Annotated in this window: 94 protein-coding genes and 4 pseudogenes (2 of these 98 cut by a window edge); 70 read left to right on the plus strand and 28 right to left on the minus strand. The window is 45.0% G+C overall.

Going from position 1 to position 115343, the window contains the following annotated elements:
- The 10 genes from iolB to MUG84_RS20615 form a co-directional block, all read left to right on the plus strand.
- Nucleotides 1-415, plus strand: partial view of a 5-deoxy-glucuronate isomerase gene (gene iolB, locus MUG84_RS20575; protein ID WP_244728370.1) — the 3' portion only. Its footprint begins 407 nt before the window's first position; 415 of the gene's 822 nt are visible here — the last part of the coding sequence; the start codon falls outside the window, past its left edge; the stop codon is at nt 413-415.
- 88 nt (nt 416-503) lie between these two features.
- Nucleotides 504-1511, plus strand: a complete 1008-nt coding sequence (locus MUG84_RS20580; RefSeq protein WP_244728372.1) for a LacI family DNA-binding transcriptional regulator — start codon at nt 504-506, stop codon at nt 1509-1511.
- Between the two features lie 95 nt (nt 1512-1606).
- Nucleotides 1607-3343 (plus strand): cache domain-containing sensor histidine kinase, encoded by a 1737-nt coding sequence (locus MUG84_RS20585; protein ID WP_280521436.1) that lies wholly within the window; start codon nt 1607-1609, stop codon nt 3341-3343.
- Nucleotides 3344-3356: 13 nt separating this feature from the next.
- Nucleotides 3357-4106 (plus strand): response regulator transcription factor, encoded by a 750-nt coding sequence (locus MUG84_RS20590; RefSeq protein ID WP_244728377.1) that lies wholly within the window; start codon nt 3357-3359, stop codon nt 4104-4106.
- A gap of 69 nt (nt 4107-4175) precedes the next feature.
- Complete coding sequence (locus MUG84_RS27680) at nt 4176-4316, plus strand: glycosyl hydrolase-related protein (protein WP_425313252.1); 141 nt, start codon at nt 4176-4178, stop codon at nt 4314-4316.
- 132 nt (nt 4317-4448) lie between these two features.
- Nucleotides 4449-5738, plus strand: a complete 1290-nt coding sequence (locus MUG84_RS20595; protein ID WP_244728379.1) for an ABC transporter substrate-binding protein — start codon at nt 4449-4451, stop codon at nt 5736-5738.
- 64 nt (nt 5739-5802) lie between these two features.
- Complete coding sequence (locus tag MUG84_RS20600; protein WP_244728381.1) at nt 5803-6681, plus strand: carbohydrate ABC transporter permease; 879 nt, start codon at nt 5803-5805, stop codon at nt 6679-6681.
- Entirely contained in the window at nt 6681-7532 is an 852-nt protein-coding gene (locus tag MUG84_RS20605) for a carbohydrate ABC transporter permease (RefSeq protein WP_244728384.1), read from the plus strand. Before MUG84_RS20600 ends, MUG84_RS20605 begins: the two co-directional genes overlap by 1 nt.
- A 113-nt stretch (nt 7533-7645) precedes the next feature.
- Nucleotides 7646-7801, plus strand: a complete 156-nt coding sequence (locus MUG84_RS20610; protein ID WP_244728386.1) for a hypothetical protein — start codon at nt 7646-7648, stop codon at nt 7799-7801.
- A 718-nt stretch (nt 7802-8519) separates the two neighbouring features.
- Nucleotides 8520-9752 carry a chloride channel protein gene (locus MUG84_RS20615; protein ID WP_244728388.1) on the plus strand — a complete coding sequence of 411 codons (1233 nt, stop codon included), beginning with the start codon at nt 8520-8522 and terminating at the stop codon, nt 9750-9752.
- A 57-nt stretch (nt 9753-9809) separates the two neighbouring features.
- Here the strand turns inward: MUG84_RS20615 and MUG84_RS20620 are convergent, their stop codons facing one another.
- Nucleotides 9810-10610 carry an SDR family NAD(P)-dependent oxidoreductase gene (locus MUG84_RS20620; RefSeq protein WP_244728390.1) on the minus strand — a complete coding sequence of 267 codons (801 nt, stop codon included), beginning with the start codon at nt 10608-10610 and terminating at the stop codon, nt 9810-9812.
- 104 nt (nt 10611-10714) lie between these two features.
- The gene (locus MUG84_RS20625; protein WP_244728392.1) at nt 10715-11326 is read right to left on the minus strand and encodes a TetR/AcrR family transcriptional regulator; all 612 of its coding nucleotides are present in this window, start codon (nt 11324-11326) and stop codon (nt 10715-10717) included.
- A gap of 424 nt (nt 11327-11750) precedes the next feature.
- On the opposite strand from MUG84_RS20625, the gene MUG84_RS20630 reads away from it, so the two are divergent.
- The 10 genes from MUG84_RS20630 to MUG84_RS20675 all read left to right on the plus strand — a co-directional run bounded on the left by MUG84_RS20630 (nt 11751) and on the right by MUG84_RS20675 (nt 25856).
- Nucleotides 11751-12932, plus strand: a complete 1182-nt coding sequence (locus MUG84_RS20630) for an ROK family transcriptional regulator (RefSeq protein ID WP_244728394.1) — start codon at nt 11751-11753, stop codon at nt 12930-12932.
- Between the two features lie 37 nt (nt 12933-12969).
- Nucleotides 12970-14052, plus strand: coding sequence for an extracellular solute-binding protein (locus MUG84_RS20635; protein WP_244728396.1), 1083 nt, complete (start codon nt 12970-12972; stop codon nt 14050-14052).
- 87 nt (nt 14053-14139) lie between these two features.
- Nucleotides 14140-15222, plus strand: a complete 1083-nt coding sequence (locus MUG84_RS20640; protein ID WP_244728398.1) for an ABC transporter ATP-binding protein — start codon at nt 14140-14142, stop codon at nt 15220-15222.
- Nucleotides 15223-15238: 16 nt separating this feature from the next.
- A complete protein-coding gene (locus MUG84_RS20645) occupies nt 15239-16975 on the plus strand; it encodes an ABC transporter permease (protein ID WP_244728401.1) in 1737 nt (578 codons plus the stop codon).
- A gap of 396 nt (nt 16976-17371) precedes the next feature.
- The gene (locus MUG84_RS20650; protein ID WP_244728600.1) at nt 17372-19900 is read left to right on the plus strand and encodes an NEW3 domain-containing protein; all 2529 of its coding nucleotides are present in this window, start codon (nt 17372-17374) and stop codon (nt 19898-19900) included.
- Nucleotides 19901-20064: 164 nt separating this feature from the next.
- Entirely contained in the window at nt 20065-21576 is a 1512-nt protein-coding gene (argH, locus tag MUG84_RS20655) for an argininosuccinate lyase (protein ID WP_244728402.1), read from the plus strand.
- On the plus strand, nt 21573-22679 hold the full coding sequence (locus tag MUG84_RS20660; protein ID WP_244728405.1) for an N-acetylglucosamine kinase: 1107 nt from the start codon (nt 21573-21575) through the stop codon (nt 22677-22679). Before argH ends, MUG84_RS20660 begins: the two co-directional genes overlap by 4 nt.
- A gap of 169 nt (nt 22680-22848) precedes the next feature.
- Nucleotides 22849-23790: an AraC family transcriptional regulator gene (locus tag MUG84_RS20665; protein ID WP_244728407.1), complete on the plus strand. Its 942-nt coding sequence runs from the start codon at nt 22849-22851 to the stop codon at nt 23788-23790.
- Nucleotides 23791-23937: 147 nt separating this feature from the next.
- Nucleotides 23938-25017: a Gfo/Idh/MocA family protein gene (locus tag MUG84_RS20670; RefSeq protein ID WP_244728409.1), complete on the plus strand. Its 1080-nt coding sequence runs from the start codon at nt 23938-23940 to the stop codon at nt 25015-25017.
- Nucleotides 25014-25856 carry a Gfo/Idh/MocA family oxidoreductase gene (locus tag MUG84_RS20675; protein ID WP_244728411.1) on the plus strand — a complete coding sequence of 281 codons (843 nt, stop codon included), beginning with the start codon at nt 25014-25016 and terminating at the stop codon, nt 25854-25856. Before MUG84_RS20670 ends, MUG84_RS20675 begins: the two co-directional genes overlap by 4 nt.
- 421 nt (nt 25857-26277) lie before the next feature.
- Here MUG84_RS20675 and MUG84_RS20680 read toward each other — a convergent pair whose 3' ends face one another.
- Nucleotides 26278-27120, minus strand: a complete 843-nt coding sequence (locus MUG84_RS20680) for a helix-turn-helix transcriptional regulator (RefSeq protein WP_244728413.1) — start codon at nt 27118-27120, stop codon at nt 26278-26280.
- Nucleotides 27121-27228: 108 nt separating this feature from the next.
- On the opposite strand from MUG84_RS20680, the gene MUG84_RS20685 reads away from it, so the two are divergent.
- From MUG84_RS20685 to MUG84_RS20695, 3 genes are all read left to right on the plus strand, one after another.
- Entirely contained in the window at nt 27229-28065 is an 837-nt protein-coding gene (locus MUG84_RS20685; RefSeq protein WP_244728415.1) for an SDR family NAD(P)-dependent oxidoreductase, read from the plus strand.
- 181 nt (nt 28066-28246) lie between these two features.
- Nucleotides 28247-28624 carry a DUF4855 domain-containing protein gene (locus MUG84_RS20690; RefSeq protein WP_280521437.1) on the plus strand — a complete coding sequence of 126 codons (378 nt, stop codon included), beginning with the start codon at nt 28247-28249 and terminating at the stop codon, nt 28622-28624.
- 22 nt (nt 28625-28646) lie between these two features.
- Complete coding sequence (locus MUG84_RS20695; protein WP_244728420.1) at nt 28647-30320, plus strand: DUF4855 domain-containing protein; 1674 nt, start codon at nt 28647-28649, stop codon at nt 30318-30320.
- 130 nt (nt 30321-30450) lie between these two features.
- Here MUG84_RS20695 and MUG84_RS20700 read toward each other — a convergent pair whose 3' ends face one another.
- The 4 genes from MUG84_RS20700 to tnpA all read right to left on the minus strand — a co-directional run bounded on the left by MUG84_RS20700 (nt 30451) and on the right by tnpA (nt 34941).
- The gene (locus MUG84_RS20700; RefSeq protein WP_244728422.1) at nt 30451-31602 is read right to left on the minus strand and encodes a winged helix DNA-binding domain-containing protein; all 1152 of its coding nucleotides are present in this window, start codon (nt 31600-31602) and stop codon (nt 30451-30453) included.
- 245 nt (nt 31603-31847) lie between these two features.
- On the minus strand, nt 31848-33212 hold the full coding sequence (gene guaD, locus MUG84_RS20705; RefSeq protein ID WP_244728424.1) for a guanine deaminase: 1365 nt from the start codon (nt 33210-33212) through the stop codon (nt 31848-31850).
- 270 nt (nt 33213-33482) lie between these two features.
- Nucleotides 33483-34538 carry an RNA-guided endonuclease InsQ/TnpB family protein gene (locus MUG84_RS20710; RefSeq protein ID WP_244728426.1) on the minus strand — a complete coding sequence of 352 codons (1056 nt, stop codon included), beginning with the start codon at nt 34536-34538 and terminating at the stop codon, nt 33483-33485.
- Between the two features lie 4 nt (nt 34539-34542).
- Nucleotides 34543-34941: an IS200/IS605 family transposase gene (tnpA, locus tag MUG84_RS20715; protein WP_244728429.1), complete on the minus strand. Its 399-nt coding sequence runs from the start codon at nt 34939-34941 to the stop codon at nt 34543-34545.
- A gap of 316 nt (nt 34942-35257) precedes the next feature.
- Here tnpA and nirB point away from each other — a divergent pair, with 316 nt between their 5' ends.
- From nirB to MUG84_RS20730, 3 genes are read left to right on the plus strand one after another with little or no spacing between them, the layout of a single operon-like run.
- The gene (gene nirB, locus MUG84_RS20720) at nt 35258-37663 is read left to right on the plus strand and encodes a nitrite reductase large subunit NirB (protein ID WP_244728431.1); all 2406 of its coding nucleotides are present in this window, start codon (nt 35258-35260) and stop codon (nt 37661-37663) included.
- Between the two features lie 15 nt (nt 37664-37678).
- The gene (gene nirD, locus MUG84_RS20725) at nt 37679-38002 is read left to right on the plus strand and encodes a nitrite reductase small subunit NirD (protein WP_244728433.1); all 324 of its coding nucleotides are present in this window, start codon (nt 37679-37681) and stop codon (nt 38000-38002) included.
- A gap of 1 nt (nt 38003) precedes the next feature.
- Nucleotides 38004-38759 carry a formate/nitrite transporter family protein gene (locus tag MUG84_RS20730; RefSeq protein ID WP_244728435.1) on the plus strand — a complete coding sequence of 252 codons (756 nt, stop codon included), beginning with the start codon at nt 38004-38006 and terminating at the stop codon, nt 38757-38759.
- A 286-nt stretch (nt 38760-39045) separates the two neighbouring features.
- On the opposite strand, the gene MUG84_RS20735 is transcribed toward MUG84_RS20730, so the two are convergent.
- A complete protein-coding gene (locus MUG84_RS20735; protein ID WP_244728437.1) occupies nt 39046-40242 on the minus strand; it encodes an acyltransferase family protein in 1197 nt (398 codons plus the stop codon).
- Nucleotides 40243-40406: 164 nt separating this feature from the next.
- Between MUG84_RS20735 and MUG84_RS20740 the strand changes: the two genes are divergently transcribed.
- From MUG84_RS20740 to MUG84_RS20755, 4 genes are all read left to right on the plus strand, one after another.
- Entirely contained in the window at nt 40407-41330 is a 924-nt protein-coding gene (locus MUG84_RS20740; RefSeq protein WP_244728439.1) for an AraC family transcriptional regulator, read from the plus strand.
- Nucleotides 41331-41472: 142 nt separating this feature from the next.
- Complete coding sequence (locus MUG84_RS20745) at nt 41473-42783, plus strand: ABC transporter substrate-binding protein (protein WP_244728441.1); 1311 nt, start codon at nt 41473-41475, stop codon at nt 42781-42783.
- A 72-nt stretch (nt 42784-42855) separates the two neighbouring features.
- The gene (locus tag MUG84_RS20750; RefSeq protein WP_244728443.1) at nt 42856-43803 is read left to right on the plus strand and encodes a carbohydrate ABC transporter permease; all 948 of its coding nucleotides are present in this window, start codon (nt 42856-42858) and stop codon (nt 43801-43803) included.
- A 3-nt stretch (nt 43804-43806) separates the two neighbouring features.
- Nucleotides 43807-44640 (plus strand): carbohydrate ABC transporter permease, encoded by an 834-nt coding sequence (locus MUG84_RS20755; protein WP_244728445.1) that lies wholly within the window; start codon nt 43807-43809, stop codon nt 44638-44640.
- 79 nt (nt 44641-44719) lie between these two features.
- Here the strand turns inward: MUG84_RS20755 and MUG84_RS20760 are convergent, their stop codons facing one another.
- Nucleotides 44720-45595, minus strand: coding sequence for a TetR/AcrR family transcriptional regulator (locus MUG84_RS20760; protein ID WP_244728447.1), 876 nt, complete (start codon nt 45593-45595; stop codon nt 44720-44722).
- Nucleotides 45596-45819: 224 nt separating this feature from the next.
- Here MUG84_RS20760 and MUG84_RS20765 point away from each other — a divergent pair, with 224 nt between their 5' ends.
- The 4 genes from MUG84_RS20765 (at nt 45820) to MUG84_RS20780 (ending at nt 49274) form a co-directional block, all read left to right on the plus strand.
- Complete coding sequence (locus tag MUG84_RS20765; protein ID WP_244728449.1) at nt 45820-47250, plus strand: MDR family MFS transporter; 1431 nt, start codon at nt 45820-45822, stop codon at nt 47248-47250.
- Nucleotides 47251-47254: 4 nt separating this feature from the next.
- Nucleotides 47255-47902 (plus strand): peroxiredoxin-like family protein, encoded by a 648-nt coding sequence (locus tag MUG84_RS20770; RefSeq protein WP_244728451.1) that lies wholly within the window; start codon nt 47255-47257, stop codon nt 47900-47902.
- 27 nt (nt 47903-47929) lie between these two features.
- Entirely contained in the window at nt 47930-48304 is a 375-nt protein-coding gene (locus MUG84_RS20775; protein WP_244728453.1) for a VOC family protein, read from the plus strand.
- 424 nt (nt 48305-48728) lie between these two features.
- A complete protein-coding gene (locus tag MUG84_RS20780; protein ID WP_244728455.1) occupies nt 48729-49274 on the plus strand; it encodes a cupin domain-containing protein in 546 nt (181 codons plus the stop codon).
- Between the two features lie 32 nt (nt 49275-49306).
- On the opposite strand, the gene MUG84_RS20785 is transcribed toward MUG84_RS20780, so the two are convergent.
- Nucleotides 49307-49768 carry a winged helix-turn-helix transcriptional regulator gene (locus MUG84_RS20785; RefSeq protein ID WP_244728457.1) on the minus strand — a complete coding sequence of 154 codons (462 nt, stop codon included), beginning with the start codon at nt 49766-49768 and terminating at the stop codon, nt 49307-49309.
- A gap of 124 nt (nt 49769-49892) precedes the next feature.
- On the opposite strand from MUG84_RS20785, the gene MUG84_RS20790 reads away from it, so the two are divergent.
- Entirely contained in the window at nt 49893-50558 is a 666-nt protein-coding gene (locus tag MUG84_RS20790; protein WP_244728459.1) for a DUF899 domain-containing protein, read from the plus strand.
- A 179-nt stretch (nt 50559-50737) separates the two neighbouring features.
- Here MUG84_RS20790 and MUG84_RS20795 read toward each other — a convergent pair whose 3' ends face one another.
- Nucleotides 50738-51496 carry a class I SAM-dependent methyltransferase gene (locus tag MUG84_RS20795; RefSeq protein ID WP_244728462.1) on the minus strand — a complete coding sequence of 253 codons (759 nt, stop codon included), beginning with the start codon at nt 51494-51496 and terminating at the stop codon, nt 50738-50740.
- 179 nt (nt 51497-51675) lie between these two features.
- On the opposite strand from MUG84_RS20795, the gene spoVB reads away from it, so the two are divergent.
- The 13 genes and pseudogenes from spoVB (at nt 51676) to MUG84_RS20860 (ending at nt 65781) form a co-directional block, all read left to right on the plus strand.
- Complete coding sequence (spoVB, locus tag MUG84_RS20800; RefSeq protein ID WP_244728464.1) at nt 51676-53232, plus strand: stage V sporulation protein B; 1557 nt, start codon at nt 51676-51678, stop codon at nt 53230-53232.
- Nucleotides 53233-53600: 368 nt separating this feature from the next.
- Entirely contained in the window at nt 53601-54530 is a 930-nt protein-coding gene (locus MUG84_RS20805; RefSeq protein ID WP_244728466.1) for an ArsR/SmtB family transcription factor, read from the plus strand.
- Between the two features lie 197 nt (nt 54531-54727).
- On the plus strand, nt 54728-56056 hold the full coding sequence (locus MUG84_RS20810; protein ID WP_244728468.1) for an ABC transporter substrate-binding protein: 1329 nt from the start codon (nt 54728-54730) through the stop codon (nt 56054-56056).
- A 79-nt stretch (nt 56057-56135) separates the two neighbouring features.
- The gene (locus MUG84_RS20815; protein ID WP_244728471.1) at nt 56136-57020 is read left to right on the plus strand and encodes a carbohydrate ABC transporter permease; all 885 of its coding nucleotides are present in this window, start codon (nt 56136-56138) and stop codon (nt 57018-57020) included.
- A gap of 6 nt (nt 57021-57026) precedes the next feature.
- Nucleotides 57027-57833, plus strand: coding sequence for a carbohydrate ABC transporter permease (locus tag MUG84_RS20820; protein ID WP_244728473.1), 807 nt, complete (start codon nt 57027-57029; stop codon nt 57831-57833).
- Nucleotides 57830-58936 carry an acyltransferase family protein gene (locus tag MUG84_RS20825; protein WP_244728477.1) on the plus strand — a complete coding sequence of 369 codons (1107 nt, stop codon included), beginning with the start codon at nt 57830-57832 and terminating at the stop codon, nt 58934-58936. Before MUG84_RS20820 ends, MUG84_RS20825 begins: the two co-directional genes overlap by 4 nt.
- Before the next feature lie 142 nt (nt 58937-59078).
- Nucleotides 59079-60842, plus strand: a complete 1764-nt coding sequence (locus MUG84_RS20830) for a glycoside hydrolase family 2 protein (protein WP_244728480.1) — start codon at nt 59079-59081, stop codon at nt 60840-60842.
- 470 nt (nt 60843-61312) lie between these two features.
- Nucleotides 61313-61436, plus strand: a pseudogene (locus MUG84_RS20835) (tRNA (uracil-5-)-methyltransferase); the annotation flags it as partial.
- A gap of 242 nt (nt 61437-61678) precedes the next feature.
- The gene (locus MUG84_RS20840; protein ID WP_244728482.1) at nt 61679-62104 is read left to right on the plus strand and encodes a hypothetical protein; all 426 of its coding nucleotides are present in this window, start codon (nt 61679-61681) and stop codon (nt 62102-62104) included.
- Complete coding sequence (locus tag MUG84_RS20845) at nt 62101-62424, plus strand: winged helix-turn-helix domain-containing protein (RefSeq protein ID WP_244728484.1); 324 nt, start codon at nt 62101-62103, stop codon at nt 62422-62424. Before MUG84_RS20840 ends, MUG84_RS20845 begins: the two co-directional genes overlap by 4 nt.
- Nucleotides 62425-62790: 366 nt before the next feature.
- Nucleotides 62791-63795 (plus strand): tRNA dihydrouridine synthase, encoded by a 1005-nt coding sequence (locus tag MUG84_RS20850; protein ID WP_244728486.1) that lies wholly within the window; start codon nt 62791-62793, stop codon nt 63793-63795.
- Nucleotides 63796-63879: 84 nt separating this feature from the next.
- On the plus strand, nt 63880-64449 hold the full coding sequence (locus MUG84_RS20855) for an SF0329 family protein (protein WP_244728489.1): 570 nt from the start codon (nt 63880-63882) through the stop codon (nt 64447-64449).
- A gap of 141 nt (nt 64450-64590) precedes the next feature.
- Nucleotides 64591-65781 (plus strand): DUF4317 domain-containing protein, encoded by a 1191-nt coding sequence (locus MUG84_RS20860; protein ID WP_244728491.1) that lies wholly within the window; start codon nt 64591-64593, stop codon nt 65779-65781.
- Between the two features lie 141 nt (nt 65782-65922).
- Here MUG84_RS20860 and MUG84_RS20865 read toward each other — a convergent pair whose 3' ends face one another.
- Entirely contained in the window at nt 65923-67470 is a 1548-nt protein-coding gene (locus MUG84_RS20865; protein WP_244728493.1) for a solute symporter family protein, read from the minus strand.
- Nucleotides 67467-67814 (minus strand): DUF485 domain-containing protein, encoded by a 348-nt coding sequence (locus MUG84_RS20870; protein ID WP_244728495.1) that lies wholly within the window; start codon nt 67812-67814, stop codon nt 67467-67469. The genes MUG84_RS20865 and MUG84_RS20870 overlap by 4 nt, the downstream gene beginning before the upstream one ends.
- A gap of 208 nt (nt 67815-68022) precedes the next feature.
- On the opposite strand from MUG84_RS20870, the pseudogene MUG84_RS20875 reads away from it, so the two are divergent.
- The 6 genes and pseudogenes from MUG84_RS20875 to dptH all read left to right on the plus strand — a co-directional run.
- Nucleotides 68023-69060: pseudogene (locus tag MUG84_RS20875) on the plus strand (DUF4317 family protein); the annotation flags it as partial.
- A 280-nt stretch (nt 69061-69340) separates the two neighbouring features.
- Nucleotides 69341-69694 (plus strand): HIRAN domain-containing protein, encoded by a 354-nt coding sequence (locus MUG84_RS20880; protein WP_244728497.1) that lies wholly within the window; start codon nt 69341-69343, stop codon nt 69692-69694.
- A 293-nt stretch (nt 69695-69987) separates the two neighbouring features.
- Complete coding sequence (locus MUG84_RS20885) at nt 69988-70944, plus strand: helix-turn-helix transcriptional regulator (RefSeq protein ID WP_244728499.1); 957 nt, start codon at nt 69988-69990, stop codon at nt 70942-70944.
- Nucleotides 70945-71411: 467 nt separating this feature from the next.
- On the plus strand, nt 71412-73685 hold the full coding sequence (dptF, locus tag MUG84_RS20890) for a DNA phosphorothioation-dependent restriction protein DptF (protein ID WP_244728501.1): 2274 nt from the start codon (nt 71412-71414) through the stop codon (nt 73683-73685).
- Nucleotides 73685-75061, plus strand: a complete 1377-nt coding sequence (dptG, locus tag MUG84_RS20895; protein ID WP_244728503.1) for a DNA phosphorothioation-dependent restriction protein DptG — start codon at nt 73685-73687, stop codon at nt 75059-75061. Before dptF ends, dptG begins: the two co-directional genes overlap by 1 nt.
- The gene (dptH, locus tag MUG84_RS20900) at nt 75042-80324 is read left to right on the plus strand and encodes a DNA phosphorothioation-dependent restriction protein DptH (protein WP_244728505.1); all 5283 of its coding nucleotides are present in this window, start codon (nt 75042-75044) and stop codon (nt 80322-80324) included. The genes dptG and dptH overlap by 20 nt, the downstream gene beginning before the upstream one ends.
- A 41-nt stretch (nt 80325-80365) precedes the next feature.
- Here the strand turns inward: dptH and MUG84_RS20905 are convergent, their stop codons facing one another.
- The 8 genes from MUG84_RS20905 to dndB all read right to left on the minus strand — a co-directional run bounded on the left by MUG84_RS20905 (nt 80366) and on the right by dndB (nt 89391).
- Nucleotides 80366-80776: a hypothetical protein gene (locus MUG84_RS20905; RefSeq protein ID WP_244728508.1), complete on the minus strand. Its 411-nt coding sequence runs from the start codon at nt 80774-80776 to the stop codon at nt 80366-80368.
- Between the two features lie 2 nt (nt 80777-80778).
- The gene (gene dndD / locus MUG84_RS20910) at nt 80779-82803 is read right to left on the minus strand and encodes a DNA sulfur modification protein DndD (RefSeq protein ID WP_244728510.1); all 2025 of its coding nucleotides are present in this window, start codon (nt 82801-82803) and stop codon (nt 80779-80781) included.
- Nucleotides 82804-82998 carry a DNA modification system-associated small protein gene (locus MUG84_RS27685; protein ID WP_425313250.1) on the minus strand — a complete coding sequence of 65 codons (195 nt, stop codon included), beginning with the start codon at nt 82996-82998 and terminating at the stop codon, nt 82804-82806.
- Between the two features lie 267 nt (nt 82999-83265).
- Nucleotides 83266-84396: a cysteine desulfurase family protein gene (locus MUG84_RS20915; RefSeq protein ID WP_244728512.1), complete on the minus strand. Its 1131-nt coding sequence runs from the start codon at nt 84394-84396 to the stop codon at nt 83266-83268.
- 18 nt (nt 84397-84414) lie between these two features.
- Nucleotides 84415-84780, minus strand: coding sequence for a DNA sulfur modification protein DndE (dndE, locus tag MUG84_RS20920; RefSeq protein WP_244728515.1), 366 nt, complete (start codon nt 84778-84780; stop codon nt 84415-84417).
- Nucleotides 84777-86783: a DNA sulfur modification protein DndD gene (dndD, locus tag MUG84_RS20925; RefSeq protein WP_244728517.1), complete on the minus strand. Its 2007-nt coding sequence runs from the start codon at nt 86781-86783 to the stop codon at nt 84777-84779. Before dndD (MUG84_RS20925) ends, dndE begins: the two co-directional genes overlap by 4 nt.
- Nucleotides 86784-86801: 18 nt before the next feature.
- Nucleotides 86802-88307 carry a DNA phosphorothioation system sulfurtransferase DndC gene (gene dndC, locus MUG84_RS20930; protein WP_280521438.1) on the minus strand — a complete coding sequence of 502 codons (1506 nt, stop codon included), beginning with the start codon at nt 88305-88307 and terminating at the stop codon, nt 86802-86804.
- Complete coding sequence (gene dndB / locus MUG84_RS20935; protein WP_425313251.1) at nt 88297-89391, minus strand: DNA sulfur modification protein DndB; 1095 nt, start codon at nt 89389-89391, stop codon at nt 88297-88299. Before dndB ends, dndC begins: the two co-directional genes overlap by 11 nt.
- Nucleotides 89392-89588: 197 nt before the next feature.
- Between dndB and MUG84_RS20940 the strand changes: the two genes are divergently transcribed.
- The 3 genes from MUG84_RS20940 (at nt 89589) to MUG84_RS20950 (ending at nt 91157) form a co-directional block, all read left to right on the plus strand.
- Nucleotides 89589-89690: a putative motility protein gene (locus MUG84_RS20940; protein WP_244728522.1), complete on the plus strand. Its 102-nt coding sequence runs from the start codon at nt 89589-89591 to the stop codon at nt 89688-89690.
- An 870-nt stretch (nt 89691-90560) separates the two neighbouring features.
- Nucleotides 90561-90935 (plus strand): hypothetical protein, encoded by a 375-nt coding sequence (locus MUG84_RS20945; protein ID WP_244728524.1) that lies wholly within the window; start codon nt 90561-90563, stop codon nt 90933-90935.
- A gap of 3 nt (nt 90936-90938) precedes the next feature.
- Nucleotides 90939-91157: a hypothetical protein gene (locus tag MUG84_RS20950; protein ID WP_244728526.1), complete on the plus strand. Its 219-nt coding sequence runs from the start codon at nt 90939-90941 to the stop codon at nt 91155-91157.
- Between the two features lie 79 nt (nt 91158-91236).
- On the opposite strand, the pseudogene MUG84_RS20955 reads toward MUG84_RS20950, so the two are convergent.
- The 3 genes and pseudogenes from MUG84_RS20955 to MUG84_RS20965 form a co-directional block, all read right to left on the minus strand.
- Nucleotides 91237-92419 (minus strand): annotated as a pseudogene (locus tag MUG84_RS20955) (IS256 family transposase).
- Between the two features lie 492 nt (nt 92420-92911).
- Complete coding sequence (locus tag MUG84_RS20960) at nt 92912-95800, minus strand: DEAD/DEAH box helicase (protein ID WP_244728528.1); 2889 nt, start codon at nt 95798-95800, stop codon at nt 92912-92914.
- 1 nt (nt 95801) lies between these two features.
- Nucleotides 95802-96200, minus strand: a complete 399-nt coding sequence (locus tag MUG84_RS20965) for a (deoxy)nucleoside triphosphate pyrophosphohydrolase (protein WP_244728531.1) — start codon at nt 96198-96200, stop codon at nt 95802-95804.
- 603 nt (nt 96201-96803) lie between these two features.
- Here MUG84_RS20965 and MUG84_RS20970 point away from each other — a divergent pair.
- The 3 genes and pseudogenes from MUG84_RS20970 to MUG84_RS20980 form a co-directional block, all read left to right on the plus strand.
- Nucleotides 96804-97067: pseudogene (locus MUG84_RS20970) on the plus strand (restriction endonuclease); the annotation flags it as partial.
- 30 nt (nt 97068-97097) lie between these two features.
- Nucleotides 97098-97811, plus strand: coding sequence for a nuclease-related domain-containing protein (locus MUG84_RS20975; protein ID WP_244728533.1), 714 nt, complete (start codon nt 97098-97100; stop codon nt 97809-97811).
- A gap of 318 nt (nt 97812-98129) precedes the next feature.
- Nucleotides 98130-100520: a polyprenyl synthetase family protein gene (locus MUG84_RS20980; RefSeq protein ID WP_244728535.1), complete on the plus strand. Its 2391-nt coding sequence runs from the start codon at nt 98130-98132 to the stop codon at nt 100518-100520.
- An 84-nt stretch (nt 100521-100604) separates the two neighbouring features.
- On the opposite strand, the gene MUG84_RS20985 is transcribed toward MUG84_RS20980, so the two are convergent.
- Together MUG84_RS20985 and MUG84_RS20990 are read right to left on the minus strand one after the other, a co-directional pair.
- Nucleotides 100605-101396 (minus strand): Cof-type HAD-IIB family hydrolase, encoded by a 792-nt coding sequence (locus tag MUG84_RS20985; RefSeq protein WP_244728537.1) that lies wholly within the window; start codon nt 101394-101396, stop codon nt 100605-100607.
- 35 nt (nt 101397-101431) lie between these two features.
- Nucleotides 101432-102172: an SIS domain-containing protein gene (locus MUG84_RS20990; protein ID WP_244728539.1), complete on the minus strand. Its 741-nt coding sequence runs from the start codon at nt 102170-102172 to the stop codon at nt 101432-101434.
- 213 nt (nt 102173-102385) lie between these two features.
- Here MUG84_RS20990 and MUG84_RS20995 point away from each other — a divergent pair, with 213 nt between their 5' ends.
- The 8 genes from MUG84_RS20995 (at nt 102386) to MUG84_RS21030 (ending at nt 111914) form a co-directional block, all read left to right on the plus strand.
- Nucleotides 102386-103150 (plus strand): DeoR/GlpR family DNA-binding transcription regulator, encoded by a 765-nt coding sequence (locus MUG84_RS20995; protein ID WP_244728541.1) that lies wholly within the window; start codon nt 102386-102388, stop codon nt 103148-103150.
- A 275-nt stretch (nt 103151-103425) separates the two neighbouring features.
- Nucleotides 103426-105063, plus strand: a complete 1638-nt coding sequence (locus MUG84_RS21000; protein WP_244728543.1) for an extracellular solute-binding protein — start codon at nt 103426-103428, stop codon at nt 105061-105063.
- Between the two features lie 62 nt (nt 105064-105125).
- Nucleotides 105126-106868, plus strand: coding sequence for a DUF4838 domain-containing protein (locus MUG84_RS21005; RefSeq protein WP_244728545.1), 1743 nt, complete (start codon nt 105126-105128; stop codon nt 106866-106868).
- Between the two features lie 60 nt (nt 106869-106928).
- Nucleotides 106929-107882 carry an ABC transporter permease gene (locus MUG84_RS21010; protein ID WP_342346136.1) on the plus strand — a complete coding sequence of 318 codons (954 nt, stop codon included), beginning with the start codon at nt 106929-106931 and terminating at the stop codon, nt 107880-107882.
- Nucleotides 107883-107900: 18 nt separating this feature from the next.
- On the plus strand, nt 107901-108809 hold the full coding sequence (locus MUG84_RS21015; RefSeq protein WP_244728549.1) for a carbohydrate ABC transporter permease: 909 nt from the start codon (nt 107901-107903) through the stop codon (nt 108807-108809).
- 21 nt (nt 108810-108830) lie between these two features.
- Nucleotides 108831-109799 carry a BadF/BadG/BcrA/BcrD ATPase family protein gene (locus tag MUG84_RS21020; RefSeq protein ID WP_244728551.1) on the plus strand — a complete coding sequence of 323 codons (969 nt, stop codon included), beginning with the start codon at nt 108831-108833 and terminating at the stop codon, nt 109797-109799.
- 58 nt (nt 109800-109857) lie between these two features.
- A complete protein-coding gene (locus tag MUG84_RS21025; protein WP_244728553.1) occupies nt 109858-110586 on the plus strand; it encodes a sugar isomerase domain-containing protein in 729 nt (242 codons plus the stop codon).
- Nucleotides 110587-110645: 59 nt separating this feature from the next.
- Nucleotides 110646-111914, plus strand: a complete 1269-nt coding sequence (locus tag MUG84_RS21030; RefSeq protein ID WP_244728556.1) for an MFS transporter — start codon at nt 110646-110648, stop codon at nt 111912-111914.
- A gap of 158 nt (nt 111915-112072) precedes the next feature.
- Here MUG84_RS21030 and MUG84_RS21035 read toward each other — a convergent pair whose 3' ends face one another.
- Entirely contained in the window at nt 112073-112516 is a 444-nt protein-coding gene (locus MUG84_RS21035; RefSeq protein ID WP_244728558.1) for a GyrI-like domain-containing protein, read from the minus strand.
- 185 nt (nt 112517-112701) lie between these two features.
- Here MUG84_RS21035 and MUG84_RS21040 point away from each other — a divergent pair, with 185 nt between their 5' ends.
- Both MUG84_RS21040 and MUG84_RS21045 read left to right on the plus strand, forming a co-directional pair.
- The gene (locus MUG84_RS21040; RefSeq protein ID WP_342346137.1) at nt 112702-113754 is read left to right on the plus strand and encodes a LacI family DNA-binding transcriptional regulator; all 1053 of its coding nucleotides are present in this window, start codon (nt 112702-112704) and stop codon (nt 113752-113754) included.
- Between the two features lie 243 nt (nt 113755-113997).
- Nucleotides 113998-115272 carry a Gfo/Idh/MocA family protein gene (locus tag MUG84_RS21045; RefSeq protein ID WP_244728562.1) on the plus strand — a complete coding sequence of 425 codons (1275 nt, stop codon included), beginning with the start codon at nt 113998-114000 and terminating at the stop codon, nt 115270-115272.
- Nucleotides 115273-115333: 61 nt separating this feature from the next.
- Here MUG84_RS21045 and MUG84_RS21050 read toward each other — a convergent pair whose 3' ends face one another.
- Nucleotides 115334-115343 carry the end of a stalk domain-containing protein gene (locus MUG84_RS21050; protein WP_244728564.1) on the minus strand. 815 nt of this gene lie beyond the right edge of the window, so the window shows 10 of its 825 coding nt (coding positions 816-825); its start codon lies beyond the right edge, outside the window; it ends in the stop codon at nt 115334-115336.

The following is a 115343-nucleotide window of genomic DNA, read 5'->3' on the forward strand; positions in this document are numbered from 1 at the left end:
AAACATAGAAAGACTGGTTCATAATATTTTACCCGAAAATGAAGCGGCAGACAGCCTATTGGTTGTAGAAGTATTTACACCAGACGGACACTGGTCAAGTTATCCGCCTCATAAGCATGATCGGGATGCGCTGCCGGAAGAATCGCTTTTGGAAGAGACGTATTATTACCATATGAAACCGGAGCAAGGTTTTGCCGTTCAACGTGTTTATACCGATGATGGCGATTTGGATGAAACGATGATTGTGCGGGACGGGCAAGCGGTGCTGGTGCCGCAGGGATATCATCCGGTTGCGGCGCCACCGGGATATGAGGTTTATTATTTAAACGTTATGGCAGGTCCGATGAGGTATTGGAGATTTCACAACGATCCCGCACACGCTTGGATAATGTCGAAACCAATCGACAAAGAATAGGTGAAGATATATTCTATATGTATCTTAAATGCAAATAAGGGGATGTGAACCATCCCAATTAGCATTGCCAATGAATGAGGGATTAGTTATGAAAGCTACTATATACGATGTGGCTCGAGAAGCCGGCGTTTCGATTGCCACCGTTTCCAACGTAGTTAATGGCAAAGGCAAGCTTAGCAAACAGAAACGCGACCATATCTTGAAAATCATGGAGGAGTTGGAGTATCGACCTAGCATGATTGCCGCTGCGTTGACAGGAAAGAAGACATATACGATAGGGTTGCTTGTACCGGATATATCCAACCCGTTTTTTGCGGAAATTGCTCGTGCCGTTGAGGAACAGGGCCACCACCGTGGTTATAGCGTTATTATTTGCAGTACCGACAACCAAGATGGCCGTGCTGAAAGGTATCTCGATCTGCTTGAGCAGAAAAGAGTGGATGGGATTATTATTGGGACGGGAATTGAAAATACGGAAATATTGAAGCGGCTTCTCGCCAAATCGATTCCAGTCGCGATGATTGCAAGGGAATTCTCTTCAGAACCTGTTCATACCGTTGTTGTCGATGACTTTATCGGTGGAATGCACGCGGCCCAACATTTGCTTGAGCTGGGCCACACCAGCTTTGGGATCTTGTCGGAAAGCAAGAAGGTCAGCAGCAGCCGCGAAAGAGTAAGGGGTCTTAAGCAGGCTCTTAAAGATGAAGGGCTATCCGTTTCCGATGAAAACTTGATGATTTGCGATTACAAAATGGAGGACGGGAAAAGGAAGGCTTTAGAGCTGTTTCAACAGGTCGATCGGCCCTCCGCTTTGTTTTGCTGTAACGATATGTTGGCGGTCGGCGCTTTGCAAGCGGCAAAAGAGCTGGGAATACAAATTCCCCAGGATCTTTCCATTGTTAGTTTCGACAATACGATCTTAGCTTCCGTCACGGATCCACCGTTGACATCCATTGCTCAACCGATGGAGTATATGGGGAAACTGGTGGTCGATCTTTTGATTCAAGAACTTGAAGAGGAGCAGACGGTTAAACAACGGATTGTGCTTCCGCCTGAGCTGGTTGTCCGCCAATCGACCTCTGAAGTGAGAAAATGAATGGGATCAAGTGGATTATGAAACGACATCGAGGGGTTTCTAATCGGAAGTATTCCATAAAAACGGTTTTAATGTTTCATGTTTTTATAATCATAATGATTTTATTAGTTGCAGTTTCTTTTCTTTCATACACTTTTTTTTCTAAATATTTAATTGAGCAATCGCATACCGCTTACCTGACTATTGCCAAAGAGGTTATGGCCAACATCGATTTTTATTTTAATGAAGTAGAGCAAACACTTAGAGATGCCTCCACCAACCCGGCGATTCAATCGGGAGTTAAAGGTAAAGCCCCTTCTACAATGCAGGATTATCTGGATAATATTCGGGAGGTCCAGTATTTCCTCAATGACTTGACGATATTTAGGCCGGATATCGATGACATTATTATTGTAGGTGCCGATGGAAAAGCGTACGATTCCGCGAACAAATCGGTGCGGCCGACATACGATTTTTCTCAAGCTGCATGGTTTCCGGACCTAAGCCATGTAACGGATCAAATCGTTTTCGTAGGACCGCATATGCAGGATTATTACTATGATCATCAGGCTATGAGCACGCAAACTGTTTCGGCAGTTTCTCCTATATGGGATTTACGGAAAAGTAAATATCAGATCGGCGCTGTCATCGTTAATATTAATATGAGCAAAATTTCGTCAATTTTAGAGAGGTTAGAGATAACACCTGCCCCTCGCATATTTATACTGGATAATCAATACGATTTGGTCTACGCGAACACGAACGATTCGGAGTTCCCTTCTAGCAATCAGTTTCTTCAGCAGCTTAACACATCTTATGCAAGCGGTTACTTAATGGAGGGGACAGGAGCTAATCAGCAGCTGCTAGTCTACTCACATTCCAAAATTAATAACTGGAGTATCGTACTCGGTATTCCTATTTCTGAAGTGACAAAGAAAATAAGTCAGTTTAGATGGATTCTGGTGCTCATTTTTATCATTTTCGTACCGATTGTTTGGTTTATCGTTTATTTCATATCCAGCCGAATCACTTTCCCTATAAAAAAATTGATGAGCCAAATGGTAGGAATCGAGAAGTTGATTGAGCACAGCAAGTTGGTTGGGAGGAATATGCCCCGCAGCTACTATGAAATTGATGTGCTCAGTCAACATTTCAATAAAATGGTTTATAAAATCAACTCATTGATCGACGAGACGTACAGATTGGAGCTTGAACAAAAAGACTCTGAACTTAGGGCTCTACAGGCAAGGATCAATCCGCATTTCTTGTATAACTCGTTGCAGGCTATTAAGTCACTTGCCATGTTAGGCAGAAATACCGAAGTAAGCCGTGTTGTTACATCTCTTGGCCATCTTTTCCGGTATACGATAGGCAAAGAGGACTATATGGTTTCAGTCCAAGAAGAGTTGACTCATCTCAGGCATTATATGGACATCCAAATCCAGTTGTTGAGCCAAAACTGCGAATTTGATATAGAAATGGATGAGCGCTTGCATAACTGCAAGGTACCGCGACTGTCCATTCAGCCCATTGTGGAAAACAGTTTTTTTCATGCATTTCATCAAATGGATCGAAAATATCGGGTTCGAATAACCGGGCATGTTCAAGGGGATCAAGCCGTTATTGATATTTGGGATAACGGTTCCGGAATTGAAGCGGACAGACTTGCACACCTACTAGCTAGTTTGGAAGCGGCGACTGGCGATCAAGGCAACCATATCGCGCTTGTTAATGTTCATAGACGGCTGAAGCACAAGTTCGGCAAGGCATATGGACTGTCTCTGGACAGCCGCGCGGGAGAGTGGACGAATGTTCGGCTGACGCTGCCGTTTCGAGACAATCATGACCAATAAGGAGAGACCGCTTATGTTTTCTGTTGTATTGGTTGATGATAATCCGCTTACCGTTGAAGCATTAGAACATGGCATTGATTGGGGAAAGCATGGCTTTAAGGTGGAGGGAAGCTTTGGAGATGGACAAAAAGCCCTCGATTATTTGTTGAATCATGGAGCGGATATCGTGTTGACAGATATTCGTATGCCGCAGATGGACGGTATTCAAATGATCCAGCAGATGAAGGAGTCTGGTTTGCTCACTAAAGTTGTCGTTCTTAGCGCTTATCCAGACTTCACTTACGCTCAGCAAGTGATTCGTTATGGCGGTTACGGCTATTTGCTCAAGCCTTTGGACGAAGTTTTATTGGAAGAAATGCTGGACGATTTGGCAGCGATCTTGAAAAGGGAAGAGCATGGACGAAAGCAAGATTTGTGCCTCGAATCGACTCGTGCGGAAAAATCCATTGTGGAGAAGGCCAAATTGTTTGCAAAACAAAATATGCATAAAGCTATTTCTCTAGAAGAGGTAGCAGATTATGTGAACATCAGCAAAAATTATTTTTGCAATATGTTCAAGAATGAGACAGGACTTACCTTCTGGGATTTTTTGACGATTCTACGGGTGGAGAAAGCTAAGGAACTGCTTCGAACAGAAATGAAAAATTATGAAATTGCCTTAATGGTAGGTTATGAGGATGCCGGTTATTTAAGTAAAGTGTTCCGGAAAATCATTGGGATGACGCCATCTGAATATCGAAATTCTTTGTATCGCAAACCGTAGTAACATTGCTTGCATGGCAAGCTGCATTCGTCAAAGGGTTGAGAAACTAGTTGTTGAAGGGCAATTAAGCTGGCATGGTCTTCCTTTTATACCTGCAGCTTGATCGAAGAGGAAGAAGAGAAACTCGGTTTGAAGGATAAGAATCGGGTTGTTCTGCCGTTTGGACCTCGTGAAATCAGAACATTAAAGCTGAAATTTCATGCGAATTAATCTTTCGCAGGAAGCTCGAGAGCCTAAATGCGTAATATCGGACAATAAAACCATAATTTCGTCCCTTCATTCGTTGTATGATAACATTTACAATGAAAGCGTTACCAAATATGACTTAGAGGGGAATAAAATATGAAAAAAGTTTTTTTGTCCGCCATCACGGTCGTCATCGGTTCTGCGATGCTCCTCTCAGGCTGTGGAGATGCAAAGAATGATGATGCGAAAGTAAGCAACGATTCCAAGGCTTCTAATGGAAAGCAACAAGAATTAAAGCTGATGATTTGGGACAAAGAGGAACAGATCAAAGGCGCGCTTGACTTGTTTAAAGAAAAACATCCAGAAATCAAACTGGATATCAGCTTTACTGATAATAAGCAATATGACAATATCCTGAATACCAAGCTGGCATCGGGATCAGGGCCCGACGTTTTCGAAGTAGGCGCTCAGATTCGCAATCTGGCGGCGGCTAACTTCACGTTGGATTTGAGCGACGAACCTTTCATTTCCAAATATCAAGAATCCGGCCTTTCCAGTTTTTCTTACAAGGGTAAGTACTACGGGGTTCCATGGATGTCTTGGGTCGAAGGTATATTCTATAATAAAACCGCTTTCGAAAAAGCAGGTATTACTCAAGTGCCAACGACTTGGGATGAGTTCCTGCAAGATCACGCTAAGCTGAAACAAAGCGGCATTAAACCACAAACGATGGGTGCCAAATCGTGGGAACCAATGATGAAACAATCCCTTGATCTGGTCAACGCAGGTTTCTTCTCTGCCCCGGCTAATAAAGACTGGAATGCAAAATTTAGTGACAAAGAAGCGAACATGAGTGGCACCTTTGATAAGTATTTGGAAAAATGGTCGGAAATCGTGAAACAAGGCTACTTAACTCCAGATATGCTTGGTATGGATCCAGATCAAGCTTTAGATGAATTCGCTACGGGTAAAGCGGCAATGTGGGAATCAGGTAATTGGTCCGTTAATACGATCAAGCAAAAAAATCCGGATCTCGATTTCGGCTTCTTCCCGATCCCGGCTATTGAAGGTAAGCCTTGGTTGATGGGTGGACCTGGAGCGGCATGGGCGATCAACAAAAACTCTAAGGCGATTGACGCGGCAAAGACATTCCTTGAGTTCTGGTCTACTCCAGAAGCACAGCTTGCAGCTCAAAAAACATACGGTGGGGGGATTTTCCTCAAAGATGTAACCGCGCCGCTTGATCCTGCGATGGATGGAGCTAAAGAGGCTTTGGCTGAGGGAAGAATTTTCGCTCCATGGAACGAGTGGTTCGGCGCTCAGGCCATCATCTTAGAATATGGAAAAGGGATGCAGAACTATCTAGCGGGCGGGGGCTCATTGTCTGACGTGCTAAAAAATGCGGATAAAAAACGTAATGAAATGTTCGAAACAGCTCCTAAGTAAGGAATATAAAAAAGAAAAGGCGATGGATACTATCCATTGCCTTTGTAATTAGGTGGTGAGTATTTTGAAGAAACTAACATTACGGCAAGTGAAACAGGAGCTGAAATATGAGGCGTTTCTTATCCCAGCATTAGTTGGACTTGCGCTGTTTTTTATATGGCCTATAGCTTCTAGTATTTATTACAGCTTAACGGATTGGAATGGTCTGAATCCAGAGTCTCATTTTGTCGGTCTAAAAAACTATATCAAGTTGTTCCAAGATTCAGATTTGATGGATTCTGTCAAACATACACTTCTTTATGCGATATTGATGACATTAATTCAAAATATTTTTGCTGTTCCTTTGGCAGTTGCCCTAGACGCTAATTTACGCACAAAGAATGTATTGAGATTGATTTTTTTCGCTCCAGCTGTACTGAGTCCTTTAGTTGTCGGGTTTCTGTGGTCTTATCTTATGTCTCCGAACACGGGGCTGTTTTGGTCCTTAGGATTACACATCAACTTCTTGGGCAATCCGCAGATCGTCATGTATTCTCTTATTTTCGTTTCCGTATGGCAGTATACCGGCTGGGCGGCTGTCATTTATTTGGCTAATTTGCAAGGGATATCGCAGGATTATTATGAAGCTGCGAAAATTGACGGGGCAGGCAGATGGAAGCAGTTTCTCCATGTTACCCTCCCGTTACTGGCACCCTCCATTACGATTAATGTTATAAACTCTATGGTAGGAAGCCTGAAAATATTCGATATCGTTATGGCAATGACGCAGGGTGGGCCTGGTTCATCCTCCGAGACTATAACAACAATTTTAATCAAGCGATCCTTTACAGAATATCGATATGGCTACGGCTCGGCAATTGCGGTTATGTTCTTGGCGATAACTGCTGTAATCTCTCTGGTTCTGCTCAAGTATCTTCATCACAGAGAGGAGAAGGTGGTATAGTGACTTCAGTGATTAAGAAAAAAGATAAATCCTTTTCTTTGTTCAATTTCGTACTTGAACTATTGATGATTGTGTTAGCTGTCTTCGTAGCTTTACCGATTTACTACTTGTTTGTGACCACATTTAAAACTCCGCAGGAAGCTTTGGAACACCCGCTTCGCTTGCCTACGCATTTTGGTTTCCAACAATTTGTGGATGCTTGGAACGCGATGGACTATTTGAATGTGCTAAAAAATAATCTAATTATCACAATTAGCTCTGTGTTTTTGGTTGTAATGGTCAGTGCAATGGCGTCCTTTCCTTTAGCACGTAGGCGTCATAAATTGAACAAGACCTTATTCTTTCTTATTCTATCGGGAATTATGATTCCATATCAGATTGCCATCATTCCATTATTTCGATTAATGAAGACTTTACATTTGATTGATAGCCAATTCGGGGTCATCATCATCTATACGTTCGTATTTATGCCGCTGGCGACTTTCATTTTCCACGGTTTCATTCGAACGATTCCAACTGAGATTGAAGAAGCCGCTCGTATAGATGGATGCGGGGTTGGGCAAACCTTTTGGAAAATCACTTTTCCACTACTTCGGCCGGCTACAGCAACGGTTGTAATATTAATATCGCTTAACACGTGGAATGACTTTGTATTTCCTCTACTTTTTTTGCAGTCTCGGGATAAGGGTACTATTTTATTGGAAGTCTACCGTAATGTCGGCCAATTCTCAACAGACTGGACGCATATGTTCCCGATGCTCGTACTGGGAATATTGCCTATATTTATTTTTTATTTAGTAATGCAGAAACAAATTATCAAAGGCATTGCCAGCGGTTCCATCAAAGGATAATGAATCCAATGCCCGATTCATTCGTGAACGGGCTTTTTTATGCAACCAGTAATGCCCCAAAATCCACAGCATATCCAAGTGAGATATCTCTGCAATTCAAAGGAGGAAAACCCATGACTATCATCGACAAACTAGCAACCTCACTGGGCCGCAAAGACGAAGGTCCTAATCAGGAACTGGCTAAAGATATTGCCAACCGAGATGATCGGGGAGCTGTGCAGGAACTTGTTGACAACTTGTATCAGCTGAGAATGCCATATCCATCGTGAACGATAACAACAAAGCACTTTTCATAGAGACACTTTTCTCACGGCTAGGTGATATTGAGAAAGACACTAAACGTAAGCGAGTGGAGAAACTAATAAAGAAATTGAGTAAATAGAGTTGTCTCTTAAAGCGGGTTTACCGCTTCTGAGACAGCCCCGAAATGCCCCCTTAGAACGGATGAATTCTAAGGGGGCATTTTTTTTGTGGAATTATTTTTATGAAGCTTAATGCCAGAACCTCTCTGTCATGCTCTAATGATATGAGAGGGAAGGGAGATAACGATGCGACATGGATATACATAAGCTTGTGAAGAAAGCACAGAAGGGCAACGACAAGGCATTTCTTGAAAAATCGACAATTATGGCAACCTTATCCGCATGGAACGCAAATTAAAATAATAGAGATAACAGATCACAGTAGATATGAATAGGTAAGATACAATAGTCCCTTTCTCGTCAGAGAATAGGGACTATTTGTCGGTTACAGGATTGCATACGACGCTTCCCTTCCGCAGGCCTCTGTTAGCTGAAGGCTTGCCAGCCCTTCAGGTATACTAGCTATTTGAATGTCTATACTAGAGCTATTGGTACCCGGGTCATTATCATGTTAAAATAAAAAGATAACTATTTTTAAACCGTGCGTAAAGAGAGTAATTGCTATTTTTTTGGACAATGGTGGGCTAGAGCTTGGCTCTAGAGGAAGGAGAGGAAATACAAAAGGATGAAATTATTTGGTATGGGTTATGTAGTTCTATATAGCATCATTCTAGGGGGAGCTGCAGGCCTTTTAACTTGGGCGTTTTTAGCGGCTACTTCTTTGACGACTCACTTTATATGGGGTTTTCTACCGAGTGTAGTTCATGTTCAATATTGGACCATCATCGTGTGTTTGGTCGGGGGCATTTTGGTAGGATTGTGCCAGAAGTACTTTGGTAATTACCCGCGCAACATGGAAGCTGTCATGGCAGAATTCAAGGCGACCAAAAGAATTGATTATAGTTTAACATTTCAAAGCGCGCTCGCTGCACTTATAGTTCTTTCTTTTGGAGCCAGTCTCGGTCCCGAGGCGGCCTTGGTTGGCATTGTAGGCGGTCTTTCCACATGGGTAGGAGACGCTCTTAAATCCAGAATTAAGAAAAAAGAAGTCGTCAATGAATATGGAAATATCATCATAGAGTACAGTGTGGAGACGACCATTGGCATGATTTTTAGAGCACCGCTATTTGGAGTGTCGACATTCTTTGAAGACCGGAAAGATCCAAAAGTGATTAAGACGGTCAAGTCCATTGTGTATGCCATAACGACGGTTGCAGGCTTTGGCGTTTTTTGGATTTTTTCCAAAATCGATAACAGACAATTTATTCTAGCTGATTTTGGTCCGGCAACTTTCGGTAAAAATGAAATTCTGGCCATCATCCCACTAATACTCATTGGAGTATTGCTTGCAAAATTGTATGAACTATCTGGCCATATTTTCCACAAGTTATTCAAACCACTTGAAAATTATAAAGTCACAAAAGCCGTTATTGGCGGATTAGGACTCGGAATAGTAGGGACAGTGCTTCCTCTTACGATGTTTTCAGGAGAGCATGAACTAAGCGATTTAGCAGCGGATTGGACAGAGATGTCCGTTTATTTATTAGTCATATTAGCTGTTGTAAAGTTATTCCTTACAGAATTTTGTTTATCCTCAGGCTGGCGTGGAGGGCATATTTTTCCTATTATTTTCGCAGGGGTAAGCTTAGGATATGGAATTGCGGCAGTATTTCCAGTAGATCCCGTAACGTCCATTACGATTGTCACGACTGCACTTACGAGTGCGATCCTTAAACAGCCAATAGTCGTTATACTGCTTCTAATGCTGTTATTCCCAATCAAGCTGATCATCCCCATGATCATAGCGGCATATCTGCCAATATATATGCTGAAGCTGAAAAAGCTGAAATGGAGATAAATTGAGTCTTTAAAGTAGGACCAGAGCCGATGCTCTGGTCTTTTTTTTCATTCATCATTACTGTTTCGAAGCCCCCCAAGATTGAAGCCTTTTGATACTGCCAGCGAATAAACCCAGCCTGATCCGGCGCGGAATCCACCTGCTTATTCCTCTGAACAGTACACGATTATGCCAGCCTGGAATGATGATTGATCTCTTCCCAAGCGCACGCAGGGCTGACTGGACCACGGGGACCGGGCTCATCGTACCGATATCGCTGATGCCGGCGACCTCCTGGAATCCGCTTTTGGTAGCTCCCGGACATACGGTCAGCACATCGATTCCCGAATTCTTCAGCTCATAAGCCAGACCTTCTCCAATAAAGAAATTGTATGCTTTAGTAGCGGCGTAATGAGTCCAGTATGGAGCCGGGCTAAAAGCGACGACAGAAGCAGTGAATATGATGCCGCCCTGACCTCGCCGTGCCATCTCCTTGCCGAACGTATGGGAGAGAAGAAGCGGTGCCCTGCAGTTCACGTGGAGCATATCCAGCTCTGTCTGAATGTCGTTGCTTAGCAACGTTCCGGTAACGCTGAAACCAGCGCAGTTTACCAGAAGGCCGATGTTCAAACCATCGGTGACCCGGCGGATGTCCTGAATAAAATCCGGTTGGCTTAGATCCGCAGGGGCGATCTTTACCTGGACGCCATGCAGTTCTGCCAGGGTATCCGCCAACTCCTGTAATTTATCCTTCCGCCGAGCGGAGAGCACCAGATTCATTCCGCACTGAGCAAGCTGGCTCGCAAATTCAGCGCCGATCCCGGAGGAAGCTCCCGTAACCAATGCCCAACTACCGTATAATTCCAATAGGCGATGCATAACGTTCACTCCGATCATTTTAAACTGAGTACTCACTCAAAAATAACCGACAAAAAAAGCTGCCGTAGTCCGTATGTAACGTATAAACTACGATCAGCCGGGTGCTAACCTTGCTGCGATTGTCCGTATAGGCCGTGAAGAAGAAGCTGCACAAGCTCGCGGACATAGGTTTCCTCATCGTACGAAAAGGCGCTTTTGCCAAAACGGTAGTGAAGCATAAAGTAGAGAAGGATGGAGGAGGTCATCATCGACATAGCGACTTCGAGTGTGGCTTCAGCCGGCTGTTCCGGTCCCATACCCTGCTTCAGCATGCGGGTGCCCGCAGATCCAATGCTGCCGACGAGATGGGAAACTTCTTGAGATACCGCTTCATCTTGAATCATTTCAGGTGACCAGATTAGCATCAGGTAATCGATATGGTCTTTAAGGAACTGCAGGTATTCTAAACCATATTGAACCAGCGCATCCTCGAGTGTCTTCCCGGATAAGTATCCTTCACCCCTTTGGGCATGTAGAGCAAAAGAAAAATTTTTGACGATATGAAGCAGCAGCTTTCTTTTGTCACCATAGTGGTAAAAAATAAGTCCTTCCGCCACACCGCATTCGTTTGCGATTTCCTTCGTTGAAGTCGCATGAAATCCTTTCTGCGAGAATAGCTTCAGTGCTGCGGCGAGAATACGTTCTTTCTTGGAGTCTGTGCTCTTTGACTTGGCCAATGGTAATGCGTCCCTTTCTGTGTCCATGAACAGATTGAATATTATTTTTGAGTGATTACTCAAATTATAATAATGGGGAAATTTTCTGTCAATCAGATAACATCTTCGTAACGATCCCGTTCGTAAACCTGAAGAGGTTATAGGCATAAAGTTCGATATCAGCAATTCGATCCCATTGATGTAACAATATTGCTTATGGCGAAGCAGCCAATGAATAATGATGATGCAATCAGTGGAAAAACCGTACAGCTGTGGGAAGTTGAACCAGGAGGAAGACACCGGAAACCGATAAGCAAGATTCAAAGGGTTATTTAGGAAAAATTTCCTATTTTGCGATTTGCTAATTGACAACATGAAAACGCATTCATATACTTATCCTAAAATTTGTTAGTTATTTTAACTAAGTAAGGTGGTGAAGCAGATCGTGATCAGCAAGGGGAGAACAGGGAACACCAAATTCGTAAAGCAGATGAATCGGGAAGGAATATTACACCAGCTGCGGCAGGAGCCCCGCTTGTCACGAGCCGAATTGGCAGCAAAAACCAGGCTCAGCCGTCCCTGCGTCTCTGCGCTGGTCGAAGAGATGATTGAGGAAGGGCTCATTCAAGAGGTTGGCACAGGAGAATCAAAAGGGGGCCGTAAGCCGATCCTGCTCGAATACAATGTGCAGGCGTATGCGGTTGTCGGAGCCGTCTTCGAGGGAAGCGAGCTCGAAATGGCGGTGGCCGATATGAAAGGTGAACTGATTGCACAAGTACATACCCGTCTAAAACAGCCGGTAGACGGAGAATCAGCGCTTGAGGCACTCGAGGCGACGCTTGGTCGGCTTCTCGAGACTAGCGGTATCGACCGTGACCGAGTCATTGGTATCGGCGTCGGTCTACCGGGGATTACCCGGCGCCTGCGCGGTACCGTCAGCTATGCTCCAAGCACCGGCTGGATGGATCTTCCCGTGGGCAAAGAGATCGAAGAGCGTCTCAACTTGCCGGTAGTCTTGGACAACGACGTCAATATGATGACGCAGGGCGAATACTTTGGCGGGGCGGGATCCGGCGTATCCAGCTTGGTATATATGTACGTCGGAACCGGGATCGGAGCCGGGATTATTATCGACAAACAGCTGTACCGGGGAAGCAACGAGGCATCCGGCGAGATCGGCTATATGCGGATCGGCGATTCACCCGGGCGGCGCAAGGAAGAATTCGGCGTATTCGAGAAAAATTTCTCGGTTGCCGGCATCTACCGGAAGGCGGAGTCTCTTGGTCTTCAGGTCGACCCTGGGGCAAGCATTCTCGAGCAGTTAATCAAGCTGGAGGAGGAAGGCAGTCCGCTAGCAGGCACATTGCTGAATGAAGTGTACCACGGCTGGGCGTCGGGAATCGCGAATACGGTCAGCGTACTCGATCCGGAGATGCTGATTCTGAGCGGCGAGATGGTGCATCTGAACGAAGCAGGCTTGATCCGGATCCGTGAGCTGCTATCAGACTGGGTACCGGTGGTGCCGGAGATCCGTTTGGCGGCGCTCCATGAACGTGCAGGTTTGTTTGGTGCGGTGCACAGTGTATTGGAAACGCATTCATCATCAATTATGGCATATAAATCCTAAGTAATTATCTATTTCCATATCAGGGGGAGTTCGTTGTATGAAAAAGAATTGGTTGAAGTGCGGCATTTTGACGCTGGTTGGGGCTATGACGGTCGGCTTGACCGCTTGCGGCGGGGGAGATGAGGCAAAACCGGCTGCCACCGGAGATGACGGCAGCAAGAATACTTCGCAAAAGCTGGTCATCTACACGGCCCGCGATAAGAATGTCGTCGATCAGATTATCCCGCAGTTCGAAGAGAAGAACCCGGGCATTAAGGTTGAAGTGATGACGATGGGCGCCCAGCAGATTATGGAGCGGGTACGCGGTGAGAAGGCGAATCCGCAGGCCGACTTTTGGTGGGGCGGCACCCAATCATCCTTCATTACGGCGGCAAATGAGGGGCTGCTGGAGTCATATAAGCCGAGCTTCGCAGATAGTGTGCCTGCAGAATACAAAGACGCTCAGGACCGCTGGTATGGCGAGATGCTGCTGCCCGAAGTGATCATGTACAACTCGGATGCAGTCAAAAAAGAGGATGCGCCTAAAGATTGGGATGAGCTGCTTGACCCGAAATTCAAGGACAAAATTCTGATCCGCGGCGTGATGGCTTCCGGGACGATGAGAACCATCTACGACTCGATGATCTATCGCCAAGACCCTAATAGCCCGGAGAAGGGTTACGAATGGCTCAAAAAGCTCGATGCGAACACCAAAGAGTACACCCAGGATCCGACGCAGCTGTATTTGAAGCTGGCCCGTCAGGAAGGAACGATTTCGCTGTGGAACCTGCAGGACATTCTGATCCAGAAGGAGACGAAGAAGCAGCCGTTCGACTACATCTATCCGGCAAGCGGAGCGCCGATTCTGGTGGATGGCGTCGGCATCGTGAAGGACGCCAAGAACATGGAAGCCGCCAAGAAGTTCTACGAATTTCTCTTTGATAAGGACCAGCTTAAGGATAAGGCAGAGAAGCTGTTCCAGATTCCAACCCGGTCCGACGTAGACAAAAACGAGTTCCCGGCATGGTACAAAGAGCTGGACACGAAGTCGCTTGATCTGGACTGGATGGTTCTTGCCGAGAAGGAAAAAGAATGGATGCAGTACTGGGATGAGAATATCAAGGGCAAAGGCGCAAAGTAACACCTTGAACGCTGGGCGGGGGCAACCCCGCCTGGTCATGATAGACCCGCATCTAGAAGAAAGAAAATACCTGAAGGGGGACTACTTATGATAGGAGTCACGCTGGATCGCGTTAGCAAACAATTTGACAAGGCCAGAGGCGTGGAGAACGTAGACATACAAATCAAACCGGGCGAATTTTTTACATTTCTCGGTCCGAGCGGCTGCGGCAAGACGACCACACTGCGCATGATCGCCGGATTCTATTACCCGAGTGATGGGCGCATCCTGTTCGGCGACCGCAATGTCACCAACATGCCGCCCAACAAACGCAATACCGGAATGGTGTTTCAGAACTATGCTTTGTTCCCGCACATGACCGTTTTTGAGAATATTGCTTTCGGTCTCCAAGTCCGTAAACAGGGAAAGGCGGAGATTAGGGAAAAAGTGACGCGTGCCCAAAAGCTTGTGCATCTGGATGGCTACGGCGAACGCCGCATCGACCAGCTGTCGGGTGGGCAGCAGCAGCGGGTAGCGCTCGCGCGCGCTTTGGTGATCGAACCGAATATTCTCCTGCTCGATGAGCCGCTGTCCAATCTTGACGCCAAGCTGCGTGAAGAGACGAGACAGGAAATCAAAAGGCTTCAGCTCGAGCTCGGTATCACAACGATATACGTGACGCATGATCAATCGGAAGCGATGTCGATGTCAGACCGCATTATGGTCATGAAGGAAGGCGTCGTACAGCAGATCGGTACGCCGCAAGAAATCTACAACCGGCCGGTTAACCGTTTCGTCGCTTCGTTTATCGGTGAGTCCAATCTGTGGGAAGGAACGGTGGAGCGGATGGATGGCGAGACCGCCCAAGTTCGTCTAACGCCGGATCTGCTGCTTACTGGACTTGCAGCTAATGCTTCACCGGAATGCAAGCTGGCTGTAGGGCAGAAGGTAACGTTGTCGGTACGCCCAGAAGCCATCAGCGAAGCTGATCCGTCGGAACGCGGCAAAGCGAATACCTTTGCGGTCAAGGTGCTGCTATCGGAGTTCACAGGCGTCAGCATGAATTACATCGCCGAGGCTGGACCGATTTCCGTCAAGGCGATGTTCGTTGGGCAAGGACAACGGATGCGTCAGCGGGATGAGGAAGCTCTGTTCACCGTCGCTCGGGACAGCATCTATTTCTTAGGATAAGGGGGCGGACCAAGCCATGATCAAACCACAACTGACACCGCCTAACGTCCGTCCGAACAGCCGCTGGAATTCAATAACGACATCTCGGCATTTTGTCTATGTGCTGATTGCTCCGCTTTTTCTTATTCTGCTGGCTTATGTCATCTATCCGTTCTTCCAGACGTTCTTGCAAAGCATCAAGCAGGATGGGAGCTTTTCACTTCAAAACTACTCCCGGTTCTTCAGTCTGGAGCATACGTCGAATCTGGAGGCGCTGTGGACGAGTGTGTACATCTCGGTTCTGAGCGTAATCACCTGCGGCATCGTAGGGGTGGGAATGGCGTTCCTACTGGAGAGGTACGAGTTTCCGGGCCGTAAGCTGCTGTCGGTGCTTGCTCTCGTGCCGATGGCGCTGCCGCCGCTGATCGGGGTGCTCTCCTTTGAATTTCTGTACGGTTCAAGTGGCATTATTCCGCGGGGACTGCAGCATCTGCTTCATTTGGAGCAGCCGCCTTTTGTCCTGAAGGGCATCTGGGGCGTGCTTGTCGTCCATACGTTCACGATGTACACCTATTTCTATATGACGGCTTCTTCGGCGATCAAGGGACTCGATCCATCGCTTGAGGAAGCAGCGGCCAACTTGGGCGCCAGCCGGTTGACCATCTGGCGCCGGGTCATTCTGCCTATGCTGACTCCAGCAATCGTCGCGGCATCGCTGCTCGTCTTCATGATTTCGATGGCTTCGTATACCGCGCCGCTCATTTTTGGTATCGAGCGGACTATGACGATGCAGATTTACCTGTCGCGCACGAACGGCGATCTGGATATGGCGGCCACCCAATCGACGCTGCTGTCGATGGTGTCTATTCTGTTCCTGATTTTGATGAGATGGTACCAGGGCGCACGGAATTACCAGAACATGAGCAAGGGCGTCAGCGTTCATAGGACCGAAGTGAAGAGCAAAGCAGGCAGAAACATCGCCATGGTGCTATCCTTCCTCGGTGTGCTTGTACTCATGCTGCCGATTCTTATCATCGTGCTGCTCGCCTTCTCGGAAGACGGAACATGGACGACTCAGGTACTGCCGCCATCCTATACGCTGGACCATTTCAAAGATTTATTCACGGACAGCAAGACGTGGCGTCCGATCGCGAACAGCTTCAAGATAAGCATCGCGGCGACGATAGGCAACCTGCTGTTTGGAGTCGCGGCGGCTTACGCCATTGTTCGCATGAATTTCAAAGGAAAGACGCTGCTCGATATTTTGATCATGCTGCCCTGGGCACTTCCCGGCACAGTCGTCGCTGTTAACCTGATTTCGGCGTTCAGCGAGCCGAATGTCTTCTCGTTCGGCCAGGTGCTGATCGGCAGCTTCTGGATTCTGCCGCTCGCCTATTTCGTCCGGCATCTACCGCTCATCTTCCGATCGACTTCATCGACGCTGATGCAAACGGACCGATCGGTCGAGGAGGCGGCGCGCAATCTAGGCGCTTCCTGGTGGTATACATTCCGCCGCGTTGTATTTCCGATGGCGCTCAGCGGCATCCTTGCCGGCACCTTGCTGGCGCTGGTGGAAGGAATCGGCGAATTCGTCGCTTCGATCCTGCTGTACACCAACGAGACGACACCGATCTCCGTTGAGATCTTTCAGCGGATGTATGCATTTGAGTTCGGGACCGCCTGCGCCTATGGTGTGCTCCAGATTGTCATGATTATTCTCGTTCTCTTTATTTCCCGTAAGCTGACCGGTGGAAACACCGGATCCGCGATTTAAAACGGCAGATGTTCATGAAGTTCGTGTTCAAAAAGGCCGGTTTTCAGCACCGAGAAGGTTGGATGAAGCTAGGGGCTGAGGAGCGGAGCGTACGTTTTGGGTACGTGAGCACCGGAAGGCCCGGCTGAATTCAAGATTCGATGCCGAGTTGCTTCTTGATTCACTTCGTGATCAAAAGCGGACTTTTTGAACAACCTCTTGAGCTGACCGTAAGACGTACATTCATTGCGCTCGGGTCGTACGCCTATTCAGGCGGACGTCCCGCGATAATGATAAAGGTGGGTACCCTTCAGCGGTGCCTGCCGCAATTTACGCTTGAAGGAGGAGAAACGATTGAGTCAAGTAAGCACAAAACGCAGGACGAAGAAGTGGGTGGCGGCCTCCGTCAGCCTGGTGATGGCCGGGACTATTATCATTCCGGCCGCTCCCCAGAGGGCTTCCGCAGAACGTGGGGTGGTCGATTTATGGAAGGCAATCAAACCCCTCACCACGGTTGCAAGTGCCATGAACACGGGAGCTCACCCGGACGATGAGCACAGCGCGACACTCGCGTATCTTTCTCTAGGGATGGGTGTCGATACATACAGTGTCATAGCCAATCGCGGAGAAGGCGGACAGAACGAAATCGGCAGCGAGCTCGGCAATGCGCTGGGGATTATCCGCACCAGAGAGCTGCAGGAAGCGTCTAAGATCACCAATGTTACGCTGTCGAACCTCAGCCAGAAGCTGAACGATCCGATCTATGACTTCGGATTCTCCAAAAGCCCCGATGAGACGCTGGCTAAATGGGGTGAGGACGTTGCCTACGAACGGCTGATCCGTCAAATCCGGGAGAAACGTCCAGATGTGCTGATTCCGGCGTTCCTGAACGAACCATCGACGCATGGCCATCACCGTGCCGTTAACGTGCTGACCGAACGGGCGTTCAAGGATGCGGGGAATCCGAAGGTATTCCCACAGCAGCTGGAAGAAGGCCTTGAGCCATGGCAGCCGAAGAAGCTGTACGTACCGGCCTCGGATAAAAGTTATGATGTAGCTCTTTCGGTAGGTGAGTATAACGAGGTGTACGGCGCTTCCTATTCCCAGCTGGGAGAAGAATCCCGGTACATGCACAAGAGCCAAGGGATGGGAAGACAGGTTGACGAAGGTCAGGGAACAGCGTATTACAAGCTGCAGGGATCGGCGGACGGCAAGAAGCAGAGCCAGAAGACGGAAACTACACTTTTTGGCGGGATTGCCTTCACGTTCGAGGATCTGGCACAAGAGATCGATGCTAAGGGTAAGGATAATAAAGTCGTAAAGCAGCTGAAACTGCTGCAAAAAGATACGGACGAGGTAATCGCTGCTTATCCGAAATTCGCGGAAGTTGCCCGCGAGGTCCACGAGATGAAGGCGGACGTAAAGACAACCATCGATCAAGTGAAGACTTCGTCTCTGGAACAGCCTGTGAAGAGCGATCTGCTGCATCGGCTGGAAGTTAAGGAGAAGCAACTGAATAAGGCAAGCCAGGAGGCGACATCCGTCGTCGTTAAGGTTAAGCCTGAGACCGGCGAACTGGTTCCAGGACAAACGACAAAGGTGACGGTTACCGCTTATAACGGCGGCAGCGTAGAGATTAGCGGCGTCAGCCTGAAGCTGAACGTGCCGGAAGGCTGGTCGGCGAAGGCAGTAGGAGCGGCCCAGTTCGGGAAGCTCGGTAAGAACCAGACGGTAAAAACGGAGTTCGAGGTGACCGTACCTAAGCAAGTGGAAGACTTCAATCCATATGCCGCTCCTATGATTACTGCGGATATCGGGTATGAAGCATTCGGGACGGCAGCTTCGCTACATGCGGTTCCGGACAATGCGGTAGCGGTACTGCCGCCGGTCGCGCTTTCGCTTAGTCCGGAAGCGGCTATCCTGAATACATTGAAGCCGGAAGAAGCCGTATCGGTCAAGATTACAGCTACGAATTATGCACCGGGCGAAGAAAAAGCAACCGTTTCACTGAAAACACCGGAGGGCTGGACGGTAGAGCCTGCAGTACAAGAATTGAGCTTCACCAAGAAAAACGAAACCAAGGCGGCCGAGTTTAGCGTCAAAGTACCGGCAAACGTGAAGCCGGGAAGCTACAGTCTGGCGGCTATAGCAAACGACGGCAAGTCGGACAGCAGTAGAACGGTTCAGGTCATTCAGTATCCGCATATCGGAAAGACCTATTATGTGAAGCCAGCCAACCTTACCATTCAGGCGTTCGATCTGAAGGTGCCGCAAGGACTGAAGGTCGGTTATGTCTCCAGCGGTTTTGACAATATCGATCAGGTGCTGCGTCAAGTGGGTGTTAATGTGACGAACCTGGACGCTAAGGCGATCCAGTTCGGCGATCTGTCCCAGTACGATACGATCGTGCTCGGCATCCGGGCTTATGCTTTCCGTCCGGAGCTTATTCCAAGTAATCAACGACTACTCGATTATGCTAAGAATGGCGGTAACCTGGTTGTTCAGTACCACAAGCCTGAGGATAAATGGACGCCGAACCTCGCCCCATATCCGATCAAGATCGGTGAGCCGCTGATCGAGTGGCGTGTAACGGACGAGAACTCCAAGGTGACCATGCTGGCGCCAGAGCATCCGATCTTCAATGCACCGAATAAGATTACGGACGCCGACTGGCAGAATTGGATTCAGGACCGATCAGCTTATAACCCGTCCGAGTGGGGTAAGGAGTATACGCAGCTTATCTCGAACGGAGATCCAGGGGAGAAAGAATTCACAGGTACGTTCCTGACTGCCAATTACGGCAAGGGAACCTACACGTATAGCTCCCTTGTCTGGTACCGCGAAATGCCAAACCTTGTGCCAGGTTCAATCCGGATGTTCGTCAACATGATCAGCCTGAAGCAAAGTGGAGCGGCATCAGCTGGGACGGCTGCTTCTTCGAAGTAAGGAATACCAAGTGGTAATTTGAGCAAGAACGTAAAAAAAGTTGGCCGAGGGAAAGGCGCGAAGCCATGAGCTTCGCGCCGTACCTTCTGTCAGCCGTCAAACGGACGGAGGATTGCCGCAAGGCTCACGGGCAAATACATAAAATCATGAAAGGATCTGACAACATGAGAAATCGTGAACAAATTTTAAAGGAAGAAGGCGGGCATTTCCCAGGTCTCACGTATACGGAAGCCGTACTGAAGCCTGCTTTTGATGAAGCGAAAACAAGTCTGCTAGCGCCTATGATGGCCATTAATAAAGCGCATCTTATCATGCTGAAGGAGCAGGGACTGGTAAACGAGGAGGAGGCTGGTCAAATTGCATCGGCCATTCGGGGCCTCGATCTGGAGGGGCTTCGCCAAGCGGAATATACTGGGGAATTCGAGGATCTGTTCTTCCAGGTAGAGCATGAGCTGCTCCAAGCGGCCGGAGACATCGCCGGCAATCTCCATCTGGCCCGCAGCCGTAACGATATGGGCATTGCCATTTACCGAATCGTACTGCGGGAGAAGCTGCTCGTGACACTTCGCGGAGCTCTTGCTTTGAAGAGCCAGCTGCTTGCTTTTGCTGAGGAACATGCCGATACGGTTATGATCGGGTATACGCATACGCAGCAGGCGCAGCCGACAACGCTGGCCCATTATATCATGGCGATGGTGGACTCGCTAGACCGAGACATCCGCCGGATGCAGGCTGCTTATGCGAATTGTAACCGGAGCAGTATGGGATCTGCCGCGCTGACAACTTCTGGTTTCGCTATCAGCCGGGAACGGATGCAGGAGCTGCTCGGCTTTGATGAGCTTGTGTATAACTCGTACGACGCGATTGGCGGCGCCGATTATGTTGGTGAGATGATGACTGCCGTTCAATTGGCGGCCATTAATTTGGGCAGATCATCGCAAGATTTCTTGTTGTGGTGTACTCAGGAGTTTGGCGTGCTGCGTGCTGCCGATCCTTATGTGCAGATCAGCTCCATCATGCCGCAGAAACGGAATCCGGTATCGTTCGAGCATATGCGCGCGCTCTTGTCCAGCTGCGTCGGCAATACCCAGACCGTGCTGACCATGATGCATAACACGCCATTCGGGGACATTGTCGATACCGAGGACGATATGCAGCCTTATGCCTGGAAAGCGCTTGGAGTACTGGACCGGATGTATCGGCTTCTGTCATGCGTCATCGGGACGATGGATGTCAATAAAGAAGTTCTTAGGAAGAGAACCGAAGGTAGCTTCGCGACAGTGACTGAACTGGCGGATACGCTCGTACGCACCGATGGCCTATCTTTCCGCAATTCCCACCATATTGTGAGCGGCGTCGTAAAGCGCGCTATCACAAGCGGAATGGCTGCGAACGAAATTACGCTGGACCTCGTCAATGAGATCGCGCTTCAGGTGATTGGCCGGAAGCTGTCACTGACCGAGGAACAGCTGCGGTTGTCACTTGATCCGGTCCATTTTGTGGACATCCGGACACTGCCTGGCGGACCGGCTCCGAGCGAAATTCAGCGTACGATCGCGAAGCGGCAAACGAGCCAGCAGAGCCAGGAGCAATGGCTGAATGCGGCCCGCGGTCAGGTGGAAGGAGCACTTGCGGAACTCGACCGCACGCTGGCTGGCTGGAGCGGCAGCTTATGATGACAGCAAGAGTCCCTCTGCTAGCTGTAGACGGCGGAGGAACGAAATGCCTGGCTGTGTTCGCCGATACAACCGGCCAAATGCTGGCAACCGGGCGGGCGGGATCGTGCAACTACCAGGGAACGAGCCGGGAAGCGGCGGCGCTTGAACTAACGCGTGCGATTCAGGCGGCAAAGCATCAACTGTCTGTGTCCGCCGCCGGAGGGAGTGAGCTGCTGAAGCCCGGCGTGGAAGAAAGCCAGCCGCCTCACATCGGGGTTGCAGGAAACCAGATGCCGAAGTTCGGGGTGACCCCTGTTTCCTTCGCACCGCAGGAAGCAGCCAATATGACGGAAAAAGAAGAACCTCTTCACGTTGGGTGCGCGGTATTTGGCTTGGCCGGCCTCGATACCGACTATGACCGCCAAGTGATTGAGGAGTTCGTCCGGGAAGCGCTCGCCCGCACCCATGTGACGGCAGACCGCATCGTTGTCGAGAATGATGGAGTGGCTGCCTTGATTGGTGCAACGGGTGGTGCGCCCGGCATCCTCATTATCGCCGGGACCGGTTCAATCGTGTACGGGATCAACAACAAAGGCGAGAGTGCACGAGCAGGGGGCTGGGGCCACCGCGTCGGCGACGAAGGAAGCGGTTATTGGATCGCCAAGCAGGCGATCAACGCTGTTCTTCGTGGATTCGACAGACGGGAAGGACGGACGGTGCTAACGGATAAGCTGCTCCATCATCTGGGACTACGGACAGAAGAGGAACTGTTCAACTGGGTCTATTCCGCTGAATACAGTGTGGACAAAGCAGCCGAGCTCAGCAAGCTCGTCAGTGAAGCGGAACAGGAGGGAGACGAGACAGCACGCTTGATTCTGGAGATGGCAGCCGACGAGCTGTTTCTAGGGGTGCTGTCGGTGATGGAAAGGCTTGGAATGATTACTGCGGCTTTCACGGTTGTTTTGCAGGGAGGCGTCCTGCAGAACAATCCATTTGTACGAAGCCGTTTGACGGACAAATTCCGGGCCATCTCCCCTCTGGCGAAAATTGACGAAGCGAAAAAGGAGCCGATTTACGGCGTCATCGCGCAGGGCTTGCAGCTTTTACAGAAGGGAACTTAGAGGGTAGTTGGGTGACGAAATGGGGACTTGCGTTATGCATGTCCCTATTCTGATTTTTGATAAGGCAGGTCCTGCCCTACGTGTGTTTCCGGGGGTCTTGCGTTCAAACGACAGGAATTTATGGTGCAAACATGAAATAAATATAAGAGACAAGGGAGGGGGGCAGCTGATGAAGATGAAGAAGGTAGATATCGATGAATTAACCCGTTCCGGGGTCGTGTTTTTCAACTCCAAGCTGGAGATGCTGGAAGACCTGCCGTGCAAAATGTATAGGATGAACAAGCTGAACAGCTTGTGGGCGCATTTTCATGATTATTTTCAAATCTGGTACGTATCCAAAGGCGAATTCCTGCACACGATCAATGGGCAGCAGTACCACATTTCAAAGGGAAACATGTTTGTCGTTCCTCCTTTTACGATACATCGCATTCAGGCCCCGCCCGAGCAGGAGGCTGAAATTTGGGGATGCGAGTTCCTGCCGACATTCGTTAACGAGCGTTTTGACGATCCGCCGGGGGAGCAGCCCTTTTTTGACGTCAGCTATTTAACCTATTTCGTGCATACTGAAAGCGTAAGTTCGCATCAAATGACCTTCGACGGGGTTACGGATAGCCGAATTCGCGGTTTGATGCAGGAGATGCTTGGAGAATATGAAAGGCGCACGCCGTTTTTTCAAATCGTCCTGAAGGCCCATCTGCTGCTGCTATTATCGATCATCGTTCGCCAAGTGAACGGGGAGCTTGTCCAATCCGGTTTTGAGAAGTCGGAAAAGTATCGCGATACGATGACGAAGGTGGTTGAATATATCCAGAAGAACGCGCATGAAGATATTAAGCTGGAGGATGTGTGCGCCATTTCGAATTTGTCGAAATCGACGTTTTGCAGCTTGTTCAAAGAATGGACAGGCAAGACCTTCAACCGCTACCTCATTGACCTCCGCATCTCCAATGCGCTTGGGCTGCTGCAGCATCCGTCCTTAACGGTCACCGATGTGTGTTACTTGGCGGGATTTAACGAGCTGTCTTATTTCTGCAGAATTTTTAAAAATTATACAGGCATATCGCCTAATCAGTTCCGCAAACAGGCAGCAACGAAGCAGTTTCTAAATTAATACGATAATCCTATTATTACATACGATATTAAAATCAAATCATCCGCTTGCATGATAACATGGCGGTAGTTGGCCGAAAACGGTCAAAATACTTTATGCAATCCGGGTCTGTCTTTACCGGGTTCAAATAATCGGAGGGAATTTGGTATGACAAAAACGATTGTAGCAGTGATCGGCTGCGGAACCATCGCTAACAGTGCACATATCCCTGCATACATGGCCAATGAGGCCGTCGAGATCAAGTATTTTTGCGATATTCGCAAGGAGCGGGCTGAGAAAGCGGCCCAACAGTATGGGTGCGGCACGGCAGTAGAGGATTATCGGGTCATTTTGGACGATCCTGAGGTGGTGGCGGTGTCGATTTGTACCCCGAACAATGTTCACGCCTCGATTGCGATGGATTGCATGCGCGCGGACAAGCACGTGCTGTGCGAGAAGCCGGCTGCTAGAACGTACAAGGAAGCGCTGGAGATGCAGAAGGTGCAGCATGAAACAGGCAAAACGCTGAATATCGGCGTCGTGAACCGCTTCAACAAAGGCGTCAACGTGATCAAGCAGCTGATAGAAAGCGGAGAACTTGGCGAATTGTACCACGTTGTTGTCAGCTTCCGCGCTCATCGTTCGATTCCGGGACTCGGCGGAGACTTTACGACCAAGGCGGTCGCGGGCGGCGGGGCGCTCATTGACTGGGGCGTTCACTTCCTGGATATCGTCATGTATTGCGCGGGCGATCCGCAGCCGAAGACGGTGTCGGGACAGGCGTATTCCAAGCTCGGCAAGGATATGCCGAATTACGCTTACCTGAACATGTGGGCAGGTCCTCCAAACTATGAGGGCAGCTATGATGTGGATGACTTCGTGACGGCGATGATCCGGACGGAAGGACCGTCGATCACGGTGAATGGCGCGTGGGCGCAAAATATCGGCGTCGAAGAGATGTATATTGATTTTCTCGGGGACAAAGCGGGTATTCGTCTCCAGTACGGTAAGGAGTTTACACTGTATTCGGCGAAGCACGGCGCTCTGCTGGAAAGCACCCCGAACTATCCGCAGAACAACGCTTTCCAGGATGAGATTGACCGCTTTATATCCGGCATTCATTCCGGCGAAAAGCAGCCTTCCCACATTGATACGGTGATTTTGTCCTCGCAAATGATCGAAGCCATTTATCAATCCTCTGAAGAAGGCCGTGAAGTATCGCTCCTGAAACAGGGAGTGCAGGCATGAAGAAAATAGGCTTTATCGACTACTATCTGGATGAATGGCACGCGAACCAATACCCTGAATGGATTCGGAGTGCTTCAGGCGGCACGATGGAGGTAGCTTTTGCTTATGGTATGAAGGATGCCGAGCAGGGGCTCAGCAATACGGAATGGTGCGCGAAGCATTGTATTGCTTGGTGCGGAACAATCGAGGAAGTGGTCGCACAGAGCGATTACTTGATCGTGCTGTCGCCTGACAACCCGGAGCAGCATGAAGCGCTTGCCGAGCTACCGCTGACTTCAGGGAAGCCGACCTACATTGACAAGACGTTTGCTCCCGGCAGGGCAGCGGCGGTACGTTTGTTCGAGCGGGCCGCGAAGCATCAGACTCCATTGTATTCTTCTTCTGCGCTCAGGTATGCTGCGGAATATGCAGAAGTCGAGCGCGCAGGGATCAAGGTGATCTCTGCTTGGGGACCGGGAGCGATGGAAAACTACTCGATTCACCAGATCGAGCCGATCATTGCCTTGATGGGTACAGGCGCGAGGCGCGTCATGTTCATCGGAACGGAAGCTGCGCCAGCCTTGCTGATCGAGTTCTCGGGCGGCAGGCAGGCAACGATCCAGCAGCCGGGTCAGGGCTCCCCGTTCATGATGTCCATCAACTACGACTCGGGAGACTGCCGGGTGGTGCAGCCGGTATCGGATTTTTTCCAGGGCTTTATCCAAGATTTGGTGAGGTTCTTCGAGACTGGAGAGGCGACTGTGCCGTCCTCCGAGACCATTGTCATTATTACCATTATTGAACATGCACTGATTGCCGCCAAGCAGCCTTATCAGTGGATTGAGCTGCCGGAGAGCTAGTAAGCGGGATATTATGAAGCAGTCATTACCAAGAGACGCAAGAAGAAGCTGACGACATTCGCTCAGCTTCTTTTTGCGTCTGAACGCTCGTTTCAGTCAGCCAGTATCGAAGGCGAAGCGCTTTCCCACGATTAGTCGGTTTCACTGCCCCGCTTTCAAGAAAAGCTTTTGTTTCGTTCATAACTTTAGTAGCAAGCTTGGCAACCTCTCCGTAGGTGTTCGAAACCGACCGATCCTCAGGATCCTCTTGGCTACCAATTAATCGAGTTGAACAATGGCCCGGTTCAATGATTACGGAATCAATACTGAAACTGGAAAGTTCATAGTGATATCCCTCCGACAATGCTTCGACTGCAGCTTTAGTCGCACAATATAGGACATAAAAAGGAAAAACCCTCCATGAACCACTGAACCACATGGATCATTTGAGGGATTTTGACTGGATTTGTAACAACTTTTCGGCGGTTCCTGAGCCGGGTAATGGAGCATACAAGCAACACATTGTTCCTTCAAGATCGTTGATCTGATTAAACGTAATAATCTCGAAGTGCATGTGTCCGGCCACAGGATGACGAATCTCCACCTGAAGACCGTTTTTCTCGGCCACTTCGTGCTTCACCCACCATTCGGAGAACTCTTTGCTGCCTGTTATAAGTTCATCAACTAGGCGAATATGCCACTCTTGATTAGAATAGGGGGCGTATAATTTTCGGAAAAACGCTAATGAAATCTGGTTTGCCTGCTCCCAGTTCACTATCTTGCTGCGCAGCTCGGCGTTCAGGAAATTAAGACGCAGCATGATCCGTTCTTCCGCGGGCAGCAACGAGAAGTCGATCAGAATCTTGCAGGCCAAATCGTTCCATGCGATCAATTCATTCTGTGCTCCAAGGGCTACGCATGGATACGGCATATCTTGAACCATTTGGGTAAAAGCTGGAGTTAACTTATGTCTAGCCGTACTTTGTTCCTGAGTGACATAACGCCCCGCAAGTTTGTGCATATATTCCCGCTCTGCTGCGGTTAAATCCAGCACACGGCCAATGCTGTCCAAAACCTCCGGGGAAGCTGAAACTTCTCTCCCTTGCTCCAGCCATGTATACCAAGTGATGCTGACATTCGCCAGGTGCGCAACTTCTTCGCGCCGTAAGCCCGGAGTTCTCCGATACGTATGACCAACGGGCAGTCCTGCTTGCTCGGGGGAGATGCGGTTTCGATGGGACTTCAGGAAATTCCCCAATAGCTTTCGATTTTGTTGGATGTCCATATCGTTACCTTCCATGAACCATCTTGATCCTAGTTATTTTACTAACTGGTTCAATTATAAAATGCCTGCTATGCTCATTTCAAATTTGAATTTAGAGGAGAGCCGGCCATGAAACTAATAGAAGAACAGGTGATTCTGATTACGGGAGCCACTGATGGCATAGGGAAACAAACCGCGATTGATTTAGCACGCAAAGGAGCTTCCATACTTGTACACGGTAGAAGCAGTGAAAAGTGCGATGCAGTTATGCATGAAATTATTAATCTGACTGGCAATCCTAAAATCAGCTGCTTTGCGGCGGACTTGTCGTCGTTACTCGAGGTCAAACAGCTGGCAGAAGGGATAAAAGCGACTCACCGTCAGCTTGATGTGTTGATCAATAATGCGGGAGTTGGCGGAGGAGACCTGAAGGAAACGATCCGTGATGTTAGCAAGGATGGTTACGAATACCGGTTAGCCGTTAACTATTTAGCTCCATTTCTGCTTACGTACGAATTGCTTCCTCTTCTCACTAAAGAATCCTCCAGAACAATCAATGTGGCGTCGAAAGGTCAGAGTTTCGTAGACTTAACCAATCTTATGCTGGAACAAAATTATTCCCGTCTGCAGGCATACACGCGAAGCAAGCTGGCCATGATCGCTTGGACTATCGAGCTTGCCGAACGATATGGCAGCCGACAAGTCACTTTCAATGCGATACATCCCGGTACCCAGCTTAATACGAAAATAGTGCATCAAAGCGGGTTCTCCCCTTTAGGAGAGGTTCAAGTCGGCGCGGATGCCATTTTACACCTCGCTCTATCCGCTGATTTGGAGGGGGTGAACGGTCAGTATTTTAACGAAATACAGCCGAGTCAGGCGCATGAGCAAGTATATGACGGGATATTCCGCAAGAATCTTTGGGAAACAACCGAGACTCTTATTCGCGAAAAAGTATACATGTGACGAGCGTCCGTAATATGTATTTAAGTGAATGGACGATAATCCAAAAACTTCATACAAAAATATAAAGAGGATGAAAAAGGTAGTGCTATACTTTACTTCATCAGGAAGTCGGGAATGATTTGAACGCGAAGAGTAAGAGGGTAAACATAGGTGCGATGGCAGGCAGGGCAATATTCATCATTTGGAATTGACAGGCATGTATTGGCTCAGCGAAGTGGTCAGCTACTCTAATCCACACGAAGAAGAGCTGATCCGCTACAAGAGCAGCGTGGTGTATCGCGCGGGGCTGAAGTTTTTCTGGATTCCGTTCTTTTACGGCAACCGTGCATTTCATTGGAAACAGCTCGGATTCGACGCAGCTGTGCTGCAGCCGAATCATTTCTTTAACGATACAAGGGAGGAGAGAATTCAGGATACGGCCGAGCTGGCGATAACATACGGAATGGGGGTGGAAATCGAGTGCGATGAGCGCATGAACTGGATGTACCAATTCATCAAAGGGACCTACGAGAAACAGTCAGAAGCAGAACTGCAAGCCAGTGATTCTAGCAACTTATAAAATATAATCGGAGGTTGAACCGATGAGATTCATGGGGAATATCGGACGTAAGCTGCTGTTTTTGGGACTCGCCGGAATGATGCTTACTATGAATGCATCGATGGTGAAGGCCGGAGGGGATCAGGCACAGCCGAGAAATTTAGTTGCAGGCTTGACATATACGCTTTCGGAGAATCCCGAAGACAATTACCCGGATCGAAACGATGAACTGACCGATGGCGTCTACGATCCAAGCCTGACATTTACGAGCCCTGCCTGGCAGGGCCATTTGAGAGGCAAAGTGAGAGAGGTCGTCTTTGACCTGGGCGAATTGAAATCGATCAGCGAGGTGAAGGCCCATTTCATGCAGCATTCCGAGGTCGGCATTTTCTATCCGAACACGGTGTCTATGTATGTATCCATGGATGGCGAGCATTGGGGCACGTTGGCGCATATCAATACGAAAATACCAATATGGGAGCCGGGACCGGCGACCGATCAGTTTTATCAATGGAATGGGGAAACGGACGGCGTACCTTCGAACGGCAATCCACATGCGGTAATGGCTCAAGCGCGTTACGTCAAAGTAACGTTCGTGGCGGGGACGTTTGCTTTCCTCGATGAAATTGAAGTATTGGGCGTTGATGGAAAGGACAAGAAATCCGCCAAAATATCGGTGGACGAACCTGCTTATGCCCAAGCTGAAACCACCGGAGGAATCAATAATCTGGTGCTGCTGTACAACGGCTGGTATGACCATGGGGAAGGCGACTGGACCAAAGAGAACATCGTCCCTTACATCAGCTATGTCGATCCGAACGGTCAGCCCAAAGATTGGTTATATGACGGCGTGCTGTATCTCGGCTTGTGGGGCGAGCATTGGAGCGGTAGCTACGAAACAGGCACGGCAAACCTGACGAACTGGAAGTGGTATCTAGACAAAACCTTTGCTCCGGAGGGCAATTTGAAGCAGCTGGATGAGGCGACGAAGGAAACGGCGGTCAAGCTTGGAGACCGCAAGCATAAAACGAAAGTGGTGCTGATGATTCCGAATCCGGGAAAGTCGCTTAGCGATTTCGGTGATGTCGATGGCGACGGCATTTCGGAAAATATGGTGTCCGCAGAGGTCGGGAACGAAGCTGCATTCGCCAATCGGAAAAAAGCTGTGGAGTGGTATATGAATGAGCTGCGTAAGCGCTGGAGCAGCGCCGGGTATTCCCACCTGGAGCTGGCCGGCATGTACTGGGTAGCGGAAGGTGCGGACGATGAAGACGACCGAAACCTGATTCAATATGCAAGCCAATTGGTGCACAAGGAGAAGAAACGATTTTACTGGATTCCTTACTTCTTTGGCAACCAAAACTATGCCGGGAAACAGCTCGGCTTTGATGTCGCTGCACTGCAGCCGAATTATTTCTTCGACGAAGTCCCGATCGAACGTATTGAGACGGCAGCCACTCTCGCGAAGCAGTATCACATGGGTGTGGAGATGGAGTTTGACGAGCGGATGAACACGGATCCTTCCTTCCGGCAGAAATATATTGAATACTTAAACGGCGGAATTGACTACGGCTATATGAAAAATGTATTCAAAGCCTACTATCAGGGCAATACAGCCCTACTGGACAGCGCGAGAAGCCAAGACCCGGCAGTGCGCCAGCTGTACGACTTTATGTATCAGTTCATTAAAGGAACTTACGTGAAGCAAACCCCATAATATTTGTCTGGCACCGCAAAAAGAAGCATCCTGATCAAGCAGAGTTCTAGACGCAAGAAGAAGCTGACGACATTCGCTCAGCTTCTTCTTCCATCTGAAGATTTCCTGTGAAGCCATGTTCCAGTTGCCGCTATTTGGGATGAATAATAACTTCTTGGGAATGATTCTCCGGTGCCGCGAAATGAAGCAGACGCGCGCCTTCAGTCATTAAAGCGTCGGTCTCTTTTTGGGAAAGTGAAATGAAAGATTCAATGCTCAAAACAGTTTTCTTTCGTTCACTTATCAACTTCCAAGTTCCGGAAACATATCCGTCGATGAGTATCGTTGATCGGATAATTCCGTTTATCGTGAATACGCGACTGCGGTACCTGTCATCCAGTATTCTGCTGCGGTCCGCATAGGACAATAGGATATTGTCAAACTCGCCGAGAAACCGCGGCTCCGCTGGGGTACTTCCATCAGGCCGCGGAGCATCGGGCAGATCGAATAATTCTGCCCCTTGCGCATCCCTGAAGGTAACCAGCTCAGGACGAAGCCTTTCAATCGTTTTATTTAAACCGGTAAGTCCTGACCATACCTGGATGTCTTTGACTGTAGCCGGACCAAACGCCGCCAAATACCGCCGTATCAAGATTTCTGTATCAGGCCTTGGGCATAGTGATTGACCAAGCCATGCTTCCAACGAAGTATGCGTGGCTTGTCCGCTTTCGCCCCAAATCCCCCGCGGCGGTATTTGTACAAGCGGCACCAAATTCCGTATGGCAGCCGTAGCAGCCTTTGAAGGAAGTTCAGGCCAATGTTCTAGCAAATACTGGCCCAATTCGCTGGACGTCATCGGTTTGTCTTCGACTAGTTTCCGTCCGAGCGCAGCCAGTTGCCCGAGATCCATATCTTTGAGCTGTTGACCATAGGCACCCTTTAAGCTCCGCTCCATGACGCCCTGCAGCCATGGGCGAAGCTGCAGGGTATCAGGAGCAGAAACCAAGTGAAGGGTGGAACGCATTAGGGCCATGCGTACCACCTTCCGATCCCGAATAAGCTCCGATAGTTGTTCCTGCTGAAAGTTTTCCATTCGGGACCATAAAGCGAAATACGGCGCGTTTAGAGCTTGAGCTTGCAGACCGATCAATTTTTCGACAACATCCAAAACGGGGATATCTGCGCGACAGAGCAGCATTTGCCTAGCGAGCGTGGCGCGATTCAAGGCGCGGGAATCGAGTACTTTGACGGATTCTTTTTCACTTCCTGAACCCGAATTTCGCGTCGTCTTTTTTGTGTTCATGCAGCAGCCTCCTGTCTTCTCCTAGCATTTTTTCTAAGCCATATGTGTAAGGACCGGCTGAAGAAATGGCGGATATCGCTGCCAGATCATGCGCTCTTTCATAATACATTATTGCCGAACAATTTGCCGTTCCAGTCAGCCAGTACAGCATCAGATTCGTCAAAAAGTGGTCACGGTCGACGGCTCCCACTGCATCTCCGAAGCCATTTCTTTGAAGATACGAGATAGACGTTTTTCTTGTGTTTTTAACGTGAATGAACTTTTTCGCCCTGAGCCCAGACTTCGCGGATATGTTCAGGCCGGGTCAGGTACATGATTTTTTGGAAAACGTCATGCAAATCTTCATTTTCATTAAAAATCGGCAATTTGGCGGATGGAAGTTTGGTGTCGATGATTTGTACATCCCATGCATAGTTTTCTTGAATACGGCCGATGGGTAAGCTTAAACTTTCCCCGCCGCCGGCAGTAGCAAGGTAGAAAGCCTCGTCAACCGTAATGCGTGACCCCGGTACGCCGCGATTTCCGGCAGGAAGGGATGCGTTAACGCCATCCTCCAGCATTCTTGAAGAGATGACGGCTTGTCTGAGGTTATCAAAAAGACTAGGCGAAAAACCTCCAGAAATATCAGTCCCTAAGCCGATCTCTACGCCTTTGGCATGGAAGTGGGCTACCGGGATGACACTATTGGCTAAATAAGCGTTGGATATTGGGCAATGGGCAACAGCCGTCCCGGTTTCGGTAAATAAATCAACGTCATCGTCGTTCAGGAAATTGCAATGTGCCATAACAGACTTATCGCGCAATAACCCAAAATCATGCAGGGCAAAAGCATCGTTTTTATGGAATCGATCTTGTACATAGCCGTGCTCCCAGTCACCTTCGCTGCAGTGCGATTGAACATACGCGTCATATTTATCCGCCAGCTCTCCCAAACCTTTTAAAGCATCATCCGTACAGCTTGGAATGAACCTTGGTGTCACGACGGGATAAACGCCTTGTTTGGTCGATTTGGCCAAATCTTTTACAGCGAGAATAAATTCCTCCGTATCTGCCAGTGCCGTCTGGGTATCAGCGTCGCGATAGTTTTCCGGATTTTGCTCTGGATCATCCATGACCACTTTCCCGACTAGTCCACGTTGGCCTTTCTTGGCGCATATTTCGGCTAACAATAAACTGGATTCTTTATGAACGGTTGCAAAATAAAGGGCCGTCGTCGTTCCGTTTGCGAGTAAGGTGCCAACCAAATCATCGTAGACTTCTTGCGCAAAATTGAGATCCGAGAACTTGGATTCAAGCGGGAAGGTATACGTGTTCAGCCAATCATAAAGCGGAATGTCTAATGCCGTTCCGGATTGGGCCCATTGCGGTGCATGGACATGCAAATCGACAAATCCGGGCAAGAAATACTGGCCTTCAGCTAACTGGTGGAAGTTGTCTTTGCCTTGATAAGCATCAAGTAATGGTTGATAATCGGAATTCTCTGGCGCTATGACTTTTTCAATCATCCCATCACGATTGATGCAGAACAGATAGTCTTTTAATATTTGAATTTCTTTAGATGACTTGCTAGAAAATGCAGTACCTTGAAACAATCGCATATATTTATTCATAAATACCTCCTTTATTCTTCTCCACGATTTCAAATTTGTTACTATACCCCTCCAAAAATGAGCGGTTTATAGCTAAAACGAATGTTTATGTTAAATCCGTTTGCGATATACCTTGTATATTTGAGACTCCCACGGCTAAAGCCGCAAGCTGACACCTTCGGTATCATTGGGATTCTTGGGTGGTAGTCGGTCGTGCATTTCTGCTAACCGTAGTTCCCCCAAGTTCAGGGCTGTCTCATCAGCCCGTCCTAAGACAGTGCATATAGCATCTCAGGCTGACAGACTGTTACCATCTGCCACAGGGTGATTCATGATATTGATCGCTCCAACTCGATCACGATGAGCGTTGAATCCGCATGGACATTCGTACCTTCTGTCTTTCGCTTTGTTCTTCTCCCCACAGGCAGGACAAGTTTGAGAAGTGTAGGCAGGATTTACCTCCACAACCTTTATGCCGACAAGGTTTGCTTTGTAGGAGATGAATTGTTGAAACTGATAGAATGTCCAATGATGCAGATTCTTTGCGTTTTTGCGGCTTGTTCTTGCCGTCTTGCGGATATTCTCTAGTCGTTCAAGCTTGATGATTGACACACCTTCCTGAATGGCTGTATCGACAATTTGCCGACTAATCTTATGGTTTTGATCTTTCATCCAACGTTGCTCTCTATGACCTAGCTTGCGAATGGCAGACAATTTTTTGAGTTTACCTAATATACGTCTACGTTGTTGGTGCTTTCTTCGTATGTACTTGTTTTGTCTGCCGTTTCCAAAGAATCGGGTTTTACCTGTAGAAGTTACAGAAACAGCGGGAACTTTCAATCCAAGATCAATACCCATGATGTTTTCGTTGTTGGTTACGCTTGTAGGCACTTCTACCGAAATTTGAGCGTACCATTTCCCTGACTTTTCAATGATACGCATCAATCCAAGTTTGGCTTTTCTTAACAGCTCCATATCTCTACTAGTTGTTGTAGCACGAAACGTTGTTTTCTTCGTCTTTTCATCTACAACGATCGGGAAAGCAACTGTATTTTCGGATACCGTGTAGTTTTGATTGTTAACGAAATATACAGGTTTTTTAAGAATTGGACGAACACCAAGTTTCTTGATTTTACTGAAAACACTTTTGGCATCACGAATCGCTTGATTACAAACGGCAGACGGAAGAATTGTTTCTACATCTTTTGTAGTCATTTTCGGAAATGCCCCCAGTTGTTCAGCCTGTTCGGTTAGTTGATTGACTACCCGAATGTATTCATTTCCCAATTGACGTAGAATGGCTGGTTGATCAGGAAATATGCGTATCTTTATGGTTAAAGCTTGCATGTGTTCACCCCCTTTTCTTTTGTTCTTCAACATAACGCGTTACTGTTTCGCTGGATACGTTTCCTGCTGTACTAACGAAAAAAGAACGTGTCCACAGACTAGGCAAATGAGCAAGATGCTTAAACTCCTGCCTTAATATTCGAGAGGTCACTCCTTTCACTTTTGCCATGACGTCTGATGGAGAATCGGTGGGAAGACAGTTCAGGAACAGTTGGACATGATCGGGCATCACTTCCATTGCCACAATAAGCCAGTTATTCTGATGGCATATTTCAGCCAATAGCTCCTTGAATCGAATTTCCACTTGTTTTACTAACACTTTTCTTCGATAACGAGGGCAGAAAACAAAATGATAGTTAATGAGAGATACTGTTGTAGTTGTACGTCTATATTCTTGTCCCATAAAACAATTGTATCAGTTTAACTGTACAACTACAACAATTGAATAAAAAGAAAAACACACGCACATGTGCTATGTGTTTTCCCAGCCCATCCCATGAAGGGATGTTCTGGCAAAGTCGTCTTTCATCCCACGATTAAAACCATGGGCTTTCAGTCGGCAATTACTGTAAAAGATAAACATCCACTCCCTAAAATTTTCTTTTCCTCAATTTAAAATTTTTTCTCATTTCTATGATCTTTTTCACATCCAGAATAGACAAAAATAGGCTACGCTAACGGTGTGATATATTTCACAATGTTGCAGGGGAGGCATGGCAATGAGAAAGAGATTAGTGATGATTGGCAATGGCATGGCAGGAGCGCGGTGCATCGAGGAGATTCTTCGCCGCGATCGCGAACGCTTTGATGTGACGATGATTGGGGACGAACCTTATCCAAATTATAACCGCATCATGCTGTCCCCTGTGCTGCAAGGTAAAACGACTTTCGAAGAAATTACGATCAATGATTGGGATTGGTATCAATCCAATGATATACATTTGCTGAAGAATGAGCGTGTCGTGGCGATCGATCGGGGGACTAAGGAGGTTAAGACGGATCTTGGGACTGTCGTTCCTTACGACGAATTGATCATTGCGACAGGATCGAGTGCTTTTATTTTGCCCGTGCCAGGGCACAACCTGGAAGGAGTAGTTGGCTTCCGGACGATTGAAGACACGAAAATGATGCTGGAAGCGGCCAAACAATATAAAAAGGCGGTTGTCATCGGGGGCGGATTGCTTGGGCTAGAAGCGGCGCGCGGTCTGATGAATCAAGGAATGGACGTACATGTCGTTCATTTGCTGCCGTATCTGATGGAGATGCAGCTGGACCCAGCAGCCGCGAAGCTGCTGCAGCGTGACCTTGAAGCCCAAGGTATGAAGTTCCTGATGGAGAAAAAGACATCGGAAATCTGCGGCGATGGGCGGGTACAAGGCCTGAGATTCGAAGACGGAACAAGCGTCGAATGCGATCTCGTCGTGATGGCTGTCGGCATCCGTCCGAATGTCGCGATTGCGCGGGAAGCAGGGCTGACAGTAGGCCGGGGCATTCAAGTCAATGACGTTATGCAGACTTCGGATCCGTACGTTTATGCGGTCGGCGAATGCGCCGAGCACCGCGGAATTGCTTATGGACTCGTGGCGCCGTTATATGAGCAGGGAGTCGTGCTCGCAGACTATATGACGGGCCAGCCAACGGAAGGGTACCCTGGCAGCGTGTTGTCCACGCAGTTGAAGGTGGCGGGCTGCGATCTGTTTAGCGGCGGGGAAATTCATGCTGATGAGAATACGAAAGCGATTGTCGTTCAGGACGAATTCACCGGAGCCTATAAAAAAGTGCTGGTTCGTGACGGGAAGGTCGTCGGTGTCGTTCTCTACGGGGATGTATCGGATGGCACTCGGCTGTTCAACATGCTGAAAAAAGGAAGCGACATTCAGGAATATACGAGCGCGTCCGTGCTGCATAAGGCCGGGGAAGATAGCGGGCTGGATATCTCATCGATCAGTGCCAATGAGACGATTTGCGGCTGCAACGGGGTGACCAAAGGAACAATCGTCGGCGCAATCCTCGAGAATGGATTGACTACCTTTGATGAAGTGAAATCGCTAACGAAAGCTGGCGGTTCATGCGGCAAATGCCGCGGCATGGTCGAAGCGATCCTTGCGCATACGCTCGGTGACAAATTTGACGCATCGGCGCAAAAGGCTGCAGGTATGTGCAGCTGTACGACGCTCTCCCGCGATGAAGTGGTCGCTGCAATTCGGGAGAAAGGACTGCAATCGCCACGGGAAGTTCGCATGGTCCTCGGGTTTAAGCATGAGGAAGGATGCTCGAAATGTCGTCCAGCGCTGAACTATTATTTGCGGATGCTGCGTCCCGATACGTATGCCGACGACAAGGCCTCCCGGTACGTCAACGAGCGGATGGAGGGCAATATTCAGAATGATGGCACCTTCTCCGTCATTCCGCGGATGTACGGTGGAACAACGACGCCGGAGGATCTGATCCGCATCGGCGAGGTGGCGAAGAAATACGAGGTGCCGCTGGTCAAAATCACGGGCGCAAGCCGCATCGGCTTGTACGGCGTGAAAAAAGAGGATATACCGAAAGTATGGGAAGAGCTTGAAATGCGTTCGGGATATGCCTACTCCAAATCGCTGCGTAATGTCAAATCGTGCGTCGGTTCGAGATTTTGCCGTTTTGGCACGCAGGATGCGTTAGGGCTTGGCATTCGGCTCGAGCAGGAAATCGAGATGGTCGATACGCCGCACAAAACGAAAATGGGCGTTACCGGCTGTCCGCGGAACTGCGCCGAAGTGCTGACGAAGGATTTTGGCGTGGTTTGTGTGGAGAACGGGTATCAGCTTTATTTTGGCGGAAACGGCGGTACCGAAGTACGGGAATGCGACAGCTTGACGACCGTGGCAACGGAGGATGAAGTGATTCGTTTTGCTAAAGCTTACGTCCAGCTGTACCGGGAAACAGGCATATACGGCGAACGGACAGCCCCTTGGGTGAACCGGATGAGTGCGGATTGGGTGCGCCAAATGCTGGCAGATGAAGCGGAAATCGCTATGCTGAATGACCGATTCGAAGCGGCAAAAAGAACCTACAGCGAAGCCTGGAAAACCGCGCTGGAAAATGAGGAACGCCGCAGCATGTATACGGTGGAAAGACCATAACGGGGAGGGAGCCGCATGAGCGCTACAAAAGAACTGGTGAAAGTCATAAAGCTGGAGGATCTGAAGCCGCAAATCGGCAAGGAGGTGCGCGTGCTCGATCAATCTATCGCATTATTCCTGCTGTCAAACGGCGAGGTGCGTGCCGTAAGCAACCGATGCCCGCATAAAAACGGGCCGCTGGCCGAGGGGATCGTATCGGGGGAATTCGTTTTTTGCCCGCTGCATGACTGGAAAATCTCGCTGATAACCGGAGAAGTTCAAAAACCGGATGACGGTTGCATCAAGACATACGAGACGGCGGTCATTGACGGTTTCGTCTACGTTGGAGGGCTGAGCTAACATGAAAAACACGATCCCAATCGTTGAAAACGCGGGCGTGGCTAAGGTCAACCTGATGAACCGGAGTTTGGGCAAATACCTCGTCTCTTCCATGCTGGCTGGCTTATTCGTCGGGCTTGGCATCATTCTGATTTTTACGATTGGCGGAATGCTCGCTCCCGCTCATAGCACGAAGATCGTGATGGGGGTCAGCTTCGGCATCGCCCTGAGCCTTGTCATAATGGCCGGATCAGAGCTGTTTACCGGGAATAACATGGTCATGATGGTCAGCACGTTGAACAAGAAAACGACCTGGCTGGATACGTTCAAAATTTGGCTTTACAGCTATGCCGGCAATTTTGCCGGTTCCATGCTGGTGGCGGCGCTGTTCGTTTTTACCGGGCTTGCGAAGGGCAGCACGGCCGACTTCATCAACAACGCTGCGAGCGCGAAGATGAATGCACCGTTTATGGAGCTGTTCATGCGCGGCATTTTGTGTAATACGCTTGTCTGTCTCGCGGTTTGGTGTTCGATGAAGCTAAAGGAAGAGATGGCGAAGCTGGTCATGATTTTCTGGTGCCTGTTCGCCTTCATCACCTCCGGGTTCGAGCACAGCGTGGCGAATATGACCCTTCTGTCAATCTCGTTGTTCATCCCGCATCCGGAGACGGTTTCGTGGGCAGGGATGGCCGCGAATTTGATTCCAGTTACGCTTGGCAACATGGTCGGGGGCATTTTGTTCGTGGGAATTGCTTATTGGTATACCGCGAAGGATTGAGAAGCAGCGGAAGTTTAGTTGTTTATATAAAAGAAATCGAAGGCTTATCACCGCAAAGCAGCCTTATCAGTGGATTGAGCTGCCGGAGAGCTTGTAAGCAAGATGAATAGTAAAGCAGCCATTTTCGGGAAGACCGGGAATGGCTGCTTTTTTTTTGTTTGGGCCCGTTTAGAAGCGGGCATAGAGCAGGATTTGATCGGAGGATGGCCCACATCCTTATATCGCAAGAAAAACTACTGCTAAATGCGGTCTGTCTTCTTTGAAATTACATCGATAGACGTTTTTCTTATATGCTCTTTGCTTTTTCAGCCTGCATAGTGCGTGCCTTTTTCTGAATCAATGGATCGAAGATTCGCTTGCTCCACTGACTGAGTGTGGAAAGGGTTTTTGCATCGATGAATCGATAAAATAAGTGAGCTAGTGCAAAGATGAAGGGGGTGGTTAGCATAACGGTGAAAGTAACGCTAAGGCCGTAAGAGAACAGGGGGTGTAGTCGGTAGAAAATGTAGGATCCCAGTGAGCAGATGATCGTAAAGTGGAGCAGATATAAGGAGAACGATATTTTCCCAAGATAGGAGAACAGTTCTCGGCTGAATAGCGATTGGAGGCGAGAAGAATTCAGAAGGGCTATCAAGGTTAAACATGCGCCTAACGTATGGTAAAACACAAAGAACGAAAAGTTGGACGAGGTCTTCCATACCAGGACGGAATATACAGTGCTCTCGGTGCCTACGTAAGGGTAGGAGCCAAGATATAGGCCTGCGCAAAGAAGAAAGGGGGTGATCCAAGGCCGCTGAATGACGGTCAGCCAATTTCGGCCGCTGTACTTCAGGTCACTAAGAACCATGCCGAGAACAAAGCCCAAGTAATACGAATCAATGAGCAGCACGGTGAGGATCGTATATCCGATAAACCGAAACCTGAATTTTCCGACGGTCAAAAGAAATCCAAAGATGAGGAAGGAACCCAGCAGCTCATAGGTCATGGTCCATAACACGGGATTGTAAGCGGATCCATAAGTGAAGAAAGTGCGGAATAAAGCCTCTTGAATCATGACGAGGACATTTGAACTGGCCACAAAAGGATCAGGCATCGATGACAACGTCGTTTGGCGAATATCGTCAAAATAACCCAAACCCAATAGCATGACCACGTAGGCGAATATGACGGACAGAGCAGCCGGAACGGCCAATCGGAAAAATCTGCGCAGCGCGGAGGAGTAGATATGTATCTTATCTTTTGTGCAAAAATATCGCCAGCTGAGCACAAAACCGCTCAACACGAAGAATACGCAGACGGAAAAATTGCCGTTGAACAATACGTTCAGCGGTGTCCGTGCAGCAAAGCTTTCAAAGGCAAAGTGGACAATCTCCTGTTTTCCTTCAAAGACTGACGGCGCAAATACCTGAAAAAAATGTGAAACAACGACCACGCAAGCCGCCAAACCTCTTAAACCATCCAAATAAGCGATTTTCGATGCCATAAAGGCTTCAACTCCCTGTATTTTTGTAAATTTCAAGGTTCAATTTTATTCGATTTCAGAAAGGAATGATTGTACTAACGTAACGAGTTGTAAAACGCGAAGTGAATAGTAACCGAAGTGCAGGTGTTACGAAAAAGGGGATATGTAGAGAGGAGTTATTGGAGATGAAAAAGCTCGATATCGAACCATTAACCCGCTTAGGGGTGATCTATTTTAACTCCAAGCTGGAGATGCTGGAAGACTTGCATTGCAAGATGTATCGAATGGATACCCTCGTCAGCTTGTCCACCCACTTTCATGACTATTTTCAGATATGGTATGTATCCAAAGGCGAATTTTTACACACGCTCGGCACGCGGCAATACCGAATCAAAAAAGGGGATCTGTTTCTTGTGCCTCCCTTTACGCTGCATCGCATTCAGGCTTTCGAGAAAGAGAAGGTTGAAATTTTAGGCTGTGAATTTATGCCGCCCTTCATCAACGAGAGATTTGACGATCCGTCCGGGGATCAAACGTTTTTTGACGTCAACTATTTGAAGCACTTCTTGCATTCGGACTGCTCTCATCATTCGCAGATTGTTTTTGATGGAGTAACGGATGGGAAAATTCGAAATTTGCTTCAGGATATGCTGAGCGAATATGAAGAACGTACGCCGTTTTTTCAAATCATTCTGAAAGCGAATCTGCTGCAGCTGTTATCGATCATCATTCGTCAGGTGAATGGGGAGCTCGTGAAAGCGGGATTCCAAAAAATCGAAAGGTATCGGGACACGATGAATAAAGTCGTCGAATATATCGATCAAAACGCGCATGAGGACATGAAGCTGGAGCATATTTGCGCCATATCCAATATGTCGAAGCCGACGATTTGCAGGTTGTTTAAAGAGTGGACAGGCAAGACCTTCAACCGCTATCTTGTTGATTTGCGCATCGCAAACGCGCTTGTTCTGCTGCAGCGTCCGTCATTATCGGTCACGGAGGTATGTTATGCCACAGGGTTTAACGAGCTCGCTTACTTCTGCAGAATTTTCAAAAAGTATACCGGCATTTCTCCCAATCAGTTCCGAAAACAGGCCATGAACAAGTAGGTTTAAATTTTAACGATAGTCCAACTTTAAGAGACAAAAGTGAAATTAACTAAAACGCTTACATGCTAACATATGGGATAGTTGATGGCAGCAAAACGCGGGTTCGTTGGTGTTGCTATCACAAGTTGAGGAGGGAAGAGACATGAAGCGAAAAGGGAGTATATTAGGTCTAATCTTCGTATTTTTGCTTGCGATTTTATCCGGCTGCAGCGGGAAAGATACTCCAAGCCCCGGGAAGGAAAGCGGCGAAACGAAGGGCGGCGATTCCAAAAAAGAATCGGTTGAGCTTAGCTTTTGGTATGGATGGACTGGTCCAGAAGGAGAAGCGCTCGAAAAATTGATCAAGAAGTGGAATGATGCCAATCCCGATATTAAGGTGAAAGGGTTGTCGCAAAGCGATTATCAGAAGCAATTGACGGCCATTACGGGAGGCAATCCGCCCGATGTCGCGTCCAATTTCGGTCAGGATGTCGTACCGTGGGGAGAACGGGGCGCCATGATGCCGCTGGATGATTACATCAAGAAGGATAACGTCGATTTGGGCGATTTTGTACCTGCTGCTCTCAGCTCCTCCCAGTCCAAAGGGAAAACGTATGCCATTCCGATTGCCATGCACGTCTCGATGCTGTTTTATAACAAAGAGGTGCTGGAAAAAGCAGGTCTGAGCGGTCCTCCGGAAACGATGGGTCAGCTCAAAGAATACATCACGAAGCTGAGTGTCAAAGAGAATGGAGGAAAACTTCAGCGGCTGGGCCTATGGCCGGGGGTTGATGCCTTTACGTTCAGCTACGCTTATGGCGGATCTTATTACGATGCGGACAAAAAGCAGGTGACTCCGGATAATGCAGGCGTCAAAGCGGCCATCGAGTTCGGAAAAGGGATTTGGGATCAGTTCGGATCCAGTGAGCTGGATCGGTTTGCGTCTGGACTGGGTCAGTACATGTCACCTCAGAATCCTTTCTTCACAGGCAAATATGCGATGACGATCGATGGCGAATGGCTGCCGACATTTATCAAACAGTTCGCTCCGAACTTAAATTACGGCATTGCGCCAATCCCTTACGATGAAAATAATCCAAATCTCAAAAATCCGGGCAACGTATCCACAAGTGTATTTTATATTCCTAAAGGCGTGAAACATCCGGAGGAATCGTGGAAATTCTTGAAATGGATCACGGAACCGGACCAAATGGCGGAGTTTACCGCGGCCATCGGCAATTTGCCTACCAGAACTTCGCTGCAATCCAATGAAATTTACAAGGATGTGCCTGGCTTCCAGGAGTTTTTGCAATATTCTTCGAGTCCGAATTTGCACTCCTTCCCGGCTACAACGTTTTCGTCGGAGTATATGACGGAGTTCTCGACGCAATACAATGCGATTCTTCGCGGAGAAGTCAGCGTGGATGAAGGATTGAAAAGGGTGAAAGATAAGATTCAGCCTCTAGTCAAATAATCCGGACGAGGATCTAACTCAGCCGCTCATAGCGCCGGGTTAGATCCAATCGATCACGAGGAGGACGTGCAGATGAGAGACTCCATCTCCGGCAAAACGTCTTTAAGGAGAAAGGGCTGGACGAGAAGGGAATGGCATTACTTTTGGCTTGGACTCATCTTCGCTTCCCCATGGATCATCGGTTTCCTGGTTTTTACCGTATATCCTTTCTTCAGCTCTCTATACTTCAGTTTGACGGAATATGATCTGTTTAACGCCCCAAGATGGGTGGGCATAGACAATTACAAGGCGATTATGAAAGATCACAACTTTTATAAATCCATCAGCAATACGTTGTTTATGGCGTTCATATCTGTTCCCATCACGCTGCTTTGCTCTTTGCTCATTGCCATGCTGCTGAACTTCAAAGTCAAAGGGATCAATTATTATCGCACGATATATTATCTACCTGCGGTTATTCCTGGTGTCGCGAGCGCCCTGCTCTGGACATGGATGCTGAATCCGGACTTCGGTCTCGTCAACATTTTTCTGCGCTGGGTAGGCCTTCCCGATCCGGCATGGCTGCTAGACCCTCAGTTTACTAAGCCTTCCCTGATTCTGATGGGACTTTGGGGCTCTGGAGCGGGTGCGCTCATTTTTCTGGCAGCTCTTCAAGGCGTTCCGCAAACCTATTATGAAGCAGCGGAGGTCGATGGAGCCAACTGGTGGTATCGGTTTTGGAAAATTACAGTCCCGGCGCTGTCGCCGATTATTTTATTCCAGCTCATTATGGGTCTGATCGGCGCGTTTCAAATTTTTACGGAATCTTACATTCTTGCGGGAGGAAAATCGGGCAACTCCCTTGGCGGCCCCGGGCAGTCGTTATTATTCTACGCTGTTAATCTGTACCAGGAAGCCTTCATGAATCTGAAGATGGGCTACGCTTCGGCGCTCGCCTGGATCCTGTTTATTATTGTCATGCTGATTACGCTGCTGGTTCTGAAAACATCCAGACGCTGGGTCTATTACGGAGGTGAATAGCGGATGAGTGCTGCAAAGCTACTTCGAACGAAAATTTTTCCGCATACGATGTTAATCCTTTTCTCCGTATTTTTTCTATTTCCTTTCGTATGGCTAGTGTTCACCTCGCTCAAGTCGTCGAATGAAATTTTCGAGCTGCCACCGCGGATCATACCGGCATCTTTTCAATGGTCGAATTACAAGGCCGCATTTGAAACCGTGCCGTTTGGCCACTATATGCTGAACACGCTGGTTATCTGTGTGGTATGTATTATTGGTCAATTGTTTGCCGCTCCGCTTGTCGCCTATTCGATTTCTCGAATCCCATGGGTGGGGAGCAAAATTATTTTCGCGATCGTATTGGCTACGATGATTTTGCCGTCGCAGGTGCAATTGATTCCGCAATACATCATTTTTGCGAAGCTCGGATGGATTAATACCATTCTACCGCTTACAATCGGGGCTTTTTTCGGAGCGCCATTCTATATTTTCTTATTGAGGCAGTTTCTCTTAGGCGTTCCCAAAGAGCTGTCTGAAGCAGCAAAAATGGACGGGGCGTCGGAATTCCGGATCTACGCGCAAATTATTCTGCCAACACTGAAGCCTGCCTTAGCGACCGTTGCCTTATTTACCTTCGTGGGTGCGTATACCGACTTTATGGGACCGCTTATTTACTTGAACGATTCTGCCAAATGGACGCTTACGCTCGGTTTGCAGGGATTCCAGCAGGACCACGGGGCGCAATGGGAGAAGCTAATGGCCGCGTCGACGATTATGGCGATTCCGATGATTTTGCTCTATTTTTTCGGGCAAAAATACTATATGCAATCCGGATCTGCTTTTACGGGGTTTAAGTGATTGGAGGCGAAAGAGAAGCAGCCATTTTTCGGGGAGACCGGGGAATGGCTGTTTTGTCTTTTCGGGACTTATGAAATCGTTACAAAAGTAACTTCTGAATCTGGCCAACAATATTTCTTAATTCATGCTGAGACTCCAAGAACTCGATCAGAGCACGAATGAGTATCCGTTTAGGCTCCTCTTTTGCTGCTTCCTCCTTAAGTAACTGAGCAGCTTCATTCAAATCTTCTTTCCTAGAATTCAGTGCTGGCAATTCCTTAATGCTTGACAATAGATTTTCGAAGACATCCGCCCTATGTTTATCGAACGGGATCTCCTTCCCTTCCAGTCCTAATCGAACATACTCAGACATAATGGAAGGCTGAACGATCTGAGAAAAGATATTTTTTACAATACCTGCCGACATGTCGCCCATCCGATCCACAATATAAATTGCAGCATTCTCCAAATGAATAGGATGGTTCACAGCCACGGGCAATTGAGTAAATTCCTTCATCAATCCGAGATATGAAATAACCAACTCCCAAATATACGGTTCCAGTTGCTCCCCAAATGCAGATAATATGCAATCTTTATAATAATTAAACTGTTTAGATCTCAAACAATGACAAAAGGGGATGAACTTCCCTGTCTCCTCGACAAATAGGTTATGATACTCAATGTTGAATTTAAGATCCGTAAAATATTGCATCTGATGCAACGTTTCACGGATAAATCGATCCCTCGGAGAAAGAGTATCATCGGCTTTTATTGCTTCTGCCTGCTCATACATTCGTTGAACACGATCACCGTACACCTCAATGAGTAGATCTTCTTTCGAAGTAAAGAATTTATAAAGCGACGGTTTAGCTATACCGCAATCATTCGCAATATCCTGGATAGAAGTTGATGCATACCCTTTCTCGGAGAACAACCGCATCGCGGACTCCATGATCCTTTGCTTTAACAAGCTCATCTAGACACCTCTTTTTCAAAAAAATGTTTGACATTTCATCAACCGAAGAATATATTATTACCACAGATTACTGATTGGTTTTTATTAAAACCGTACGGTAATAATAACAGATTGATCTATATTCATCAAGTATAAGACATCTCTGTAAAAAAAATCATGGAAAGAAGGTGTTAAAACTGTCAACTCGCATAACAGCCACATCTTCTACTGATCAACCGTTCTCAATGAAGGTAATCATTACACCACTCTTAGCCATCGTCTTCGGAATGATCATGGTCATTTTGGACAGCACCGTCATTAATGTAGCCCTAAACAATTTTCAGCAGGTGTTTGGCAGTACAATATCTACAACCCAATGGACGGTTACTGGGTATACGCTGGCCTTGTCCGCAGTCATACCGCTTGCAGGATGGCTGACTGACAAGTTCGGATCCAAACGAATCTTTTTGATAACCATCTCGATTTTCACAATCAGTTCGGTACTATGCGCCTCGGCCCAGAGCATGCAACAACTCATCTTTTACAGAGTCATTCAAGGACTCGGGGGAGGAATGATAGCACCAATCGGAATGGCTCTCATTTTCCGGCTTGCACCTCCTGATAAACGCGGGTCAGTCATGGGGTTGCTCGGTGTCCCTATGCTAATTGCACCAATTGTGGGTCCCAGCCTTTCCGGTTGGTTGATCGAATTCGCATCATGGGAATGGATTTTCTTGATTAACGTGCCAATCGGATTTATCGCTTTCCTGCTAGGAAAGAAGCATTTGCCCGAATCCGAGAAAACTCAAGTTCCAGGATTAGATATTCTGGGGATGATCCTAGCTCCCATTGCCTTCACAGCGTTGGCATACGGCTTTACCGAAGGCGGCAGATCGAATTGGACATCCAATGAAACATTTGCAGGACTCATCATTGGTGGGATAGCACTTCTTCTCTTCATCATCGTTGAACTTCGTCATAAGCAACCATTATTGGAACTACGCGTATTTCGTTCCCCGCATTTTACCCGAGGGGTACTCCTTATGTGGCTCGCGCAAATTTGCCTGTTTGGAGTTAATATCCTGATTCCTCTCTTCCTACAATCCATCAAGCATTATACTTCTTTTAACACGGGGTTGACATTGCTTCCTCAGGCAGTCGCTGCCATGATTTTCATTTCAGTTGGGGGCAAGTTGTACGACAAGTTCGGCGCTCGTCCGGTATCACTGGCCGGATTTACAATCGTAACCATCGCGCTATTTATGTTTGCACAATTGGGGCAGAATACTTCGCCTATTTGGATACTTCTTCCGTTATTTCTGATCGGAGCCGGTATGGGTCTCACGGTTATGACACTTGAAACATACGTGCTCAGTTCCGCCCCATACAACCTGGTAGGTCGAGTTACACCACTCACGACTTCCACGCTGCAAGTTGCTACTTCGATAGCTGTAGCTGGCTTGACCGGGCTCCTTGCATCCAGAACATCGGTGCATACAGGTCAGGGAGGACATGAGGTCAATGAATTAGCCGCATTTGTTTCCGCTTTTGATGAGACGTTCTACTTGACTGCCGGAATTGCAATAATCGGTGTCATCATCGGAATCTTTCTGCGCAAACCTCAAGTTTATTCCAATGATGAACAAAGTAAAAATCCAATAATAGAGGAGGGCTAAACTCATGATGGGAAATTTAAATAAAAAACTGGAAGTCATTGAACAAAGCCTCAAAGCAAACCTCCCGGACAAGGTTTTTCACAACATCCAACAATCGATAGAAGACGTGCAACAGCTAAGTAACGTGTCTGGTTTACAGGTCGGCGAGAATGTGCCGGACTTCGTTTTACAGGATGCAGTAGGAACGAAGATTCACCTTTATCATGAATTGGCAAAAGGGCCCATAATCTTGACGTTTTACCGCGGCGGTTGGTGCCCGTTTTGCAATCTGCAGCTGAGAGCTTATCAGGAGATTCTTCCCAAAATACAGGAACTCGGCGCTAATCTGATCGCCATTTCGCCGCAAAATCCTGATAACACTTTAAGTCAGAAAGAGAAGGAACAGCTTACTTTCCATGTCTTAAGCGATACCGAAGGTCTTGTAGCTAGTCAATTCAAATTGTTGTTCGACGTTCAAGATTCGCTAAAAAGCGTGTTGGAGGGCTTTGGTGGGAACTTGGAAGAATACAATTCCATGGAGCGATGGGTGTTGCCTGTACCTGCGACTTTTGTGGTTGATTGCCAAGGGGTTATCCGTTTTTCGCACATTGATCCCAACTTTATGCGTCGTGTCGAACCCGAAGATGTTTTGAAAGTACTGGAAACTTTATAAAACCTATTTTTAAAGGAGAGAAGAACAATGGATAATAACAAAGCGGGAACAATGTTTGGAGCAATAGTAGTGACCGTCAATCAGGCCGAAGAAGTGCGTGATTTTTATAAACAGGTCATCGGATGGGACCACATCGAGATGAATAAAGGAGATTATACCGACTATAGAATGACAACATCGGACGGTCAACCAGTTGCAGGGGTTCATCATCAGGCTGGTATTTTTGCCAACGTTCCCTCTGTATGGATCTCCACTTTCTTTGTGAGCGATTTGAGGGCGAGTCTGGAAACGTGTAAAAAGCTTGGGGGTAAAGTGCTAATGGAGCCGATGAATTTCGAAAAAAACAGCGGGGCCGTAATCGAATATCCGGTAGGGGCAATCTGTGGGCTTTGTCAAATGTAATCAGAAATCTCGACATCCCTTTCTGCGTACGCCCAGCATGGGCGTCATCTCTACGGTGAAAGTCCGAAATGAGGGCTAGCGAGCGGTGAAAAGCGAAGACAGCCGAATATCCACAAGGGAGCTTCCATCTGAGAGAAGCGATGAAGCCGTAAGGGTATGTAGGAGCGCCAAGCTCTTCATGCAGTCCGGATCGGCTTTTGCGGGGTTTAAGTAACTGGAGTGCGGAAAGTGAAGCAGCCATTTTTCGGGAAGACCGGGGAATGGCTGCTTTGTTGCGTACTATTATGGCTTGATGAGGTCATGAGGAGGATTTTTGTGTCAAACCTGTTGTAATAATTTACCGTATTTGATGTTAAAGTGAGTATAGTAGCACCATCCATCTTGAAATGCGAACCAAAACACGAAAGAGAAATGAGGTTAAACGATGAGGCAACATCAACCGAACCCTGGTGTTCTGGTTCATCCCGACGGCACGACCGTCACCTGTCTGGAATGGAGCACGGACGATCATGGGGAGTATTTGCTGGTTGAACATAACATCAGCCGGAATGGTGCGATCAACGGAGCGCATTGGCATCCTTCGCTAACGGAGACGTTTACCATAATACAGGGAACCATGCGCTTCAGGGTGGACGGGAAAGACATTTGGGCCGGTCCAGGCGAACGTCTGACAGTCACGCCAGGCCAGGTCCATCAATTTTGGAATGAGAGTGACGGACAGTTGATGATGCGGCATGAGATACGCCCTCCCGGAAACCATTGGCAAATGTTCGCGCTCATTCACAAGTTAGAAACTGAAGGGAAGATGAATAAAAAAGGGATCCCTTCGAATCCGTTATGGTTGGGGCTTGCCTGGAAATCCATGGACGGATATATTGCCGGACCTCCCGTGACTGTTCAAAAGGTCGTTATGGGGGGATTGGCACGAATCGCGAATGCCCTCGGTTATACCGTAAATGGGAATTCTTGATCTGCTCTTGTCCATTTCACATTCGTTTTCCTTTAAGTGATAGCTAATTTACTAACAACACTATCGGGACCAGAAAAAATGGACCCGCCGTTGCGAACGGTATCGCGAATAAGTCTTATCATTGATTCTCGATCGGCTTTCACCGCGGAAATCCAATTCTGTGGCGCATCGGTCTCAGGGTCGTACAGGGCGCCCCAACCGGCTAACTCAAGCAATATTGGTATTAAATCCAAGCCTTTGTCCGAAAGAAAATAAACCTCTTTGCGCTTATCTGTAGCGTGGGGCTTTTTAACGAGAATGCCTTTCAACTCTAAATGAGCAAGGCGGCTGGCCAGTATATTTGATGAAATTCTCTCTTCAGACTCAATGAACTCCCCGTAGGTGTTCTTTCCGAAATATACGATGTCTCGGATAATCAGCAAAGACCAGGTATCGCCAAAAGCCTCTAAAGAAAAATTAATCGGGCAGTGTGATTTAGGATCTGAACGTTTCATAAGACCAATTTATCATACTTGCATAACAAAAGCAATATAACTTGCATTATGAAAGTAATAATCGTATACTGGGATCATTGCAGCATGTTTAAAATTTCCAATTCATGTAGGGAGGATGGATTATATGAGCATTTCTTCAATGCCTCAGATCGTTTCAGAAGAAGAGTGGCAGGTTGCTCGTCAAAAACTGCTCGTCAGAGAAAAGGAACTCACCCGCGCGTTAGACGCACTTGCTGCGGAGCGCAGAAGGCTGCCGATGGTGCGAATTGAAAAAGATTACGTGTTCGAGGGGCCAAACGGCACAGCGAGCCTGCTTGATCTTTTCGACGGGCGTCGGCAACTCATCGTCTATCATTTCATGATGGATCCAGGATCCGACCATCGCTGCCGCGGCTGCTCATCCTTTGTCGACAACATTGGTCACCTAGCTCATCTGCATGCCCGTGATACTTCCTTCATCCTCGTTTCGCCAGCACCCTTTACACAGATCGAATCTTTTCGAAAGCGTATGGGTTGGACACTCCCTTGGTTCTCCTCAAACGGCGACAATTTCAATATCGACTGCGGCGCAGGCAAAGGATTTGGCTTGAGCATCTTCCTCCGTAATGACGATAGTGTGTTTCGAACCTATTATACGACGGCACGCGGTGTAGACAGGATCAGAGCCGATTTCAATCTCCTCGATCTGACGCCTTACGGTCGTCAGGAGGATTGGGAGGATTCACCTGAAGGGTGGCCGCAAACACCTCCATACACGTGGTGGCGATTACACGACGAGTACGAAGTATGACCCAGGATGTTTTTTCCTAATTATTTTTGTCGTAATGTATGTATCATGATAGTAAAGGAGCTGAGCATATCGCTTAGAAACAAGTGATATGCTCATTTTTTGATGACTTCAGCTTCCATGAAAAAAAAAGATGCCCGCATTTGTGAGCATCCTTTTATGCCTTGGCTTTTTAGTTATTTTCAGCAGCCCGGGAATTTGGCCGTGATCATAAAACGTTCCGAATTCGTCTGGATGCCTTTTTCCGTTTGATGATCCTTGATGAATTTTTGCAGGATTTGATAATCCAATTCATTTTGCCCGAAATCGGGAATGGTTTGAGTATGCTTGAGCAGGAAAATCAAGTCTTCGTCCGTCTGATAATATTCGGTGGCATTATATTCAGACAACTGAATATCGGAAAAACCCTCTTCGCTTAATTCTGCCATGTATCGCTTTTTTAATGTCCCAGGCTTCGTCCCCGAAGCCTGCCCTCTTCCGAACGCTTCTTTAATATTTAACTTGTCGTTTTCACTTACCTGCTGCGTGAGGAATAACCCACCGTTCACGAGCACTTTTGCTATTTCTTTAGCACAAAAAGGCGAATGCCTGCAGGTAACGACATTAAAAAAGCTCGCGGGGAAATCCAGCTTCATTGCATCCATCTGTAAAAAACGAACATTAGGTACACCTGATTTCATGGCGTTGCGGTTTGCCGTTTCAATCATTCCGCTCGACCAGTCGATCCCAACGAGAAGCAATAGCGATTCAGCTATAGATAAAATGGCTTCACCGCCGCCTGTGCCGATGTCAAGCAAGAGGTCCGATTTTTTGCATGCCTTTGTTACTTCATTATAGAAATCCCACTTTACCCCTTCGGACACGCATTTCACATGACTGAAATCCCATCCGTTTAACTTACCGACTTTATCATAAAATTGTTGATATTCTTGAGGATTCATATTTTTTCACCTTCCAACATTTCACCTCATTTGAAAGATTAGATCCATTATATTTCGAAGATCGGTTGTTAATCAATAAAAGTAGCGCACCATTTTCACAGCCTTGTCTGCATGTATTGGACATTGTCCGAATAAGTTTAAAAAGGTAAACAGGACAAACAGTAGGTGGGATGCGACCAATGGAATTAAAAAAGCAAAGCTTTATGCGCGGGACGTTTATTTTGACCGTATCGTCATTTTTTACTAAAGGGCTCGGGTTTGTAAACGGCATATTGCTGGCGCGTTTTTTGGGAGCGGAAGGAGTCGGGCTGCTTATGATCGCTCATCCGCTGCTTCCGCTATTTATAACGATGACGGAACTGGGGCTTCCGGTCGCGATTTCGAAGCTGGTGTCGGAGGCGGAGGCCAGGCAGGATGAAGCGCGGATAAAACGGATTCTCGCCGTATCCTTAACGGTTACGGGCAGCTTAAGCATCGTATTGACAACGGTGGCTCTCCTTGGCTCCAAGTGGATCGCCTCGATTGTATTAGCTGATCAACGAGCCTATTTAGCAATGGTCGCCATCACCCCGATCATTCCGATTATCGCCATATCCGCCGTGCTGAAGGGATATTTTCGCGGCAGACAAAACATGAACCCGCTCGCCTTATCCGACATCTTGGAGAATTTGGCGCAAATCGTCGTCATTTTCGGCGTGGTCAAACTGCTGCTTCCCTACGGGATCGCCTATGCCGCCGCAGGAGCGATGGGAGCTTCGGTGATCGGAGAGGGAGTCGGTCTAATCTATTTGTTTTCGGTGTTCAAATGGGCAAACCGGGAGAAGGTCAAGGAAAAACCTCAGCTTACGCCAAAAACCTTGCTCAAAGGAGACAGCACGCTGCGAGACCTACTGCGCATCGGCTTGCCGATGACTGGCAGCGGCTTTATCCATTCCATCTACCATGCGTTTCTTCCGCTGGTGATTACGAAAAGCCTGGTGCTGTTCGGCGTCGGTGTCGAGATGGCGACCAAGCAATTTGGTCTGCTGGCAGGTTACGCCATTCCGCTGCTGTTCCTCCCCAGCTTTTTTACCCAATCGTTATCAACGGCATTAATTCCCGCGATCAGCGAAGCGAGTGCGAACAACAACAGCCAGCTCGTACACAGCCGCATGGACATGGCCATGCGTACCGGGCTTCTTGTCGGCGTGCCCTGCACCATCATTTTATATTTATGGGCGGTTCCGCTGACGACGGTGATCTATCATGCACCGGAAGCGGGCGTACTGCTCAAGCTGCTGGCACCGCTATTTTTCCTTTATTATTTTGAGGCGCCTTTGAAGGCCATTTTACTTGGTCTGGGTAAAGCGTCTACCGTGATGTGGAACCATATCATGACGAATATTTTTGAGGTGAGCCTCATCTTCGTGCTCGGTAGCAACATCGGGATCCAAGGCGTCGCCATGGCATTCGGGCTGGGCATCCTGCTGCTCACCGTGCTGAATTTTTTTGCCGTAGCCGGAACGATCGGTTTTTATTTAGATTTCCGTATTCTGCTCAAGGCGGGAACGGGAGGAATCGTCATGACGGTTACCAGTCTGGCAGCTCACCGTTTTCTGATACGCATGGACTTGGGGCAGACGGTCGCGCTGTTCGGAGCGCTGCTCGTTTCGTTGCTCGCCTATTTTGCCGTATTGCAGCTCACCCGCGCTTTGCGCAGCGGACCGATCACGCCGACGATTACGCCGGTTTCCTGAATGGGAGGATCGGGAGGGTAAATAGCATCTTCAAGAAGAATCCGGAGCGTAATTGCCCCGGATTTTTTGGTTTGTGATTCATGTTGAAAGTCTTCCATTTAGAACGTGTATTCGCTGACAAACAGCTGTTCATTCTCAAATATAAAATACTTTTATAAACGGATGATAGACTTCCTGGTCATTGTCGAACTTGCGGCGAATGTTGGGGAATTCTTTATAATTCAGCTGTCGGAGAGCGATTTATTCCCACAAATAAGGCCGGCTCATTAGCTACAAAAATTTTAGTTTAATTCAGATTATAGATAATTTAAATGTATTCATGTAAAATAATTGAAATAAAATGCATCGCTGAAAGGAGAAGAACGAGCATGCTCGAGCTCAGTTTTCAAAATCCAGACAAGCTTGTTACCGTCGCGCATGCCTTGTCTACTCGCGCCCGCGTCGATATGCTTCAGCTACTGAGTACCAAAAGTATGAATGTGGTGGAGATCGCGGAAGCGCTAAAGCTGCCGGTCTCGACCGTGGCCAACAATGTAAAGGTGCTGGAGGCCGCCAAGCTGATCAGTACTGAGCTGCTCCCTGCTTCGCGCGGGGCGATGAAGGTGTGCAGCCGTAATTATGATGACATTCGAATCGCGTTTAATGTCGAGAAGACGATCCCGAGAGGGATGCTCAGCACCTACGAAATGGAGATGCCGATCGGTCATTATAGCGACTGCGAGGTTCATCCGACATGCGGCATGGCGAGTGCTGAAGGTATGATCGTCCGGGAGGATGAGCCGGCCAGCTTCTACCATCCGAAGCATATCGGAGCGCAAATGATCTGGCTTCGCAAGGGTTTCCTGGAGTATCTTTTACCTCTCGAAATCCCTTCCAATGCCCGTATCGACGCTTTGGAAATATCCATGGAAATGTGCTCCGAGGCGCCGAATTACGATAACAATTGGCCTTCAGACATCACGCTTTGGATCAATGGCGTTGAGCTCGGCACCTGGACGAGCCCGGGCGACTTCGGTGATCGGCGCGGCAAGCTGAACCCGGCCTGGTGGCCGGATTGGTCGACGCAATACGGATTGCTGAAAACATGGCGCATAGATCGAAATTTGACGACGCTGGACATGGAGAAGACCTCGGGGGTGACAATTGACGAATTGAAACTTATTCATCGCCCCAACATCCGACTTCGGGTCGGCGTGAAGTCGGATGCGGTTCACCAGGGTGGTATGAATTTGTTCGGAAGGCATTTTGGCGATTACGAGCAGGACATTATGGTGAAAGTCTATTATGTAACCGAATAATGATATCGAAAAGCTTTTGTTTACAGATTATTTGTAACCAAGAGCTTTTTTACTCCTATTAATCCCATTAATTAGAATGAAAGCGTTGACATTATGATGAAACGGAATTATTATAGCCTCAAAGGTACAAAAAAATTGAAATAAAACAATAATTTTGGTGCCTTGAAATGAGATTATCCAAGACGGGGGAGGAAAATATGAGGAGAAAATTTGGTTTAATATTAGTGACATTGATGTCGTTAGCTCTGGTGCTTGGCGCTTGCGGCGCCAGCAATACCGGATCAAAAACTTCAGATGGTGCCGAGAATACAACCAGCGCACCGGGCTCCGATTCGGGCAGCGGCAAGAAGGTCACACTTTCGTTCTGGACGCTCTTTAGTGGGGGAGACGGTGACAACATGCAAGCGATGATCGATGAGTTCAACAAGACTCATCCGGACATTCAAGTGAAGAACACGAAACTGGAATGGGGAGAATATTACACGAAGCTAATCACAGCTGTCGGCAATGGCAACGGTCCCGACGTCGGAATTTCTCATACCTCCCGCCTACCCGATCTAATCAACCAAGGCGTCGTAAGCGAGCTGGACGATGTGGCCCAAGCTGCAGGCGTCGACTGGAGTTCTTATAACTCCAACTTGCTGAACGCTACCGTCGTAGATGGCAAGCATTACGCCGCCCCGATCGATACGCATCCGTTCATTATGTATTACAACAAGAAGCTGCTGAAGGACGCAGGACTTCTCGGAGATGACGGCAAACCGGTCATGGAGCAATCCGCAGACGGCTTCGTCGCTTTCTTGGAAATGCTTAAGCAGAAGCTGCCGTCTAAAGTGACACCGTTTGCGTTGTCCAATACCAATGACGATCCGTACCGCTTGTGGTGGGCGCTATACTCCCAACTCGGGGGCAACGACGTCATCTCTGACGACCTCAAGAAGGCAGCGCTCGACGCAGACAAGGGCGCGAAGGCGGCCGACTATATCCAGAAGCTATATTCGAACGGCTACATCAAGAAGAATGACCCGGATTTCTACAAGAACTTCCAGAGTGGAACAGCAGCCATTATGATGACGGGCGTCTGGGCGACGGGAACCTGGGAAGCGACGAAGGACCTTGAATTTGGCGCTATGCCGATTCCGAAGATCTTCGACCAGGCAGCAACATGGGGGGATTCGCATACGATAATCCTTCCTGTAGCGAAAAAGGAAGACCCGGATAAGGCCAAGGCCGCTATGATCTTCGCTGACTGGCTAGCATCCAACGGCCAGACCTGGGCGAAGGCGGGACATATTCCTTCCAAGCCTTCCGTGCTCGAGAAGCAGGAATTCAAGGACCTTCCATATCGCAGCGACTACGCTTCCGTAGCCGATACGGTCAAGTTCAACAAGCCTTCAACAAAGAACTGGCAGATTCGCGACAATGCCCTGTTCAAGTACTTGAATGAAGTATGGACGAACAAGATGTCACCGGCGGACGCCATGACGAAGATGCAGGATGCGATCCAGAAAGTATTAGACGAATAGCACCGAATACAAGGAAGCCGACAAGCTTGCGGGCAACGTCCGTAAGCTTGCCGAGCTGCCCCGGCGAGGTGAGAGTAATTTGAGAATAAGCAAGCTGAGAGCGGATTTGCTGGCCCTTCTTTTTTTGCTGCCTTTTGTCGTCATTTATGTTTTGTTCACGATTTGGCCGATGATCAAGGGTGTCGAGATGACGTTCTACAAATGGACCTTGATTAAGAAGATGTCTTACGTAGGCTGGGATAACTATAATCGTATGCTTCATGACCGGGAAGTGTGGGAAGCGATTTGGCACTCGACGTTTTTCGTGATCCTAACGACGCCGACGATGATCGTGCTGGCAATTGTACTTGCGCTAATCGCCAATCGCAAGTCGAGGCTGCAGAAGCTGTACAGGACCGTATTCTTTATCCCGAGCGTTCTTTCCGTGGCTGTTGCTTCATTCCTTGGCCTGTTTATTTTTCAACCCTACATGGGCTTCGTGAACACCTTCCTTCATTGGATTCACTTGCTTCCCGAGAGCAGTGAGATCTTCTGGCTGACGGAAACCGGGTTGTCCTGGGTGGCCGTCGCTGTTATCACCCTCTGGTGGACGGTCGGCTTCAATTTCATACTTTATCTCTCAGCCATGCAGGAAATTCCGGACGAGATTAATGAGGCGGCCCGGCTGGATGGAGCGAACAACTGGAATATCTTCTGGAACATCACGTTCCCGCACCTTAGCCCGATCACGAAGACCATCACGATGTTGCAGATTATTAGCTCGTTCAAGGTCTTTATGCAGATCTACATTATCACGGGCGGCGGTCCGCTTGATAAGACGCGGCCGATTATCCAGCTCATTTATCAGACGGGCTTCCGTAAGAATGATTTGGGCTACGCGGCGACGATGTCATACGTGGTGTTCGTGATTCTGCTCGTTCTGTCAGCCGTCCAATATTGGATCAACAACCGGAAGGAGGCATAGATCTAGATGAAATGGCTATATCGGGTAATCTCGCTGATTGTGGCATTTTTCTTTCTTGCGCCGATCATCTGGATGCTGGTTGTATCGGTCAAGGAAGAAGGCATGAAGATCGTGTCGCTTGGAGACTGGTTCACGCCACCCTATTCGTTAGCGGTGTACGATGAGATCCTGAGCACAACCAAGCTCATGCACTGGACGCTCAACAGCTTCCTCGTGGCGATCTTCGTAACGATTTTTACCGTGGCGATTGCGGCCATGGCGAGCTTCGCAATCTCGAAGATTCCGTTCCGTTACCGCTCTTTTATCTTCTTCTTCGTGTTGGCGGGTCTGCTTATTCCAGGCGAAGCGGTGATTATTCCACTCTACCAAGTGGCCAAGGACATGAATATTCTGAACAGCTACCAAGGCCTTATTTTGCCTGCGCTTGCGTCTCCGGTGGCGGTTATCGTGTTGAAAAGCTTTTTCGATGGCGTTCCGAACGAACTGGTCGAGAGCGTACAGATCGATGGAGCAGGGGTCTGGCGCATCTTCTGGTCTATCATGCTGCCATTGACGCGGCCCGCCCTGGCCTCGATGGCAATTCTGACCTTCATTGGCTCGTGGAACAACTTCCTATGGCCTTTCCTGTCCGTAACAGACGACAACCTCTTCACGCTTCCGATGGGAATTCCAACCTTAATGAACCAGTATTCGGAGGATTATGTGAAGCCAATGGTCATTAATACGCTCTCGTCGCTACCAATTCTTCTTCTGTTCGTTATCTTTGAACGTCAGATCGTTAAGGGCATCAGCATGACGGGGATCAAAGGATGAGTGCAGCTCCGATGGAGGCCAAGAAGAGGGAAAGGGCGATTGATCTCTTCAAGGGACTTCTCGTCATCGGCATGGTTTACTGCCATACGCTTCAATTTTTCAGCGATCAACTGGTTTACCCTGATGGGCAGCGCATCATAGACATTATTAATTTGATCACTTTCTCCGGATTCGTGTTCAGCTTCGGGTACGTTTCGCAGCTTGCCTATTATTCGAAGCCGTTTCGGAAGGCGGCTCCCCGGATGGTGCTAACCGCGCTCAAGACGATCCTGGCTTTCTACGTATCCGGCGCAGCGTTCCGGATTTTCATCGATGGACGTGAGCTCGATTGGGAAACCATTCGCCCGATTCTGCTGATTCGGGATATGCCGGGGTGGTCTGAGTTCCTGATTTCCTTCACCTATCTGATGATCATCGGATTGGTTTTGTTTGTACCGCTTCGTTGGTTGGCTGCAAGAAAAGCACTCGGCTTCGCGGTTGCCGGCATGCTGCTCATCTTTACGTTTATTCCATACGGTTCCGTCCATCTCACTCAGCTCGGACCGTTGATCGGAACGCGCGAATTTGCTTCGTTCCCCGTGCTTCAATATTTACCTTATTACATTGCCGGCGTCCTGTTCGCCAAGCACCGCATAACGTGGGACTGGCGAGTGCTGATTGCGGCTGCTGCAGCCTCGGGCAGCTTTGTCTGGAGATGGGTGTCATCCGAAAATCAAGTCTTGCCAGAACGGTTTCCGCCTTCGGTATGGTGGATCATCGGCTCCGCATTGATTCTCTATGGCTATTATTTGCTGTCCCGTCTCATGGATCGAATCCCGGTTTCGCTGACGCCACTGGAAGCGATGGGACGCAATGTGCTGTGGTTTCTGGTCATGAGCAATATGCTTATTTTTGCCCTGAAGAGCAAACAACCGAATTTGATGCTGGGCGAGGCAGAATGTCTATGGCTTGCTGGCGTTCTGCTTGCCATCACAGGCTTCGGCGTTTGGATTGTTACGAAGCCGCCGCGTAATAACGGGCAGGTCTTTCAGTCCCACAAGATCATGACTCTCATCCTAAATAAAGAGGAGCAGGAGAGCGATAAACCGACGACCCCCGCATGATGCGGGCGATGGAGATTCGGACGATCGGCTGACTTTCGGCCTGTACACCTTGAAGGAACAGCCGGATGGAACATTAAAATGCATCAAGAACTTGAAGGCTATTAATTTCGAAGAAGACGTACGCAAAGGACTGTGATAAAACATGAGTATTCAGAGCTATCGACAAAACTATCCGAGACCGCAATTCGTTCGGTCTGCATGGAGCAACCTGAATGGAGAATGGGATTTTCGCTTTGACGACGGCAATGTGGGAGAGAGTGAACATTGGTACGATTCGTATGAGACGGAACTGCGCATTCGCGTTCCGTTTGTCTACGAAACGAAGGCCAGCGGCATCGGGGATTCTAAGTTCCATCCGTATGTTTGGTATCAGCGCAGCTTTACGGTTCCGGCAGAGGCCGTCAGCAAACGGATTATGCTGAATTTTCAAGCAGTCGATTACGTAGCCAAAGTATGGGTCAACGGCAACTTCGTTGGTAACCACAAGGGCGGATACACGGCTTTTTCATTTGATATCACTTCAAAAGTGAGGAAGGACGACGGCGAGAACCGAATCGTCGTCAAGGTCGAAGACAGCAACGACGTCACGCAGCCTCGGGGCAAGCAGCGCTGGAGAACCGATAACTTTGGCTGCTGGTACGTGCAAACGACGGGAATATGGCAAACGGTGTGGCTGGAGTATGTGGACGAACGGCATCTGCAATCCGTGAAGATTACGCCCGACCTGGACACGAATTCGGTTCGATTCGATTATCATATGAGCGATGAAGCCGTAGATGAGAGTCACTTGTTGACGACAAAAATAACGATGGATGGGCGACTTATTAAGCAGGCCAGCATCGTGGTGGATCGATCGCAACTGACCGCAGGCGTGGAGTTGATCAGCGATTCGCGGGAATGGAGGGTGGAAACGTGGAGTCCGGAGCATCCGAAACTCTACGAAGTGGAGTTCGTCTTGACGAATTCGGCGAATTCCGTACTGGACAAGGTGCAATCGTATTTCGGTCTACGCAAGGTTTCGATTCAGAAGGGCAAAGTTCTTCTGAACAACGCGCCGATCTATCAGCGTTTGATTCTGGACCAGGGGTACTGGACGGACAGCCATCTGACGCCTCCTTCCGAAGAAGCCATCATTGAAGATATCGATAAAATCATGGCGATGGGGTACAACGGTGTGCGCAAGCATCAGAAGATCGAAGATCCACGATTCCTGTATTGGTGCGATGTGAAAGGACTTCTCGTCTGGTCTGAGATGGCCGCCACGTACGAATTCAACGACCGGGCCGTCAATCGGTTCACCAAGGAGTGGCTGGACATCGTTCAGCAGCAGTACAATCATCCGTGCATTATCACTTGGGTTCCATTCAATGAATCCTGGGGAATCGGCAACGTGTTCGTCGACCGGAGGCAGCAGCAGTTCACGGAAGCTATCTATCACTTGACCAAGTCGATCGATCCGAACCGGCCGGTCATCGTGAACGATGGTTGGGAGCATACCGTCTCCGACATCGTGACCTTACACGACTACGAGGAGTCGGGCGAGCGGTTCCGGAAGCGCTATGCCAACAAAGACGCGATTACGAGCAACGAAATCTCGCATATGAATTGGAAGTATGCGATCGCTCAGGGCTATGAATACCGCGGCCAGCCGATTATCATCAGCGAGTTCGGCGGCATCGCCTTCAAGTCTGAAGAGGGCTGGGGTTACGGCAACCAGGTCGACTCGGAGGAAGCGTTCCTGGATCGGTTCGAGCGTATTACGCAAGCCATCAAGGACATGGATTACATTTGCGGGTACTGCTATACTCAAGTGACCGACGTGCAGCAAGAAGTGAACGGACTTCTGACCGAGGATCGACAGCCTAAAATTCCGCTGGAAAAGATTAAAGCGATTAACCTGGCATAAAAGACAGCAGAGCCCTTTGGACGCTTCAAGGAAGCGGGTCAGGACCTGTTTTCAGTAAAAGAAAAAAACACCTTATCCTACAAGCTGCTTTCTGTATTGAACAGGAAGCAGCTTAGAGTATGCAAGAATTTCAATGAGGTTTGCCTTAAGAGATGGAACGGTACTATTGTGCTTTTCCCAACAGCTCTGCCAGTTTGCTGAACGGATGGTTTTCCTCGAGGCCTGTAGAATATACCAGCTCCGAGACGTTAGCTGATCTGTTGCAGCATTATTGGTAACCAATTTGTAAATGATGGGACAGTTCATACTTATTTATTAAATCCCCCACTTGCCGGAACCTTAACGGTTATGGCTCGATTTCCATCGATTTTATACCATACGACCTGATCAGTGGATGATATGGTGCAAATCGAGGAGTTTCTTTTATCAATGGGTTGGATACCATCTTCACTGATATAGGATCGTCCATTGGTTGCGACCCGAAGCTGCTTGAGACGATTCTGGAGATAAAGCCAGAGAGAGTAGGGTATGAGCTGTAATCCTTCTACGCTGGCACGGGATTTGAGGGTGCTCGAGGATGGCGGGTATCGGACGTGCCATTCATAAAATGCACAGAATCGCGTCGTGGTGCGGTTCTTTTTGTCTTGCTTGGGACAGCAGGCCGATAACCACTTGTACTCGAAAAATAGACTGTTCCCATTAGGAACAGTCTATACGATAAGCTTTAGCCTGGATTCCGGCTTTCAGCCCAATTTTAAATTAGACCGTTCAATTACTTGAATGACAGTAAAGTATGTGATAACATTCAATTAATTGAATGATGGAGGGGATTATTGATGGTCCGAGAAAAGGATAATATTGATGTCCAAGGTGCACTCACTGAAATCAAGCGACTGGAACGTGAAGTTCGATTAAGAGGTCATTGGATCGGATGGTTATGGTTCATGATGGGGGTCGTTATCGCCGCTTTTGGCGTATTAGCTCCTCCCGTTACGACCGGGTGGCTGCAATATGTAGTTACTCTTGCAGTGCCTGTCCTAGGCATATTCGCACTGTTCTTCGCTGCGCGACAGCAAGTGGTTAGTCGAGTCAATCAGTGGATTCAATATCCTGTTACCTGGATTTTTTGTGGATTTGTTTTGGTGGATGTGATTTTTCGCCTTTCGATGCATCCTGATCACCTCTCCATTTGGGTAGTAATTCTGGGAGTTCTGCCAGCAATACCATGCTGGTATGCAGCTTGGCGGGTGTGGCGTTCATGAACTCATCGGAGAATCATTTTCGGCATAAGTTGGATGAATTGATACATGTACCGGTGCGGTTATCCATTATGGCGGCACTTGCTCCGGCGGAACGAGTTGACTTTCAATTTTTGCGTGATGCCATTGAGGTTAGTGATTCCCTATTATCTAAACATCTTAGCGTCCTTGAAGCAGCAGGATACGTGGAAGTAATTAAGGGTTATGTGGGAAAACGACCAAGAACTTGGCTTGCAATCACCGAAACCGGACGAACTGCATTTAAAGATTACGTTGAGGTCTTACGTTCAATTGTAGAAGCAAAACCAGCACCTCAGGAATAAAGTTGGACAAAGCAATTGCGGAAGCCGCTGATATCCAATGCTTCCCCACCTTTTATATGTAGACTCTGCTTACCCGGCACATGTGGAGAGTGTGGCGTGGTTGGAATTAGTATAATGTAAAAAGAACGAATTTCTGATTGGGGAATTCGTTCTTTTTCTTAAAGTCTGACAAGATAAAAATTTCCTGTTTAATTTAATATAAATATGGTCAGAAAGCACTGCTGTGGACAAATTATTTATTTTTGAAGCAGTTGCTTGGTTGGATGTCCAAGTGTACTATTGTTTAATCAATTATGTTATTAAGCATGATATAAGTGGATAAGAAGTCGAACATTAGACGTTATATTTTGGGTCAAAGTTTGATTAATGAGAGGATTTGAGTCTGAAGTGAACAATAATTTTTGGCTTGATTTACCCCGGCCTTTTTTTGTACTTGCACCAATGGAAGATGTGACGCACGTTGTTTTTCGTCATGTCGTGAGTAAAGCAGGAAGACCGGATGTGTTTTTTACGGAATTTGCGAATACGGAGAGCTATTGTCACCCAGAAGGAAATCATAGTGTGCGTGGCCGTTTACTATTTACCGAGGATGAACAACCCATGGTTGCACATATATGGGGCGATAAGCCTGAGTATTTTCAAAAAATGAGTATCGATATGGCGAAGTTAGGATTTAAAGGGATCGACATCAATATGGGTTGTCCTGTTCATAATGTGGCATCCAATGGGAAGGGGAGTGGCTTAATTCTCCGTCCAGAGATTGCAGCTGAAATCATACAAGCAGCAAAGGCAGGAGGATTGCCTGTAAGTGTGAAGACCAGACTTGGTTTCACAAGGGTTGATGAATGGCTGGACTGGCTGACACATATATTGAAGCAAGATATAGCTAACCTTTCGATCCATTTGCGTACAAGAGAGGAAATGAGCCAAGTCGATGCGCATTGGGAACTGATTCCTGAAATTAAGAAACTTCGAGATCGTGTGGCACCACATACGCTATTGACGATTAATGGAGATATTCCTGACCGTCAAACGGGCTTGAAGCTAGCTGAACAATATGGTGTGGATGGGATCATGATCGGGCGTGGTATTTTTAAAAATCCATTTGCCTTTGAAAAAGAGCCGAGGGAACATAGCAGTACCGAATACCTTGATCTTTTAAGATTGCAGCTGGATCTCCATGATCAGTATTCCCAAGAATTAGAGACACGTCCATTCAAAGCTCTTCATCGCTTTTTCAAGATTTATGTCAAAGGGTTTAGAGGGGCAAGCGAACTAAGAAATCAATTGATGAGCACAGCGTCTACAGATGAAGTGCGTGCGCTTCTGGACGAATTTTCACAACATATGGATGAGGGCGGAGACAGTTAAAATTAAACGAGATATGGTTTCAAAAAAAGAGAGCCTAACAGCCGCGAATACGGATAGACAGGGTTTGAGAATATAGGAGGATACATGTCCTGGAGTAAATTGAAGCAACAACTGGAGAGTTTTCTCTGTCCTGCGTTAGATGGAAGGGTTGAATACCGTGCAACGGGTTATCGTTATTTACCTGATAAAGCAGGGCTTTGTTATATTTCTGTAGATAAAAAGGACGTACTCCGAATGAATGATAGAACGAGTTCAATCAGATGGTATCAGACGGAGCTGGAAATTAAGAATGACTCAAGTTTCCAAATTCCGATCAGCGATGAAGAAATGGAAGCAGTCAGAAAGGATACCAAGGGGACCGTTCCGGAGGATCGTCTAAAAGTCATTGCAAGAAACAGAAAAATATCAGGATATGCAAAGGAGCTTTTGACGGCACAGGCTTCATTAAGCAAATCAAATTTTGTCGTTGTAGCGAATAAGTTTTTATCGACTTCTATAGAAGAAAGCATCGAGAGCAATGACATCTTATTGAATATTCTAGCTTTGGTGGACAGACGAATTGGAAAAAAACGAATTTTAAACATGTCCGAAAAGATGAAGTTAAAGCATCCCATTGTGCAGTATTTCTATGAACTACGGCGTAGTACATGTTGAGAATAAAGAACTTTCGTCGCGTCGATCCATGGCTATAAAATAGAGAAAAGAAGCAATGACGAGAAACCCTTCTAGCGAAGGGTTTTTATATCGTTTATACTTATAAAGCCAATTTACTTTCTAGGAGTTGTCTAACGAACCATGAACAAGAAAGAAGTCGCGCACATACGCAAGCAGTTTAAGCTGGATAATCATTTGATGAATATTTACGATATTCTTAACGTGTACATTATGAAGGAAACGAACGAAATTTATCACTGGGAGCGGAGTCCCTTTGAGTTAGTGGACCGGGAGAAGCAGGAGCTGTACATGGGCAATTTCAAAAAGCTGCTGACCGGCGAATTGGATCATAAGCTGTTCGAGCTCAAGTTTCAGGAGGAAGCGGAAGATCAGAAAGACCCTTCGCGGGTGCTGCTTCACCAAGCTATGCAGACGGGGGATCCGGAGGAGTGGCAGGATCTGATGCTGCTGCTGGTGGACAAAATGATGGCGGACACGACGTATGAACGGGATACGGTCATTACGTTCGTACGCGGACAATACTACCGGCCGACCAAGGCGAGAAATGATGAAGCCGAAGAGACTGGGAATGACGAAGTGTTCGGGCATCCGTTCATTCTATGCAGCGTGAACTCTACGGAGAAGCAGCGGAAGGCGCTCTTGTTCGACTATGTGGAGAGAGAGTTTAAGTACAATATCATTGTAGATCCGATCATCAAGCTTAGCACACCGGAGCAAGGGTTCTTTTATCCCAGCGTGACGGACAATTATTCCGACGTGAACCGGGTTCTATATGCTACGGGAAAATCGAATGATCCGAATGAGCATTTCATCTCTGAGGTCTTGAATGCGGAACGGTCTGTGACGGCACTGGAAGAGAGAGAGATCTTTGAAGACATCGTGAAAGAAGTGGCGGGCGAACAGCTGGACTCCGCCACGATCGCACACGTGTACGAGGAGATTCATCATGTGATTGAATCCCACCAGGATGAGGAGGAACCTCCGAAGCTGGATTATACCGATGTGGAACGCGTGCTGACAGCAAGCGGCGTGGACAATGTGACCAAGGAAGCCGTGGAACGGGCATTTGAGACCATCGTTGACGATAAGAACTATGAACTGAAGGCGAAAAGCGTTATCCCGAAATTTACGTCAAAATCGATAAAGATCGATACCAAGGTTGCCACGATTTCAATCAGTCCACAGGATTTAAGGTATATTAAACAGGTGAGCTTTCAAGGCAAACGCTGCATTATGATTGAGGTTGACGAAGATGCCGTCATTGAGGGCTTTACGCTCAACACAGAGACGTTATTGGAAAGAGCGGATTGAAGCGATAGCAGCCTTTGAATTGGATTTCGCATTGCCAAAACAGCCCCTAGAATACTGGTGATAGAGTAGATCAAAGCAGTAATTTAAAAAAGCATCCGAAAAACGGATGCTTTTTGGCATAAACAAAATATAAATTTAGGATTACACCGTGTTATTGATTCCCGTATTGGAGCGTACGAGAATTTCATCGAATTCGACTTGATTGTCTGCTTTTCCTGTTTTACGCGACAGCATGGTGCCGATAAAACCAGCGATAAAGCCGAGCGGAATGGAAACAATGCCTGGAGTCGTAAGAGGATACAGCGCGTGTCCAACGAATATCGCCTTTCCGGCTTCAGGATTAAATACGTTTGGACTGACGATAACGAGTCCCACGGAGCTAATCAGACCAACCACCATAGCCCAGATCGCACCATTCGTATTAAATCGCTTCCAGAAAATTGTATATAGAATAACAGGTAGGTTTGCACTCGCAGCAACGGCAAACGCTAGCGATACTAGGAATGCAACGTTAAGATTTTTAGCAAATAAGGCTAGAATAATGGAAATTATAGAAATTCCGATGGAAGCATAACGTGCCATACTGATCTGCTGTTTCTCTGTCGCTTTCCCTTTTTTCAAGATTTGATTGTAGAAGTCGTGGGAGAAGGCAGCAGCGGCGGTAAGCACAAGTCCTGCTACAACGGCGAGAATGGTCGCAAATGCTACAGCAGAAATAAATGCAAATAGCATATTGCCACCCAGTGCTTTTGCGAGCAGCGGAGCAGCCATGTTCCCTGCTTTATCCGCAACGGTAATATCACCATTTCCAACGAAGGCAGCAGCGCCAAAACCTAAGAAAATCGTCATAACATAGAAAATACCGATAATCCAAGTTGCGTATACAACAGAGCTGCGAGCTGTTTTCGCATTTTTAACCGTAAAGAAGCGGACAAGAATATGAGGGAGGCCTGCAGTTCCAAGTACTAATCCCATCGTCAAGGACAGTGTATCCAGACCATCTTTATATTTAACACCAGGGTTAAGGAAATTCTCTTTGAGTGGCGTTGCTTCTTTGACATGATCGAACATGCCTGTGATGCTCCAGTTGAATTTGTATAGCACGATAATCGAGATTAGAAGCGTTCCGCCCATAAGCAAAATTGCTTTGATAATCTGTACCCAGCTCGTTGCGTGCATTCCGCCAAAAGTAACGTAGACTGTCATGAGAACACCTACGATGATGACGGAGGTTGAAAAATCAATCCCGAGAAGCAGCTTGATCAAAGCTCCTGCACCTACAAGCTGTGCAAGCATATAGAAGATGGATATGGCAATAGTATTAAACGCAGCAAATCCGCGAATTTTTGCAGTTTTAAAGCGAACGGCAATCATATCCGCAAAAGTATATTTTCCTAAATTTCTTAAAGGTTCTGCGACTAAAAAAAGTACGACTAAGTAAGCAACAAGGAATCCGATACTGTAGAAAAATCCATCAAATCCTGCTAACGCAATCGATCCCGCAATTCCTAAGAACGAAGCCGCTGACATATAGTCTCCGGCAATCGCCATCCCGTTCTGCCATCCGGTCAATCCGCCTCCAGCAGTATAGAATTCGCTTGCAGATTTATTTTTTTTCGAAGCCCAGTATGTAATGACGAGTGTCAAGGCAACGATGACTAAAAACATAATAAATGCAGCAGTGTTCATAGCGACCTCTCTTTCTCAGCTACAATTTGGTCGGAAATTCTATCGAATTTAGTAGCTTTTTTGTAGTAGATCATACAAAATGCCCAGGTCATGATAAATTGCAGAAAGGCAAAGACCCAAGCCCATGTAATACTGCCGTAAAAGGAATGATTCAAGATGTTAGTGTAGGATGTAAGGATCGGTAGGGCGAAATAGAAGCAAAGGAAGAAGATTGTTAGAGGAATAATGAATGTTTTCTTTGTTCGAATCAGCTTTCTGAAGTTATCTGACTTCGCAATTGATGAGTATTGTTCGGGAGTTAATTCCTGCCTCGCACGATCGGCGGTTAACTTTTTTTTTGCCATCAGCAATCCCTCTCATTCAATTAATATACCTGCATAGTACAAAAACGAAGCGCTTTCAAAACATGCCGTACAATTGTAAGTGGCCACCACCTTCAACGCAAATATGTACAATTTGTGAAAAAAACAATTCGAAAATATTATACAATAATGTTTAAAGTTGTAAAGATATAAATTGTTTGTATTTTTTAATCGTCCGAAGCTGACCTTGAAGCAGGAGCTGTACATGGGCAATTTCAAAAAGCTGCTGACCGGCGAATTGGATCATAAGCAGTTCGAACTCAAGTTTCAGGAGGAAGCGGAAGATCAGAAAGACCCTTCGCGGGTGCTGCTTCATCAAGCTCTGCAGACTGGAGATCCGGAGGAGTGGCAGGATCTGATGCTGCTGCTCGTGGACAAAATGATGGCGGACACGACGTATGAACGGGATACGGTCATTACGTTCGTACGCGGACAATACTACCGGCCGACCAAGGCGAGGAATGAGGAAGCCGAGGAGACAGGGAATGACGAAGTGTTCGGGCATCCGTTCATTCTATGCAGCGTGAACTCTACGGAGAAGCAGCGGAAGGCGCTCTTGTTCGACTATGTGGAGAGAGAGTTTAAGTACAATATCATTGTAGATCCGATCATCAAGCTCAGCACACCGGAGCAAGGGTTCTTTTATCCCAGCGTGACGGACAATTATTCCGACGTGAACCGGGTTCTATATGCTACGGGGAAATCGAATGATCCGAATGAGCATTTCATCTCCGAGGTCTTGAATGCGGAACGGTCTGTGACGGCACTGGAAGAGAGAGAGATCTTTGAAGACATCGTGAAGGAAGTGGCGGGCGAACAGCTGGACTCCGCCACGATCGCACACGTGTACGAGGAGATCCATCACGTGATCGAATCCCACCAGGATGAGGAAGAACCCGCGAAGCTGGATTATACCGATGTGGAGCGCGTGCTGACCGCAAGCGGGATAGACAATGTAACAAAGGAAGCCGTGGAACGGGCGTTCGAGACCATCGTTGACGATAAGAACTATGAACTGAAGGCGAACAGCGTTATCCCTAAATTCACGTCAAAATCGATCAAGATCGATACCAAGGTAGCCACGATTACGATCAGTCCACAGGATTTAAGGTATATTAAACAGGTGAGCTTTCAAGGCAAACGCTGCATTATGATTGAGGTTGACGAAGATGCCGTCATTGAGGGCTTTACGCTGAGCACAGAGACGTTACTGGAAAAAGCGGATTGAAGCGTTAACAGCCTGCGAAATGATGGTTTTAATGAGGCTTTGAAATTGTTGGATTAATATATTACGCAACGATAAATCATACGACTATTCATTGAGAGAGGATGGAAGTGATTTTTTGTAAAATGGCTCACTTCTCCCTTTAAAGAAATCCCTTGCTTTCAGAAAGCAGGGGATTTTCTTTTTAGAACGTATATTCGCTGACAAACGGCTGTTCATAAAAAATTATACAATAAGAACATTATACAACGGTTAGAATATATAATTTTCGGGAGTGGTGGGCATGGAACATCAGATTCATATTGCGATTACAGGTACAACTCATTATTTTGGTACGAGCTTTTTGAAACCAGGGCAGGTCGTACACCTTGTAAAGGATCCCGAGAATCCGTATGACCAGGAAGCTATCAAGGCTGTAATACCTCCAATCGGCAAGATCGGTTATATCGCCAATAGCATGCACACGGTGCCCAAAGGCTGCAGAAGCGCAGGACGGATTTATGATTCATTTGATCAGCAAATTTGTGGAGTGATCCGGTTTATTGTGAAGGATCTGGCTATTGTTGAGCTTGTGGAGAATATTGAGGGATTTTATATGATTCATCTGTCAGAGAGCGATTCATTCCCACTAAGATAAGGACATTTCTCTCGTCTATCTTCCAGGTTGGGCGACCAATCTTACGCATCAGGGCAGCTACTACTTTTAGAAATATCTGTGAGACCTGTCTGCTCATTGATTGTATGTAGCATTTTTGCTTTCATATAATGGCGAATCATAGCGAACTTTAGCATATTTTGATCTTGTTGAAGATCGTTTTTTTATCATAATCGGGAAAAATACAATCGTTTTTAGTTCTATGGGAGGACACAGAGGGTGGCTGTCGAATGATGTATATATCAAAATGAAATTCGAAGTAGGAGAATAGAACTATGTCTGACAAATTATTCAGATGGTTTAAAATAATTTACGCAATTCAAGCTAGGCCGGGAATAAATGCAAAGGAACTGGCCGACAGATGTGAAACGGATGAAAGAACGATATACCGTGATTTACGTTCACTAGATATATTAGCGCCGATTACGAACAACGGCTACGGTAAGGGGTATACGTTTGCGGGGAATTTTGCCATGTTTCCATTCAATTGGACACAGCAGGAAATGCTTGTATTTTCGATGCTGCCTTCCTTTGTCGACCAAAGTAATATGCCACCTGGGTTTGACACTGCGTATGACAAGGTAATGGCGTCACATTTCAGGCAAAAGAGCCGAGATCAGGAAATTTTGAGGCATGTAACGGACATCATTCAGATGGGTTCCCCCGCTTACCGCGAGGATGCACCGAATTACCTGTTTCATGTTATTCAGGCGATTGTGGAAGAGAAGACAATCAATGCCGTATATCATACGCAGAACCGAAATCAAGAAACTGAACGCGAAATTGATCCTTATTACCTCGTTCCTCGGGACCAACGTTTTTATTTGATCGGATACTGCCATCAGGCGCAAGATATACGCACTTTTCGGCTAAGTAGGTTCCGCTCAATGGAGATGACCAGCCGTACCTTTAATCGTGGAAGTTTCAATGTTAAGAATTACATGAAAAATACCTGGTCTATTGAAAGGGGTAATGAGCATATTCACTTCAAAGTGAAATTCTCGCCGGACGTAGCCCGTTACATAAAGGAAGAGGAGATGTTCGTGCGCCCAAGAATGACGGATTTGCCTGACGGCAGCCTTCTATTCGAGGTCACATTGAACCATGACCGGGAATTTATCGCCTGGGTAAGCCAGTATGGTCCGGATGCAGAGATTTTGGCGCCGGTCTCTTATCGGAACATTATGAAAGAACGGCTAGAAAAGTGGATCAAACAGTATGAACAAGAATAGGTGAACGGCACTATTGCGCCATTCCCAGCAGCTTCGCCAGTCGACTGAAAAGATGGTTCTCTACTAGCTCCTGTATGTATAGTTGAATCCTAGTCACTATCATAAGTGACATAAAATTCGAAAGGTATATAATAGGAGATATAACCCAAAGCGTTAAAGTGAAGACTGTTCATTAATTAAGGTGAACAACCTGAACGAGCGTTCGTTTACTAGGAAAGCATCATCCACGTTGCCGTGAAATCAATCGAGAAACGACAAATCTGGGATTAGGCTGCATAACCTGCTCGAAAGTACAATCCTGTGCTCGCTTAGAAACTAGGGAGAAGCTTAAGCGAATCTGGTCTATGTACAAAACTGAGGAAAGACATGACTGAAGGATAGTCCTTCGTTAGCTTTAAAACGTTTTACCTGGTGATTTTCGCTGTAAAAGTGTTGGAATGTGAAAAATGTAAGAGGGAGTAATAAATATGAGCAGCAGAACGTTAAAGGACATACTTCACTCCATATATCCGGAAGCAGCAAGAGAATATGACCTAATAGAAAACTTGTTTTTTCAGGATAAAGGCAGTGCCGCAGTTAAAGCAAGGGCTTTTTTAGAATTGATTATTAATCAAGTTCTTGAGTATGAGAAGAAGAACATAAACATCCAATCCATTTATTATGCATCACTCGCAGACAAAATCAGTTATCTTGCTTCAGAAGGTTTTCTTGACCAAGAAATTCAGCTGGCAATGAACTCGGTTCGAAAAATAGGAAACAAGGGAGCACATAACAGTTCAGATATTACATATCCTGATGTATTCTCTGCACATAAAAATGCTCATAAGGTTGCCGTATGGTTTATGGAACTCTATTCACCTGAACAGTTTGAGGCTCCGGAATACGATGAACCTAAGCCTCAATCCGATTTGAAGACCCCGGACATCGAATTGATGGTTAAATCATATCTGAAAAAAAGTGGTTTGATTCAGGAACATCAATTAGTTGATGATGAAAAAACGAATAATGAAGAAGAGGCCTCTATTCTAAATAAAAATCTACCAGTCGGGGATAGTTATTTAATTAGAGAATTAAAGCGTCTTCAGGAGTCTTCTAAAGAAGCAGTAGAATCAGCCGGTTCTTTTTCCTATTACAAGGAGTATCTACATGTTGATCGTGGTCCGCAACTGCAAGTGGAAAAGATGCTGGAGCGTAAATTTAATCAGCAAGGATCTAATCTTTTGTTAATATGCGGAAGCGTAGGAGATGGGAAATCTCACTTGCTTGCGTATTTGCGTTCCCGTCGTCCGGAATTAATTAAGGATTACACGATTATTAACGATGCAACCGAGAGTTACTCACCAGAGATGAATGCAATGGAAACGTTGGTAAGGGAACTTGAGGGTTTCAAAGATCAAAATTTAAGAACATCCAATAAAAGAGTTATATTGGCTATTAATATGGGGGTTCTTCATAATTTCATCTACGACCATAGTAATGAGGAGTTCAAAGAACTAGCTTTATTTATCGAAGAAAGTAATATATTCACTCAGGAACTTACACCGAATTTTACATCCGAACATTTTGATCTGGTCAGCTTTGGAGATTACCATCCATATCAACTAACCGCAGAGGGGCCCGTTTCTTCCTTTTATAGTGAATTAATGAATAAAATTTTTATGAAGTCTGATATGAATCCGTTTTATTTGGCTCACCAGGAAGATGTGAAATCGAGTGTTTATACGATCGCTCATTATAATTATGAATTCTTACAGATTGAACAAGTCCAACATAAAATTTTGGAACTTGTTATTGAGATTATCCTTAAATATAAATTGGTAATATCAGCGCGTTCTTTCTTGAATTTTATTGTCGATATAATAATGCCGGATCAGCCTGTAAGCATTGTGAAAATGGATGAATATGAAATTTTGGATAATATGACACCCAGTTTGTTATTCAACAGAGAGGATCGTTCTGTTCTTCTCAAATGGCTCCACGAGATTAGTCCGCTCAATCGAACTCGTTCTAAAGAAATCGACGAGCTGATTGTCTCTCTTCACTCCCTTCAGAATAAAAGAGATGTCATAAAAGAATATATTACCGATGAAACTGCAAATCGCTGGTTCCTTTCATTTTGGGAAGGGAACGAAGAGGTTGAACATCATGCATTTAATAGAGTTGTGGATGCCGTCATTCTAACTACTTATTTACAGAATAAGAAATTCTCTAACCAGACTAGTGACCAGGATTATAAATTGTATACACAACGGCTTCACGGGTTCAATGTAAAAGATATGAACATCATCCGTGACATTTATAAAGAGACTACTAACGTAATTTATAAGTGGAAGGAAAGCCCTAGGGAGGATTTTATTTATATTACCCCTGTGCATGAAAAATATAGACTTGCTCAGAGAATGAAGCTTAAACCGAATATTAGTCATATCAAAATGCAGAACGGTGAATCCCTGGAAATATTTAAGGATCGTATTAGGGTTACTTTTGATATCGGTGATTATACAAGTTATTTGGAAATTGATTTTACACTATTTCAGTTATTCAGAAGAGTACTTGATGGATACAAACCGAATAAACAGGATGAGGAAGAAATGGTTCACTTTGTTGAGTTTATTGAGAAATTGATGCGTAGTGGAAAAAAGAAAAGTCAGCTCCTTATCCATTATATTCCTGATAACAAAATTTTCTATCTAAGCAAAGATGAATTTACTGGATACTTATTCACCGGGGGGAATATGTAGTGCCAATTTTAAAAATGGAGGAAATATCCACAAATTTAACAAAGAAGAAACCTCCTTCACATCATGAGGGAGATATAAATAAAGTTCTGCCGTTTGCTACAACCAAAAAATATGTAAAAGGAAGTTTTCAGCCGCTTCTGGGAGATTATGTCCGTAATATTACTCAGATCAATGTAAAAAAACAACGAAGTAGCTCACTTGATGCAATGGGAGTCGATCCTCTTATTTATAATATCGAAAAAAGCATTAACGCAGGAGATCAACTACAGCATGAGCTTGAAAGATTTCTGCAATATTATTTGTATGGAGAGAAAGAAGATATCAAGTTAATTCATCCTCATATATACAACTATCTGCAAGGAGCTGAATCAGACAATATATTCCGAAAAGTAGCGAAGTGCGCTTCTGATGTATTGGTTAATAATGATCAGCGAGTAGCAAATATCTTCAAAAATACAACTACAGAAGATGTACTATCTGAGCTTATTATCGGTGCGTTAAATCGTTCGACTCAAGAGCATTCTGCGGAGACTGTGTATCAATGCAAGCTGGAATTTTTGAATGAGTTGTATTGCGAAGATCTTATTTATATAAGTTATCATCAAGATTATTTTATTAAGTCGCTGCCTACACTTACTCATTTTTATTTTTTTACTTACGTATGCCAGTTACTACTTAAATTCGAGCAGTTTGAAAAAGCTGATTACTCTTCTGCTACTCCTCTTTACTATGCTCTTGACTGGGAGGGGGTTATTTCTAAAAGAAGAAAAGCGGCAAGCGATTTGGAAGGTTTCAAAAGAATCAAGCAGAAGGCACCGCTTTTATTTCCTCATATTCATACAATGTCGCAGTTATGTACATTCACAGGAAATACAAGCAATAGCTTTTATACGTATCCGGAACTTTTAGAACGTTTCACAGATTCAAAAGAAGAACAAGAGTATTTAGAGGATCTAAACAACTGGCTGAAGCAATATAGACATATTTTTGGTGAAAGAGTTAGTCTAAAAGAATCCGCAGGGGACCTTATTACCGCATTCCGTCTATTATTTGAAAGTATCAAAGAAGGGATGAATGAAGGGGCCCGGATCAGTTATGGTAACAGTATTGACAATATCGGATCCGAATTTTTAAGAATCAGAGGCAGCAGCGGAACCATTCTCATGCTGAATCACGAGATGTTACTTTTGTTGACCGCCATTTCTGTGAAGGATAAACGAATCCCTATTAATCAGCTGTTTACGGAATATGAAAAAAGAGGGGTCGCCCTAGACCGACATTCGAAGAAAGCTGTGCTTGAAATGCTAGACAATTTAAACTTCATTGATAAAAAAAGTGATAGCGGGGATGCTCAGTATGTCAAACCAATTTTATAATTATGTGTCAAACCTTCTGATCAGTTTTTTTAGTGATATTAATATTCAGCCTGGAGCACGGTATTTCTTACAACTGGAAAATGAAGAGGAGGTTATCTCTTTAGTCGAATCACTTCGAGACCAGTCCATAAGCACTCCGTTTGTATACCAGCATAACCAAGGATCTGCGTATCAGTCATTCAGTATTGAAATAGGTAAAGTTAATTTGGTTATCGCGTATACATCTGAAGGTGTAAGTCCTGACTTTCTAGTAACTCTGCGAAATCAAGTAGGTGAACAACAAGGGATCTGGAAAGATACTGCACTATTAAGCATTGTTTTCAAGCAGTTAGACTCCATACAAGGCGGAAGTACAGACTTGCAAAAAGAAGGAATGCCGCTGCATCCCAAAACATTTGAAGCTGGATTGCAGGATCAAATTGATAGCAGTGTGTTAAATAAAGTTGAGCAGACAATTCTTTCTGAGAGAATGGATCAAATATTATCTGAATCCAGTTTTCAGCAAATTACTTTTTTTGATTTTGAGGAAATTTTTACTGCACTTTCTAAAGGAAGAATTGATAAGGGAGAGTATAAGGATTTCGGACTCTTTGAGGATCCCGATTTGGGAACATACAGTAAAAAAGAAATGAAAGAGAGATTATCGAAGAATCGAGAATTATTTGAATTTGTGCGCCAGATTCATGATCTAGGTTTCGAAAACGAGGAATTGGAGAAAAAACTCTCTTTAAGCGCAGCACCAAAACTAAGAAGTACGGAAGATTGGACAAACACACCGTATACAGATGTAAAGAAAGCGTACGATGAAGTACAGAATTTAGGGCAACAAATAGTTGAACTTAAACATATTGAACTTAAAGATCAGCTTCAATTCTGGAATAAACCTCACAAGGAAACAACAGCTGGTGAGCGAAAACGTCATGTGATTATTTTTAACCCAGAGCGGCAAGCTGAAATCAATATGACTCTTTCTTTTATAGTTGAAGGTGAGAGTAAAAGTCTTCAGGCAAAAAATTTCAAAGTAACGCCTGATTCAGAGGTTCGCTATCAAGTAGCCAGAACAAATGTAAGTCTCAACTTAATATTTTCGAACCCTGATCTTCCTACATTTATGAAAATGGGTTACAAACATAACGGAAAGTCAAATGTGGGATGTGAATTGCATGTCGCTGTTCTTCCTCTGTCCTTTCAGCAATGCTCTTTTTTTGAACTGGACTATTTTGTAGATACCAAAAACCATATGATCAATATACAGACGGATAAGGAAACATATCAAATTGGTACAGGATATCAAAAGAAGGAAGAAAAAATAAATGCTTCGGGGGAAGAACTGAAGATCAACAACGATGACTTACTTGAAATTACATTAAATAGTGAGCTTTTTAACGAACAAAATCAATTGCCACTTCACATTCATTTTGTTTCTTCGGGAGTGATTGTCCCTGTTCAATTTATAATAGAAGACAAGAGCAAAGTTCCGATTAGTGCATTTCGACTCTGGAAGCGAAAAAGAGAAGAAAAATTAATTTTTCATAGAGAGGGCAGTAAGTTAAAAGTCGGAAGCTCTGTATATTATGGCAGCAATGAATTTATTAAATACCTGCAATGGGAAGAAGAATGGAAAGAATGTGGACTAAAAAGTGCAACGCTGGAGTCTGATCAGTTGCATGCAGAAGATTTGGAATTAAGTACAACTTTAATGGATGCTTACAATCGATTGATCAATTCGTATGTAATTCATAAGTCGACTCCAAGTTTGTGTTATATGAATGAGGAGATTGCTGAACGTGCTAGAGAATACATCGAAGAATATATCATGGAAATTAATTCTTTTGAAGAAGGAAAATCGGTTGGAAGAAAAGGAAGAGATCTCTTCAGATTAGGTGTTATTCATCATAATGAAGATGTGATATTCACTCCATATCATCCTTTAAATATTGCATATCAGCTCCAGCTAGCGAAGGATGTTCAAAGCGAGCCTGTAGATGATCGAATTCTAAATAGATTACGTCCAGAAAGCCTCCTTCCATTTATATATGAAAATAAGAAGGAAGAAAATCTATATAAATCTGATACAATTTCTGAGGCTTATGAATGGATAATCTATAAAAACGTAAATAAAGTTAGCGTAACAGATGCGAATAAATATTTATCACTCATTGTCATGCATAAGCTCAGACAGTTTGAAGAACATTATTCGTATCTTTTCACCGATCAAATCAAGGCTCCATACAAAATCAATATAATCAATATAGAAAATGACCATGAAGTTGTTAGAGGTATGTTGCAGTGGTTTATGGAGACAATCAAGAAAAAAGGTGCCGATCATCTTCGGAAGCTTCATATTAACCTGTATCGCGAGTACAGTCTGGAAACAGAGTTTGATCATTTATCAATCTTGGATACCGCCGAAGATATTTCTGCTTATTTTAATGTTTCCTTAAAGTATGAGGAACTTGATTCTAGTCACATACTTAGGCTTATCCGAAATTCAATTTCGTATTATAAACGGTATATTGATCATAAGAGCGAGATTGATTATGCTCATATATCATTCTATAGAATGAACATGAAGGAAAGCTATGCTGTTCAACCGATGAACGAAATGCCGGCAGGTATAGCGTTAAACGGCTTATATTCGTATTTACCATCCTTTAAATATGAAGAAAATTACCGCTCCGGTTTCGGTACAAAATATTACCTCGGTAATCATGAGGAAAATCAATTAATTGAGCTCAGCATGGGACTCAATGAGCTAGCAGCCAACTTGAAAAATGAGGGGAACGATTCATTTCATAAGGGTGAAGCAATATATTCCCGAACTACGACAGCAGATGAACAATTTTTACAGCAAATTTTTGATGCTTCTCACTGGGTTACCTTTGTTGATTCGCACCTAGATTTGAGTTACTTTAATCAGTTGGATGAGAATTTGTTTGTTATTCATTATAGTGACCAATATTCTTCTAATGGCTATGATGCTATTACAGTAACAAATAAGGCAGCGCATTACCTTTCAGTCATCAGTGAGTATCTTGGCTCTCATCAATTAAATGTAAGTGAAGAAAAAGTCATAGATATTATTAAAGCTTTTAATACATTCAATGGTGAATGGCTTCTTAGAATTATTGGAAGTAAGGGACACTACTCTCGTGAGAAATTTAGTATTGTATCAGCTATTAAATTTGCACTTTCTTATTTTGATCATTCTAATATCCGTTGGGTTCCAATTTCTCTAGAGGAAATTCTAAGAGTAGCAGGAAGTTCCAATTTGAGTAAGAACGATGGGATATTTACAGCCAAGAATCTGGGGCTGAAAGGTGTTCATAGCGATGACCTGTTGTTAATGGGTGTAGAAGAGTGGGATCAAAAGCTGAGGATCCATTTCTACCCTGTGGAAGTGAAAATAGGGGTAAATAGTCAGAATGTTATGGACAAAGCTGCTAATCAAGTTCTGAAAACAAAAAAGATATTTCAAGATGCACTATGTAACGAAGAAAAGCCATTTACTTCAAAATTTTACCGGTATTTCTTTGCACAGCTATATCTAGTAAATGCGGCAAAGCTTCAGTCCAGCGACTTCTGGCCTGAAAAAAATTATAAGACGCCTTACCATATTATTGATAAGCTGATTCATGACCAGGTGGAGGTCAACTTCGATATTGACCGGCTTGTTGGAGCAGGTGCAGTGATTTCATTTCAGAAAGATGCTTATCATAGATCTGCCGAGTTTGAAGATAATGTGACCTATCTCAATTTAACCGAATCTGATGGATTGTATGGTCTGATCAAATCCATGCAGGAGATGTTCGAATGGATTCAGCATAAAAATAATGATTTGATTAAAGAAAACTTGTTGTCACGTAGATACAATATTCTGTCTGGACATAATACTGAATCGCTCCAGGAAACAGCTGCTGCTAAAATTACAACCATTGATATTGATTTATCGATAGTGGAACCTTCACAGGAAGAAAAGGAGGAATCAGCTTCAGTTGAACTAAATCATGAAAATGTACCTGGCGAGATTGATGAAAAAGAAGAATTTAATGCAGTATTCGAGTCATTGGAAGAACTTGAATCCGATGTAGAACAGACTTCAATATCAGATGGTGCGATGATAAACACTCCGAATGAAGTAGGCCGAAATTTAAGAATCTTGCTTGGCACTGCGGAGAATAGTGCAAAAGAAATATATTGGGAATATGACCATTCAGGCTTAGCCAACAGACACTTGCTAATATCCGGTAAATCGGGTCAAGGTAAAACCTATTTTATGCAATGTTTATTGCTGGAGTTATCTAAACAGAATATCTCTAGTATTATCATTGATTATACCGAAGGATTTTTACCGAATCAGCTTGAACCAGAGTTCATTGATTTCTTAGGTTCAAAGCTAAATCAAAGAGTTGTTTATAATGAAAAAGTACCTATTAATCCATTTAAAAGAAACATAAGAGATATTGGTGGAATAACGTTGCCTGAATCCAATACGGATATTGCAGAGAGAATTAAGAGTGTATTTGCCTCTGTCTACAAATCTCTTGGAATACAGCAGTTAAATGCTATTTATGAAGCGGTATTGAAAGGACTAGAACAGACACAAGACCAGATGGATCTCAATGTAATGAGAGATATGCTTGAGGAAGATACAGGCAGTGCGTCAAAAACAGCATTGTCTCAAATTAGGCCTTTTATTGATCGACAAGTGTTCATTAATGAGCAGGACTTCTCTTGGAATGACATGATAGATCATAGAGGGACTGTGAACATCATTCAGTTAACTGGTTACCCTAATGATGTACAGCGTATTATTACTGAATTTATCTTGTGGGATCTATGGAACTATCTTTTGAGAAATGGAAGTAAATCCAGTCCCGTACCTCTGATTCTTGATGAAGCGCAAAATCTAGATCATCGTGAACAGTCTCCATCTGCCAAAATATTAACGGAAGGTCGTAAGTTCGGATGGTCGGGATGGTTTGCGACACAATTTTTAAAATCGCAGTTGGGTGCCGATGAATTGGCGAGAATGCAAAATTCAGCTCAAAAAGTGTATTTTGCTCAAACCGATCAGGAGGTATCTTTTGTAGCTAATTCATTAGCTAGTGAACCAGGCAAACGTAAGCAATGGGAACAGAAGTTGAATAATCTTCGTAAAGGTCAATGTATTGTACAGGGGCCGCAGTTAATTGAACGAGGAGAGCTTTCCCCTCCAACAGAAATTGTCGTTAATATTACACCATTGAACGAGAGAATATAAGCAAAAGGGGGAAAATCCATATTACGGATTTTCTCCCTTCTTTAATTCATAGTTAATATTGCAAGCCTTAAATCATCAAGTGAGTTTTTTTCTTTTTGGATCTGATCAAGTATTCGAAGTCCTTTTTCAATTCGGATTGCGATTTCATTATTGATCTCATCAGTATTTAATACTCTCTTAGATTGGTTGATAATAATATGAGAATACAGCGTATATTCTTCGGGAGTGAAAATATCAGGGATTTCCCATTTGTCTCCAGTATTCTGATCGTTGATTTCAATATTGCGATGAGATGATAAACCTTTAGCCAACGCAAGACGAATAATAAATGGCCGGTCTACATTTGATTTTCCAGGCTTTTCTTGTGGCAGCTGATCCGACAGGGCTCCTACGAAATAATCCAAAAGTTGCTTTCCTGTAGAGCTTAGATGCTTTCTCTTAAAACCTGCCATTTTTAGACCCCCTTAGGCAAAAAATATCCTGGTTTAATCAGTGTATATTTTCTATTTTGATCGTAATCAAGAGTGAACTGTTTATATGTGCTGTCTTCAATCTGTTTAATATATTCCTCTGTAATTTCAGTGTCCGTCGATAGAATAATAACCTGCTCGCTCAATTCTTTGTAGTAATGATTAATCAGATAAGAGCGATGGTAGCTGTCCAGTCTGCCCAGTGGTGTATCGATAATCATCGGCAGTGAGTAGCGGGAAGATTTGGTTAATGCCCAAACTAGTGCAGATGAAATAATCTGCATTTCCCCGGCAGAGCGGTCATTAATACTGATTTCTTGATTTTTATCGTTGTATAATCTGATCGTGTAGGTGTTCATGTCGAATTCAATTTTACCGAATTCATTTTGTTTACGGAACAATTGATTAAGCATGATTTCAAATTGTTCATGTATAAAGTTAGCTTTTAATTTCGTCAATTTTGTGATGTACTCATCAAGCAAGTTAATTATTATTGCTAAACGTTCATATTGCTCTTGAGAATTATCATGGTTTTCCGCTTTTATTTCTGATTGGGTAAGTATTTTACTCAGACGTGTTTTTTCTTCACTTAATGTGTTAATCTTACGTGTGTAGGATTTGAGTCGCATCTCTACTTCACCAAGACTTTTAGTCTGGTTATCAATCTGAATATTTTCTTGTTCTATGTCAACGGCATCTGGAGCGTTTCTGATTTCCGATTCATATTCTGTAGTTAAGCTCTTCTCTTTTTCAATCTGGTTATAGATGTTCGTTAAATGCTGTGGTGTCATAAGCGGAAGACTCATTAGCTTTCGATATTGTTCATTATTCAAATCATGAAAAATGTCTAATTCTTCAGTTTCAGTATTTAATTGGTTTAGTTCTGCCCAAATTTTTTCTCCTGCGCGAAGAAGAGTCTCTTTTTGCATTGATGAGAGCGGCGGCATTACCTCAACATTTAACAGGTTTGAAATGAAATTCTGATATGGAATTAATGAGGCTTCCTTCACTATTTTCTGTTGTCTATATTTATCTTCTTTTTTCAACTCTTGCTGAAGTAATAGATACTGGTCTTTCAATAGAATATGCACAGCAGACCCAATAAACTCTTTGATGTATGATTTTTCCAGTTCCTGTAATCTCGTTTCACTAGATGTCAATTTTTTTACATATACTTCTCTAGAAGAAAAGTTTATTTTGATTTTTTCTTCTCGTTGCTTCTTTAGGAACATTATTTTTTCTTGAAGTTCTTTTTGTTTTAAAAGTTCATTGTTTTTTTTTATTGATAGTTCGTTTATTTCTTCAACAAGTTCACTAAGTTTGGTAGCGATTTTTCTGTTATCTACTTTTTGCGAAGAATTTGTACGTTTAATAGAAAGCATTTTCTTATACAGAAAAGCTCTGGATTCCTCTAAATCAATTTTTAAATTTCTATAAGTTTCAAGTCCGCTTAACTTTTGGATTGCTTCCTTCATCTCATTACTGTTTTGTCTTAATATGACTTCTTTTATTTCTTCTCCATCGAATATAAAAAAAGGTGCGACATGATAGGGAACAGTCCGGTCAATAAAACGGTTATATGTATCAATATTGTTTACAAGTTGAGTACGACCGCCTCGGGCTCCTGGTTTACGGATTGTAATCTCCCGTGTTTCATTGATCTGTACTTTATTATGATCAAAAATCCATTTGGTTTTCAGTTCCCATTCTTCTTGGTTATCAACTTCCACAATAAGATTTATGTAGCATTCTCTTCCACCCTCGATAAAGAAAGTGTTATTAATTACATTAGAAAATACTCTCCTATACTCAATAGAAGTCATCCCACGTTGACCAAAGAGACTATAGTGTATCGCTTTTAGAATTGATGTTTTCCCTGAACCATTAAGTCCGCCGACTAAGATGATATTTTTATTGTCATTACGTGAATCATCAGGAATGTTTAAATCCAGTTCCTGATGACCATAAAACGTCTTATAGTTATTAAGAACTAGTTTCTTGATAATCATCTAGTGCAATTCCTTTCCTTTAGAATGATAGGTCACTAAGTTGATGTAATCGGTACGTTTCTCTGAAGATGATACATTTTCATACATGTGCTTTTCTGCAGTTTTAACAAGAATATTAATTAAATCAGATGGAAGATTATATTTATCACACAGGCTTTTTAAGAGTTGTCGTTCCTGTTGCCTAAGTGTATTCATGAAAATCACCTTTCCTATATAGTTAAATGATATAGATAATATTACCTATTAACTATACCACATATATTGAATCATTAGGGGCATATATGCATATTATGAACAAGATTTTGGATATAACCATATGTAAGTTATACCGGCTAACCACTCCAAAAAATGCGGTTGGTTAGTTTGTATACTCGCTCCAATATAATGAAAAAAATATTTAATGATAAAAAAAACCCGAGAAATATGATTCGATCGGGCTCTGTTAAACAGAATATTTATTATTTATTTGATTTGTCCGAAAATATCTAAATCCTCTTTATTCAGATCTGGGCTTAAGGTAATTCGAATCGTTTGTCTTATTTCCTGAAGTGATTTTCCGGCAGCACTAAGGACATGACTTGGTTTGCTAGAACTGCAGGCAGATCCTGACGACAGAGCAATAAATGGTGATAATCTTTTGAGAAGAAGCTCATTGTTTACTCCGATAAACTGTAGACTGACAAGACCGGGGATTTTATTCTGAGAATCACTGTTGAACTTTATTTTATCACCTAAACTCTCTGAGAGTAGATTAATTAGATATGACTCTAATTCTTCCAATTTGGCAATATTCTCATTTAAGTGTTTTCGTGCAAGTTCAGCTGCTTTCCCCAGTCCCACAATATTATGTACGGCGAGTGTACCACTGCGGTAATTATTTTCCTGCCCTCCTCCATGTATTAGAGGAGTGAGTTTCGTGTAGATTTCTTTTGATTGCTTACGAACTACGGCAGCCCCTATTCCTTTGGGCCCTCCGATTTTATGACCTGACATGGACAAGAAACCTATATCAGGCATATCTCTCATTGAAACAGGAACTTTACCAATGACTTGCGTAGCATCTGTGTGGAGGAACAAACCAGTTTCTTTAAACAGCTCAGCAATTTCTACAATTGGATTCAAAGATCCGATTTCATTGTTACCCCACATGATCGAAGTGAGAAGAGGCTGTTCCTTGAGTTCTTGCTCCAGTTCATCAACGTGAATTCTGGCATAGGAATCAACATCAAGGAATCTCACATTTGTTCCCCGTTCTGCTAGGTAATGAAAAGTTTCAATGATTGAAGGATGTTCGACTTGGGACGTGATCATGTAATTGTTGCTGCCAGGCTGTCTTCCGTAGAAGTCCTGTACCCCTTTAATAATCATGTTATTGCTCTCAGTTGCACCACTTGTAAACACAATTTCATCAGGTTCACATCCAAGTAATTCTGCTACTTGTTCCCGTGCATGTTTCACTGCTTTCTTAGCATTTTCAGCTAATGAGTAAAACTTGCTGGACGGATTGCCATATTCCTCTTGAAGATAGGGGAGCATAGCCTCAAAAACCTCTGGATGTATTCTAGTTGTGGCGCTGTTATCTAGATAGATCATTAATGATCCCCACCTTCATTAGATTAGCAAAGCGCGAATAAATTTTTCATAGTTTCCGGTGCTCTTGTATTCCGCTGCCAAGTCACGAATCCCTCTTTCCAGATGCGCATTGAAGTATCCTGGAAAGTATTCTTCATCGGTCAATTCTTTATTAGCAACTTGAGTGATCAATGCTCGGAAAATATAGTCATTCTCACCAGTCACCGTATTACGGTTAAGAACTAGACCATCACTGAAGTCATTGCTAAGAGGTAAAACATCTCCCTTTTTTAAAGAAAGAGCTACAGCATATCGGATCAGAATATTTGGTGTTATTCCCGTTGAAGCCTGAAGTTGTAAGAGAGTATCTTTGGTATATTTTGATGTCCTTAAGGTGAAATTCATTGTGGGCTTGTCTCCTTTGTCATATTAAAATAGCGGCCCCGAACGATTTCAGCTGTTTCTTGAAATTGGTTATATTCCAGCGTATAGCATAACGAAGTAATGTCTTTAATCATATCGAATTGTTCAGATGCTATTTCCGAGTCAGTAGTGAAAATTAGGACCTGATCACCGCACTTTGGAATGAAATGTTCAATGAGTGCTTTTTTGTGGTCTTGATCAAGTCGCCCGAGTAAGGTATCAAAGACAAATGGCAACTTCCACTCGGATACTTTAAACATAGCCCAGATTACAGTCAGCATCAGCATTTCCTTCTCGCCGGCTGATAATCGTTCTTTAGTAACTTCCTGTTTTTGTTTATTGTATAGATGAACTTCGAAACTGGATGAATCAATTTTGATGCGGTCAATATAATCTTTTTTTCTCAACAGAATATTGATCATTTTGGTAGCTTCTTTAGCAACATCATTCAGTTTTTTGTGCCATTGTCTTTCTCTGAAGCGCTGACTTACTGTCAGTAATTTTTCTGTCATTACGTAAGAACTTTCTGATTTATAATACTCCCGAATCTTATCATTAATTTTATTTAGCGTAGCGTCTTTTACTTTTATCTGTTCATTGATTTCTTCAACTTCTGCAGCGTTTTGTTCAGATTGGATTCTGATCTGTTCTAATCTTCTGTTCCGTTCTTCAATACGTTGAAGAAGTTCTTTAAACTCGCTTGAAGTGTCATTTAGGTCAATAGCCTTGCGTAATTCCTGCGATTCTTCCAGCAAAACCGCATTTTCATCAAACAATTCAATATATTTTTGCGCATCGAGTGACTGGATCCGTTTATGCATCATGTAGATCTCATTCTGTTGTTCAAATGAAGATCTATGCAAAGTACCAGCATTTGTCGGTCTAAGAAGATCCATTAATCCGCTATGAAATCCTTCCATTTGTTGATCTGAAAAATTAAAATTAGATGACTGCGTCAGATCCTTCACCAGCTGAAATAAATGATCCTTTTCTAATGTGGCAGCAACGTATTCATAGGAGTCATAATGTTTTTCAACAGCAATTTGTTCAGCAACTTGGGATAATGTTTCACGAACAATATAGAAGGGAAGAAGTGACATTATAAATGCCTTAATCTGATCTGAATTTCTTTTTCTGCGATGCTCAATCTCATTTACCTGTTGGATCAGCTGCTGCCTTTTTTCTTGTACTAGCCCGCCGTGAATTTCAAAATCTTTTTTATCCTGTTTGATCAAATCTGTGAGTTCAGTAGTTTCATCTTGATAAGCATTCAGTTCATTTTTGAGTGCATTCAAGTGGTTTTGCAAATTAAGCAGTTCTGTTTTAAGTAAGCTTTGGGCCTCAATTTCTCTAGAAGCATCCAAATTTTTCTGAGCATACTGCTGCCGATAATTTAGAAGATCCTTCTCAAGATTAACAAATAGGTCTAAATTAAAGAGAATTTTTCCTGCGTCCTGTAAGTACTCCGGGATTTTTTCCTCAGATACAATTCTTGATATATCCTCACCGTCAAACAGACAGAGTTCAAATAATCTTGGCGGCATTTCTTCTCTAAGTTTGTTTTGGAAATCTGAAATCTGCTGTGCATTCAAATGGGTATCATTTTTCTTAACAGAGAAATATTCTCTGATCTTATTTTCTTTCAGGGTCCAGCTCCGGACTAAAGAGTAGGTAGCAGGTTCAAATTCTTCTGTCGATACATACTCAAGAATGATTTGATATCTGTCCCGTGTATTTTCATGAAGGGCTTTACGATTAAGTAAAGAGCGTATTTTTTTGAAATAGGGCTCATTTTCAGTTAGATATCCATACGCCATAGAACCAAATAATACAATGCGAAGAGACTCCAGAATCGTTGTTTTACCTGCTCCGTTTTTTCCTCCCAATAATACTACGTTATGGTTAGCGTTTGTTTTGAAGTTAAAGTTATTAAGATCCCCGTAATAAGCCCCGATATTACGAAGAATCAGTTTGTTAATCTGCATGAAGTATCTATTCCACCTTTATAAATGTAAGAAGTCTTGATTTAGAGTTTTGTCAAAAGCCTGAAATAAACCTCTGCGGACTTTCACACCAGAATAATCTTTTTCAACTGAAATTAACTTCTTGAGCAGATTCAGGTTTACGCCTTCCTCTTGACAGAGTGTTTCAAGGTCAGTTAGTTGATCTTCTTTGAATACAGGACGATCATCTTTATGCCAATTATAGACTTCACCCGTCTCTTCTTCTACAATTTGCGGCAAGCGATCTTCCCATTGAAGGTCAGCATGCCAGTATTTACGAATCACCTTGAGTTCTTCAAAAGTAATCAATTCAATACTTGAATCGTAGAGTTCACGAACTTTTTCTTGTGTTCGTAGAAGTTCTCTTAGCATTTCTTCTCGGGCACTCAAGGTAAATGGACCGACTCCGAATCGTTTGAATTTTCCGTCTTCATCTTCAACAAATACTTCAAGGTCTTCTATTGTTGCGAGATTGATATTATTTTCTTCAATGAATTGTTTGATCTCGGATTTTTTGATACTTTGATACTTGCCTGCTCTAATCTCTTCTTCTGTGACTCCTCCAAGATTAGTTGTTAAATATACTTCGCCGTTCATTCTATGCTTTTGTCGCTTAGAACGGTCTTCCCGAATATTGACAAGATAATTCCTGAATTCATAGAGCGGAGTTAACCATTCTACACCGCTGTTAATGAAACCGCTAAGAGCTTTATCCTCATTTACGACAGTGCAAGTCCAACAGCCAAAACGACTGTTGCCGCATGAGCCGGCGCTTTCTTTAACCTCCTTGTCCACTACCAAAGGACACTCGCTGCTAGAATCTTGATACAGTTGCAACAGTTCGTTATTATCATCTCCCCAAGGAGATGGATACTGGAGAAGAAACTCCCATACATCATCTAAATCAAATGTGCGAATCGGAGCAAATACAAAGGCGTTTCTAAGCGTAGAATGCCGCATTAACTTTTTGCCTTCAATGGTATGGGACTGCATAACAGCGGCTCTGGTAGAGCTTTCTGAATCTCGAACCCCAAGAAGCATAACAACTTCTCCGAATTGATCTACCTTGTCGAGAATAAATTTGTTAGCAGGTTCAATCTTTAAACGGTCGGTACACCATCTGAATTTTTGCCTTGGAGTAGCATAGCCTTTACCAATAATAGAAGCCCAGAAAGTTTGTTCTGCTTTAGGTCTTACTTTTTGTGTTTCAAAAGGAAGGCCAAGCTCGAGTGCTTTGGATTGAATTCTTCCTAAAGTGCGCGTAATCTTATCAATAATAAGAGGTGTTTCGACTTGAGTATCAGATGAGATTACATACACTTTTTTATTTAATTCACTAGGGTCGAGTTCACTCAAAGCTTGAAAAACAATTTGAACAAGGGCAGTAGAATCTTTACCGCCGCTGAATCCGATTACCCAAGGTCTTTCATCCATAAGATAAACTTCTTTAACAAGTGATTTAGATTCTTCGAATTTGCTTCCCGTATTAAATATGTTAAGTTCCAAGAGGGGGAGCCTCCTTTAGTTTATTTTCGATTTTTTGCTCCTGTTCAGTTAAAGAAAGGCCGAGCTTATATTTAATCAAATTGGCAGTGAGCTGAATTGTTTCGTTGGTCTTATTGATGCGTCCTGTCTGACCATAGGCCCTGCCAAGCCAGTCATTTTTGTTATCTCGGGACCAGTCAATTTGACTAAGTTTCTTAACACAAGATTCCCACTCATCCGGTACATAGTAGTATAAGTAGTTCCCGATTAAGCCTACCGCTTCAAGAAATACACCGTGTGCTACGATGGAATTAATTCGCAAATCCCTTGGAGTCGTTACTTTATTAATTACATCTTGCCATTCTATTATGGTTGAACACAGTGTTGTCCAGAAATTAAAAACAAATTGCTTCTCCTGTTCTGAAATTAACTCCCCCTTGCGTTTTCCAAGCAATCTGCAGTTTGTATTAAAAATGTGGTTCAAAGCAAAGAGTTTAGGAGAATTCTTCGATAGCGAGACCTTTTCTTTATCTGTGTAGCGCTCGAGCAAAGGTATTTCTACAATGAGACCTTTCGTAATCATTGATAGCTGATCACGATGATCATATAAAATCCCAATGGATGATGTTGTGTTGACCGCGTGACGATTTAGATCAGAGAACATTTGCTGTGAGCGTGTTAGACCTAAATCGTGAAAAAAAACGACGGAAATCGTCTCGTCACCAAGTTCGGGAGAAACTTTTAAAGCTTCTTCAATAGCAGCTCTACGATGTTGACCGTCATTAATGAGAAACTTCGAATCTAAAGAAATGGACAGATAACCGATGTCCTTTAGCTCTTCCGAATGCGATTCAAATTTCAATTCGCCATCGACCGAAGCGGTAAGAGAAGAAAAAATATAATCTTTTGGATTCTCCAATATGTAGTTTGTAATTTCGGGAATTCTAGACTTATTCATGAGGCGTTGAGCCCTGTGTTCAACGGGAATTTCTTCCTCGTCGAATAGAAAAATTTTTGGGATTAAACGAAGTGGACACATAATCGTATAAAACTCTCGGCCGGCTTGGATTCCTCGTAAAGATGGAAAAGTGTAGCTGAAATTCATTGGCAATCACCTCAATTACGTACGTAATTTTATCTAATGTAGATAATTTTAATTGAATACGAACGAATGTTCAATAACAATATTTTTGTTCTTTCTACAATTTCTATTAAAACCAAAGGAGGTGACATGATGGATATTGCGGCTTTGTCTACATCCATGAGTCGGGCGGCATTGGCTCAAGTCCGTCGGTGCTTCGGATGGCTAAAGGTCAGGCGGAATTGCAGGGGCAGAATCTGATCCAGATGATGGAAAAGAGCGTTGACCCCAACTTTGGAAAGCATATTGACGTTTCGGTGTGACCTTACTAGGAAAAATTGGTTGAAAGAGCACGCAGCTACGGCGTGCTCTTTTTGATGTACGCCCAGCATGGGCGTCATCTCTAGGGTGAAAGTCCCGAACGGGGGCTGGCGAACGCTTACCGTTAGCCAAGAGCAAGGGTCGATCCGTGAGGTCGAATCTGAAGGAAGCTGGAGGCAAATGCACGAGCCAAGGTACACGAACTGGATTTGAGGCAGAGGTAGTCGGATAAGTCACCATTACATGACGAAATCCAAAGTCGCCAAGGGCTACTTTTGTAAACTCCAGTGGTTGCGGGCAGAAAGATGACGCTCTTATCTGGGGAGGCCTGCGGGAGGAAAAAAATGCGAAGTACCTTCGTAACCGTAACTGAGAGGTTACGCTGAACCCGCAGGAGTCAGCAGAGGCCATAGTACGGGAGTACGGGACGCCGGAAATCGGAAGGGCTGAACCGAAAGGAGAGAGGAAAACGATGCGTTCGTATGAAGAGCAACGACAGCAGAATATCTCACAAGAGAGCTTGCGGCAAAGAGAAGCGGTGAAGCCGTTTGAATTCTTCTGTATACGTCTGGAATGTTTGTCCCTTTTTAGCCATAAAAATATCCCCTCCAAGTGTCACTCGAACCTTCATGATACCATGAAGGTTTATTTGAGTGTCTACTTAAAGGGGATAATACCACAGTGCAGGTTTTATTATTTCACCTGTCTACCGTAAGGGGAGCATATCATTTTCTCGGCAGTCTTTTTTGTTTTAACTTATTCAGAAAATTACAATATTAAAGCAAATAATTCATCACGAACCCATTGGGAAAGTATTGAATATAGTGCATATAGCCATACTAATAAAAAATTCCATGGGCTGAGTGGAGAATATGGACAATAAGAGCAATCATAAAGTTGCAATTTACTATAACCTTCATAAACGCTGTTTATCAGTCAAAGATCACCGTACTGGGAGGATTATTGCGCATGAACAGTCACTTTTATTAGAAAATGTTTTGTTTAAAGTAAGCCAAAAAGGAAGGGAAAGAGTTCTAAGGGAGAAGAGGAAAAACGTTCATGCTTTTATTATTGGAGATAAGATTTTAGCTATTCCAACCGAATTAGAGCTGAAGCAATATAGGAAGGCTAAATATAACCCTTATCTTTATGAGAATTTTGTTGATATAGATTCAGGTCAAGAGGTACTACAAGCCCAAAAAGTTTTCTGTATTGGAAAATCAATTTTCTATTTAAAGGGAGATTAATTAATGAATTCTAAAGAACAGCTAATTGCACAGATAGAAGGGCAGTTCTTATTTCATAATCTTAAATATAACGGTAGGGATACCCAGGCTATTTATTTTATCGGGCTGGATGAAGACAAAGAAGGAGTTATGTTAAAAGTAATAACAGAAGAAGGGGGATACGACTCAACTATTTGGTATAACAAAGATCAGGATTGGTATTTTGCAGATTCGCTTTTTTAATAGACCAAGGGTCTTTTTTTAGGTAGCGTCAAGAATTTTGTGTAAATGGAGATTTCCTTGTCTTGTAGGTGAAGCTGTTTTAGTCCTTGGTTGTGAACATAGCCTGCAGTTCAGCACGTGCTAGATCAAAGCCAATGTGGCAACGTGTGGCGAAGCGCTGGTTATAGTCCTCAAACTGAGCCACTAGGAATTTTTCTAGGGCTTCTTCGTGTGGGAATTGTTCTTTACGCTTGGTGTATCTCTTAATCTGCTTGTTGAAAGATTCAATAAGATTCGTTGAGTAAATACTTCTCCAGATTGACTTTGGGAAGTTGTAGAACGTGAAGATATACGGGTTCTCACGTAAGGATTTAACGACTTTAGGATAGATAGTTCTCCACTTATCGCAGAAGTCCTCAAGAGCAGCCTTACCTACTTTCTCGTCTTCCGCACGGTACACCGATTTGAAGTCGTTACAGATTTCAGATCGATCGGATACACGCGCTTTATTAGCGATGCTACGCGCCACATGGACACAGCAAGACTGGTATTTTGCTTTCGGATAGACTTGGTCAATAGCTGATACGATGCCCTTCAAACCATCGGAGTGAAGATCAGAATTTCTTCAGTGCCGCGAGCTCTAATATCCTGTAGCAGTTCATTCCATACGTAAGCAAACTCTGTAGGAGCATTGGTGTATGCCAACACTTCTTTGGATCCATCCTCACGAATACCAACAGCAAGATAAACTGCTTCCTTGGAGACAGTTTCACGTTTCACGGCAATATATGTGGCATCGATGTACACACAAACATAACGCTTAGCCAGCGCACGTTTAGCGAAGGCGTCTACGTGTTCCACCATCGCTTTTGTCATGTTGGACACGGTTTGTGGGTATAGTGATGACCATACATTTTCTCGATAAGATCAGTGATTTCCGTCATCGTAACGCCTTTCTGAAACATATGAATGACGAAGGATTCTAGCGTATCGTTTGATCGTTTGTAAGGTGCAACGGTTTGTCGCTTGAACTCACCATTACGATCCCTTGGAATGGTGAGCTGTAAGTCTCCATATTCGGTGTGTAATGTACGAGTGTAGCCACCATTTCTAGAGCTTCCGGAGTTCACTCCGATACGGTCATACTTTTCGTAATTTAAGAAGGCAGTTAATTCTGTTTCAAGCAGACGATTCATAGCTGATTCTAGATGCTGACGGAATACTTCGGTCACATCCTGTTTAGTGACTAGAGCTTGGACTAAATCTGAAGTAAAATGATTCATGGGGAAGACCTCTTTCTGTGAATTGTGTTGTGGTGACTTAATTCTACAAGAAAGGGTATTCCCTATGTTATGTTAACTATTTACACATAATATTTTACGATCTCAAGAGCTCGGCTTGTCGAAGTTTTTAAAAATCATAGGTTAAAGTTAGGTTCAATAAACGTGAACTTATTTTATTACTTATGGATTTAGATAAATCACTAGTTCGAAGTAGTCTTTTAAGAGAGAATAGGATTCAACTTTTGGGGGATATTTCAAATTGGTTGATTTTTAAATCGTAGGAAGAACATCGGTATTAAAATGAAGATTTTTTCTTTTAATTGGTCTTTTCTCTCTAGTTCGAGTAGAACTACACAGTGGAATAATTAACGGAATTTTTCAATAGCAATTAACTAAGTAAAAAGCATGCCGACGTCGATTTATAACCGACGTCAGCTTTCTAATTTTCTAAGATTTTAGGATAGGATTCTTAAAAATTATCAATCAGTTCTTTTAAGACTCAGTCAAATACCCATAAAGCTTACTCTCTATCGATCGCTCTAATACTAGATTCATATGAACGACAGGAATGAATTCATCATTCTTGTCGAGCATATAAGCCTGAACGGCGCTTTCCTGATCCGGGTGTGCTTTTCCCAAATAATAAAACTCTGTTCCTTCTGCATCGTCCTTTTTCACGAACACATGAAGGTCGATCATCCGATCGTCAGCCTCAATAATGGTTTTAACTTCTTCGGATTCAAGCGTTCGTCTACTTCTTGTTGACCATTTCAACACTTCAGAACTAACAAACTCCTCCTGATAATTAGTACTTGCCTCGACTCCATCATGTTTATGATAGGTTACAAAGATTGGACAGGTCTGATGCTTCGTTTTATATCCATACATAGTGGAGCTTTCATCGTTATGCCAATTCAATAGTTTACAGGAATCCTTACGTGAATATTTCTTATACAGTGTGAGTTGCTCACTACATACATATTGTTCACTTATACGAGAAGCGGTATGAATAAGATCTGATACTATTTCACTGAAGTAAGAGTTGTTTTGCAAGGAATTCTTCATTACCGGATGGAGCACGAATTGCTCATCTTGCATAAACATAACGACTGGGGTTGTTCCATATTTCTTCCGCGTTGGTTCTGTGAAGAAGGACATGTCCAGAACACGTTTGACGGAGTCAATCGTTTGGGTATCTGTTGAGCAACCATGTTCAGTAAGAGCGTAAACATACTCCTCGTAGGTTACTTGTTCCTTCTTAAATAGCAATTCAAGCAATATGATTTCATGCCGACGCTTTCCACTTAGAACCTCAGCAGATAACATCACGACATATTTATGTTCTTGCTCTGATAATTGCGGAATAGTTTCTTTGATTTTCTGTAAAAAATGATAATAGCTAGAGTGCTCATCCGTAAAAATTAGCGGATCAATGGAATCATTTTCAACATAATCTATTAATCGAGGTATTCGATTTAGTCGATTTTTGAGTTGGAAATAGGCTTCCCTAAGTATCTTCAATGCTGTCAAATTGCTATTGCTAATCGAACGGAAAATCTGATGCCTTGCAACATCTTCGAAGTTGATCGTCGAAACACCTTTAATATAACTAGTGTCCTTCATATGACGACGGATGTTGTCCTTATTCTGAGACTTGTCTCCAGATAGAGCTACTGGAATCAAATAATTATTCTTATAGTTTCCAATAAAATCGATAATGGTGACGAATTCCTTGTCTGAATGTTTACGCAGACCGCGTCCTAGCTGTTGAACAAACACGATACTTGATTGGGTCTGTCGCAGCATGACGACTTGATTTATACAAGGAATGTCGATCCCCTCATTAAAAATATCTACGGTCAGGATATAGTCCAGATCTCCAGCTTCAAGGTCAGTTACGCAGTGGGTACGTTCTTCTTGACTGTCATCGCCCGTCAAAGCTCTGGTTCGGTAGCCTCGAGTATTTAAAATGTCGGATAGCTGCATAGCTTCTTCCTTACGACTACAGAAGATTAGTCCTTTTACAGCTTCTCCAGAATAACCATAGTATTCGATTTTCTCTATCAAATATGAGACTCGCTCATTAGCAACTAGCTGAGAGAGCATGGTTGTATCGTCAATCGTTTGACCGTTATATTCAAAATCTGTAACACCAAAATAGTGAAACGGACATAACATATCTTCTTCTAATGCTTCCTGCAAGCGAATTTCATAGGCAATATTGTAATCGAACAATTCATAGATATTAAAATCATCTGTTCGTTCTGGTGTTGCCGTCATACCAAGCAGAAATTTAGGTTTGAAATAATCAATAATCTTATGATAGGAGCTAGCTCCAGCTTTATGGACCTCATCTATTAAAATATAATCGAACTCCTCTGGATCAAAATTCGATAAAGTTGAGCTTTTAGAAATCGTCTGGATTGTAGCGAATAGATATTTGGCATCTGTATCTCTGCTAGTTCCAGATAAAATGCCGTAATCACTGTCTTTACCGCCAATGATTCGCTGATAATCGATCATGGCTTTTTGCAGGATCTGCTCACGATGCACAATAAATAGCATCCGATTGGGAGCAAAGTTTCTTACGTCAAAAGCAGAAAGATAGGTTTTTCCTGTACCTGTAGCGGATATAACCAAGCCTTTATGTTCCCCTGACCTCCGTAGATCCTGCAAGTTCCTTAACGCATTCTTCTGCATTTTATTTGGCATAATCGAGCTGAAGACAGACTTTGGGGTCTCCGGAGTCAGAGGTAGCACTCTGCGGGCCATTCGATCTGCCTTTTGTACCTCTTCATATAAAATTTGATAGGCATCGATCCATTTTTCCGTTAGTGGAATAGCTTTATCCCATATCTTTTCAAATTCGCTTTGAAACTGTTCCAGCAGTCCACCATATTTAAAAGAGGTTAATTTCACATTCCATTCATAGTTGGATTTTAATGCTGCAGCTGTCAAGTTCGAGCTTCCCATAATGATCGTGGAATAACCTTCGTGTTGAAAGACGTACCCTTTGGCATGAAAGCCACTTAGATCCGTCAACCGAACTTCAATATTTGTGATCTTCAGCAGCTCTTTATAGATTTTTGGTTGGTTGAAATTTAGATAATTGGAGGTAAGGATTTTACCTGTTATTCCACGCATCTTTAGATCGGCCAGATGAGACTTTAGCGTGGCAAGTCCACTCTCAGTTATAAATGCCACGGAAAAAATGAAGGATCGACAGTGATCGAGTTCCTCCAATAAAGGAGTAAGCACATAATTACTGGTCTCTATGTTGTTAACCAGAAGCTTAGGCTTGTATTTGTCCAAAGATTCCTGTTCTTGATTAATGAACGCCCAGCTTAAGGAATTGTTTAAATGCTGAATAGAGTCTTCCATCTTATTTAATCAGCTTCTCTTGAATTTTTTTCACAGCGGGTATATCAGCAGGTGCCCAATCCAGAGACATTAACTCATTTGGTGAGAGCCAAGAGATAGCCATGTGTTCCGTCAATCTAGGCTTTCCGCTTATCAGATGGCAATAGAAAGTGGTTAGATGAACAAAGCCAAAATCGTATTCATGTACGGTTGTTTCGATCGCCTCTCCAATCTCAATAGTACAATCCATTTCTTCGTCGATTTCACGTTTTAATGCAGCTTGAGGTGACTCGCCTTCCTCAATCTTCCCACCTGGGAATTCCCATTTGTATGCTAATGTTTTTGTAGCTCCACGCTGAGCACACAGAATTTTTCCATCTTCGATAATTACAGCTCCAACGACATGAATATGTTTTTTCATTTTAAATTATACCTCCGGTTATGTAGCTTGATATATAGCGAATTCGGCAATTAATCTTATTCTATTATAGTTTCAATGATTTGGGCTATATACATTGATGAAAGGAAAACTTGATCGGTTTGGTTCTACAAGCGTTATATCGATAGATTGGTGTAGCTGATATGCAATAATTAGATAGTTTACGTGAATTGCTGATCGTCTCGGGTGGACGTGGCATTTACACGGCACTGTATACATCCAAGTATATTTTCGATAGGGCTGAAGAAATAGCAGAGCTAAAATTGGAGACGGAAGAGGACTTGCACAAATGGCGAGAAGAAAGACGTGCGGATGCCGTTAAAGTGGAGCTTGATCATGTGCAGGTGGATTTGGCAAGGAGTGTGCTCGGAATTCATAGAAGGCAGTAAAAGCGGACGTCTGGCATTGATCGAAATATATGATTGTTAATGAATCTGTTTTCGTAGAATGCTATAATTTGGATGGTCCATACACATCTTGAGTGGGCGCACTCCTCCTTGTGAAGGAGGTGATGCGATGAAGCATTTCGTTCGGTGAGGTGATAATCTTCGGGATCTTCTTGTTTGCTTTGCTGACGATAGCGAGGTTGATCTGATACTTCGTGGTAAAGAAGGATATAAGATTGCAGTACAGTGTAAACGCTGGAAGCAAAATGTAGGGAATGACATAGTTCTTAGATTAAAAGCAGGAAAGCAAGTGCATGGGTGTTACGATGCATGGATAGTTACGACGAGTAATTTCACCAAGGATGCTAGAAGAGACGCTGAACGATTAAACATTCATTTGATTAATGGGATTGCGCTCGAGAACAAGTTAAATGCCAGGAAAAAGAAAAAAAGAATTGGATAAAACACCAATACATAAGGATGGAGTTCTCGCATGCTGAAAAAACTAGTGTCCATGTTTAAATCTCATGATGCTCCAAATAAGAAGTCGGTTCAAACAACGAATAAAGTGAAAACATCAGGAGGAAGCAAGCCCGAAGTTCAACCAACTCGCATCGGTGAACTCGGTGAATATAAAATAAATATTCAGCTGGATCAGCTACCTAGGGAATGTATGTATTTGAGCGATTTGATGATTGCCAATACTAAGTCCCGTACGGGTTATTCGCAGATTGATCATGTGGTGATCACGCCCCAAGGTTTGTTTGTGATTGAGACGAAGAATTATACAGGTGAGATCAAAGGCAAAAGAGAAGAAAAAACATGGACGGTAAGTAATCGTTTTAGAATGTATAACCCCTTCATGCAGAATTATGGTCATATTCAGGCAATTAAGGGGTACCTTCCGAAATATAAAGAGATACGATTTATCTCCTTGGTTTCCTTTACTATGCGTTGCCGATTTAGTGTTGACCCTGAACTTAGAAAAATTCAATCGGATGATCTTATTGTGTATGATGTTGAATTGTCTGAATATATTCAGCGAAAAATGAACCGGATTCAAGTGGAGAAGTTAGATAAAGAATTATCTGAATCGGATATTCAGACAATCTACAATTCATTGCTAGAGGTAAATATCACAGATCCAAAAGTTCGGGCTGAGCATGTAGAGAAGGCTGGTAATTCTAAAAAAACGAAGCAGCAATAATCGTTATGTGATAAATTCAATTCTAAGAAAAGAGATAACGTTATTTTGCGTTATCTCTTTTTCATTGCAAGCGTCCTCGTCCTCGTATGAGGATGAAGTGAACAAATGGCGTTAAATCCGCATACATTGTTAGACTTCATCATGACGGGTTGGAAAGTATTATTTCGTGCAACCCAAAACAATCTTCCTCGTATAAAGGTATGATTCTTCATTGAGAAGAAGTTGGCGCAACAAGCATTCTTCCTTTAAATTATCATAAATTCCCGGGTTATGAATCGGATATGACTCTAACTCTTTTAGAAACCGAGGGAACATCATATGAATACACATTATATAAATCATGCCGGACCCGATGCTAGCTATCGTCTAGCAGAGGAGAAGGCAGCTCAATATTTTTCAACTCTTAATGCTCAGGTAAAGAATCAATCTTTCCTGCCCATCTTGACCAATGACATTCAGCTCTGGAAAAGAAATCATATCTCTAAGCCATCGTTATTATCCTTGTTTTCAAAGAAAAAGAAGGGGCCGGATTCGCGAGACTATGGGCGATATATTCAATGGCTGAATTACACAGGCAAACTAGATGATTATCTGGATCGAAGCGTTTCTTACATTTATATGAGGGATCTAGGTAAAGCCTTGGATTCACCTGAGACGAAGAACCGTATTCAAAGAATTGTTGCCGATGTAAAGAGGTACGTTCTGCAATTGAAAGCGGGAGAGAGCGATAAACTTCCAGCGACGTTGGACTTGGCAGAGTTGTATCGCGGGTCGCAGAAGCTTGGGATTGAAGCATCTACGATCTGGCTTATCGACAAACTCAGGGGAGTGGCTGCCCATATTCCTGAGGGGATGAGCGCCGAACATGCAGAGCGAAAGCTGCTCAAGATCATTATCGGCGTCATGATGCATGTATACGAAGAATTAGATGCAGATGTATCTCCTTCTGTAAGGGCACAGAAACTCAGTGAAGCGATTCGACTTGGCTATTCCTATGGCCTAACTTATCCCTTCATCGATGATCTGTTGGATTCCCATGTATTAACTCCGGAGGAGAAGGAGCAATATTCGCACATGATTCGCAGTGCGCTTCTTACAGGGATTGTTCCAGAGATAAAATTATGGACGGGAAGTAATCAAGAGCTCATTCAATATATCCATGCAGAGCTTAAAGAAGCATTTGAAACGATCGAGAATATTCAAAGTGAAGAGTCCAGGCAGGTTTTCTTCGAGCAATCCTATGTCTTTTTTCAATCTCAAGAACAGGATCGTGCCAAAAGCCTTGCTTACGCAAGTTACACCAATGAGGAGCTCTATATTCCGGTTATTTTGAAGTCTTCATCATCACGACAAGTTGTTCGATCCGTCATTGCTGCTTCGGTAGATGATGGCTTCGATCATCGCACATTTTATTATGGCCTTTACAATCAATTAGCAGATGACTTTGCCGATATGTTTGACGATATGAACCACGGTGCCGTCACTCCATATACCTATTATTTAAAATACCGACACCAGCGTCCTGATCTCATGAATCCATTTGAATTATATTGGGCGGTTATTCATCACCTAATTCATGGCGTGCATCATTCCGATTCCAGCACAAGAGAGGTGATCTTGGATCGTGCCATTAATGGTCTGAAGCGCTGCAAGGAGCGCGTAGGAACGGAAAAATATAACGAAATCATGGATATCTTTGCTTCCGGAATTCCTACATTTAACAAGCTTGTTCAGCAAATGGTTTGGAAAGCGAATGACGTGGACTTCTTTGATAAGCTGCTGCGAGACCAACTTGTTACAGCTCTTCGTAATAATCAGAGGGAGAAGGAAGAATTCTTTAACACCATTGATAAAGCACGTGATCAGATCAACAGCGTCTTAAAGATACCAAAGGAAGACGGTATCTCTCCCATGAAAGAGCCGCTTATCGATGCGGCCAATTACAGCCTGGAAGGTGACGGCAAACGGTTGCGTCCGATTCTGTCTTGGACTATAGCCGTTAACACATTCGGTCTGAATGCGTCCGAGATTGTGCCTCTTCTGCGATCCATTGAGTATATGCATACGGCCTCTTTAATCTTTGATGATCTGCCTTCACAAGATAATGCCTCCATAAGGCGTGGCCGTCCAACTCTGCATCAGGTGCATAATATTGCGACAGCCGAATTGACAGGACTATTACTCATTCAAAGGGCGATTAAAGAGCAGTCGTCGCTTAAGTCTTTTGATCCGAAGGCTGTACTCGCCCTGATGCAATATTCCGCGCATAAGACAGAGGAAATGTGCATGGGGCAAGCGATGGATCTTGATTCCAAGGGGAAGGTGCTGAATCTCGATCAGCTGAATATGATTTGTTTTTATAAGACAGGAGTCGCTTTTGAAGCCTCCCTTGTCATGCCGGCTATTCTCGCTCAGATCCCTGAGAAAGAGATCGAAACGCTAAAGAAATATGCCTATCATGCCGGGATTGCTTTTCAAATTAAAGATGACTTGTTAGATCTGGAAGGGGATACGCACGTACTTGGAAAACCTGTTGGTCAGGATGCTCAGAATAACAATTCGAACTTTGTGTCCATCCTTGGCCAAGGGGGCGCCAGAAAAGAGATGTGGGAGCACTACTGTCTGGCGATGGAAGCATTGAAGGACCTGCCGCGCAATATTGCGTTCCTCCGTCACTTGCTGAATTACTTTGTCAATCGAGATCGCTGATAGAGCTTTGAAAGTAGACAGAAATTGAGGCAGGCTGAAGGAGGTGTCCCAAAAGTCTAAAACGACTTGGGGCACCCCCTTTATTTATTTCATGCACAACACGCCAAGCTGAGCTAGAGCGTAAGCCACACCATCCTCCTCACAATGCTTCGTAACCATATTTGCTTTTTCCTGCACGTAGGCAGGCGCGTTTGCCACGGCTACCGAATAACCTGATTCAGCAAACATAGGCAGATCATTATCATGATTGCCGATGGCTAGCACTTCTTCTGTGGCAATCTGGAGGTGCTGCTTCAGATAACGAAGTGCTTCCCCTTTGTTGGCCTGAACATGGGTAATTTCGATGTTGTGGTTATCACTCGGATGTATTTGCAGCGGGAGGGCCTTAAGATCCTCGATAATGGCGGCAAGCTTAGCGTCATCGTCTTGAACGAAGATTTTATAATAGGTTTCATTCAGGGGGATCGGACCAACGCTCACTGGTAAATCCGGGTAATCCCGTCGAATGGAATCGACCAAATGGGATTCTTGCGCTGCAAACATGGCATCTCGTGTATAAATCCGATAAAGAGCTTGGTGCTTCTCAATCGAATGTAGGATGTGGTGTATATATTCAGGCGGGATCGGATAGGATATAAGATCCTTTTGAGCCTGAATATCATACACGTTGGCGCCGTTACTGGCGAACAAATAAGCGGCGCCTTGAAATTTATGCGCAAAGGGCAGCGCTGCTGCGAACATTTTCCCGGTGATGACGGCGACGATGGTACCTTGGCTAATGACTCGGTTCACGGCTTCGCGGTTGATGTCGCTTAGATGCAACCGGCGATCAATCGTTGTACCATCCAGATCCAAAGCGATTAATTTGAATTTCATGATGCCTCCTAAGTATGAAGAAAATAAATTACATTTTATTGATAATGAATCTGCTGCTTGTATTGCTCCAGCAGCTTTTGGTTGTGTTCATCGCCGCCTTCCAGATTAGCCGAAAGAAAGACAGGCGGAGTTATCCCGCGCTGGATCAGGAGATCGATCGTTTGCGAAATAACAGCATGCATCATCGTGACGCCGGTGACGGTTGAGAGTGGAGCTGTTTTTACTTGTAATCCTTCGATCGACAAGACCGCATCTCCCTTCACTCCCATGACATCCAGAACAATATCCGCTAATTCAAACAAACGTTTGCCGCTGGAATGCCTGCTCTTAACATCATTCGAGTAGATCATCGATGTTAGAGCGATCACCTTAACCCCTTTATTTCTTGCCCACAACGCCAGTTCAACAGGCACTGTATTGCGCCCGGAAACGGAAGCGATGATAAGCACATCGTCTTTCTTGAGCGGCGTCTCCGAAAGAACTGCCTCGGCGAGTCCGGATATTCTTTCGAATTTGGTTGTACGGGTGGAAGGAAAGGTCTCCAAAGTCATCCCCGGAAGAAAAATGGGATTCACCAGGATAAAACCGCCGGCCCTGTAGAAAACCTCTTGAGCGAAGATGCTGGAATGACTGCAGCCCGTAATGTAAATCGAGCCTCCGTGTTCTACGGTATCTGCTAATAAAAGCGAGGTCTGCTGCATCGCCCCACATTGTTCGTGCAATACACGATCTAAGTTTTCCTTTACCGCTTGAAAATAACGCTCAATTTGCTGCATAGCACACTCTCCCCGCATACTATTTTGGTCAGCCCATTGGATGTTATCATTTCGTTCGTTTTCCTTGTGGTTAGATTTTATCTCCGATTCATTTCGTTGTCAAACGGTTCTCTTTCGAATGGTTTCTTGGTATAGTATGATTAGTTGCATTACTAAGCTGAAGGAAAGAGTAATCTTATATACAGATAGATGGGGGTAGAGGAGATGTACGGCATGCAGCGTAGAGCTGAGATTCTGAAGTTGATTAAAGAGAATGGCTTTAAACGTGTTTCGGAGTTAAAGGACATCTTTCAAGTATCTGAGGTTACTATCCGGTCTGATCTGCGAATGCTCCAGGAGGAAGGGAAGATTGAACGCAATTACGGAGGCGCCATGATGAAGGAGGAGCTAGAAACTCCGTCATTCTCAGAGACTTCAATGCTTCTTAGCGAACCGAAAGCGGCCATTGCGCAAGCAGCAGTTGAATTGATTCAGCCCGGGGACAGTCTGTTTCTGGACGGAAGCTCGACAACGCTGCTGCTGGCCAAGCTGGCCCGGAATATCGAAAATATTACGATCATCAGCAACTCCATTCCGATCTTTGAGCAGTTAAAAGAAATCACGACGGCAACGCTCATCGGCATCCCCGGCAGCTTAAATCCGAGAACCCAAACGTTTGTCGGACCTTATGCGGAGAAGATGATCAACGATCTCAGAGCTACGAAAACATTTATCAGTCCCAAGGGCGTATTGCTGGAGGGGCTGCGTGATATCACAATGGTTGAAGCGGACATTCGAAAACGAATGATGGATTCAGGAAATGAAGTGATTGTGCTGGCGGATCATAGCAAATTCAACAACAATAGAACTTTGATTCCGATTGATAGCTTTGATGCGGTACATACGATTATTACGGATCAGCGGCCGGATGAAGCTTTTATGAGTATTTTTGCAGAAAAGAACATTCGAGTGATTGTTGCAGATACGCATGATGATTAAAGATTGGATGTAACGTTTGGAAGAAGAGGCTGCCTCTGAAGTAGATATGATCTACTTGGGGGCAGTTTTTTTGTCCAAACCTTCAAAAACGAAAGCGACACAAGTGATAATTTTCGATTTCTTATTTTGTAATCGCATTCAATTTATTTTTATTGACATTTCCAGTTCCAGGAATCTATAATCGAAACAAATTCGAAAATAAAATAGCTTTCGTACTTCGATTATTTTCTATTTCAAAAGTTTATTTTCGAAAATGACTTTTAAGGGGGAATAAAATGAAGAAGAGAGTACTTTCGATGACATCCTTTTTTCTAATTGTCGTTCTTGTTATGGCAGGATGCACGGGGAAAGACAGCCCCGCAAATGAAGACGGAAGCAAAACAGCGCAAGAGGATAACGGTAAGAGTCAAACCAGCAATATCACCAGTTGGGACAGCCCGGACTTGTCCTGGAAAAAAAGTACTGAGCCTGTAAGCTTCGATACGTATATTGATTTTGATTGGTATCAGTTAGACACTTGGGGCAAGGATGATGTATCCAAAGAAATCACGAAAAGAACCGGCGTATCCCTCAATGTAACGAAGAGCTCCGACTTGAATCAACTGCAAGTTTTGATAGCCGCGAATGAATTGCCTGACCTTGTATTTACTTCGAATTTGGTAGAACGCTTCTATAATCCCGACATTGCTTATCCACTCGACGAATTAATCAAGAAATATACCCCTGAAATGATGAATTTACTCGATCCCGTAGAAATTGCGAACAATACCCAGCCTGACGGCCACTTCTATGCTTTGAAAACGCACTACAATAACGACGCAGCTTGGAATGATCCTAGAAACCTTCCGTCTCCCGGGGATCCCGGTTTTTATGTTCGGGAAGACATTATGCAGGAACTCGGCAATCCGCCATTGGAATCGATGGAAGATTTGCTGAACATTTATAAGATGGTGAAGGAGAAGCATCCTGACATGATCGTCTACCTACCGCATCCAACATGGACGAACCCTTTGATGGAAATGATGGGATTGACGGGTCAGAGTCCTTATGTGGATGCAGACGGTAAAGTACATGTTGGCTTCAACAATCCGGGTTTTGCGGAGTATTTCAAGTACATGAATACGCTGTTCCGTGAAGGTTACTTAAGTGCAGAAAGCTTCGCTTACAAGCCGGAGCAGTTTTCACAAATTATGAAAAGTGGCAATGTTTTCTCTGCTTCTTACAACGCCGGATTAGCCGACGATATTAACAAGGTCTACGACGAGAACAGCATCAAGGCTCATTTAGTGCCTGTCCTTAAGGCGTTAACGTACAAAGGAGAAGCGAAGCTGAAGCCGGTTGATGCATCCGTAGGCTGGGCAAGTTTATTCGTTCCCAAAACCAACAAAAACCCTGAGCGAGCCATCAAATATATCGAATTCTTAAAAAGTCCCGAAGGCGATGCGCTGACTCAATGGGGAATTGAAGGCAAGCATTACACGTTGAATGCAGATAAGCTGCTGGTGCGTCCGGAAGGATTCAATGAATTGAAGGTAACCGATACGGGAATCGGGCCATGGTATTTCGAGGCCAGCGGCCTCGGAGAGGGTGTTGCTACATCTTCTGGCGCTCTCAGCAATCCTAAATACAGTTCCTCCGTCGATTTGTTGAAGTTCAGAAAGAAGTTATATGAACGTAATCCAGCACTTGCGTTTGTGAAGCCGAAAGCCGATACGGATGAGTTTAACATCAATGTAAAATTGACCGAATTATACACCAATGCAAGAGTAGAGATTATTACGGCTCCAAGTGAAGAAGAAGCCATGAAGAGATACGAAAAAATGATGTCTGATGCTAACAAAATCGGCATGGATAAGCTCGAAACCTACATGAATGAAGCGTACCAGGAAGCGTTAAAGAAATACAAAAAGTAGTAAATATGCTGGGGGGATTTATCCCCCTTTGCTTCATTATCCTTATCAATGGAGGGAGATCAATGAATAACGAATGGATTCTGGTTGACAAAGGTGCGACGAATTGGACGATCGTTGTCGGAGAGCAGGCTTCACCATCGGAGATCTATGCAGGATCGGAATTGCAAAAGTATTTACAGGAAATATCGGGTGTAACCGTACCGATCAAAAACGATGAAGGCCCGGTCTCAGCCAATGAAATCGTAGTAGGCTTTAACCTTCATATGTCCGACCTAGCATCATCCATTGATTTCGAGCGGCTTGGCAACGATGGATTTGTGATTCGTACGATCGAAAATCGTATCGTTATCGCAGGAGGAGCTCTTCGCGGAACGCTATACGGTGTGTATACATTTTTGGAGAGCTTTTTAGGGTGCAGATGGTTCAGCTCTACGGTAAGCCGCATTCCGAAGCGAAGTCGTATATCGGTCGGCAATATGGATATCGAGCAGGTTCCTGTGCTTGAATATCGTGAGCCTTTTTTCTTCTGTGCGTTTGACGGAGACTGGGCGGCGCGCAATAAATCGAACGGCAACTTTCCGAATTTGGAAGAGCGTCATGGCGGGAAGACGGAATACACTTCGCTGTTTGTACATACTTTTGATCACTTTATACCGGTTAAGGAGCATTTCGATACGCATCCGGAATACTTTTCAGAGGTCAATGGGGAGCGGATTGCTGATAGAACACAGCTGTGCTTGACCCATCCGGACGTTCTGGATCTGATGATTGTGAAGGTAAAAGAATACCTCGATCAGCATCCGGAAACCCGTATTTTATCGGTATCGCAAAATGATTGGTACAATCCATGCCAATGTGAGGCCTGCCGTGCGGTGGATGATCACGAAGGCAGCTACAGCGGAAGCCTGATCCATTTTGTGAACAAGGTTGCGGAAGCCATTGAGCAGGATTATCCGGAGGTAGCCATTGATACCCTTGCGTACCAATATACCCGTAAGCCTCCGAAATTCGTGCGGCCGCGGCATAATGTGATCGTCCGGCTGTGCAGTATCGAATGCTGCTTCGCGCATCCGCTGGAAACATGCCAAGAGCTGGCTTCCTTCAGGAGCCGAGAAGAATCAGGCGCTTCCTTTGCTCAAGATTTAATCGGATGGGGCAAGGTGTGTGAGCGAGTCTATATTTGGGATTATGTCACGAACTTCTCGAATTATGTGATGCCGTTCCCGAATATCCGCGTATTGCAGCCGAATATCCAATTTTTTATCCGCAATCATGTCAAAGGCATTTTCGAACAGGGCAGCTACGAAAAGGGCGGAGGCGGCGAATTTGCCGAACTGCGAGCGTATGTGATTTCCAAGCTGCTGTGGGACCCGGAATACAATGTGGATATAGCCATTAATGAATTTTTGACCGGTTACTATGGAATAGCCGCTGCTCCGCTGCGTCAATATATCGATATGCTGCACGACAAAGTGGAGCAAGAACATATTCACACCGGAATTTACGATCCGCCTACCAGCGAGTATTTATCCAAAGAGCTGATCGAGAAATCCGCGGCATTGTTCGACCGGGCTGAGATCCTGGCTGATAACGAGGAGATTGCGTACAGAATTCATATTGCCAGACTCCCGATCCGTTACGTACAGCTTTCCACGATGCCGAAAGACGTTCCGAACAGACAGGAGCTAATCGATCAATTTTTTGCAGATGTTAGAGCAGCAGGCATCACCGCATTGTGGGAAGGCCGGAGCCTGGAGAAATCCAAGCAGCTGATGGAAGAGGGAACCGTTTTTGTTCATGCATAAATCGCAGAGAGCAATGTAGAGGTGAGGTGCAAGACGTGTAAGTGATTCTGATGCCAGGAGGTGGGGGGCTTGAATTCTACTCAAAAGTTTTGGAAGAGGTTTCAGAACCAGAAATTTTATCAGATCTGCGCACTGATGGGCATTGGGTATTTACTAGTATTTGCTTATGTTCCAATGGTCGGGCTAATCATTGCCTTTAAGAACTTCAAATTATCTTCTGGCATTCCTGGATTTTTCACCAGTGAGTGGGTAGGGTTCAAATGGTTCTCGGAATTTGTTCATGATATCAACTTTTGGCAAATCATCAGAAATACGGTTGTTATTAGCTTGCTGAAGATCGTGTTCACGTTTCCGATTCCGATTCTTTTTGCGATCACATTAAATGAAGTGCGAAAAGAAGGTTTAAAGCGGTTCGCGCAAACCGCAAGTTATTTGCCCCATTTTATATCGTGGGTCGTCGTATCGGGGATGCTCTTTTCTTTCCTGAATTCGCAGAATGGGGTCATTAACCAATTATTAATGAACTTTGGACTTATTGATAAGCCCTTATCTTTTCTAGCCAGCGCTGATTATTTCTGGCCGATGCTCGTGCTTAGTGATATCTGGAAGGAAATGGGGTGGTGGACGATCATCTTTCTGGCGGCTATTGCCGGTATTGATCCCACCTTGCATGAAGCGGCCGTCGTTGACGGAGCGGGAAGAATGCAGCGTATTCTGTATGTGACACTGCCAAGTATTAAACCGACGATTATTGTCGTGCTTATTCTGGCACTCGGTAACCTGTTCGGCGGAGGGCTGGGAGGATCGAATTTTGAACAGGCATATTTATTGGGGAATCCCGTAAACAACAGTGTTTCAGAGATTATCCAAACCTATACCCTGAAGATGGGTCTTGCTCAAGGCAGATATTCTTACGCGACCGCGATCGGCTTAATTCAATCTGTGATTTCATTAACGCTGATATTAATAAGCAATTATTCCGCGAAGAAAGCGTCTGGCGTAGGATTATTCTAATCGGGGGAGGAGTCATCGATGAAGCGCGGTTTTAAACGTACCAAGGAAGATTACATCATAGACGGCGTTGTGTATACGATTTTGATATTGGTCATGATCGTAACCATCTATCCGTTCTATTACTCATTCATCATTTCATTGAATAACGGGATCGATGCTTCGCGAGGCGGTATCTTTTTGTGGCCACGGGTGTTTTCCTGGGATAATTACGCAGCGGTGTTTTCCAATGAGCAGCTGATCAAAGCGTATGGAGTTACGATCACCAGAACGTTAGTAGGTACCGTATGCAGCGTCACCTTTACGGCGTTGGTTGCTTACAGCCTGGCCCATAAAGACCTGATGTTCAAAAATGTTTATTTTCTGATATTGATCGTTGCCATGTATTTTTCCGGCGGCTTGATTCCTTACTTCATTCTGATCAAAAAGCTGCATCTGATGAACACGTTTGCTGTGTATATTATCCCGGATTTATTAAGCGTTTTTAATGTAATCATCATGATGACGTTCTTTCGGGAACTGCCAGAGGCGCTTAAAGAGTCCGCAAGGATCGACGGGGCAAGCGATATGCGAACCTTTTTTAAGATTATGGTACCGATCTCCGCGCCCGTATTCGCAACCATCGCCCTGTTTAATGGTGTACACCACTGGAATGCCTGGTTCGATTCGGCCTATTTTGTGACGGACAAAAATTTAAAGACGGTGTCGTTCCAGTTAATGGAACTCATTAACAAAGCGAATCTGACGGCTGTCACAGGTACTAATGTAGCGGATGCGCAGCGCAGCGCGACGTATGCAGCTCAAACGTTTACAGCAGAGTCGATTCGTATGGCCACGATGATCACCGTTGTTGTGCCCATTATTTGCGTATATCCTTTCCTGCAAAAATATTTTGTGAAAGGCATCATGGTAGGTTCTGTGAAGGGTTAGCGATAGAAAGAGGGTGACCCGGTGAGATACAGCCTGAGCGTTGACGGTGGCGGGACAAAAATCATTGCCGTTCTGTTTGATCAAGAGTTGAATTGTCTGGCTGTAGGCAAAAGTGGTCCCATTAATCCTAACTTCACGAAGCTTGAATCCGTCGAGGCTAATATGAATGCTTGCATTCAGGAATGTCTGGCGGATCGGGCCAATCTCATGCTGGACGCGGTTTATGTAGCGATGCCTGGTCCAGTAGAGCTGCTGACTCAAATCATCAGGAGATATGCGGGTGTTGCGGAGGTGCACACTTTTAGTGAAGGGTGTATGTGCTTGTTGGCAGGGATTCAGCGGCAGCAGGGGGTTGTAGCTTTGGCGGGTACGGGTTCCGGGGTGTTCGGGGTGAAGCATGAGATGGAGACTCATCTTGGCGGATGGGGGAGTCACCTTGGTGATGAGGGCAGCGGATATGATGTAGGTAGGCAGGGGATTGCGGCTGCCATTCAGAGTTTTGAGGGCCGGGGACCGTGTACCATGATGGAAAATATGATTATGGAAGAATGGAATCTGGGGCAGATGGGAGATATCATCCCTGTTATTTACGGCACCAGCAGTACACGTGAAGTCATTGCTTCCTGCTCCATACTTGTATCAAGGGCGGCCAGGAAAGGGGATCTGGTGGCACAACATATTTTCGCTGCAGCAGGAGAGAGCTTGGCCAGCCAGGTCATCGCCCTGATGAGGCGTGATGCATTTGACGAGAGAACTTCGATCATGGCAGCAGGAAGTGTATGGAATGGGCATCCTCTTATGTTTGATAGATTTAAGGAGGTCCTTATCACCCAGTTTCCCGGTGTGACAGTGGCTCTGCCATTGTTTGAGCCTGTCATGGGTGGTGTCGTACGGGAAGCCATGAACTTGGAATCGGCTGATCGGATGAATGAGGCGATCGTGCAGCGTTTAATCACCGAATTTCATCCATTTCTTTATCATACTAAATAATATATATAGGCTATAAGATGCAAACTTATCGCTAACCTATGATATGGAGGGGAAGAAGATGAGAAGTCAGTACTTTCAGAAACTAAACCATCTGATCGGTAAAATTGAAGAAACTCAAAACGATGCCATGGGGCAAGCGGCAAAAGTGATTGCAGATGCGATGGCGGCCGGGAAATGCGTGCATCTTTTTGACACGGGCCATATGCTCGATAGCGAACTCATCAACCGTGCAGGCGGACTAACCGCTTTTCGGGCTCTGCGTTTTCAGTTTGATGTGAATAACGAGGTACGAGAGCGTGAGGAAGAAAAACAAAAGGATCGCAATATGGAAGGATTAATAAATCATGTGCTACGTGCAAGCCGGCTTCTTCCGGGGGATGTGCTGATCGTCGGCAGCGTATCAGGTAAAACGGTCTTTCCTGTAGATATAGCGATTCATGCGAAGCAAATGGGAGCATATGTGATTGGCATAACGAGCGTCGCCTATTCCTCACAGCTCATAAGTGATCATTCGAGCGGCAACAAATTATTCGAGGTTGCCGACCTCGTCATCGATAATTGCGCGCCGCCGCTTGATGCGATGCTGGAGGTACCAGGCTTGGATGTATCCATATGTCCGGCTTCGGGCATTGCAGCTGCCTCCATCATGTGGGCGATTGAGGCAGAAGTGGTGGAGCTTTTGATGAAACGCAATATCAAGCCGTCGATATTGAAATCCATCAATTTCCCGGGCAGCGCAGAATACAATGAAGAGGCTTATAAGACCTATGCCGAAACATCATGCTAACACAACAATAGCGTAGCGCATTTCTAAGAAAGAATACTTTCTACTGTGGGGAATACCGGATGCATGCGATGCTAAACGGATTAAGGCGAACCCTTGCCGTTCGCCGGGCGGAATCCGCGGTTCGCAAAGGGCTGCGCGTGTCGCTGATGGAAGGGATTCCGGCCAATATATTGGCCAATCTTCTAGGCGGGCCTCTTCAGACTATTTATTTGACCTATTTGGGGTTTACGGCTTTTCAAATCGGGATCGTACTCGCCATACCGCCGATCGCTCTTCTAATCCAAATCGTCGTGGCCATTGCCATGCAGAAGAGGCAAAACCGCAGGTACTATATGACTCTGCTGGGCGTATCGCATCGCGTTTTATGGGTAGGAACGGGGATGATCCCGCTGATCTTTAAACAGGATGCGTGGGTACCGGTTTATATCGTGGTATGGCTGTTGTCCTTTTTGAGCGCACAGGCCTGCGGCGTCATTTTTGCATCTATTATGGCAGATTTTGTACCTCCTAAGATCCGGGGTAAATATTTTGGAATACGCAATATGGTCCATTGGGCCGTCGTTTGCATCACGCTTCTGCTGGGCGGACAGATCATGGAATGGCTGCCGGGCGCACAGGGATTCGCCGTATTGTTCGGAATCAGTGCTCTGTGCATTATATGGAACGGATGGCATCTTGCACATTATCCCAACCCTCCGTTCCAGACGTCCATGAATGGAAGTTCATTTCGCATGTTACTCAGGCCCTTTTCCGATCGGCGTTTCATCGCAGCAACCTTGTTTATTTCCTGTTTCATTCTAGTCCAAAACGTTGTGATCCCTTTATTTTCGTACGTGATGCTTGAGATCATGAATCTTGGCACAAGCACGGTGACCCTCATCGTAATGCTGCAAAATCTCGTCATGATGGTCAGTTATTACTATTGGGGAATACTGAACAGCAAATATGCAACCAATACGCTGCTCTTATGGACTTTCCCGCTGATTTCGATCTCCTGCGCTATGTGGCTTGGGATGTCCGTTCTTTCGCTGCTGCCCGTATTGATCCTTGTCCATATCTTTCTAGGGTTCGCGCTGGCGGGATATAATCTGCTTGCGTTTAATTTCCTGATCGGCGATTCGCCGAAATCGGAAAGGCCCATGTACATTTCGGTATTCTCCGCTTTTACGGGAATTGCCGGCTTTATCGGACCGATGCTCGGGGGATGGCTCTACAATGAGGCCGAGGATGCTCCACTTTGGCTTCAGCAATATGGAATGACCACCATAGCGGGTATCTTGATGCTGTTAATGTCGCTGGTGGTGGCGCCGTTTATATTTAGAAGGTGATTATGGTCAAATCAATGGATTGTCATTAAACATAGCAATGGTGAAACCAGTTGCAACATCAGGAAGATGCCTCAGAAACGGCTTCTTCCTGATTCCATTTCAGGGAGTGCATGCGTGTGAACACGGCAAAGTGTTCGAGGAACCGTTTCTTTAGTCCATCAAATGAGGTTATAGAAAATCTCCGTCTCCAGTTTGGATTCATCTTCATGCCAATGACCATACATCTCCATCAGGGGAAGCCCATGCTGTTCTCCGGCGGCTTGGACAAGTGCTCGAATGCTCTGATAAGTTGTATCCAATTCGCTGTATGGCCCGATGTGTTTGCCATAGGCATATTTTTCGAAAACGACGTCTTTCTTCTTCAAGATGGAATCTTCCTTAAGAGGAGTCATTAGTTCAATCCCGGCAAACACCAAATTTCCCTGATCATAGACGACGTGATTGATACCCCTATGCGAGAGTTCTTTGCTGCGTACTTCTCTCCAGACCTGGTCAAACAATTCGAAAATCGTCTCACTGTACGGCTTGCCCGGATCGTGAGCTTTGGAACACCCGAACAAGGTAAACGCCTTTCTTTCCTTCCTGATCACCGGCTCCATCATATCATCCTCCTTTTCCCGCGTAGCGGAAGAATGGTTTGATGATTACTTCGGCTTACCCGATCCAATTTCCTACTATAAGTTCACGGTTATTCCTACCACTCCATCACAACACGACTTTCATCCAAATTATATGGTATGATCAAAGCATCGAATCATGTTTGGAGCCAAATTGGTGCAGAGGGATGGTGGACATTTTGACAAAACTTAGAGATATAGCTGAGCGGGTAGGCGTGTCAATATCAACGGTTTCACGTGCAATCAGCAATGATAAGAACCGCCCGGTGAATGAAGAAACGAAGCGAAAAATAATGGATGCAGCCATCGAACTTGGATACCAGTTAAATGGAAAATACAATCTATCTGGCTACCATAAGGATACGCAGTTAAAGCAGATTGCCTGCTTTATTCCGCAGATGCTCATAGATGACCATCCTTATTTTTCTCAGGTTTTGGCGGGAATCCATGATCAAATGAATGAGCTTGGACAGCTGCATGCCATTGTGCGCACTTCGGATGAGATTGGCGGCTCCGAAGGGATTAAAGCTTTCATCACGGAAACAGGCGTTCAAGGGGTAGTCGCGATCGGTTGGTACGATGAAGAACTGTTCAAGCTTCTGGATCGAATGAACATTCCTTTGCTTGGGGTTAGCTTGAATGATGATAGACTTGCCATTCCGGTCGTAGATTGCGATCGTATTTTTTCTGCGCGGACTGCTGTTCGGCATTTGATCGATCAAGGGCATACGAGAATCGGTTTTATCGGTGGGCCGGCATATTCGAAAGACATGGACCATGACGAACGCTTCATGGGGTACAAATTTGCTATGCTCGAAAAAAACCTTGCTCTACCCGAGGAATGGATCATAGATACCAATTGGAACGTAAATAACAGCTACAACATGTTGTCGGAGCTGTTGTTAAGGCATCCGAAATCGGAGTGGCCGACAGCGTTCTTTTGTGCGAGCGATTTGCTGGCGATACCTGCGATGAGAGCTGTTGTAGAAAAGAACGGACGTATTCCACAGGATGTTGCCTTTGTAGGTATGGATGATATTTCGGTTGCACAATATACAAGCCCGCCCCTTACTTCTGTACGTGTTCCTAAATATGAAATTGGGAAGGTAGCGGCTCAGTTTATGGCCAATTATTTGGACGGGCAGTATCCATCTATACCCAAAGTTTTGCTGCCATGCAGCCTGATCGTGAGGGAATCTTCTACTTTCGATCGAAATCAATAAATATATGTTTTCATCCAAAATATATCCAAAAATAACGTTTGACAATCCAAAAGTTTCTGTATTAACATGAATATAGGCGAAAAATTTGGAGGTTGACTCCAAAAAAAGAAAAATATACTCCGAATACAGCTGGATTTTTATTTTTTTATTGTTATGATAGCGGTTTCACGCATCCAAACGTTCATCCAAATTTTCATTATATAAGATTCTATCAAAAATCGTTTAGAAAGGTAGGAAGCTTACATGAAAAAAACGACTGCTGTATTAATAGGAGCAGGAGACAGAGGGGCACGTGCGTATGCACCTTTTGCGATTCAAAATCCACACGAACTTGAAATTGTTGCCGTTGCAGATCCAAATGCGGAGAGACGACAAAAGGTCATGGTGCAGCATCATATTTCGGAGGACAATGGTTTCGAGTCTTGGGAAGAGCTGCTAGATGGTACGCAAAGAGCAGATATTGCCATCGTTTGTACAATGGATCAAATGCATTTGGAGCCGACGATTGCCGCGTTAAAGGCAGGCTACCATGTTCTTCTTGAAAAGCCGATGTCTCCGGACCCGCTTGAATGTATTGAAATGGAAAGGGTGGCTCGGGAGCAGAATCGACTGCTGACCATTTGCCACGTGTTACGGTACACCGAATTTTGGTCCAACATTAAAAAGATGATTCAAGAAGGACAAATCGGGGAAGTCGCTTCGGTACAATTGAATGAAAATGTTGAATACATGCATATGTCGCATAGTTTTGTTCGCGGCAATTGGAAGAACAAAGAACAATCGAGCCCGATGATCCTGCAAAAATCTTGCCATGATATGGATATTTTATCCTGGATTATTGATAAACCTTGCTTGCGAGTCAGCTCTTACGGTTCGTTAATGCATTTTAAAGAGAGCAACGCTCCAGAGGGTGCGCCAGAGCGCTGTTTGGATGGTTGTCCTGCAGAGAACGACTGCCCGTTCCATGCCGGAAGATATTATCTGGGTGAAGGCAAAGGCTGGGCGAAGAAGTTTACCGAGGATCATACCAATGAAGGAATTATTTCCGCTCTGAACACGACCGATTACGGGAAATGTGTATACAGATCGAATAATAACGTGGTTGATCATCAAGTCGTAAATATGGAATTTGAAGGCGGGACGACGGCTACATTCAGCATGTGTGGTTTTACTAGAGAACAGACAAGAATCGTTCAGATTATGGGGACGAAGGGAGAGATTCGCGGGAATATGGAAGACAATAGCATCTCCCTGTATAACTTCCTTACGAAGCATGAAACCATTATTCGTCTAAGCGAGCCTGTTGGCGGACATGGCGGAGGGGATGCGAAGATTATGAGAAGCTTCCTAAATGAAGTCAGAAGTTACGACGAGGGCGTGTCCAGCCTATCTTCGGCTAGTGTGTCTTTACGCAGCCATTTAATGGCTTTTGCTGCAGAAGAATCTCGCTTGCAAAAAGGCAAGTCGATCGAACTGGACGAATTTTACCGAGAGATCGCTTTTTCAAGCGTGAAATAAGTGGAAAAGCGAGAATCCACAGCATTTGCTGTGGATTCTTTGTTTCTTCAGATGTCAAACTCTAGAAGTTA

Origin of the sequence: Paenibacillus mangrovi, from assembly GCF_022898935.1 — a bacterium.
Lineage (GTDB): Bacteria > Bacillota > Bacilli > Paenibacillales > Paenibacillaceae > Paenibacillus_AQ > Paenibacillus_AQ mangrovi.

What these genes read in the sequence shown, in the direction of transcription:
- MUG84_RS20680 (WP_244728413.1), bottom strand. Translation starts at nt 27,120, where the DNA reads ATGGACATCCAACAAAATCGAAAGCTATTGGGGAATTTCCTGAAGTCC.
- MUG84_RS21005 (WP_244728545.1), top strand. Translation starts at nt 105,126, where the DNA reads ATGAATAACGAATGGATTCTGGTTGACAAAGGTGCGACGAATTGGACG.
- nirD (WP_244728433.1), top strand. Translation starts at nt 37,679, where the DNA reads ATGAGCGCTACAAAAGAACTGGTGAAAGTCATAAAGCTGGAGGATCTG.
- MUG84_RS20645 (WP_244728401.1), top strand. Translation starts at nt 15,239, where the DNA reads ATGATCAAACCACAACTGACACCGCCTAACGTCCGTCCGAACAGCCGC.
- MUG84_RS20635 (WP_244728396.1), top strand. Translation starts at nt 12,970, where the DNA reads ATGAAAAAGAATTGGTTGAAGTGCGGCATTTTGACGCTGGTTGGGGCT.
- MUG84_RS20745 (WP_244728441.1), top strand. Translation starts at nt 41,473, where the DNA reads ATGAAGCGAAAAGGGAGTATATTAGGTCTAATCTTCGTATTTTTGCTT.
- MUG84_RS20580 (WP_244728372.1), top strand. Translation starts at nt 504, where the DNA reads ATGAAAGCTACTATATACGATGTGGCTCGAGAAGCCGGCGTTTCGATT.
- MUG84_RS20860 (WP_244728491.1), top strand. Translation starts at nt 64,591, where the DNA reads ATGAACAAGAAAGAAGTCGCGCACATACGCAAGCAGTTTAAGCTGGAT.
- MUG84_RS20610 (WP_244728386.1), top strand. Translation starts at nt 7,646, where the DNA reads ATGACTATCATCGACAAACTAGCAACCTCACTGGGCCGCAAAGACGAA.
- tnpA (WP_244728429.1), bottom strand. Translation starts at nt 34,941, where the DNA reads ATGGGACAAGAATATAGACGTACAACTACAACAGTATCTCTCATTAAC.
- MUG84_RS20805 (WP_244728466.1), top strand. Translation starts at nt 53,601, where the DNA reads ATGCTCGAGCTCAGTTTTCAAAATCCAGACAAGCTTGTTACCGTCGCG.
- MUG84_RS20590 (WP_244728377.1), top strand. Translation starts at nt 3,357, where the DNA reads ATGTTTTCTGTTGTATTGGTTGATGATAATCCGCTTACCGTTGAAGCA.
- MUG84_RS20885 (WP_244728499.1), top strand. Translation starts at nt 69,988, where the DNA reads ATGTCTGACAAATTATTCAGATGGTTTAAAATAATTTACGCAATTCAA.
- MUG84_RS20675 (WP_244728411.1), top strand. Translation starts at nt 25,014, where the DNA reads ATGAAGAAAATAGGCTTTATCGACTACTATCTGGATGAATGGCACGCG.
- MUG84_RS21015 (WP_244728549.1), top strand. Translation starts at nt 107,901, where the DNA reads ATGAAGCGCGGTTTTAAACGTACCAAGGAAGATTACATCATAGACGGC.
- MUG84_RS20990 (WP_244728539.1), bottom strand. Translation starts at nt 102,172, where the DNA reads ATGCAGCAAATTGAGCGTTATTTTCAAGCGGTAAAGGAAAACTTAGAT.
- MUG84_RS20785 (WP_244728457.1), bottom strand. Translation starts at nt 49,768, where the DNA reads ATGAAACGTTCAGATCCTAAATCACACTGCCCGATTAATTTTTCTTTA.
- MUG84_RS20905 (WP_244728508.1), bottom strand. Translation starts at nt 80,776, where the DNA reads ATGGCAGGTTTTAAGAGAAAGCATCTAAGCTCTACAGGAAAGCAACTT.
- MUG84_RS20770 (WP_244728451.1), top strand. Translation starts at nt 47,255, where the DNA reads ATGATGGGAAATTTAAATAAAAAACTGGAAGTCATTGAACAAAGCCTC.
- MUG84_RS20820 (WP_244728473.1), top strand. Translation starts at nt 57,027, where the DNA reads ATGAAATGGCTATATCGGGTAATCTCGCTGATTGTGGCATTTTTCTTT.
- MUG84_RS20995 (WP_244728541.1), top strand. Translation starts at nt 102,386, where the DNA reads ATGCAGCGTAGAGCTGAGATTCTGAAGTTGATTAAAGAGAATGGCTTT.
- dndE (WP_244728515.1), bottom strand. Translation starts at nt 84,780, where the DNA reads ATGAATTTCACCTTAAGGACATCAAAATATACCAAAGATACTCTCTTA.
- argH (WP_244728402.1), top strand. Translation starts at nt 20,065, where the DNA reads ATGAGAAATCGTGAACAAATTTTAAAGGAAGAAGGCGGGCATTTCCCA.
- MUG84_RS20945 (WP_244728524.1), top strand. Translation starts at nt 90,561, where the DNA reads ATGGACAATAAGAGCAATCATAAAGTTGCAATTTACTATAACCTTCAT.
- MUG84_RS20845 (WP_244728484.1), top strand. Translation starts at nt 62,101, where the DNA reads ATGAACTCATCGGAGAATCATTTTCGGCATAAGTTGGATGAATTGATA.
- MUG84_RS20735 (WP_244728437.1), bottom strand. Translation starts at nt 40,242, where the DNA reads ATGGCATCGAAAATCGCTTATTTGGATGGTTTAAGAGGTTTGGCGGCT.
- MUG84_RS27685 (WP_425313250.1), bottom strand. Translation starts at nt 82,998, where the DNA reads ATGAATACACTTAGGCAACAGGAACGACAACTCTTAAAAAGCCTGTGT.
- MUG84_RS20775 (WP_244728453.1), top strand. Translation starts at nt 47,930, where the DNA reads ATGGATAATAACAAAGCGGGAACAATGTTTGGAGCAATAGTAGTGACC.
- MUG84_RS20865 (WP_244728493.1), bottom strand. Translation starts at nt 67,470, where the DNA reads ATGAACACTGCTGCATTTATTATGTTTTTAGTCATCGTTGCCTTGACA.
- MUG84_RS20940 (WP_244728522.1), top strand. Translation starts at nt 89,589, where the DNA reads ATGGCTAAAGGTCAGGCGGAATTGCAGGGGCAGAATCTGATCCAGATG.
- MUG84_RS21025 (WP_244728553.1), top strand. Translation starts at nt 109,858, where the DNA reads ATGAGAAGTCAGTACTTTCAGAAACTAAACCATCTGATCGGTAAAATT.
- MUG84_RS20765 (WP_244728449.1), top strand. Translation starts at nt 45,820, where the DNA reads ATGAAGGTAATCATTACACCACTCTTAGCCATCGTCTTCGGAATGATC.
- dptF (WP_244728501.1), top strand. Translation starts at nt 71,412, where the DNA reads ATGAGCAGCAGAACGTTAAAGGACATACTTCACTCCATATATCCGGAA.
- MUG84_RS20985 (WP_244728537.1), bottom strand. Translation starts at nt 101,396, where the DNA reads ATGAAATTCAAATTAATCGCTTTGGATCTGGATGGTACAACGATTGAT.
- MUG84_RS20710 (WP_244728426.1), bottom strand. Translation starts at nt 34,538, where the DNA reads ATGCAAGCTTTAACCATAAAGATACGCATATTTCCTGATCAACCAGCC.
- MUG84_RS20870 (WP_244728495.1), bottom strand. Translation starts at nt 67,814, where the DNA reads ATGGCAAAAAAAAAGTTAACCGCCGATCGTGCGAGGCAGGAATTAACT.
- dptH (WP_244728505.1), top strand. Translation starts at nt 75,042, where the DNA reads ATGTCAAACCAATTTTATAATTATGTGTCAAACCTTCTGATCAGTTTT.
- MUG84_RS21035 (WP_244728558.1), bottom strand. Translation starts at nt 112,516, where the DNA reads ATGATGGAGCCGGTGATCAGGAAGGAAAGAAAGGCGTTTACCTTGTTC.
- MUG84_RS20640 (WP_244728398.1), top strand. Translation starts at nt 14,140, where the DNA reads ATGATAGGAGTCACGCTGGATCGCGTTAGCAAACAATTTGACAAGGCC.
- MUG84_RS20850 (WP_244728486.1), top strand. Translation starts at nt 62,791, where the DNA reads ATGAGAGGATTTGAGTCTGAAGTGAACAATAATTTTTGGCTTGATTTA.
- MUG84_RS20795 (WP_244728462.1), bottom strand. Translation starts at nt 51,496, where the DNA reads ATGAATCCTCAAGAATATCAACAATTTTATGATAAAGTCGGTAAGTTA.
- MUG84_RS20790 (WP_244728459.1), top strand. Translation starts at nt 49,893, where the DNA reads ATGAGCATTTCTTCAATGCCTCAGATCGTTTCAGAAGAAGAGTGGCAG.
- MUG84_RS20950 (WP_244728526.1), top strand. Translation starts at nt 90,939, where the DNA reads ATGAATTCTAAAGAACAGCTAATTGCACAGATAGAAGGGCAGTTCTTA.
- MUG84_RS20825 (WP_244728477.1), top strand. Translation starts at nt 57,830, where the DNA reads ATGAGTGCAGCTCCGATGGAGGCCAAGAAGAGGGAAAGGGCGATTGAT.
- MUG84_RS21045 (WP_244728562.1), top strand. Translation starts at nt 113,998, where the DNA reads ATGAAAAAAACGACTGCTGTATTAATAGGAGCAGGAGACAGAGGGGCA.
- dndD (WP_244728517.1), bottom strand. Translation starts at nt 86,783, where the DNA reads ATGCAGATTAACAAACTGATTCTTCGTAATATCGGGGCTTATTACGGG.
- MUG84_RS20740 (WP_244728439.1), top strand. Translation starts at nt 40,407, where the DNA reads ATGAAAAAGCTCGATATCGAACCATTAACCCGCTTAGGGGTGATCTAT.
- MUG84_RS20980 (WP_244728535.1), top strand. Translation starts at nt 98,130, where the DNA reads ATGAATACACATTATATAAATCATGCCGGACCCGATGCTAGCTATCGT.
- MUG84_RS20840 (WP_244728482.1), top strand. Translation starts at nt 61,679, where the DNA reads ATGGTCCGAGAAAAGGATAATATTGATGTCCAAGGTGCACTCACTGAA.
- MUG84_RS20760 (WP_244728447.1), bottom strand. Translation starts at nt 45,595, where the DNA reads ATGAGCTTGTTAAAGCAAAGGATCATGGAGTCCGCGATGCGGTTGTTC.
- MUG84_RS20685 (WP_244728415.1), top strand. Translation starts at nt 27,229, where the DNA reads ATGAAACTAATAGAAGAACAGGTGATTCTGATTACGGGAGCCACTGAT.
- MUG84_RS20730 (WP_244728435.1), top strand. Translation starts at nt 38,004, where the DNA reads ATGAAAAACACGATCCCAATCGTTGAAAACGCGGGCGTGGCTAAGGTC.
- MUG84_RS20975 (WP_244728533.1), top strand. Translation starts at nt 97,098, where the DNA reads ATGCTGAAAAAACTAGTGTCCATGTTTAAATCTCATGATGCTCCAAAT.
- MUG84_RS20660 (WP_244728405.1), top strand. Translation starts at nt 21,573, where the DNA reads ATGATGACAGCAAGAGTCCCTCTGCTAGCTGTAGACGGCGGAGGAACG.
- MUG84_RS20650 (WP_244728600.1), top strand. Translation starts at nt 17,372, where the DNA reads ATGGCCGGGACTATTATCATTCCGGCCGCTCCCCAGAGGGCTTCCGCA.
- MUG84_RS21000 (WP_244728543.1), top strand. Translation starts at nt 103,426, where the DNA reads ATGAAGAAGAGAGTACTTTCGATGACATCCTTTTTTCTAATTGTCGTT.
- MUG84_RS20780 (WP_244728455.1), top strand. Translation starts at nt 48,729, where the DNA reads ATGAGGCAACATCAACCGAACCCTGGTGTTCTGGTTCATCCCGACGGC.
- MUG84_RS20695 (WP_244728420.1), top strand. Translation starts at nt 28,647, where the DNA reads ATGAGATTCATGGGGAATATCGGACGTAAGCTGCTGTTTTTGGGACTC.
- dndD (WP_244728510.1), bottom strand. Translation starts at nt 82,803, where the DNA reads ATGATTATCAAGAAACTAGTTCTTAATAACTATAAGACGTTTTATGGT.
- MUG84_RS20855 (WP_244728489.1), top strand. Translation starts at nt 63,880, where the DNA reads ATGTCCTGGAGTAAATTGAAGCAACAACTGGAGAGTTTTCTCTGTCCT.
- MUG84_RS21030 (WP_244728556.1), top strand. Translation starts at nt 110,646, where the DNA reads ATGCATGCGATGCTAAACGGATTAAGGCGAACCCTTGCCGTTCGCCGG.
- MUG84_RS20960 (WP_244728528.1), bottom strand. Translation starts at nt 95,800, where the DNA reads ATGGAAGACTCTATTCAGCATTTAAACAATTCCTTAAGCTGGGCGTTC.
- MUG84_RS20620 (WP_244728390.1), bottom strand. Translation starts at nt 10,610, where the DNA reads ATGCATCGCCTATTGGAATTATACGGTAGTTGGGCATTGGTTACGGGA.
- MUG84_RS20665 (WP_244728407.1), top strand. Translation starts at nt 22,849, where the DNA reads ATGAAGATGAAGAAGGTAGATATCGATGAATTAACCCGTTCCGGGGTC.
- MUG84_RS20585 (WP_280521436.1), top strand. Translation starts at nt 1,607, where the DNA reads ATGATTTTATTAGTTGCAGTTTCTTTTCTTTCATACACTTTTTTTTCT.
- MUG84_RS20880 (WP_244728497.1), top strand. Translation starts at nt 69,341, where the DNA reads ATGGAACATCAGATTCATATTGCGATTACAGGTACAACTCATTATTTT.
- nirB (WP_244728431.1), top strand. Translation starts at nt 35,258, where the DNA reads ATGAGAAAGAGATTAGTGATGATTGGCAATGGCATGGCAGGAGCGCGG.
- guaD (WP_244728424.1), bottom strand. Translation starts at nt 33,212, where the DNA reads ATGAATAAATATATGCGATTGTTTCAAGGTACTGCATTTTCTAGCAAG.
- MUG84_RS20700 (WP_244728422.1), bottom strand. Translation starts at nt 31,602, where the DNA reads ATGAACACAAAAAAGACGACGCGAAATTCGGGTTCAGGAAGTGAAAAA.
- MUG84_RS20615 (WP_244728388.1), top strand. Translation starts at nt 8,520, where the DNA reads ATGAAATTATTTGGTATGGGTTATGTAGTTCTATATAGCATCATTCTA.
- MUG84_RS20965 (WP_244728531.1), bottom strand. Translation starts at nt 96,200, where the DNA reads ATGAAAAAACATATTCATGTCGTTGGAGCTGTAATTATCGAAGATGGA.
- MUG84_RS20915 (WP_244728512.1), bottom strand. Translation starts at nt 84,396, where the DNA reads ATGATCTATCTAGATAACAGCGCCACAACTAGAATACATCCAGAGGTT.
- MUG84_RS20810 (WP_244728468.1), top strand. Translation starts at nt 54,728, where the DNA reads ATGAGGAGAAAATTTGGTTTAATATTAGTGACATTGATGTCGTTAGCT.
- spoVB (WP_244728464.1), top strand. Translation starts at nt 51,676, where the DNA reads ATGGAATTAAAAAAGCAAAGCTTTATGCGCGGGACGTTTATTTTGACC.
- dndB (WP_425313251.1), bottom strand. Translation starts at nt 89,391, where the DNA reads ATGAATTTCAGCTACACTTTTCCATCTTTACGAGGAATCCAAGCCGGC.
- MUG84_RS20595 (WP_244728379.1), top strand. Translation starts at nt 4,449, where the DNA reads ATGAAAAAAGTTTTTTTGTCCGCCATCACGGTCGTCATCGGTTCTGCG.
- MUG84_RS20750 (WP_244728443.1), top strand. Translation starts at nt 42,856, where the DNA reads ATGAGAGACTCCATCTCCGGCAAAACGTCTTTAAGGAGAAAGGGCTGG.
- MUG84_RS20830 (WP_244728480.1), top strand. Translation starts at nt 59,079, where the DNA reads ATGAGTATTCAGAGCTATCGACAAAACTATCCGAGACCGCAATTCGTT.
- MUG84_RS20670 (WP_244728409.1), top strand. Translation starts at nt 23,938, where the DNA reads ATGACAAAAACGATTGTAGCAGTGATCGGCTGCGGAACCATCGCTAAC.
- MUG84_RS20755 (WP_244728445.1), top strand. Translation starts at nt 43,807, where the DNA reads ATGAGTGCTGCAAAGCTACTTCGAACGAAAATTTTTCCGCATACGATG.